Raw genomic sequence first — 113,884 nt, 5'->3', positions numbered from 1 at the left:
GCGCGCGCTCGCCGCGGCGGATCTCCTGATAGGCATCGAGCAGCACGGCGCGGTACAGCTCTTCCTTGTTGCCGAAGTAATGGTAGAGCAGGCGCTTATTGGCCCCGGCCCGATCGGCAATGGCATCGACCCGCGCGCCTTCAAATCCACGCGCCGCAAATTCCTCCCGCCCCGAGGCAAGGATGGCTGCCTTGGTTCTTGCAGAATTGCGCGTGCGCTTGGGCGCGCCCGGCTCCTTAGGCGGAGCTGGCGCCACCGGCGCGGGTGAAGAAGGCTCTGACACGCTTGGATACCGCCGGAATGGACATGAGGATGGTGAGCACGATGATCAAGCAGATAACAGCGCTGATCGGGCGGGTAAAGAACGGGCTGGGATCGCCATTGGTCAGCAGCAGCCCACGGCGCAGGTTCAGGTCGAGCAGGTCACCCAGGATGATACCCAGAACCAGCGGCGCCATGGGATAGCGCATTTCGCGCAGGATGAAGCCCACAACGCCAAAGCCGACCATGACATAGACATCGAACATGCGCTGGGTGATGGCAAATGAGCCGACCACGCACAGCACATAGACCACCGCCATCAACCGCTCGCGGGGCACGGCCAGCACCTTGAGCAGGGGACGCGTCAAGGTCAGGCCGAAAACCAGAATAGCCAGGGTGGAGAACAGCAGGATGGCAACGATCTGGTAGAGAACATCGGGGCTTTCGGTCATCAGCAACGGCCCCGGCCTTATGCCATGGATGAACATGGCTGCGATCAGCACGGCCGCAGCGGCCGAGCCCGGCAGCGCCAGGGTCAAAGTGGGGATCATGGCTCCGGGAACCACCGCAGAATTGCCCGTCTCGGCAGCGATCAGGCCTTCCTGGCTGCCCTTGCCAAACAGATGGGCTTCCTTGCTGGAGCGCTTGGCCGCGGCATAGGACGCCCAGGCGCCAACATCCTCGCCAACCCCCGGCACGATGCCGACAAAGGTGCCGATCAGGCCCGAGCGCAGGGTGGTTTTCCAGTATTTGAGAACTTCGCCGAGCCTGGGAACGACGCGATCGCTGGACGACACGATGCGCGCCTGCGCCGAGCGCTTCATCACGCCCAGAATTTCGGCCAGCCCAAATGCGCCGACCATGGCGGGGATGAGATCTACCCCGCCGCCCAGGGCCGTGATGCCAAAGGTGAAGCGCTGATGCGCGTGCAGCGTTTCCATGCCCACCATGGCGACCATCAAGCCCAGTATGCCCGCGATATAGCCCTTGAGCGGGTCATCGATGGCCGTGAGCTTGCCGGAGATGACCACCCCGAACAGCGCCAGCCAGAAGAACTCATAGGAGCCAAACTTGAGTGCGGCTTCGGCCAGCAGCGGCGCAATCAGGGCCAGGGCAACGATACCGACAATGGTGCCCAGCGCCGAAGACGTGGTGGCCAGCCCCATGGCCAGACCAGCCTTGCCCTGCAGGGCCAGCGGGTGACCATCCAGCGTCGTCGCCGCGCTGGCGGGCGTGCCGGGAATGGCCAGCAGGATCGCCGTGCGGCTTCCCCCATAGATCGCCCCCGAATAGATGCACATCAGGCACAGGATCGCCTGATCGGGCGCCATCTTGTAGGTCAGGGTCACCAGCAGGGCGACCCCCATGGTGGCGGTCAAGCCGGGAAGCGCGCCAATGACGATGCCGAGCAAGGTCGCCCAGACGATGTTGAACAGGGAGAGTGGCGTGAGAAAATGCGTGATGCCGCCCAGCAGCATGCCCAGTCCGTCCAGCATGGCTCAGGCCCCCATCATGGCAGTCGCACCAGGAAGGCGCGTTCGAATACGAAAGTGACGATGCCCGCAGTGGCGATTGCCAGGCCGATAGCCCAGGGCAATGACTGCCGCAGAGCGCGGCGGGGCGTGGCCAGCCACACCTCGAACAGCAGGATGAAGGCAAAAACGAACAGACCCGTGGCCAGCCAGAACGGCACCCGCCCAACCAGTACCAGCGTATAGACAAGGGCGAGGGCCAGCACGGCGGCGGCCCGCCCGGCAGCCCCCGAGGTGATGGCCGCGGCCAGATCGGCCCAGCCATTGGGGGCCGGCAGGCGCAATGAGCGGATTGCCAACACGATGCCGCAGACCAACAGGGCGGCCCCCAGCATGCCAGGCACCAAACCGGGCACGGTCATCGGATGGATGCGGCGCACCTCCAGACGATCCATGGTCCAGGAGCCATAAAGCACAGCGGCCGACAGGATGATGAAGACAATGGCCATCAGCAGGTCGGCGCGGGTCATCGCCGGGCTTGGCCCTTCATCGGGCTCTGCGCCGGCATTTTCGGAAGAGGTCATGATCGGTCCAAATTCGCAGAAGCCGGCCCGGCGCGCGTTCCGCCGGGCCGGGAAGATGTGCTACTTACCCATTTCGGTGCGGCTGGCGCAGTCGATGCCGATGGTTGAGGGGTCATTGACCGCCTCGCCGCGTTCGACCGAGGAGCAGGCCTCCAGGATCACCACGGGCATGGCCAGTTCGCGGGCCTTGGCGCCATGGGAGGGGGCGAACACCGCGCCGAAGGTCTCGGCATAGGTCTTGAGCGCCTCGGAATTGGCGACCTTGTCGGCCCAGATGGCGTCAAGCGTCGCGACGACTTCGTCGGGCACGCCGGTTGGGATGAAGATGCCGAAATAGTCCGGCGCCAGTTCCATATCGGGCAACCAGTCAGTGATCGGGGGGATCGGATCGACACCATCGAGCAGCAGCGGCTGGTCGGACAGCACGGCCAGCGCCTTGAGGCGGCCACCGCGGATCAGCTCGGTCTGCTCGACAGCGAGCTGGGTGGTGGCCATGGCTTCGCCCGAGGCGGTGGCAATCGCAGCGGGGCCGCCGCCGTCATAGGTGATCATGTTGTAGTCAAAATCGGCTTCGTCGGCGAGCGCCGCGATCGCCGTGCCGCCCGAAGAGGTGATCCCGGCCGTGGCGATGGTGATCTCGGGACCGCGGGTCTTGAGCGCCTCGAGCAACTGGCCGAAATCGGTGAACTCGCTGTCGGCGGGCACGCTGACCACCGGCACGTTGGCGACCGACAGGTAGATATGCCAGTCGTCGATATCGGTGTCTTCGAGGAGCCCGGTCACCGAATAGGTGGCGTTGTTGGCGATGGCATTGGCCGTCCAGGTATAGCCGTCGCGCTCCTTGTTGAGCACTTCCTGGGTGCCGATGGCGCCCGAGGCGCCGGGCTGGTTGACCACCACGACATCGACGCCCAGCGCTTCGGCCAGGATCGGCGCGGTGACGCGGGTCACCTGGTCGGTGGAGCCGCCGGCGCCCCATGGCACGATAAGGTTGATCGGCCGGTCCGGCTTCCATTCCTGCGCGATACTCAAAGACGTGCCAAGCATGAGCGCCGACGCGCCGCATGCCAGGACAAACCGCAATCCACGATTCATCTTGATCCTCCCTCGATGTGTTGTGGGACCGATTATTTGTTATTGGCCCTGCCATAGACTGCGGGCGTCATTTCCCGCTGTCAACCATTAAGTAACCGGACAGTTAGATATGTGACTGGTGTCGAACGCACCTTTTCCGCGCCTTTTCCGGGTCGTGGATGACAAACTGGCGCGCGCCCGCTATCGGTTGAACCGTCTGGTTAGCAATTGGGATGGGCGCGATGGACCTGAATGCAGCATTGATTATGGCAGCGGCCCTGGCGGCAGGCGCGGTCGTCAAGGGCGCGACCGGCATGGGCCTGCCATTGATCGCCTTGCCGGTGCTGACTGCGGCGTTCGGACTACAACATGCCGTGGGGATGATGACCATCCCGCTGATCCTGACCAATGCGTGGCAGGTCTGGCGCTTTCGCGCCGAAGCGCGATCACCGCACCTGGCGTTCATGCCGCTGTTCCTCGTGGGCGGCGCCATTGGCATTGCCACGGGAACATGGTTGCTGACCACAATGCCCGAGCAGGTGCTGGTGCTGGCCCTGGGGATCATTCTGCTCGCCTATGTGGTGCTGCGGCTGCTGGCGCCGCATTGGTCGCTCGGCCTCGATGCCGCCAAGCGATTCGGGCCGATTGCCGGCACCGGGGCTGGCATATTGCAGGGGGCTACCGGCATTTCCGCGCCGATCGGGGTCACCTTCATCCACGCCATGGCGCTGGATCGCGGCGCCCATGTGTTTGCGGTCTCGGCGATGTTCCTGCTGTTTGCCACGGTGCAGGTCCCCGCCCTGATTGCCGCCGGGGTGATGCAGCCGGAATGGATGCTGCAGGGCGTGATCGCGCTGGTGCCGATCCTGATCTTCATGCCGCTGGGCCAGAGGCTGGCCGGCAAGCTCAGCCGCAAGGCGTTTGACCGGATGATCCTGGTCTTTCTCGGGCTGATCGGGCTCAAGATGGTGCTCGGCCTCTAGCCACTAGAACCAAAGAACGAGCAGCCCGCGCTGCAGCCCGCTTGACGACCTCCCCAAGCTGCGTGTACCTAAGTAACTAATCAGTTACACCGCCAGGCGGGCATCGGGAGGATTTTACTTTGGCAGAACAACGACTTGGATTGATCATGCACGGGGTAACCGGGCGCATGGGTTACAACCAGCACCTGGTGCGCTCGATCCTGGCCATCCGCGATCAGGGTGGCATTGCGCTCAGCAATGGCGACCGGCTGATCGTCGACCCGATCATTGTTGGCCGCGACGCCGACAAGATCGAGCGGCTGGCCAAGCAGCACAATATCGCCCGCTGGAGCAGCGATCTCGACGCGGCCCTTGCCAATCCCGATGACAGCGTGTTCTTCGATGCCGGCACCACACTGATGCGCGCTGGCCTGATCGAAAAGGCGCTGGCCGCCGGCAAGCATGTCTATTGCGAAAAGCCGACCTCGGACTCGCTCGATATCGCCGTCAACCTGGCCAGGACCGCCCGCGCTTCGGGCCTCAAGCATGGCGTCGTGCAGGACAAGCTGTTCCTGCCGGGGCTGATGAAGTTGAAAATGCTGCGCGACAGCGGCTTTTTCGGCGACATCCTCTCGGTCCGCGGCGAGTTCGGCTATTGGGTATTCGAGGGCGACTGGCAGAAGGCGCAGCGCCCAAGCTGGAACTATCGCAAGGCCGATGGCGGCGGCATCATTCTCGATATGCTGTGCCATTGGCGCTATGTGCTGGACAATCTCTTCGGCGAGGTCAAGGCCGTCTCCTGCCTCGGCGCCACCCATATTCCCGAGCGCGTCGACGAAAAGGGCAATCGTTACAAGGCCGATACCGACGATGCGGCCTATGCAACCTTCGAGCTCGAAGGCGGCGTGATCGCCCAGATCAATTCGAGCTGGACCACCCGCGTCCGCCGCGATGACCTGGTGACCTTCCATGTCGATGGCACCCATGGCTCGGCGGTTGCGGGCCTGCATAAATGCTGGAGCCAGCATCGCGTCAATACGCCCAAGCCGGTATGGAATCCCGACCAGCCCCAGACCATGAACTTCTTTGCCGATTGGGAAGAAGTGCCGGATAACTGGCCGGCCCAGAATGGCTTCAAGGCGCAGTGGGAAATGTTCCTCCGCCACGTCGCCGAAGACGCGCCCTGGGATTATGGCCTCGAGGCCGGCGCCAAGGGCGTGCAGCTGGCCGAACTCGGCCTCAAGAGCTGGGCCGAGCGCCGCTGGCTCGACGTGCCGAAGCTGGAATTCTAGTCACCTGCCCTCCCATCCACGATGTCATTCCAGCGCAGGCCGGAATCCATGCTGAAGACCAGCAGCGACATCCGGCTTTGGGAGGGAACACAGCATGGACCCCGGCCTGCGCCGGGGTGACATCCAGTTCGTTGAGACTTCGGGGAAGTCACCATGACCATCATCAACCTACCCAATGCCGACCGATCCATCACGCCCTACACGCTGACCGGCACGCCGATTCCCTTCGTTCGCCACAAGGCAACCGACTTCAATCGCATCGCCTATGCGGCGGCGCATGTGGTTGCCGATCCGCTGGCCAATAATGATCCCTGGCTCACCCCGGCGATCGATTGGGATACGACCCTGCAATTCCGCCACCGCCTCTGGGACCTCGGTCTTGGCGTCGCCGAGGCCATGGACACCGCACAGCGCGGCATGGGCCTGAGCTGGAGCGATGCGCAGGAATTGATCCGCCGCTCGCAGCTCGAGGCCCGCACCCGCGATGACTCCCTGATCGCCTATGGTGCGGGCACCGATCATCTCACGCCCGGCCCGGATGTGAGCATCGACGACATTATTGCCGCCTATGAAGAGCAGGTCGGGTTTGTCGAAGCGCAGGGCGGCCGGGTCATCCTGATGGCCAGCCGCGCGCTGGCGGCGGCGGCCAAATCGCCCGACGATTATGCGCGGGTCTATGGCCGCATTCTCAGCCAGGTGAAGCAGCCGGTGATCATGCACTGGCTCGGCGAAATGTTCGATCCGGCGCTGCAGGGCTATTGGGGCAATATCGACCACGACGCGGCCATGGATGTCTGCCTCGACGTCATTGCCGCCAACGCCAAAAACGTCGATGGCATCAAGATTTCGCTGCTGTCGGCAGAAAAAGAGATCGCCATGCGCCGGCGCCTGCCCGCCTCGGTCAAGATGTATACCGGCGACGACTTCAACTATGCCGAACTGATCGCCGGCGACGAGCAGGGCTATTCGCATGCGCTGCTGGGTATTTTCGATGCCATCGCACCGGCAGCCTCGGCGGCTCTCGCGGCGCTGGGCAAGGGCAACAACAACGAATTCTTCGACCTGCTGGCGCCGACCGTGCCGCTCAGCCGGCATATCTTCGCCGCGCCGACGCGATTCTACAAAACCGGCGTGGTGTTCCTGGCCTATCTCAATGGGTTGCAGGACCATTTCACCATGATCGGCGGCCAGCAATCGACCCGCTCGCTGCAGCATCTGGCCGAATTGTTCCGGCTGGCCGACCAGGCCCGGGTCCTGGCTGATCCCGATCTGGCGGCAAAGCGCATGAGCGCGGTGCTCGCCGTGCATGGAGTGGGCGCATGAGCATCCATCCTAGCCCAACCACGACGTCATTCCCGCGTCGGCGGGAATCCATTCTTCATTCCGCCTGCGCCAACCCAGGAGTGGATTCCCACCTGCGCGGGAATGACGCTGAAGACTTGACGCAGCGCAGTGAAGGGCCAAGTCGATGAGCCAGGACACAGTGATTTCCCTCAACCTCGCAACGACCCGCCAGGTCTGGGGCTTTGCCGAGGCGGTCGATGGGTGCCTGCGCGCCGGCATTACCGCCATCTCGCCGTGGCGCGACCAGATTGCTGCCATCGGGCTCAATGAGGCCGCCCGTATCGTCAAGGCCAACAATATCCAGGTCACCGGGGTCTGCCGGGGCGGCATGTTCCCGGCTGAAACCGCCGCCGGCCGGCAGCTCCAGATCGACGACAATCTGCGCGCCATCGACGAGGCTGCGGCGCTCAATGCCGATTGCCTGGTGCTGGTGGTGGGCGGCCTGCCCGGCTCCAGCAAGGATATCGTTGGCACCCGGCAGATGGTGAGCGACGGCATCGCCGCCATGCTGCCGCATGCCCGGGCCTCTGGCGTCAAGATTGCCATTGAGCCGCTGCATCCGATGTATGCGGCCGACCGCGCCTGCGTGAACACCATCGATCAGGCGCTCGATATCTGCGAAAATCTGGGCGAAACCGTCGGCGTCGCCATCGACGTCTATCACGTCTGGTGGGACCCCTATCTGGCCCGCGCCATCGCCCGGGCCGGACGCATGAACCGGATTTTTGCCCACCACATCTGCGACTGGCTGGTGCCGACCAGGGATATGCTGCTCGATCGCGGCATGATGGGCGACGGGGTGATCGACCTCAAGGGCATCCGCCGGATGATCGAGGACGCTGGCTTCCATGGCCCCCAGGAGGTCGAGATCTTCAGCCAGGACAATTGGTGGAAACGTCCCGGCGACGAGGTGCTGCAGGTGATCAAGGATCGCGTTGCCACCGTCTGCTGACATGGGGACCCCGGGGCCAGCCCCCGGGATCCTCCATGTCGATTACGAGGCCCGATTATAGGCCAATGTCTGGCAGAGGATCGCCGCGCGGCATCCCTGGATTTCGATGGTATCGGGACCAACCTGGGTCACTGTCGCCTCGGCGCTGATACCACCGGCAGTCAGCGACCCCTTCCACTCATTGGCCGCAGTCTGGGTCGCCTGCATCACCTGTTTGCCGACAAAGGCCAGGTTTTCCTCGGTGGCGGAGTTACCTTCGAGATTGGTGAGCACGCCACACAGGTCCGTTCCATCGCCACAGAGCGAAAACTGGAAGGAAGTGCCGTACTCATCGACAAAGGTGCCGCTCGGATCGACCGCCACGGCCGCCTCGGGGGCGGCAGCAGCGTCCTGAGCGAAGGCGGGCGTGGCTGCCGCAGTGACGAGCAGGCCGGCAGCGAAGGCGAACTTCAGGAACAGCATGGAGTCTCCGATCACAACAACGCCCGCCCCACGCAGTCGTTTTGTTGATTGTTGAACCCGGCTAACGCGGCTTTGTGCGCATCGGTTGCGCGGCGACCGCAATCGTGATCGGCGCCAGAGCGCCAATGTGATCAGCGCCGGAAAGTGCCGGCGATCTCGATATGGGTGGATTGGGTGAACTGATCGACCGCGATCAGATCGCTGAGCTTGTAGCCGCCACCGACCAGAATTGCCGCATCGCGGGCGAAGGTGCGGGCATCGCAGGCGACCATGACGATGGTCTTGACCTTGGACATGGAGAGCTGTTCGCACTGGGCCTGCGCGCCGGCCCGCGGCGGATCGAGCACCACGGCTTCAAATGGATCCAGCTCGAAGCGGGTCAGCGGGTCGCGGAACAGATCGCGCGGCTTGGCGGTGATCTCCCTTATACCCTTGGTGAAGCGCCATGCCTTGTCGAGCGCCGCAATGCCCGGCTTGTCACTATCGGCGGCAAAGACCGGCCGGGTCTCGGCCAGCCGCAGGGCGAAGGGGCCGATGCCACAGAACAGGTCAGCCACCGTCTTGGCCTTGCCGACGGCGTTGACGACGTAATCGGCCAGAACCTGCTCGGCCGCTGCCGTCGCCTGCAGAAAGCTGGCAATGGGCAGTTCGACCCGGGCGCGGCCCATTTCGATGATCGGCGGCTGCGCCTGCAGCACCATTTCGCCATTGAGTGCCAGCCGCGCCAGCCGGAACCGCGCCACCAGCGGCATCAGCCGGTCGGCGCGGGCCTTTTTTTCGGTACGGACCACGACATCCAGACCCGAAAGGCTGGCGGTGAAACTGACATCGGCATCGCCGACCGCCTGCCGTACGGCGCGCGCGATTTCGGGCGCGCGGGCCAGACCCGGCACCAGAATGGGACACGCGTCCAGATCATGGACCTGATGGCTACGCAGCCGCATATAGCCGGCGCCTTCGGCGCGGGCATGCAGCGTCGCGCGCCGGCGGCCGTCACCGGCGCCATCGATAAAGCGGGAGACCTTGGTGTCGATCCCGGCAAAATGCAGCGGCGTTTCGACCAGGCCGGTCTTGAACGCCTCGTAGCTGGGTCGATCCAGGTGCTGGAGCTGACAACCACCGCAGGCGCCGAAATGCGCGCAAAACGGCTCAACCCGATTGGCGGCAGGAGCCAGGACCGACACCAGCGTGCCGCGATCGCCATTGGCATCGAGCGTGATGGTCTCGCCGGGCAGGGCCAGCGGCACGAAGACCTTGTGGCCGTCGATTTCGGCGACACCCTCGCCCTTGTGGCCGAGGCTGGTGATGGTGGCAGTGAGGGTCATGGATATCCGGGGCTTGCTGAGGCTGTTCACTACCCGGTTTGTGCGCCGAGGTCACCCCATGCGCGACAATCGCCCCCAGCATGACCGGCGGGCGATTATCCAAACGCATCACGACAGCGGGCGGCTCGCATATTCGAGGAGGCTCGCCAGTCCGACAAACGGCACGCCGGCATGTTCCGACAGGCCCGAAGCGCAGGTCGAGACCGTCGAGACCCCCAGCGTGCAGTCGGCGGGGATATCCTGTTTGGCAAAGCGGGTGGCGTGTTCATTGAGTTCGGGCACGAACAGGCCCTTGTCGCCGGCATAGCCACAACAGGTCACCGAAGACAGCACCGCAATCGTGTCGGCACAGGCCCGGGCGATGGCTTCGGTGGCCGGCTGTTCCTTGAGGCGCTGCGCCGAGCAATTGTGATGCACGGCCACCACCGGCAGCTTCTGGGTAATGGTCAGGCGCGGCAGGATTTCACGCAGCAGGAACTCGCTGGAATCCAGCACCGGGGCGGCGCCGGGGAAATCCTTGAGATGCTTGGCGCAGGTTGAAGCATCTGTCAGCACCAAAGCAGCACCATTGCCCGAAAGCGTCGCCAATTGGGCGTTGAGAGCCCCACCGACACGGGCGGCTTCCTCGGGAAAACCCTTGGACTGGAAGGGCTGTCCGCAGCATTGGCCACCGAGATTGTCGGGCATGACCACGTCAAAACCAGCACGAGCCAGCAAAGCCAGCATAGCCGCCGGTACAGCCAGCAAGTTATGCCCGGTTTCAGGCGCCCCGAACATGCGGGTGGCGCAACTGGGGAAGTAGACAACCCGCTGCCGCCCGGACAGAGCGATCGGCACCGGAAAGCCGCTCGCCTTGGGATCATCACGCGATTCCGGCAGTTTTGGCGCCCCCGGACCGGGCTTCAAGGCCTTGTAAATACGCGGAATTCGGTTGCCGCTGATGCGGCGAGCCGTCTCGGTGACGGTCTCGACAAGAGGCGCCGACACCACCGACTTGGCAACATCGGCAAGGCCGACGCCGGCCCGCATGGCCGCCTCGATACCGCCGGTATGGCGCGCGGCAAAGCCGGCCACCGAACGGGCAAAATCGCCACGCCGCTCAGTCCTTTGACCGATAATCATGGTGCCGGTTTCAATGCCGACCGGGCAACGCAGCGAGCAGAGATTGCAGGCGGCGCAGGTATCGAGCCCGGCATATTGGAAATCATCATCCAGCCGCTTGAGCCGCGCCGGATCCTCGCCGCTCCGCCGCAGCCGTTCCCGTTCGCGCGTCACGGCAATGCGCTGGCGCGGCGACAGCGTCATCTGGTGGCTGGGGCAGGCCGGTTCGCAGAAACCGCATTCGATGCACATGTCGACGAGGTCATCGGCCAGTGGCATGACCTTGAGGTTTTTGACATGCACCTTGTCGTCGCGATTGAGCAATACCCCCGGATTGAGCAGATATTCGGGATCGAACAGCTCCTTGATCCGGTACATCAGGGCATAGGCCTTGCTGCCCCATTCCGCCTCGACAAAGGGCGCAATGGCGCGGCCCGTGCCATGTTCGGCCTTGAGCGAGCCACCATAGCGCACCGAAACCAGTTGCGAGAGTTCTTGATTGAACAGATCGAACTTGTCGGCCGCCTTGGGATCGGAGAAGTCGTCGCTCATCTGGAAGTGCAGGTTACCGGCCAGGGCGTGGCCGAAAATGATTGCATCCTCATAGCCATAACGATCGAGCAGATCGCGCATGTCGATGACGAATTCTGCCAGCCGGTCAATCGGGGCCGCCACATCCTCGGTGAGCATTGAAGTGCCCTTGGGGCGCGCAGCACCGCCCGAGGTGAAGAAGCCCTTGCGCACGTCCCAAAGCGCGTGGCTGCGCGCTTCGTCGGTGGAAAAATCGATATGGGTAGCGCCATTGCGCCGGAGAATATCGACCGTCCGCGCGGTCTCCTCTTCCAGTTGCTCGGCCGTCGGCGCCGCCACGTCGATCAGCACGGCCGGCGAACTTTCGGTCAGCCAGGGCAGGAGCGGCGCCAGCGGCACGAGATGCTCCACCGTCGCCAGCGCCCGGCGCTCGATATATTCGGCGGCGGTTACGCCTGTAGTGGTCTGCACACCGCCATTGGACAATTCGATGATGGCACGGGCCGCGGCATAGGGGTCGGGAAACGGCACCAGGGCCGTTGCCTTGTGCGGATGCTCGGGGATGGTGTTGTAGGTCACCTCGGAAACAAAGCCGAGCGTGCCTTCGGAGCCGACTATCAGGTGGATCAGGATATCGAGCGGGTCGTGGTAGTCGACCAGCGCATTGATCGAATAGCCCACCGTGTTCTTGATGCGGTATTTGTGGCGGATCAGCGCGACGAGGTCGGCGTCTTCCATGACCTCATGGTGCAGTGCCGCCAGCGCTGCCAGCAGATCGGCATGGCTGGCACGGAAGGCAGCGCAGGACGCGGCATCGCCGCTATCGAGCATGGTTCCGTCGGCCAGCACGATCCGCAGCCGGGCCATTGTGTGATAGGTATTGTAGGCAACGCCGCAGCACATGCCGGACGAATTATTGTTGACCACGCCGCCGATCTTGCAGGTGGCCTGGCTCGCCGGATCTGGCCCAAGCTTCTTGTTGAACGGCTTGAGTGCCGTATTGGCATGGGCCACGATGATGGCCGGTCCCAGGGTGATTTGCTCGGCACCAGGATGGATCGAGAGCTTGCGCCAGCCATCGCCCAACACCGCCAGTACGCCATCGGTCACCGCTTGCCCCGAGAGCGATGTGCCGGCTGCCCGGAACGTGATCGGTAGCCGTTCGGCCCGTGCCGCCGTCATGACCGCGCGCACGTCGTCCTCGGAATTGATGAAGACGACCGCCGCTGGAATCAGTCGATAGGACGAGGCGTCGCCTGACCAGGCATAGGTCATCAGCGGGTCGGTCATCATTTTGTTGGAGGCGATGACACCCTTGAGTCGCGCAACGACGCGCTCGCCAGCCGCCTGGCGATCAAGCGGCTGGGATGGGGGTGGGGCGAGAGTCGTGACGGGAGCTTGCTGCATGGCCGACAACTAACATGTTAGTTCGTCGACGGGCAATCAGATTTACATCGAGTGGCGCCTGCGCCTCGATCGGAGCAAGCGGCCACAGACGAAAAGCGGGCGCCCGTTTCCGGGCACCCACTGCAACTAGACGTCGATGTCGTCGTCGTTACGGGCGGTATCGATGGCGTCGATATCGGCGGCGGCCGTGCGCAGAATTTCGGCAAGGCGGCGCTGGGTGGCTTCATCACCAGTGCTGGCCTTGCGAATAGCGGCCTTGAGCGCACGCCGCGCATCGTTGACCTCAGGCAGCACGTCGGCAATGTCGCGGTCACGACCGCCATGTCCGGGGCCGTGACCGCGTGGGCCTTCGCCGCCCTCGCGGTTGAACGGCCAGTCGGAACGGGCAAATTCGCGGAAGCGGTTCACCTGTTCGCCGGCCTTGGCGAGGAAGGCCAGGGTCGATTCGATGGCTTCCCGATTGTCGGCCAAGTGCGCGCGGCCTTCATCGGTGATGGTATAGAGCTTTTTGTTGCCATCGACCGCCGAGGTGACGTAGCCGGCCTCTTCGAGGAAAGTCAGCGCCGGATAGACGATGCCGGGACTGGGCGAATAGAACCCCTTGGATTGCTCCTCGACGGCCTTGATCAGGTCATAGCCATGACGCGGCTGCTGCTCGATCAGATAGAGCGCGACCAACCGCAGATCACCCGAGGCGAGCATGCGCCCGATACGGAAATTACCGCCCATATTGGAGAATCCCTCGCCGTCTTCGGCCATGTTGGCGAAGCGTCCCCAACCGCGCCGGGCCATCGCCTCAAGCCGCCGCCAATTGGGTTCGCCGTCTCTGAAATACTGTCCCATAATCGGTCTCCGATATATCTTGAACGCCCTTGAGACAGAGATCGGCGCGCATCGGCCCGGATTCAAGATATATCTTACGGAATAGTTTGGCAGGTGAATGCCGGGATCGCGCCGCTACTCAGCACGGGCGTGAAAATGACAAAGCCCGCGGATCATCTCCGCGGGCTCAGTCTCAATAACAGGTATAGGTAGGATCAGACCGCGCTGCCGTAGGGCGCCTGGCGGTCGAACTGACCATGCTTGCGGAAACGCCACATATAGCTCGGCAGGATCGAATCCATCGAGGTGGGGACGACATCGAAGGCCGCCAGGGTGCGCTTTTCGCGGATCGCCAGTTCGGAGACGACATTGTCGCAGCCCAGCAGATCGACCTGATCGGCGGTCAGCAAGGGATTGGGCAGGATGGAGATAGGCAAAATCAGCAGCTTGGCCAGGCCAGGCGACAGATCCAGCATCGGCCGCTTGCGATCAGCTTCACGCAATACGCGTTCGAGCAGGGCCCTGTGGGTTTCGACGTCCGGGCCACCGATCTCGTAAATGCGGCCGGTCTTGACCTTGCCGGCAGCGGCCCGCGCAAACGCCTCGGCAACGTCGCCGACATAGGCGGGCTGGAATTTGCTGTCGCCCGAAATCACCGGCATGAAGGGCAGCATGCGGGCAATCATGCCCATGCGGTTGAAGAAGGTATCATCCTGACCGAACAGGATGGACGGGCGGATCACCACCGCCTCGGGGAAAGCCGAAAACACCGCAGCTTCGCCGGCCAGCTTGGACTGGGCATAGGCGCTGACCGTCGTGGTATCGGCCCCGAGGGCGGACATATGCACCAGGGTCGTGACACCTGCGGCACGCGCAGCCCGGGCGACGGAACCGGCGCCACTCTCATTGATGGTTGAAAAACGCTGCGCGCCCCCTTCGATGCCAATGCCAACCAGATTGATGACGATATCGGCACCGGCAACAGCGCGCTCGATGGAAGGCATGTTGCGCAGATTGGCTTGAATGGGCAGGATCTGGCCAACGTCGCCCAGCGTTTTGGTGTGACCCGCCAGGTCCGGCCGGCGTACGGCGACACGCACCCGGTGGCCGGCACGAGCCAACGCCTGCACCACTTGCGTGCCGACAAAGCCGGACCCGCCGAATACGGTGACAAGTTTCTGATCCAGGCGTTCCATGGCGGGCTCCAGCAAGCAGGCGGCGTGGGCAAAGGTTATCCGCCTTCTAGCCCAAGCAGCGCTGACATGTCGAGGGTGACGCTAGCCAGCATTGCCTTGACTCTCCGCCGCGCATGTTCTTTGTTTGTTCTATTTCGATATTTAGGAGGACCGATAATGTCTGATGCCAGGACATATGAAGGACAATGCCATTGCGGCGCGGTGCGTTACACCGCCGTGACCGCGCTGGACAGCATGGGCGATTGCAATTGTTCGCGCTGCCGCCGCGTCGGCTGGATACTGCAATCGCTGCCGGCCAGCAATTTCACGCTCACAAGCGGTGAGGACAACCTGACGCTCTATCGATTCAACACCGAAAAGATCGACCACCTGTTCTGCAAAACCTGCGGTATCGAATCATTTGCGCGCGGCGAAGACGGCAAGGGCAACAAATTGGTGATGATCAACGTCAATTGCCTGGAGGGTGCGCCCCCGGTCGACCGCAGCACCATCAGGCATTGGGACGGTGCCAATTTCTGAGGCGAACCGCCAGTATCACTGGGGTTTGGCAGACTTTCCGTGCCATTGCCCTGGCGCGGGGAAACGCAAATCGATGTTCTTCCACAGGGCTTGGCGCGCAATCTCCACAAAGCGCATTGACATCGGGCGGCGGTCGACCTAGTTACACCGCGCCTGCCCAGATGGCGGAATTGGTAGACGCGCACGGTTCAGGTCCGTGTACCGCAAGGTGTGGAAGTTCGAGTCTTCTTCTGGGCACCACTTATTAGAACGCCGGTCCATTCACATGGGCCGGCGTTCTGCTTTTCCGGCCCCATCTGCCGAGATGCAGACCCACACTCTCCATAGCCCCCAGCACAGTGCCCCTTTTTCCTGGGCAAAGGTCATGGCGCGCACATAAGGATGCCTGCGCATGGGATCCGCTGCCTGGCGGCAGCGGGCACCTGCCGCCTTTCCAATGCCCCGATGCTGTGCCATCACGGTTCAAACACCAACACCGAGAAGAACATGGCCATCAGACTGCACCGTGGTGATCTGCCCAATCTTTCCAATTACGGCGGCCGCGAAGTGGCAATCGATACCGAAACGATGGGCCTCGACCCACATCGGGATCGCCTCTGCGTTATCCAGCTGTCACCCGGCGATGGCAGTGCCGACGTCGTCCAGATTGCCCAGGGCAGCAATGATGCGCCCAATCTGACCAAACTGCTGGCCGACCCGGCCGTCACCAAGATTTTCCATTATGCGCGTTTCGACGTTGCGGTGCTGAAGAACCGGTTCGACGTGGTCACCGGCCCGATCTATTGCACCAAGATCGCCTCCAAGCTGGTGCGCACCTATACTGATCGCCACGGCCTCAAGGATATCGTGCGCGAATTGCTCAATGTCGATCTCAGCAAGCAGCAGCAGAGTTCGGACTGGGGCAGCGAGAAGCTCAGCGATGCACAGCTCGACTATGCCGCCTCGGACGTGCTGTATCTGCACGATCTCAAGCGCCACCTTGACCGCATGCTGAAGCGGGAGGGCCGCACCGAGCTGGCCCAGCAGTGCTTCGACTTCCTCAAGACCCGCTGCGAGCTCGATTTGCTGGGCTGGGGCGAAACCGACATCTTCGCCCATAGCTGAACCGGACACAGGCAGTCATGAGCCAGCACGCCCACGCCAGCGACCGCCATGCCACCTACCGGCGCCTGTTGCAACGCAACCGGTTCGTGGGTCTGCTGCGCATTGGCGTGCCGGCGCTGGGGGTGCTGGTGCTGGCGGTGCTGGCCGGGCAAATCTATCTCTCCAGCCTGAGCGGACAGTTCGGTATCGGCCAGATCACCGTTTCCGATAACAGTATCAGCGTCGAGGCCCCGGAATATGCCGGGACGCTCGATGACGGCTCGGCCTATCGCGTCTGGGCCCAATCGGCCCGCGCTGGCCTTGCCACCAGCGACATCATCGAGCTGAACGCGGCAGCGCTCACGGTGACCCGCACCAATGGCGTTGTGATCAACGCCGAGGCACGGAGCGCCAAGCTCGACACCACCAATGAAAATGTCATTGTTGATGGAATTTCCCATATCGCGGACAGCACCGGTATCAGCGGCACGCTCTACCAGTCGGTGTTCGATTGGGTGGCGCAAAGGCTGACCAGCAAGGGCGCGGTCAAGATCGATTATCCGGATGGCACGGAACTGGAAGCGGTCGGCATGACATATGACGCCGCTGCTATGGTCTGGACATTTACCAACGCGACCGTCACCCTGCCATCCACGCCCGGAGCGGACAATCCATGACCCAACGCCTGCTGCCCATGCTTGCTTTTCTCGCCGCGCTGCTGCCGGCCGCACCCGCGCTGGCGCAGCAAAAGGTCGAGATCAAAGCCGACCTCTTCACCGTCGACGAGACCACCCAGGCGGCAGTGTTTACCGGCAATGTGGTCGTCACCCACCCCACTGTCACGGTTTGGGCGCCAAAGGTGGTGGCGGTCTATGGCAGTGGCGGCCCCTCCGATATCGAGAGTTTTGAAGCCAGCGGCGGCAATGTCCGGCTGAAGACTGCCGATCAGGATGCCACCGGCGAGAAGGCCGTCTTCAATCCCGGGGATCAATTGCTGCGGCTGACCGGCAATGTCATGGTCACCAATGCCAGCGGCACCATTGGCGCCTCCGAGCTGGTGGTGAACCTCAAAACCAATGTCTCGACCTTTTCGGGCGGCAGCGGCGGCCGGGTGACCGGGGTGTTTAATTCGCAATGACCGACGCGCAGCCCAAACCCAAGGTCGACCAAACCGGTTGGTTGGTCGCCCATAGCCTCGCCAAGAGCTTTGGTCGCCGCGTCGTGGTGCGTGACGTCTCGATTGCGGTGCGGCGTGGCGAGGCCGTTGGCCTGCTTGGTCCCAACGGCGCCGGCAAGACCACGGTTTTCACCATGATCATGGGGTTGGTCAAACCCGATGGCGGGGACATCCGGCTCGATGGCAATGCCATCACCCATCTGCCGCTGTTTCAGCGCGGGCGGCTGGGCATGGGCTATCTGCCGCAGGAACCCTCGATCTTTCGTGGCCTGACCGTCACCGGCAACATCATGGCGGTGCTGGAAAACCACGTGAAGGGCAAGGCCGAACGCAAGGCACGACTGGAATCGCTGCTCGAGGAATTCTCCATCGCCCATCTGGCCAAATCCAACGCGCTGGCGCTGTCGGGGGGCGAACGCCGGCGCGTCGAGATCGCCCGCGCCCTGGCGGCGGATCCGGTGTTCATGCTGCTGGATGAGCCGTTTGCCGGCGTCGACCCCATCGCCGTCAACGAGGTCAAGGGGTTGGTCAAGCAACTGACCAGGCGCGGCATCGGCGTGCTGATCACCGACCATGCGGTGCGCGAAACGCTGGGGCTGGTCGATCGCGCCTATGTCATCCATGGCGGCAAGGTGATGATCCAGGGTCGCCCCGAAACCATCAGCGCCGACCCGGATGCACGCCGGGTCTATCTCGGGGAAAGCTTCGCGCTTTAGCACGCCCATTTGACCAGCCAAACCGGCAGGTCCCGCTAACGCAATTGCTGTTCACGCCGACCTTGGCACGAAACTTGCCCAGCGCTCCGAAATGCGGCATGGTCCGCGCGGGAAACGGCCATTATCGGCCCGATTTGGCTGCAAGGGACTGTTTGGATGGCACTTTCGCCGCGTCTGGAATTTCGGCAGGCGCAAAGCCTGACGCTGACGCCGCAACTGATGCAGTCGATCCGGCTGCTGCAGTTGAGTCATCTCGAGCTCAATGAATTCGTCGATGCCGAATTGCTGCGCAATCCATTGCTGGAGCGCGAGGACGGCGGCACCGAAAATAGCGACGGCGAGCCGCCCGAGCAGATCGAACGCTCGACCGAAATCAGCGCCTATGAGGACACTGTGGATCGCGGCGAGCGCATCCAGGACGCCGATTCGATCGCCGATGGCTATGACACGGCGGTCGACAATGTGTTTCCCGACCAGGGTGCCCAGGACCAGTTGAACCCGACCAGCCGGCTGGATCGCAATGGCGCCAGCGAGAGCGGCGAAGCCCCCGATATCGACCAGTTCGTGGCTGCGCGGCCGCGGTTGAGCGACCATCTGGAAGCCCAGACCAATATGATCCTGCGCGTCCCGGCCGACCGCATGATTGCCCGGCACCTGATCGACAATCTCAATGAGGCCGGCTATCTCGCGGTCGAATTGCAGACCATTGCCGATCTGCTGGGCGCCGAAATCGGCGATGTCGAGGCGGTTCTGGAAGCAGTGCAGGGCTGTGATCCGGTGGGCGTTTTCGCCCGCTCGGTGGCGGAATGCCTGGCACTGCAACTGCGCGAGCGCGACCGGCTCGACCCGATGATGCTGGCGCTGCTCGACAACCTGGAACTGCTGGCCGAGCACAATATCGCGGCGCTGATGAAGATCGTTGGCTGCGATCGCGAAGATATCGCCGATATGCTGGCCGAGATTCGCCAACTCGACCCCAAGCCCGGCCGCGCCTTCGATGCGGGGCCGGTCGAGGCGGTGGTGCCCGATGTGTTCGTGCGACCGGGCCCCGATGGCGCCTGGCAAATCGAGCTCAACACCGAAGTATTGCCGCGCGTGCTCGTCAACCGGGTCTATTATGCCACCGTAACCAAGAAGGCACGCGGCAGTGTCGACAAATCCTTCCTCAGCGATTGCCTCGCCACTGCCAACTGGCTGACCAAGAGCCTCGATCAGCGGGCCCAGACCATCATCAAAGTAGCAGCGGAGATCGTGCGCCAGCAGGATGGCTTTCTGACCCACGGCATTGCCCACCTGCGCCCAATGACGCTCAAAATGGTGGCCGAAACCATTGAGATGCACGAGTCCACGGTGAGTCGGGTCACGACCAATAAGTACATTTCAACGCCGCGTGGCCTGTTTGAGATGAAGTATTTTTTCACCACGGCCATCGCGTCCAGCGATGGTGGGGTGGAACATTCTGCTGAAGCGGTTCGCCACCGCATCCGACAGCTTATCGACGCCGAGGCCGCCAGCGACGTGCTTTCCGATGACACCATTGCTGCGGTGCTGAAGCGGGAGCAGGGTATCGATGTGGCGCGGCGCACGGTGGCCAAGTATCGGGAGGGCATGAACATCCCCTCCTCGGTGATCCGCCGGCGACAGAAGAAAAACCTGGAGAATACCGTGTGAGTCGCGCCAGCGCGGGAGCTTGGCAGGATGTCGCAACCAGCGCGGATGGGAAGGCTAAGGCCGTTCTATGGCAAAGTCACCTTATGAATCGAACCCGGGCGGGGAGTTGCGCATTGCCCCTGAACCGGAAGCAGGTCTAGCATTGACGGCGTGCGGCCTCCATATCTCAATGGTAGCTGGCGCAACGTGATCCCGAAGGCGGGAACCGACTTTCGGGCAAGCAAAACGTCGGCAACGACGATAACGAAAGAGAGGGAGCCATGACCTTACGTATCTCCGGCAAGAATATGGATGTGGGTGATGCCCTGCGCAGCAAGGCACAGGATCACTTCAGCACCGTAGTCGGGAAGTATTTCGATGGCGGCTATGACGGACACCTCACCCTGACCCCGGACGGGATCGGCTTTCGGGCCGATTGCGTGGTCCACCTGGACAGCGGCGCCACCCTGCAGGCCAGCGCGGCGGGCGGCGATGCCACCTCGGCCTATGAAGTGATGGCCCTCAATATCGAAAAGCGCCTGCGGCGCTATAACCGCAAGCTGAAGTCGCATCGCAAGGGGCCCAACGGCAGCGGTGAGGACACGCTGGCCCAATACACCGTGCTCGGCTCAGCCGACGATTTTGACGAAGTCGATGAGGATTACGCACCTCCGGTGATTGCCGAGACCACGAAGAACCTGCGCTCAATGAGCGTTGGAGAAGCGGTAATGGAGCTTGATCTTGCCCAGTCCGGAGTGGTGGTATTCCGCCATGCTGGACATGGAGGCCTCAATGTGGTTTATCGCCGCTCCGACGGCAATATTGGCTGGATCGATCCAGCTCTCGGGGCAAATTGAACGACCCCGCTGCTACATTCTAAGCGAACAAGATCCTAGGGCTTATTAATGGAATTGGCCGATATCCTGGCTGAGCGCGCTGTGCTTACTTGCACGGGCGTGAAGACAAAACGCCAGTTGTTTGAAGAACTTGCCGAGAGGGCCGCAGAAGTGACGGGGCGCGAAAGCGCCGAAATCCTCGAAGCTATCTCCAACCGCGAAGAGCTTGGCTCGACGGGCCTGGGCAATGGCATTGCCATTCCGCATGGCAAGATTGCCGGGCTTGGGCATGTGTATGCAGTGTTTGCGCGGCTCGACCAGCCGATCGAATTTGATTCGGTCGACGACCTGCCGGTCGATATCGTGATGATGCTGCTGGCACCGGCTGGCGCCGGGGCGGACCATCTCAAGGCATTGTCGCGCGTGGCGCGGCTATTGCGGACCGAGGCGGTGGTGGACGACCTGCGGCGTCTGGATGATCCCTTGCGCCTGCGGGCTGTGCTGACCGCACCTATCGCGACCAATTACGCGGCCTGACCGCGCTCAAAACGAAAACCCTCGGGCACGCCCGAGGGTTTTTTATCGGGCCCGGTTCGACACGGCTCAGTGCAGCGTCGCTACGCCCAGATTCTTGTCGCTCAGCCAATCATTGACCGATTCGGCCGTATCGGTGACCAGGAGCGGGGTGCCGTCAGCGGACATGACCAACTGGTAAATCTCGTTGGGCTCGAAGTCCGCATCTTCGATAATGGCGGCGAGCAGAAAACCGATAACGGGCCGGACATAGGCCACAGCATCGCCACCAAGCGCGGCAAACTGTTCGCGCGTCAAGGATTTCAGGGGATGGATGGGAACTCCGGTATCGGCCTGTTCATTGCGTTTTTCGTACATTTGTCGGCCCTTTCCTCAAACTGAGCGAATTTCTATGGTGCGGGCGATCTTGGGCGCTTGGGGGCGCTCTAGAGCAACAACGAGCATTCCATGGCTTAAAGTTGCATCTTTGACGATCATTCCTTCCGCAAGCAGGAAAGCGCGCTGGAACTGTCGGGCGGCAATGCCGCGATGCAGGAATTCCCGACCCGGCTCTTCTTTCTGTTTGCCGCGCACGACGACCTGATTGTCCTCTGCAACAACTTCGAGTTCGTTAATGGAGAACCCGGCAACAGCGATGGAGACGAGGAAGCGCTCGGTGCCATCGGCACTTAGCGAGCGTTCGATATTATAGGGCGGATAGCCGTCGGCCGATTTGGTCAGCCGATCAACACGTTCTTCAAACGCATCGAAGCCCAATAGAAACGGGGCGGAGAACACAGAAATACGCGACATCAACAGCGTCCTTGGTAGCAAGCAACGGCTGGGCAGGACCCTATTGGAGTGGCATCCGGCGCCCGACAAAGATATGGGACAAGGGACCGGCCTGTTCAAGTCCGGCATGTTTCTGGCGCGCTCCTGCCGTCGATCCGAACGGGTAATGAACGATGATAGACAAGACTTTTGCGGTGATCATGCCCGCCTGGAAGGCCGAGGCGACCATCGGCACCACCGTCCGCAGCGTATTGGCGCAGACCTATCCGCATTGGCAGCTGGTGCTGATCTCCGACGATGGCGCCGATTATCTGGCCGTGCTAGCCGAGATGGGGATTACCGATCCACGCATCAAGCAATTGTCGAGCGGCAAGATCGGCGGCGGCGCCTCGAATGCCCGCAATGTGGCGCTGGAGCAGCTCGACACCGATTATGCGGCCATCCTGGATGCCGATGACCGGCTGAAGCCGCTAAAGCTGGAACTGGCGCTGGCGGCGCTGGACGAGCACGCTATTGTCAGCACGGCACTGGATGTGATGGACGAGCAATTTGCCCATTTGCGCTACGTGGCAGAAGGCCCGGACCGCGTGCTGACGCCCGGGACGCACAAATGGGTCAATCTCTCGATGGATTCGATGATCGTCTGGGACCGGCGCCGGGCCGATGGACGCTATGACGTCACCATGAGCAATATGACCGACTTGGAATTCCTGCTGCAGCTCTACCGGACGGCGCCGACGTCGATGCATCTTGGCGCGCCGCTGCACGATTACGTCAAACGGGCGTCCTCGATGAGCAATGGCCCCAAGGTGGCGGCCGGGATGATCGCCTCCAAGACCACGATCCTGGAAAGGCTGCGGTCCGGCTATTACCCGCTGGCCGACGCGGCGGGGAGCGAGGGGGTAGCGGCGTTTCTCGACATTTCGCTCAAGGCCGAGGCGCTCTATGAAGCGGCGCTGGCAGCACAGCCGGGCCTGCTGTTCGAGGACCATCTGGAGCCGATGCTGGCAGCGGCCGGCCGCTGATCAGCTGAGCAGGATGGCGATGATGTCTTCATGGATGGCGCGCCATTCCACATCGTTGAACTGATAGAATCCGAAGCCGCGCAGCACGAAGGCCCCCTCGGTCGCCAGTAGCGCCAGGCGCGCCTTGCGGCCAGGCTCTCCCGCCAGATCCAGTCGCTCGAACAGCGACTGGTAATAGGCGCGGGTTTCCTGCTGGAAGTTGGGTGAGCGCACAAAACTGGCCATCAAGGCGATGGCGCGGGCATGAGTGGCCTCATCCTCCTGGCTGCTGGCCACGACATGGGCCAGGAAGTGCACATTGGGGCCAGCCTCGGCCGTGGCCAGGAATTGCTCGATCACGGCATCATACGAAGATGTGACCCGGCGCATCATAGCGTCGATCAGCGCGTCCTTGGTGGCAAAGGCATAGAGCACCCCGCCCTTGCTGACCCCGGCTTCCTTGGCCACGGCGTCCATGGTCAGGCCATTGGCGCCTTCGCGCAGCACCACCCGTTCGGCAGCATCCAGCAGGTCTCCGCGATCAATTGTCTGACGCCGGCCCATATCTACCCCTTTTCAAACCGTCCGGACGGATATATATCCCACCCTCCTTTAACGCAAGAGCGTAGTAACAGACGCAAGAGGTCTTTGATGTCATCCCCCCGCAACCGCTGGCTGGTCCTGCTCGCTGTCATGATGGCCTTTATGCCCATCGTGGTCGACATGACGATCCTGCACATCGCTGTGCCCTCACTGACGCTGGCGCTTGGCGCCACGGGCACGGAGATCTTGTGGATCATCGATATCTACCCGCTGATGATGGCGGGCCTGCTGGTGCCCATGGGCACCCTAGCTGACAAGGTTGGCCACCGCCGCATGCTGCTGACCGGCCTCGTCATTTTCCTCCTCGCGTCGGTCGCCGCGGCTTTCTCCACCAGCGCAGCCATGCTGATCGGAGCCCGCGTCGTCCTGGCGCTGGGTGCCTCGATGGTGATGCCGTCGATTCTGGCGACCATTCGCCAGACTTTCGAGGATAGCCGCGAGCGCGCGATTGCACTGGGCCTATGGGGCACCATTGGTTCGGCCGGCGCGGCGCTAGGCCCCTTGGCCGGTGGCATCCTGCTGGAACATTTCTGGTGGGGCTCGGTCTTCCTCGTCAACGTACCGATCATGCTGGCGGTCTGGCCGCTGGTCTATTTCACCGTGCCGCGCCGTGCGCCGGCCGGCGGCGGCAACTGGACTATCGGGCAGGCGCTGATCCTCATCGCCGGACTGATCGCGACCGTCTATGCCGTCAAATCCGGCTTCAAGAGCGGCAGCTCGCTGGTGGTCACCGGCACCACTCTGGTGGCCGGCCTCGGCCTGCTCGCCTATTTCGCCCGCCTGCAATTGCGCTCGGCCTCGCCCATGCTCGATCTCAGCCTGTTTGCGCGGCCGGCGATCAGCATGGGCATGGTGATCGCGCTGGTCGTCTCGGGCTCGCTGGCCGGGGTCGAGCTCACCATCGCGCAGGAATTGCAGTTCGTCGTCGGCAAATCGCCGCTCGAGGCGGGCCTGTTCATGATGCCGCTGGTCATCGCCTCGGCGCTGGGCGGACCGCTGGCGGGGTATCTTACCAATGCCCTGGGCCTGCGCACCGTGGCAGTCATGTCGCTGGTCGTTGCGGCAGCAAGCCTCGGCGGACTGGGCCTGGCCGACTTCCACGATCCCGGCTTTGGTGTCGTCGCCCTGATGGTTGCCCTGGGCTTTTCGCTCAGCATCGGGCTGACCGCGTCCTCGATCGCCATTATGGGCGCCGCGCCCCTGGAAAAGGCGGGCGCCGCGGGATCACTCGAGGCCACCGGCTACGAGCTGGGTGCGGGCCTGGGGATCACCTTCTTTGGTGTGTTACTAACCGCCAGCTACAGCGCTGGGATGTTGCTGCCGCCTGGCCTCGCCGTGCCGGCGGGAGCGGGCGATTCCATCGGCGAGACCATGCTGGCCGCCAGCCAATTGGGCGGTGCCGAGGGCGCCGCGCTGGAAGCGGCCGCGCGCGTGGCGTTTTCGGGCGCCCATGGCACGGTGCTACTGACGGCGGCGAGCCTGATTGCGGTGCTGTCGGTGGTGGTTCTGGTGGCCCTGCGCCATTATCGTGAACCCGAAGGGGCAATTGCGCCCCAACACTGACCGGCGGGGCTTGCCATGGCCCCGCTTTCCCCCTATAGACGCCACTTCTCCGGACCGCCCGGCCAACAGGCATGCCGTGGCGGTCTTTGAAAGCGATAGGCCCTAACAAGCCCATCTAGAACACCAAGGACCCGCTAAATGCCCAAGATGAAGACGAAATCTGGCGCGAAAAAGCGTTTCAGTTTCACTGCGACCGGTCGAGTCAAAGCTGGTGTCGCCGGCAAGCGCCACCGTTTGATCAACCACAACGCCAAGTACATTCGCACCAATCGCGGGACCAAGATCCTGCAAAAGGGTGATGAAGGCCTGGTCAAGTGGTACATGCCGTACAACCGCTAAGTGCGCTGAAAGGAACCTGACATATGTCACGCGTTAAAAGAGGCGTAACCAACCACGCCCGTCACAAAAAAGTTTTGAAGGCTGCCGAGGGCTATTATGGCCGTCGCAAGTCTACGATCCGTATCGCCAAGCAGGCCGTCGAAAAGGCCGGCCAGTACGCGTATCGCGATCGTCGCGTCAAGAAGCGCAACTTCCGTGCCCTGTGGATCCAGCGTATCAACGCCGCCGTGCGTGATTACGGACTGACCTATGGCCGATTTATCGACGGCCTCAGCAAGGCTGAGATTGCCGTTGACCGCAAGGTGCTGTCCGATCTCGCGATCACCCAGCCCGAAGCGTTCGGCGTTCTGGTCGAAAAGGCCAAGGCCGCTCTCGCGTATCTGGAAGGTGTGGAAGCTACCACCCACAGCCGCGTGACCGCTGCCTAATCTTCAGCTCCGCTGAGGTCAAAATTGACGCCTTGCGCCGCCCCTTGGGGCTGGCGCAGGGCGTTTTGTTTTGGTCTATAGCACCAGCGTTTTCCTGAGACCTCATGGTGAGCCTGTCGAACCAGGAGGTCGGTCACACCGGCCCTGCCACGCCCTCGCCCCTGGGCAAGTGCAGGATGCCGTCACTAGAGAGTTTTTCGATGTCGCTCGAACAGCAGATCTCCACCCTTCGCGCCGAGCTCTCGGCCGCCATTGCCGCCGCTGCCGATGAAGCCGGGCTGGACGCCGTGCGCGTCGCCGCCCTGGGCAAGAAGGGCAGCGTTTCGGCACTGCTGGCCTCGCTGGGCAGCATGGCGCCGGAAGAGCGCAAGAGCGCCGGCCCCGCGATCAACGGGCTCAAGAGCGAAATTGCCGGGCTGATCGAAGCGGCCAGCACCGTGCTCAAGGCCAAGGCGCTCGACGCGCGGCTGGCCGCCGAGACCGTCGACATCACCCTGCCACTGCAACCGGCGCCAACGGCGCGCGGCCGTGTCCACCCGATCAGCCAGACCATTGACGAGATCACCGCGATCTTTTCGGATATGGGCTTCTCGATCGCCGAAGGGCCCGATATCGAGACCGACTATTTCAACTTCACTGCGCTGAATTTCCCCGAAGGCCATCCGGCCCGGGAAATGCACGACACCTTCTTCATGAAGCCGGGCCCGGACGGGGTCAAAAAACTGCTGCGCACCCACACCTCGCCGGTGCAGATGCGCGTCATGCAGCGCGGCAATGAAAAGCCGGCCGCCAGCTACATTACCCCGCGCATGGATCCGCCGATCCGCGTGGTCATGCCCGGCCGCACCTATCGCAATGACAGCGACCAGACCCACACCCCAATGTTCCATCAGGTCGAAGGGCTGGTGATCGACAAGTCCAGCCATATCGGCCAGCTTCGCTGGGTGCTGGAGGAATTCCTCAAGGCCTATTTCGAGGTGCCCAACGTCACCCTGCGCTTCCGCCCAAGCTTCTTCCCGTTCACCGAGCCGTCGATGGAAGTCGACGTGCAATGCGACCGTTCGGGTTCGGAAGTCAAAATCGGCGAAGGCAATGACTGGCTGGAAATCCTGGGCTGCGGCATGGTGCATCCCAATGTCATCCGCAATGCCGGGCTGGACCCCGACGTGTATCAGGGCTTTGCCTGGGGCATGGGGATCGACCGCATCGCCATGCTGAAATATGGCATGCCGGACCTGCGGGCATTCTTCGACGCCGACCAGCGCTGGCTCGACCATTACGGCTTCCGCCCGCTCGACCTGCCGACGCTGTTCGGGGGGCTTTCGAGCTAAGGCATGAGCAAGCTCCCGCCCCAATATGCCAATGCCAACCAGTTCAGTTTCGGCGACTCGCCGGAGCTGGCGGATGAATTGCTGGCGCTGGTGCTGGCAGGCAAGAAGACCGCGACCTGCGGGGCGCTGCGCGATTATCAGGCGGGCAAGGAAGCCATGCCGGTGGTCGGGCGGCGCGACGTGGTGCTCAATGGCGCCGGCGAGCCGGCGGCGGCGATCGAGACGCTGTCGCTGGAAACCAGGCGCTTCGAGGATGTCGATGTGGCGTTTGCCGAGGCGGAGGGCGAAGGGCCCTATGCCAAGTGGCGCGCTGAGCACGAGGCCTATTTCGAGCGCAATGGCGGCTATTCGCCCGACATGGAGCTGGTCTGCGAGCGGTTCCGCCTGGTCGAAGTGCTGCCGGCGGGACGGGCGGTTTATAACCGGGTGGCCAGCCCGATCTTTGTGGTCACCGATATCGAGGCCGATGGGCCGACGCCGCTGCATTCCTCGATGCTGAGCTTTGCCTCGGTCGCCATCGATGCCGATGGCAAGAGCTATGGCGAGTTCGAGGCTGTGCTGACGCCACGGGCCGACCGCAAGCCCGATGCGACGACCATGGCCTGGTGGGCGAGCCAGCCCGAGGCCTGGGACTATGCGACCAAGGGGGCCGAGGCGCCCGAAATCGTCATGCCGCGCTTTGCCGACTGGGTCGATGCCCTGCCGGGTCCAAAGGTCTTTGCAGCAGCGCCGATGATGTTCGACGGGCTGTGGATGGACCATTATCTCGACGAATATGCCGGCACGCGCGTGCTCGGCGGGCCGTTCAAGACGCGGCAGATTTTCCGCGGTGGCGGGGTCTGCCTCTATACGATGGCGGGGACGCTGCGCGGCGCACCCTATCTCGACTGGGGCATGAGCAAGCTGCCGGCCGAGTTCTACGGCCATATTCCCCATACCCACCGCGCTATCGACGATGCCCGTGGCTTTGCCCAGGTGCTGGTCGAATTGTTCAAACTTTCTCGTGCGTTGCCTGCCATCACCGGCTCCGCCAGCGACTTCCGTTAAAGGCCAGAAACATGAAATTCACCCTCGATTGGCTCCAGGACCATTTGGACACCGACGCTTCGGCTGACGAAATCGGCAAGACGCTGACCCTGGTCGGACTTGAGCTGGAAAGCATGGAAGACCAGGGCAAGGCGCTCTCTGCCTTTGTCACGGCCCATATCGTTTCGGCCGAGCAGCATCCCAATGCTGACAAGCTGCGGGTCTGCAAGGTGGATGCCGGGACGGGCGAACTGATCGACGTGGTCTGCGGCGCGCCCAATGCGCGGACCGGGCTCAAATCGGTGTTCGCCTTCCCCGGCACCTATATTCCGGGCAAGGACATGACCATCGGCAAGGGCAATATCCGCGGCCAGGTTTCCAATGGCATGCTGTGTTCCAATGCCGAGCTGGAGCTCAGCGAGGATCACGACGGGATCATCGAGCTGCCGGAAGATACCCCGGTGGGGATGAAATATGTCGACTATGCCGGGATCAATGGCGTGGTGTTCGATATCTCGATCACCCCCAATCGTGGCGATGCGACAGGCGTCTATGGCATCGCCCGCGACCTGGCGGCGTTTGGCCTCGGCACGCTCAAATCAACCGACATGTCGCCGGTGCCGTCCAAGGGGCCCAGCCCGATTGCCCCGCTGCCACAGCTGTTTTCGGGCGACGAGCCCAAGACCATCCGCAAGTTCGGCGGGCGCTATATCAAGGGCGTCAAGAACGGCCCATCCCCGGCCTGGCTGCAGCAGCGGCTGCGCGCCGTGGGGCTGCGGCCGATCAATGCGATTGTCGACATCACCAATCTGGTGTCGCTCGGCTGGGGCCGCCCGCTCCATGCCTATGACGCCGACAAGATCGTTGGCCAGCCGGTGCTGCGCAATGCACGGGCGGGCGAAACCCTCGATGCGCTTGATAACAAGGTCTATCCGCTCGACGAGACCATGACCGTCATCGCCGACGATCAGGGTCCGCTCTGCCTCGGTGGCATCATGGGCGGCCTCCGCTCGGGTTCGACCGATGAGACGGTCAATGTGTTCATGGAATGCGCCAGCTGGGATCCCGAGCTGGTGGCCCGCACCGGCCGCAAGACGGGCATTGTTTCGGATGCCCGCTATCGTCTCGAACGCAATGTCGATCCGGCGCTGACCGAGCCCGGACTGGAATTGGCAACGCGGCTGGTCATGGAACTCTGCGGCGGCGAGCCGATGGAGCCGGCGATTTCGGGCGAAGACGTTTTCGCCAATAGTGTCGTCGAATTCCCGCTGGCCGAAGTGCGGCGCCTGACCGGGCTCAGCGTCGAGCCGATGATCGTCACCGCAATTCTCAGCCGCCTCGGTTTCGAAATGAGTGGCAAGGGCGAGACCCTGACCGTCAAGGTGCCGAGCTGGCGCCCGGACGTGACGCAGAAGGCCGACCTCGTCGAAGAGGTCATGCGCATGGTGGGCGTGGACAATATCCCGGTCGAGCCACTGCCGCGCCTCAACCATGTGGCGCAGCGCATGCTGACCACGATCCAGAATCGCCGCCGCATTGCCCGCCGGGCGCTGGCCGCGCGCGGGCTGGACGAGGCCGTGACCTGGAGCTTCATTTCCCATGAGGAAGCCAGCCGCTTTGGTGGCGGGCAGGAAACACTGCAGCTGGCCAATGCCATTGCTTCGGACATGACCGATATGCGGCCATCGCTGTTGCCCGGCCTGCTCGCGGCCGTGCGCCGCAATGGCAATCGCGGCAGCAATGACCTGGCGCTATTCGAGGTGGGCCAGGTGTTCCTGTCCGATGCGCCCGAAGGTCAGCATACCTATGCCAGCGGCGTGCGCAGCGGCACCGCCAGGCTCGATGGCTCGGGCCGGCACTGGTCGGGCAAGGCCGAAGCGGTTGGCGTATTCGATGCCAAGGCGGATCTGGCCGCAGTGCTCGACGCGCTGGGCATCGATATCGAAAAGGTGCAGGTGCTGGCCGAGCCGCCGGCCTGGAGCCATCCCGGCCGGGGCGGCCGCATTGCGCTGGGCCCCAAGGTGACGCTGGGCTGGTTCGGCGAACTGCATCCGGCCTGGATCGATGCACTCGATCTGACCGGCCCGGTTGCTGCCTTCGAGATCGATCTCGATGCGTTGCCCGAGCCGCGCAAGAAGGCGACCAAGACCAAGCCGGCGCTAGACCTGTCGCCATTGATGCCGCTGAGCCGTGATTTTGCCTTTGTCGTCGACAAGGCCGTGACGGCCGGGGCCATCCTGCGGGCGGCGCGCGGGGCCGACAAGGCGCTGATCCGCGACGTCAATGTGTTCGACGTTTTCGAAGGCGCCCATGTGGGCGAGGGCAAGAAGTCCGTCGCCATCGAAGTGACGCTGCAGCCGATGGAAAAGACCCTCACCGACGAGGAGATCGACAAGGTCTCGGCGGCGATTGTCGGGGCCGTGACCAAGGCCAGCGGCGGCGTGCTGCGGACTTAGGCACTTAGGGCTCAATCGCTCCACGAGCATCGGACGGCACCTCCCCCTCGAGGGGGAGGTTGGGAGGGGGTGGTGAGAGCCATCCGTGCCAAACGCCTCCCACCCTTGATCCCTCCCCGCAAGGGGGAGGGTGTCGACTGGCGGGGCGGCGCTCGAACGCATCGCAGGCGCTGAGCAGGCAATTGAACTTGCCTTCGCGGCGCGGCGCCGGTCTTATCCGGCCATGAATGAAACCACCCGATTCCCTGATGTGATGTTGCTGGCGGCGGGCCTGGGCACGCGGTTGCGGCCGCTGACCGGGACGCTGCCCAAGCCGCTGGTGCCGGTAGCCGGTGTGCCGCTGATCGAGCGGATCATGGCCAATGCGCGGAATGAAGGCGCCAAGCGTTTCATTGCCAATGCCCATTACAGGGCCGAGCAGATCCTGGCGCATTTCGCCGGGGGACTGAAGCTATCGCGCGAGGAAACGCTGCTGGGGACTGGCGGCGGGGTCAAATACGCGCTGCCGATGCTGCATGCCGACCCGTTTTTCGTGATGAATACCGACGCCTTCTGGCCCTCGGGCAGCGACCGGCCGATGGGGCGGATGCTCGACAAGTTTGCCGAGGGTGATGCCGAAATCGTGCTGCTCTGCGTGCATCCCAGCCGGGCCACCGGGTTTGGACGCAGCCATGATTTCTGTCTCGATCCGTTTGGGCGAGTGACGCGCGATTACGGGGCGCCGGTAATTTACGGCGGCGTGGCGCTGCTGGGCAAAGCCCTGTTCGAAGGCACGCCGGAGGGGGCGTTTTCACTCAATGACCTGTTCGAAACGGCGCTGGAGCGCGAGACGCTGATGGGCGTGGCGCTCAATGCACCATGGTTCCATGTGGGCGACCCGACGGCGCTGGCCGAAACCGAACGGCTTCTGGCGCAATGAGCATTTTCAGCATTGCCCCGCATGCCCCGTTCATCGCGACGCTGGCCGACAAGGTGCTGGATGGTTCGCTCTTGGCCGGGTGGGATCGCAGCAGTCCGTTCTGGCTGAGCGATGTAACCATCGTGCTGCCGACGCGGCGCGCCAAGCTGGCCCTGGCCGAGGCGTTCCTCAAACGCCAGTCCGGGCTGTTGCCCGATATTCGCACCTTTGGCGGCGAGGTGGAGGACGAAGAGCCATTCCTGCCGCCATTTGATGCGCCGACGCCGCTGCCGACCACCAGTGCGCTGGAGCGGCGGCTGGTGCTGTCGCGGCTGGTGGCTGGCTGGGCCGATTCGCCGGATGGACGGCTGGCCTTTGCGAGCCCGCCGACCGCCGGCGAAATCCTTTCCATGGCCGAATCGCTGGGCCAGCTGATCGACGACCTGCTGACTGAAGAACGCGGCGCCGCCGATATCCGCGCCATCGTGCCGCTGCTGGAGGATAATCTGGGGGCCTATTGGCAGCAGACCCTGACCTTTCTCGATATCGCGCTGCAATTCTGGCCGGCCTATCTCGACAGCAAGAACCACGCCGATGCAGCGGGGCTGCGCGGGCAGCGGCTGGACCGCCAGGCGCTGGCGGCGCCGCTGATCTATGGCGACCGCCCGGTGATTGCCGCAGGCTCCACCGGCTCGATCCCGGCGACGGCGCGGCTGCTGAAAGCCATCAATGAATTGCCGCGCGGCGCCGTGGTGCTGCCGGGCTTTGACACTGGCATGAGCGAGGCCGACCACGCGGCGCTGCTGCATGACGCCAACAATCCCCATGGGCACCCGCAATATGGCATGGCCAAGCTGCTGCGCGTGCTGGGCGCTGGCGTGTCATCGGTGACCGAACTGGCGCCGGGTGACAATCTGCGTACCAATCTGGTCAATCGCGCGCTGGCGCTGACCAAGGATACGGCGCTGTGGGCCAGTCAGCGGCTGATGCCACTGGAAGTGGGCGAGGCGACCACCGACCTTTCGGTGATTGCGGCGCGCAATGAGGACGAAGAGGCGCGGGCCATTGCACTGGCAGCGCGCGATGCGCTGGAAAAGGGCAAGACCGTCGGCATTATCACCCCCGACCGCAACCTGGCCCGGCGGATTGCCGCCGAACTCAGGCGGTTCGAGGTGGCGGTCGATGACGCGGCGGGGACACCGCTGTTTCAATCGGCTGCGGGGCGGCTGTCCCGGCAGATCCTGACGCTGGCGGCGGATGGCTGTGCGGCAGTCGACCTGGTGGCGCTGCTGCGCAACCGTTCGGCGGTATTTGGGCTCAGCCGCGCCAGCATTGGCAGCGTAGCCGACGCGATCGAGCTGGGTCTGTTGCGCGGACAGCGTGCCAATCCCGGTATTGCCGGGCTGCGCACGCTGCTGGCGGCCAATATCGAGCGGGTAACCACGCATCCGGCACGGCGGCTATTTCCCAATGATGCCGAGCCGATCGAGGCGCTGCTGGGACGGATCGAAACGGCCATTGGGCCGCTGACGACACTGCTGGCCGAACCACGCATCACCGCCAGCGACTTCGTTGCGGCCCTCCGCGCCGCCTTCGAGGCAGTCGCCGATGGCGCCGAGATTCCCGGGCGGGCGGAACTCGGCGACTGGGCGGCGCAAATGGCTGTCCATGCCGGGGAGGGCCATGCCTTTGCGCCGCTGCAACTTGACAGTGTGCTGGCGGCGCTGATGCAGGGCTTTCAGGTGCGCACGCGCGAAGAGCGGCGCAGCGATGTGGCGATCTGGGGCCAGCTGGAGGCGCGGCTGCAAAGTCCCGACCTGCTGATCCTCGCCGCCGTCAATGAAGACAAATGGCCGGAGCCCGCCGATCCCGGCCCGTGGTTGAGTCGGGGCATGCGCTTGGCCGCCGGGATGCAGCCGCCCGAAAAGCGGCAGGGGCTGGCGGCGCATGACTTTGTGCAGGCGCTGGGCAATGAGGCCGTGATCATCGCCTATGCCGACCGGGTGGGCACCAGCCCGGCTTTACCATCGCGGCTGGTGCAGCGGCTGGAAGCCTTTGCCGGGGCCGATAGCGCCCGGGCCTGGCAGGCGCGCGGCGCGGTGTGGCTGGAGCAGGCCAGGCGGCTCGACGCGGTGACCGATACGGCCCCGGCCAGCCGCCCGGCGCCCAATCCACCGGCAGCGATGCGGCCGCGCACGCTCTCGGTTACCGAGATCGAGACGCTGATGCGCTCGCCCTATGACGTCTATGCCAAGCATGTGCTGGGGCTGCGGCCGCTCGATCCACTGGGCGAAACGCCCGATGCGCGCGAGCGCGGCACCATCGTGCACGATATCTTCGCGCAATTCGTCATCGACAAGCATGACGTGATGGCGCCGGACGCGCTCGAGGTGCTCAAGGCCATCGCGCAGGAGAAGTTTGCCGGGCTCGATTCGATTGGCGAGCGCCGCGATATCTGGCTGCGGCGGTTTGAAACCGCGGCACGGCAATTCCTCGATTTCGAGCGGGAGCGCGAGCATCTGGTGACGACGCGCCATGCCGAAATCGACGGGCGCTGGGAATTGTCGATGGGCTTTACCCTCAAGGGGCGCGCCGACCGGGTCGACCTGATGAATGACGGCACGCTGGAAATCATGGATTTCAAGACGGGCTCGCTCCCCTCGCCGGGCGCGATGAAGGCGTTCGAGGCGCCGCAAATGTTGCTGGAAGCAGAAATGGCCGAGGCCGGCGCCCTGCCCGGCATTGCCCCGGCCCAGACGTCGGCGCTGACCTATATCAAGATCGGGCTGGGGCCGGATGCGTTCAATCCCAAGGCGTTCAGCCCCGCCGATGGCCACGACATCATGAGCGCCGCCGACGAAATCGGGCGGCGCATGCAGGGGCATGTGGACCTGTTCCTCTTCAGGGACACGCCGATGCCGGCGCGGCTGCTGCCGGTCAAGGGACAACGGTTTCCCGGGGCCTATGACCACCTGGCGCGCACCGACGAATGGACTGCGGTCGACGAGGAAGAGGACGAGTTTTGAGCGAGCGCGGCAAACCCCATATCTCGCCCGAAACCAAGGCCAACCAGGCCAAGGCCGCCGATCCGCGCTGGTCGATCTGGGTGTCGGCCAATGCCGGCTCGGGCAAGACCTTCGTGCTGACCCGAAGGGTGCTGCGGCTGTTGCTGACCGGGGTGACGCCGCAATCGATCCTCTGCCTGACCTATACCAAGGCGGCAGCGGCCGAAATGCGCCGCCGCGTGGCCGATGAGCTGGCCAAATGGGCGGTGGCCGAGGACGCGGCGCTGGAAAAGGAACTGCGCGAAATCGAGGGCGCGGCGTTTCACCGTGACCTGATGGGCGTGGCCCGGACACTGTTCGCCAAGGCGCTGGAAACCCCGGGCGGGCTCAAGATCGTCACCATCCACGCCTTCTGCGAATCGGTGCTGCACCGGTTCCCGCTGGAGGCCGGGGTGCCGTTCGATTTCAAGGTGATCGAGGAAGACGAGCGGGCCGGCATGGTGCTGGCAGCGCGTGAGGCGGTGCTGGCACAGGGGCTGCGCGGCGAAGGCGTGGCACCAGCGGTCGAGACGCTGTTCGGCATGCTCAGCGATTTCCAGATCACCGAGGCGATCGACATCGCCTTGAGCGACGGACGCAAGCTCAAGACGGTGTTGGCCGATATTGACGGCGCCAAGGCCAATCTTCGCCGCATGGTGGGCGCGGGCACGGAGAGTTCGGCTGAGCTGGCGCGGATGCTGGTAGGCGCCAGTCTCCTCAAACCGCTGGATATCCACGAGGCGGTGCAGATTTTCGACGGCGACCCCAGCGGTAGCCGGCGGTTCATCGACCTGCTGGCGCGGCTTGATCCCGAGCATCTGGACGCCACCAAGCTGCGGGCGGCGTTTTTTACGGACAAGGGCAAGCGTTCGCTGCTCACCGCCAAGCAACAGGCGGCCTATCCCCATATCCTGGCGCGGCTGGAGGCGGAGCAGGACCGTATCGCGGGCCTTGTGGACGCCATGGGCAAGGCGCAACTGGTGGAACGCAGCGAGGCGCTGCTCGACGTGGTGGCGGCGATTGTCGCCCGCTATGAGCGGCAGAAGCGCGGGCGCTCGCTGCTGGACTTTGATGATCTGGTGGAGCGGCTGGGCGATCTGTTCGCCGATCGCTCGCTGGGGCCGTGGGTGCAATACAAGCTCGATGCGGCTATCGACCATATTCTGGTCGATGAGAGCCAGGACACCAATCCCGAGCAATGGCGGGTGGTGCGGGCCATTGCCGACGAGTTCTTCACCGGCGCCGGGGCAGTGACGCGGCCGCGCTCGCTGTTTGCGGTGGGGGACCAGAAGCAGTCGATCTATTCGTTCCAGGGGGCGGAGCCGTCGCTGTTCGGGGAAACCGGCAGCCTGTTCCAGCAGCGCGCAAGGGAAGCGGGGGTCAATTTCCAGCCGCTGCCGCTGCGCACCAGTTTCCGCACCCTGCCCGAAATCCTGCAGGCCGTGGACATGGTCAGCGACCAGCCGGGCATTCAGGATGCGCTGCTGGAAAGCGAGAAGGTGCATCACGACACTGCCCGTACCATGAGCGGGGGCAGCGTAACGCTATGGCCGCCGCTACAGCAGGCGTTTTCAGCCAATGCTGCCGATGCCTGGCCAACCGAGCCACAAAGCAATGGCGAGCGTGGGGCACCGCGGCAGGTGGCAGAGCGGATTGCCAAGGAAATTCGTGGCTGGATCGACAAGAAGCGGCCACTCACCGGACGCAATCGGCCGATCCGCGCCGATGACGTGCTGATCCTCGTGCAGTCGCGCGGGGCGGCATTCCAGGAAATCATCCGGGCGCTGCGCATTGAGGGCTTGCCGACGCCGGGCGCCGACCGGCTGGCGGTGACCGGCCATATTGCGGTGATGGACCTGCTGGCGCTGTGCGATGTGCTGCTCAATCCGGCGGACGATCTGCAGCTGGCGGCGCTGCTGCGTTCGCCACTATTTGATATCGACGAGGCCGAATTGCTGGCCTTGGCGCAGCCGCGCAGCAAGGGACAGACGCTGTGGCAGGCGCTGCAGATGGCGGCCAGCGTCAATGGCACCGAGGCCTATGGGCGGCTGGCGCGGTGGCGGAGCGAGCTGGATTTCGAGCGGCCGTTCGAGTTCCTGACCCAGGTGCTCTATGCCGAGGGCGGCTTGCGGCGGTTCCATGCACGGCTGGGCAGCGAAGTCGATGACGTGTTCGCCGAGCTGCTGGAGCTGGCGCTGGCGCATGAGCAGGGCGGACAGCCATCGCTGCAGGGCTTTGTCGCCGAAATGCGCAGGCGCGATGTCTCGATCAAGCGCGAGCTGGCGGAAGCCGGCAGCGGCGTCAGAGTGATGACCGTGCATGGCGCCAAGGGGCTCGAGGCGCCGATCGTCATTCTGGCCGATGCTGCCAGCAAGCCGCAGGGCAACCAGACCAACCGTCCTGTCTATGTGGTGGGCGGCGACGCGCCGATGCTGGTGCATGCTTCCGGTAGCCGCCAGCATGCTGGCGGCAGCTTGCAGATCAAGCAGGGGGTCGAAGCCAACCTGCTCAAGGAATATTGGCGCAAGCTCTATGTGGCGATGACGCGGGCCGAGGACGAACTCTATGTCACCGGGCCGCTGACACCCGGCACCAAGCGCGAAACGCAGCTGGCCGGCAGCTGGTACCAAACCATCGAACTGGCGCTGCGCGATGCCGCCGAGAGCGTCAGCGATGATGCGGGCACCGAAATCGCGCTGGTTTATCCACGCGAGCGAGTAGCGCCACCGGCGGTGACCAGGTTTTCCGGTTCCGCGCCGCCGCCTCCCCTGCCCCTGAGCCTTGCACCGCTGCCACAGCCGCAGGCGATCACCCTGGTGAGCCCGTCATCGGCGCGCAGCCATGTGGCGCCGATGGCAGCGCTCGACAGCCTGGCCGAACGGGTGGGTGACGCCGAGACGGCGCGGCGCGAGGGCATTGCGCTGCATGCGCTGCTGCAGCACCTGGGCAAAGTGGAGCCGGCGCTCTGGGCCGCTGTCGTGCCCAAGGCACTGCTGGCCCTGCTGCCCGACACACCGGAGCGCCATGACGCTTTGGGTGCCAAGGCCATCTCCATCCTGACGCGGCCGGAACTGGCGGCGATCTTCGGGGCCAATAGCCGGCCCGAAATACCGTTCCTCGTGGACGCGCTGCGGGACGGCCAACCGATCCGATTAGCAGGGCGCATCGACCGGCTGGTGATTGACGAGGCCGGGGTAATGGTGGTCGACTACAAGTCCGACGCAGTCGTGCCCGATAGGCCTGATTCCGTGCCGGGAAACTATCTCACCCAACTGGGGCTATATGCATTGGTTGCAGGTCAGCTTTTCCCTGGCAGGACGGTCAGCGCCGCCATTCTCTGGACATCATTGGAATCGTTGACTAATTTGCCGCCCGACGTGCTGGGCGCGGCGACTGCCGGTTTCACCATCCGGTGACTTGGCTTGTACTGGCTATGGACTCACACCAGCTTTCAGAGCAAACAGACCACCGCTTTCAACCCAAAAGGCAATTCTGATGACCACACATGTTTCCGACGCCACTTTCGGCGAGGAAGTCCTCAACTCCAAAGAGCCCGTTCTTGTGGATTTTTGGGCCGAGTGGTGCGGGCCCTGCCGCGCGATCGCTCCGGTGCTCGACGAGCTGTCGACTGAACTGGCCGGCAAGGTCAAGATCGTCAAGCTCAACATCGACGAGAATCCCTCGACCACCGTCAAGTACGGCGTCCGCTCGATCCCGACCATGATCCTGTTCAAGGGCGGCGAAGCTGCCGACATGAAGATCGGCGCCGGGACCCCCAAGGCCGGCCTCAGCAAGTGGCTCGAGAGCCACGCTGCCTGATTGCAGCGCCAGTCCCGGCTGGTCGCAGCCCCAGCACTGAATTTTGACACCGCCGGGCAATCCGGCGGTGTTTTTGTTTGTGGGGCGGGCCCTTGGAGGGAGGAGACGATGCTTTATCGCCCGCACTCACGCCCTGCCCCCAACACGGAGTCATTCCCGCGTAGGCGGGAATCCACTCTTGTTGTGGGAGGTGAGAGAAGAATGGATTCCCGCCTGCGCGGGAATGACCCGGTGAGGGGGGACGGGGGGCCAGTCGGCAGACTGGAAGAACATTCCAATCCCGGCGCAGCCACTACATCTGGTATGCCTTTCCAGGCGCACCGACTCTGTCTAGTCTTCATCGTTGCTTACCGATGGAGACGAGCATGGCCAAGCATGTGACTGATGCCGATTTTACCCCTGAAGTGTTGCAGGCCAACGTGCCGGTACTGGTGGACTTCTGGGCGGAGTGGTGCCCGCCTTGCAAGGCGATGTCGCCGATATTGGATGCGCTTTCGGTGGAGCTGGCCGGCAAGGTCAAGATCGTCAAGCTGGACGTCGACAGCAATCCGGGCATCACCGTGCAATACAATGTGCGGGCCATGCCGACGCTGATCATCTTCAAGGATGGCCAGCCTGTTGATCTCAAGGTGGGCGCCGGACAGTCGCGGGCGCAGCTGGTGAAATGGCTGGAGAGCCACGCGGCCTAGGCCTTGGCTACAATCGATTGCATTGCTGCGATTTCGCCCTGCAGATCGGGCTAACGCCGGGCCTGGACCTCTGGTAAGTCTTTAGAAAACAAGACGGCGGAGGCCAGCATGGCGCAGATCGATCTTTCGGCAGCACCGTTCAACCTGGATGACGAAGCGATGGCCTGGGTCCATGCGACCCGGGACAATCTGAGCCCGCGCGACAAGCTGGCGCAGCTGTTCGTGCTGCTGATGCGCGGTCCGCCCGAAGACGTTCTGGACCAGCTGCGCAGCTTCAAGCCGGGCGGCATTACCCGCATTTTCACGCCCGACCTCGGCGCCGAGATCACGCTGGCCCAAGGCTATGACGATGTCGGACCGGTGCCGATGCTGGTCAGCGCCGATCTCGAAGGCAGTCGCATGAGCCTGCCCTTTGGCACGACGGTGCCGAACCCGCTGGGGCTGGCGGCAGTCGATGACGTTGAAGCCACCACTGCGATTTCCACGATCATGGCCCGCGAGGCCCGCGCCGTAGGGCTGAACTGGAGCTTTACCCCGGTAATCGACATCAATGCTGCGTTCAAGAGCGCCATTGTCGGCACCCGTTCCTATGGCAGCGATGTCGACCGGATCGAGCGGCAGGCGCTCGCCCAGATTGCCGCCTTCCAGGCCAATGGCGTCGCCGCCACGGTCAAGCACTGGCCGGGCGAGGGTTATGACGACCGCGACCAGCATCTGGTGACCACGATCAATCCGCTGAGCCTGGACGAGTGGGAGAGCGGCTTTGGCCGGCTCTATCGCGCGGCCATCAATGCGGGGGTGATGAGCGTGATGTCCGCCCATATCGCCTTCCCGGCCTATATCCTGTCCCAAAACCCCGATGCCGGCGCCGAAGCCTATCGGCCGGCCTCGCTGAGCAAGCTGCTCAATATCGACCTGTTGCGCGAAAAGTTCGGCTTTAACGGGCTCATTGTTTCCGACGCGACGCCGATGGCGGGGCTCGGCGATTTCGGGCCGCGCGACGAGACATTGCCGGAAGTGATCATTTCGGGTTGTGACGTGATCCTGTTCTCGGACGATCCCAATGCCGACCTGATGCGGCTGGTCAAAGCCGTTGCCGATGGCCGCCTGAGCCAGGAGCGGGTGGACGAGGCAGTGACCCGCGTACTGGCGCTGAAGGCCGCCCTGGGGCTGCATAGAAGCCACGCGGCACCAACGCCGGAGGCGGCGCGGGTGCTGGTGGGGACCGAGGAGAGCAGGCGGATTGCCACCGAAGTGACGGCGCGGGTGCCGACACTGGTCAAGGACCTGCCGGGGTTGCTGCCGCTACAGCCGGGGCGCCACAAGCGGGTGCTGGTGTTTTCGGGCGGCATAGTCCTGCCGTTCAGCCCGGAGCCGCTGCCCTTCAGCGTGCCGTTGCGGTTGGAGGAAGAGGGCTTTGTGGTGACGCAGTTCACCCCTGGCATGAGCGTCAGCCCCAAGGATTTTGACCTGGTGCTGTATCTGTTCGGCGAGGAAACGCTGCTGACGCGCAGCCGGATTTTCATCGACTGGATGAAACTGACCGGCGGGCTGTTCGACGCGATGGCGCGTTATTGGCACGATATCCCGACGCTGATGATCTCGTTTGGCTATCCCTATTATCTCTACGATGCGCCGCGCGTACCCACCTATATCAACGCCTATGGCACCAGCGAACCGGTTCAGGCGGCAGTGGTCGACGCGTTGATGGGCAGGACGCCGTTTGTGGGCGTCAGCCCGGTCGACGCATTTTGCGGCAGCGAGCAGGCGAAGTATTGAGAGGCGGGACCACGCGCGGCGCTGGTTGAAGCAGCACTGGCCGTCATCCCGGCGAAAGCCGGGATCCAGTTTCTTTGCACATTCCAAAACTGGACCCCGGCTTTCGCCGGGGTGACGTTGTGGGTGGGAAGGGTCTGGCGCGCCTAAACCGGCGGGGTGCCGTTTTTGTGCAGAACGTCGCCAGCCAGGTAGAGCGAACCGCAGATGACGACACGCGCAGCGGGAATTTCGGCGGCGGCAGCGAGGGCAGAGAGGACGGAGCGCTTGGGACTGGCGGTGAAGCCGGCTTTTTTGGCCTCGGCGGCAATATCGGCGGCCTTATGGGCGTTGGGCTCGCCGGGAATGGTCAGGGTGAAGACCTCCGCCACCTGCCCCGCGAAGGGCATGAAGAAATCGGCGGGCGCGCGGGTGTTCATCATGCCGACGATCAGCACCAGCGGCGCCGGACGGGTCTGGTTCATGGCGACCAGCGCCCGCGACAGGGCGGCGGCGCCATGGGCATTGTGGCCGCCATCGAGCCAGAGTTCGCTGCCGGGCGACAGCATATCGGACAGCTTGCCCTTGAGCGGCGACAGGCGGGCGGGCCAGACCACGGTCTGCAGGCCCCGCTCTATCGCTGCTGTATCGACCGGCAGGCCGAAATGGCGGATTGCGGCAATGGCGACGCCGGCATTGCCGATCTGGTGGGCGCCGATCAGCCGGGGCAGCGGCAAATCGAGCAGGCCGGTTTCGTCCTGATAGACCAGCCGGCCATCCTGGGCATAGGTATCGAAGTCCTGACCGGCCCAGAACGGGGTGACGCCGAGGCGGTGGGCGGCGCGCTCGATGGTGTCGCGGCCATCATCGGCCTGGCGGGCGATCACGGCGGGGGCGCCGCTCTTGAGGATGCCGGCCTTTTCCACGGCGATCTTGCCGATGGTATTGCCGAGGAACTGCTGATGGTCGAGATCGACCGGGGTGATGATGGTGCCGAGGGGATGATCGACCACATTGGTGGTGTCGTAGCTGCCGCCCATGCCGACTTCGAGCAGCAGGTAATCGGCGGGGTTTTCGGCAAACAGCAGCATGGCCGTGGCGGTGGTGACCTCGAAAAAGGTGATCGACTGGCCGGCATTGACGGCTTCGACGCGTTCGAGCGCGGCATTGAGCTGACGGGTGCCGACAAGGGTACCGCCGAGCCGGATGCGCTCGTTGAAATGCACCAGATGGGGAGAAGTATAGACGTGCACGCTCTTGCCTGAAGCTTCGAGCATGGCGCGCAGATAGGCGATCGTCGAGCCCTTGCCATTGGTGCCGGCGACATGGATCACCGGGGGAAGCCGATCCTGCGGGCGGCCGAGCTCTTCAAGCAGGCGCGAGATGCGCTCCAGGCTCAGATCGATCAGCTTGGGATGCAGCCCCGAAAGGCGCTTGAGGATGGCGTCGGTGCGGGACATGGGACGATCCGGAGGAAGGAAGACACTGGGGTAGCGCCAAAACGAACGGCGCTCAACCCGGATGGGTCAAGCGCCGTCACATGGCTTGCGCCGAAGCCCTTGTGGTTATTCAGCGTGCACGGCTTCGGGCGGCTTGCCAGCGATATCGTCATCATCGCCTTCGGCGGCAACGGCCACGTCGCGCATGCTGACGCCGGTGGTGGCGGCGGCGCTGCGGGCCAGTTCGTCCACGGCTTCCGAGCGGGTCAGGATGCCGGCGAGCGAGCCGATGGTGGCGCGCAGGTTGTGGCGGTGCACGACCATGTCGATCATGCCGTGCTCATAGAGATATTCCGAGCGCTGGAAGCCCTTGGGGAGCTTTTCGCGGATGGTCTGCTCGATGATGCGGGCGCCGGCAAAGCCGATACGCGCGCCGGGCTCGGCAATATGGATATCACCCAGCATGGCGTAGGAGGCGGTAACGCCGCCGGTGGTCGGATCGGTGAACACCACGAAGAACGGCAGGCCGGCTTCACGCAGGCGCAGCACGGCAACGGTGGTGCGCGGCATCTGCATCAGTGAGAAGATGCCTTCCTGCATGCGGGCGCCGCCGGAAGCGACGAACAGCACGAAGGGGGTCTTGCGATTGGCTGCGGTTTCCAGCCCGGTGATGATGCCCTGCCCGGCGGCCATGCCGAGCGAGCCGCCGATGAAATCGAAGTCCTGCACCGCGACGGTGGTGTCGCGATTATACAGCTTGCCGGTGGCGACGATGACGGAGTCATCATTGCCGGTCTTGGCGCGGTTTTCCTTGAGGCGGTCGGTATAGCGCTTCTGGTCGCGGAATTTCAGCGGATCGACCGGCACGGCGGGAACCGGCACCAGGTCATACTTGCCCTCGTCGAAGAAATTGGCCAGCCGATCGGATGGCTTGATCTTCATGTGGTAGCCCGAATTGGGCACGACCCACTGATTGGCTTCGAGATCGCGGTAAAACACCATCTCGCCGGATTCCGGGTCCTTGACCCACAGGTTTTCCGGCGTGTCGCGCTTGTTGCCGAGGAACGAGCGGATTTTCGGGCGGACGAAGTTGTCGATCCAGTTCATGTGCGCGTGCCCTGTCTATGTTGGACCTGTTCACGGCTGGAGCGAGCCAGCGTTTCGTCAGGACCTAATCTTGGATTGTGGCAAATGTTATCAGGTGGCGGCAGGAATGGCAAAGTTGGGGGCGGCGCTTTGCCCGCTATCCCCCATTGTCAGTGCCCTTTGCGTTCAGCTGCGCGAGCCCTTGACCCCGCCGGCCAGCGAGGCGACCAGTTCGCGCACTGCAGCCACGGTCTTGTCGGTGGGCTTGCCATCGACCAGTGTGCGGGCAATGGCCTCAATGAGGACCGAGCCGACCACCACGCCATCGGCATCGCGGCCAATCGCTTCGGCGTCTTCGGCGTTCTTGATCCCGAAACCGACGGCAACGGGCAGATCGGTATGGCTCTTGATGCGGCGCACGGCATCACCGACAGCAGCGCGCGACTTGATGGCGGCGCCGGTAATGCCGGTCATCGAGACGTAATAGACAAAGCCCGACGTATTGGCGAGCACCGTCGGCAGGCGCTTGTCGTCGGTGGTGGGGGTGGTCAGACGGATGAAATTGATGCCGGCGCGGAGCGCGGGCAGGCAGAGTTCCTCGTCCTCTTCGGGTGGCAGATCGACAACGATCAGGCCATCGACCCCGGCCGCCTTTGCCGCAGCCAGGAATTCTTCGACGCCGAAGATGAAGATGGGGTTGTAGTAGCCCATCAGCACCACCGGAGTGGTTTCGTCCTTGCGGCGGAAATCCTCGACCATGCCGAGGGTGGCCCGAAGCGTGTGGCCATTCGCCAATGCGCGCTGCCCGGCCAATTGAATGGCGATGCCATCTGCCATCGGATCGGAAAAAGGCATGCCCAGTTCAATGATGTCGGCGCCGGCCTGCGGCAAGGCCTCAAAGATCGCCTGGCCGGTTGCCAGATCGGGGTCGCCAGCCATGACAAAGGTCACCAGAGCCGGACGACCCTCGGCCTTGAGGGCGGCGAAGCGGGTATCGATACGCGTGGTCATTACTTCAACAGCCCCAGATATTTGCCGACCGATTCGACGTCCTTGTCACCGCGCCCGGACAGGCACAGCACAATGGATTGATCCTTGCCCATGGTGGGCGCCAGCTTGAACACCTGCGCCAGGCCATGGGCCGATTCCAGCGCCGGGATAATGCCTTCCAGCCGCGTGCAGAGCTGGAACGCCTCCAGTGCCTCGTCATCGGTGATCGGCACATAGGTGACGCGCTTGGTGTCGTGCAAATAGGAATGCTCGGGACCGACGCCGGGATAGTCGAGGCCGGCCGAAATGGAATGGCCTTCCAGAATCTGCCCGTCCCGGTCCTGCAGCAGATAGGTGCGGTTGCCATGCAGCACGCCGGGGCGACCGCCGGCCATTGACGCGGCGTGGCCGTTTTCGACATCAAGGCCGTGCCCGCCCGCTTCGGCGCCATAAATGGCCACCGAAGGATCATCGAGGAAGGCGTGGAAGGTGCCGATGGCATTGGAGCCACCGCCAACGCAGGCCACGACTGCGTCGGGCAGCTTGCCTTCGGCTGCCTGGAACTGCGCCTTGATTTCGGTGCCGATGACCGACTGAAAGTCGCGGACCATTTCCGGATAGGGGTGCGGACCCGCGGCGGTGCCGATCAGGTAATAAGTGGTGTCGACATTGGTGACCCAGTCGCGCAGCGCCTCGTTCATCGCGTCCTTCAGCGTGCCGGCTCCGGCTGTTACCGGACGCACTTCGGCGCCGAGCATCTTCATGCGCAGCACGTTGGGCATCTGCCGTTCGACGTCGGTGGCGCCCATGAAGATGGTGCAGGGCAGATTGAACTTGGCGCAGACGGTGGCGGTTGCCACGCCATGCTGACCGGCGCCGGTCTCGGCAATGACGCGGGTCTTGCCCATGCGCTTGGCCAGGAGAATCTGGCCCAGGCAATTGTTGATCTTGTGGGAGCCGGTATGGTTGAGCTCTTCGCGCTTGAAATAGACCTTGGCGCCGCCGAGATGCTCGGTTGTGCGCTGGGCGAAATACAGCGGGCTGGGCCGGCCGGTATAGTGGACAGCGAGATCGCTCAGTTCGGCCTGATAGGCTGGATCGAGTTTGGCGGCGCGATAGGCAGCTTCCAGATCGAGGATCAACGGCATGAGGGTTTCGGCAACGAAACGCCCGCCATAGGGGCCGAAGCGCCCGTGATCGTCGGGGCCGTTGCGCAGGGAATTGATGCCGGTGCTCGTCACGATGCCTCGCAAATGCTTTGGCGCCTGCGCCTCCCCCCTTTGTGGGGCGGGACGGCGCGCAGCGCCAACAATGAAACGGACCCCCGCTGGAATAGCGCAGAGGGGGTCACCCTCCCCGGGAGAGGGAGGGACGATAGATCAGCTGGCGGCGCGGGCGTTCCGGATGAATGCCTCGATCAGCCGCTTGTCCTTGACGCCCGGCGCGCTTTCGACCCCGGAGGACACATCCACCCCGAAGGGGCGCACGGTGCGGACGGCGTCAGCCACGGTTTCGGGCGTCAGGCCACCGGAAAGCATGAACTGGAGCGCAGGGTCAAGCGCCTTGAGCAGCGCCCAGTCGAAGGTCTCACCCAACCCGCCAGGCCGGTCGGCCCCCTTGGGCGGTTTGGCATCGACCAGAATGCGATCGGCGATATCGACGAAATCGGCGATGTGGGCGACATCCTCGGCCGAGCCGATGGGCAGCGCCTTGATGATCTCGACGCCCGCCTCGGCGCGGATAGCCTCGACGCGATGGGGGGTTTCGGGGCCATGCAGCTGGATCCAGTCGGGCCCCAGGGCCGCGACTTCGGCAACGCAGCTATTGTCCGGATTGACCAGCAGCACGCAGGTCTCGACCCGGCCCCGGGCCAATGAGATCAGCGTGGCAATGTCTTCGATCGAGGCGTGGCGCGGTGAACGGACGAAATGGACGAAGCCGACCATATCGGCGCCTGCCGCGATAGCAGCTTCAAGGATGTCCGGCGTCTTGATGCCGCAGATTTTGACGATCAGGGGGTCAGCCATAGTGGCGTCAGACTCAATCGGTTGGTGTGTGGGATTGGGGGACGGCTGGTGCCATCAACGCAGCTCCAGCAGGTCATCGACCTCTGACAGCGGCTTGCCGCCGGCGGGCAGGCCCTGGGCCTTGCGCATGGCTTCCAGCTCGCTGTTGAGGGCATGGGCTTCGCGGCGCCAATGGCGGGCGCGCTGCCGCTGCGGGCCCTGGGCAAACCAGGTGGCGACGCCGCCCATCAACACCCCGATCAGCAGCACCACATAGAGAACGACGAACAGCGGCACGCCATAGCCAGGCGCAGCCAAGGTCTCGACCGGCGTGAACGGATTGAAATTGACCACCACCAAGTGGAGATTGGCGAGCGCGAAGGCGATCAATACCGCACAGAGCGGTACCAGGACCAACCAGCCAACGATGCGCTTAACCATGTATTCAGTGCCTTATGGAGCGCAAAGCTCCGTTACGAACGATTGAGGCGCTCGCGGATTTCCTTGCCGGCCTTGAACTGGGGAACGTATTTCTCGCCCACATCGACCTGCTCGCCCGTCCGCGGATTGCGGCCGACGCGGGCTGGACGGTTCTTGACCGAGAAAGCGCCAAAACCGCGCAGCTCGACCCGATCGCCCCGCGCCATCGCATCGCCGATCTCGTCGAGGATGGCGTTGACGATATTTTCGATATCGCGCTGGAACAGATGCGGATTTTCGGCCGCAAGTTTCTCGACGAGTTCAGATTTGATCATCGTTCGCTCCGCTGTGCCGCCGCATACCGCCTCAGGATCTACGAGGCGGTGCCAACCTGCCAAAGCGAAACCAGCCCGTCAAGCGTGATGGGGCCGGCAGCGGGCAGGCCAAGCACGGCACGGGCCTGTCCGCTCATATAATCGGCGATCCAGCCCAGTCCCTGCTGGGGCTGGGGATAGACCGTGACAATATCAAGATCGGCCGGCACATCGCGCTCGGCTTCCAGCCATTGCTGGGCTTCGTATTCCCCGCCAATGGCATCGATCAGCCCGGTTTCGACGCCGATGCGCCCGGTCACGATCCGGCCATCGGCCAGCTCCAGGGCTTGCGGGCGCGGCAAGGCGCGGCGTTCGGCAACGATATCGACAAACCACTGGAAACTATCATCGACCAGGGCGGCGATCGAGGCGCGAACCGCGCCGAGCATCGGCTCGTTGAAATCGGGCTCGGCCTTGAGCGGACCCGAGGCAACCTTGTCGAAGTCCACCCCGATGGTATCGAGCAGCTTGCCGGCATTGACGTGCTGATAGAGCACGCCAATGGAGCCGACGATCGACAGGCGCCGCGCAAAAATGTGATCGGTGCCGATGGCGGTCATATAGGCGGCTGAGGCGCCCAATTCGTGGATGACCGAAACGACGGGCTTTTCGGAACGCAGTTGCGACAGGGCTTCATAAAGCTCCTCGCCACCCGCCGTGGTGCCACCCGGGGAATTGATGGACACAATGACCGCCTTGACGCTGTCATCCCCGGCCAGCGCATTGATGGCCTCAAGGCGAGCCGGATCGGTGGCGATGGTGCCATCAACGACGAGGCGGGCTATGTGCGCGCCGCCCTTGGTTTCTGGCCACGCGAAACGCCCGGCCAGCGCCAGGATAGCCAGTGCCAGTGCGATGAAGGCCAGAACACGCCAGAGGCCGCGGGAGCGGCGATAGGTATCGGCGGCGATCACTGCATGGGCGTCAGCTGGACGATTGTCGTCAATCATGGCGGGGCGATCCGGCGGGACAAGCTCAGCTGCTGGAGTAGCGGCAGGGCTGGGCGAATGCAAGGCGGGGCTAGGTCAGGGTCTTGACCATGAAGCGGGCGGCATCCTCGTAGCTGGCGAGTTTTTCGGCCAGTTCAGGGGCGTCATGGACGGCAAAGCCGTGCTTTTGCCAGAAGCCTTGCGAGGCGTTGACGGCAACCAGACTCATGCTGGCAAAGCCGCTGGCGCGGGCATGGGCGATCATCTCCTCGACGATGATGCCGGCGGCGCCAGTGCCACGGGCGGCGGGCAGCAGCGCCAGATCATGCAAATAATAGGTCGAGGCATCGGCCGGGATGGCGCCAAGCAGGGAATTGAGCGCCGGGAGCGCCTGGAAATGCCAGGGATGGCTCAGGACGTAGCCGGAAGGAGTGCCGGCCAGTTCGAGCAGGCGCGTGCCATCGGGATAGAGGCGCTGCCGCTCGGCAAACACCGCCACATCCTCGGGAAAATCAGGATGCACCGCAGCGGCGATGGCTTCCACCGAAGGAAGATCAAGCGCCGTGAGGGGGCGCCAATGCACACCATGTCTGAGACTGCGCTGATTCATTGCCAATTCCATGCGCCGTTTATGGAACAGAAAGGCCCGCGCTGTGAAGCGCGGGCCCATGATTGCGGAACCGACTGCCGAAGCAGGCTTAGTTCTTTTCGCGATCCTTGAGCGCAGCGCCCAGGATGTCGCCCAGCGATGCGCCCGAATCGGACGAACCGTAGTTTGCCACTGCTTCCTTTTCCTCGGCGATTTCGAGCGCCTTGATGGAAAGGGAGATGCGCTGGGTCTTGCGATCATACTGGACGACGCGGGCGTCGACCTTTTCACCCTTGGAGAAGCGTTCCGGACGCTGATCATTGCGATCGCGCGACAGGTCGGCCCGACGGATGAAGGCAGTCATGTCCGAGTCGGCGATGCGCACTTCGATGCCGCCATCGTTGACTTCGGTCACGGTGCCGGTGACGACAGCGCCCTTGCGGATGCCACCCTGATCGGCACCAGCGGGTGCGTCCGACGTGGTTTCGCCGGTCGACAGCTGCTTGATACCCAGCGAGATGCGTTCCTTTTCGACGTCAACGTCGAGAACCTTGGCCTGCACGATGTCACCGCGATTGTAGTCCTCGAGCGCGATTTCGCCCGACTTCTGCCAATCGAGATCCGACAGGTGCACCATGCCGTCGACATCGCCGTCGAGGCCAATGAACAGGCCGAATTCGGTCTTGTTCTTGACTTCGCCTTCGATGACAGCACCAACCGGGAACTTCTCGGCGAAGCTTTCCCATGGATTTGCCAGGGTCTGCTTGAGACCGAGCGAGATACGGCGCTTGTCGGGATCGACCTCGAGCACGACGACTTCGACTTCCTGGGAGGTCGAGACGATCTTGCCGGGGTGGACGTTCTTCTTGGTCCAGCTCATTTCGGAGACGTGGATCAGGCCTTCAATGCCGGGCTCGAGTTCAACAAAAGCACCGTAGTCGGTGATGTTGGTGACGCGGCCGGTGAACTTGGCATTGATCGGGTACTTGGCCTCGATGCCATCCCACGGATCGGCCTGAAGCTGCTTCATGCCGAGCGAGATACGGTGGCTCTCGTGGTTGATACGCACGATCTGGACCTTGATGGTCTCGCCGATGGTGAGCACTTCGGTCGGGTGGTTGACCCGGCGCCAGGCGATATCGGTGACGTGCAGCAGGCCATCAATGCCGCCGAGATCAACGAACGCACCGTAATCGGTGATGTTCTTGACCACGCCGTCGACAACCTGGCCCTCTTCGAGCTGCTGGACGATCTCGGAACGCTGTTCGGCGCGCGACTCTTCCAGGATGGCACGACGCGAAACGACGATATTGCCGCGACGCTTGTCCATCTTGAGGATCTGGAAAGGCTGCGGCACGTTCATCAGCGGCGCGATATCGCGGATCGGACGGATGTCCACCTGCGAACGCGGCAGGAAAGCGATGGCGCCTTCGAGATCGACGGTGAAACCACCCTTGACCTGGTTGAAGATGACGCCTTCGACGCGCTCGTTCTTGTTGTAGAGCTCTTCGAGCTTGACCCAGCTCTCTTCGCGGCGAGCCTTCTCGCGCGACAGAACGGCTTCACCGGCGGCGTTCTCGACGCGGTCAACATAGACCTCGACGATCGAGCCAACCTTGATGGTGCCGTCACGGCCGGCCTGGCCGAATTCCTTGAGCGCGATGCGCCCTTCGGTCTTCAGACCGACGTCGATGATCGCCAGATCCTTTTCGATGGCAACCACGGTCCCCTTGACCACGGCACCTTCCAAAGGCTCATTGTCGATGAACGAATCCATCAACAGCGATTCAAAATCTTCTTTGCTCACAGTTTGCTGTGCCAAATTTCTCTCCAGATGCGCCGGTGGTTGGGGGTTGAGCCATTGCCATGAGCGAAGCCCGCTGTCTGGCAAATGCCAGAAGCCGGCGCACGAGCGTCCGCTGAAACAGCAATGGAATTTGGTAGAATTCGCGGGCCAGCGTTTGGATGATTGGCGGGGACCGGGAGGCGCAAGGATTGAATTAGGGTTTTGACCCTTCCTTGCGCGCCATGACCTCATCGACAATCGCGATGGCAGCGCGAAGTGCGGCCTCTATACCGAGAAGCGTCGTATCGAGCAAGTGCGCGTCGTCAGCTTTATAGAAACCGCCATTGGGATTGGCCATGTCACGGGCGTCCCGCTCTTCTATCTGGTGATAGAGAGCGTAGCGGTCAACCACCAGCCCGCGCGATTCCAGCTGGCGGGCCCGACGCTCCATGCGCGCCTTGCTGTCGGCCTGGATGAACAGCTTCACATCGGCATCCGGGCAGATGCGGGTGCCGATATCGCGGCCATCGAGCACGGCGCCGCCGGGCTGGGTGGCAAACTGGCGCTGATAATCAAACAGCGCCTGGCGCACTTCGGCAATGACCGCGACCTTGGAGGCGAGGACGCCGGAGCGAGCCGAACCCAGTTCGGCGACATCGGCCAGATGGCTGGCGTCGAGCGCCCGGGCCGCAGCGATCGCCGCAGCCTCAAAGCCGGGCTGATCCTCCAGCGCATCGACGGCGCGGCCGACAGCGCGATAGAGCAGGCCGGTATCAAGGCAGGGCAGGCCGTAATGGCCGGCAAGCCCGGCAGCCAGCGTGCCCTTGCCCGAGGCGGCGGGACCATCAACGGCGATCATCATTAACGGCTCTCCGGAGTGTCAAACTGTGCCCCGACACTGCTCATGCCGGTAACAAAATTGGGGAAGCTGGGCTCGATCATGGTGTGATCATCCACACTGACCGGCAATTGGCTGGCCATGCCCATGACCAGAAAGCTCATGGCGACACGATGATCAAGCCGGGTTTGGACCATGCCACCGCCGGCAACCTTGCCAGTGCCGCGCACGGTGAGGCTATCGGGGCCCTCGCTGCAATCGACGCCATTCAACGCCAGCCCCTTGGCAACGGCCGCCAGCAGGTCGCTTTCCCTGACCCGCAATTCGCCGAGGCCTTCCATCACCGTCTCGCCTTCGGCAAAGGCGGCGGCAATGGCGAGGGCCGGATAGTCGTCGATCATCGAGGGCGCATGATCGGCGGCGACACGCACGCCCTTGAGGCGCGACGAGCGCACACGCAGATCGGCAATATCCTCGCCGCCGGAATGGCGCTGATTGAGGAACTGAATATCGCCGCCCATTTCCAGCAGCGTATCGATGAGGCCGGTGCGGGTAGGATTCATCAACACGTTCTCGATGATCACATCCGAACCCGGCACGATCAGCGCCGCCACCAGGGGGAAGGCGGCCGAGGAGGGATCCCCGGGGACGATGACGTGCTGGGCCTTGAGGTTGGGCAGGCCCTGCACCGCAATGGTGCTGACGCCATCGGCAGCGGTGGTGATCTCGATTTCAGCGCCAAAGCTTGCAAGCATTTTTTCGGTGTGATCGCGGGTCAGCACCGGCTCGATAATGGTGGTCGTGCCCGGAATGAGCAGGCCAGCCAGCAACATGGCCGACTTGACCTGGGCCGAGGCCGTGGGCAGGCGATGATGAATGGGGAGTGGTGTGCGCGGGCCGCGCAGGGTGATCGGCAGCCTGCCGTCATCTTCCTCAAGCACCGCGACGCCAATGCTGCGCAGCGAATCGAGCACGAGGTTCATCGGCCGGGCCGAAAGCGCGGCACTGCCGACAAAGCGGGTGGCGAAGGGATAGATGCCGACCAGACCCATGGCGAGACGGACGCCGGTGCCGGCATTGCCGAAATCGAGCGGCGCGGCCGGCTCCAGAAAACCGCCGACACCCAGGCCATCGACCAGCCAGCTGTCGCCGCGCCGCTCGACGCGGGCGCCCAGCGCCTGCATGGCGTTGCCAGTAGCCAGGATACCGTCGCCTTCGAGCAGGCCTTCAATGCTGGTGCGACCGCTCGCCATGGCGCCAAACATCAGGGCGCGATGGGAGATCGACCTGTCGCCGGGGACGCGAAAACGACCGCTCAGCGGGTTGGCGCGGCGCGCGGACAGGGGGCTTGCGGCTGGAACGGCATGCGGCATCGTGACGGTTGGAACCCCGGTAGGTGGGAGAGTGGCGGGCCGGGCTTATCATGCCAAAGCGGGGTTAGGCCACACTCGGCACCGGGGCGCAGCGCCTCACTTCGCCCTCGCCCGCCGCGAGGGCGCCACGCTGCCGCGCATTTTCGGTTTGACAGGGACCGGGTTTGTCCATAACCGGACTGACCGATGCGGGCTTAGCCCAGCTAATTTTTTCGACGAGGAACCACGATGGCCAGTTCCGACCGCGGCACAAAACGGACCGACCCCGAAACCGGGAAAAAGTTCTACGACTTGAATATGGATCCGATCGTTTCTCCCTATACCGGCAAGTCCTATCCCCGCTCCTATTTCGAGCAGGTCCTGGCAGCCAAGGCAGCACCGGTAGCGGCGCGCAAGGTGGTTGACGAGGACGAGACGGAAGAAGAGGAGATCGAGGACGTCGCAGCGCCCGAGATCGTCTCGCTGGAAGACGCCGACGCCGAAGAATCGGGTGAGGAAGAGATTCCTGATACCGACGATGTCGACGTCGAGGTCGACGAAGAACTCGCCGATGATGAAGAAGACGTGTTCCTTGAAGAGGAAGACGACGACGACGATCTGGCTTTTGACGTTGGCGGCGACGACGACCGTTGATTTTAGTGACTTTTTCCGTCGGTTTGGGGTCCAGACCGACGGAATAAAAAAGTGTCAAATAGGCACTTGCAAGCGAGAGAAGCCTACACTAGGTTGCGCCTCGCTCCGGTAGGGGATCGCAAGATCCAAACGAACCGGGACCCAAAGGAATGGGGCCTTAGCTCAGCTGGGAGAGCGCTTGCATGGCATGCAAGAGGTCAGCGGTTCGATCCCGCTAGGCTCCACCAGCCTTCGCTGCGTTGCAGCTTCGGCTCGGCAAGCCCTCGTGGCTAGGCTGAGACTTAGTGGACTTCACAGAAGCGAAGGCTGTCGCGTCGAAGTTGCGTAGGCAACGCAGACGGACACAGATTTTTCAAGCACTCGATTGAATCTGAACGGCGCGCAGCTAAAACTGCGCCGATGCAGTACGTCTACATCCTTCGCAGTGTTGACGATCCGGAGCGCCACTATGTGGGGACTACCGGCGATTTGAAGGCACGGCTCGCGGCGCACAATGCTGGTAGCGTCAGCCACACCTCCAAGTACGGTCCCTGGCAGATCAAGACCTATCTAGCGTTTGCCGATGTGAGGCAGGCTCACGCGTTCGAGACCTATCTCAAGTCAGCTTCTGGCCGCGCCTTCGCCAAGAGGCGGCTATAGCGCCGCGAAGCACCCGAATCAGCGCATTTGCCGAGGCCGGCCGCCAGTTCGGCGATGTCGTAGCTGGCCAGCGCCGCGATGCCGCCATCGCGATAACCGATGATCTGCAAATTCTTGCCGTCCACGATCGTGGAGAGGAATGCCAGGTCGATCGCCAGATCGCCATGACGGGCGTCAAGCTCAGCAGGACATCGTCGAGGCCGGACGGCTGCGTCGGGGTGTTGACCTGCAGCTCCATATGCTCGCCGAAATCGTAAAAGGCCAACTCCGCCAGGATGTCTTGCTTTGCTCGGGCGGGACCAAAGCCTGGCATTCCCCATGGTGCGCGAGGCGAACCATTGACCGTTGCGCGGGCGTTGTTCATGCTTTGTACCGATAGATTCGGGGTCGAACCGTGCCCAAAGCCGCCACCATTTTACCGCTCGATCGCGCGCGCCAGATCTGGATCCACGCGCAGCGACTCGATTCGGCGTCGCCGTTTGGCGCGGGGCCGGAAGCGACGCGGCTGACGGTCGAGCATCTGGGCTATGTGCAGATCGACACCATCAATGTGATCGAGCGCTGCCATCATCATATCCTGGCTTCGCGCATCCCCGATTATCGGCGGGCGCATCTGGCGCAGGCGCAATCGACCGACAAATCGGTGTTCGAATACTGGACCCATGCGCTGAGCTATGTCCCGGTGCGGGACCTGCGCTATTTTCTCGGCGCGATGAAGCAACATGCCAGTTCGCCGGACGGTTGGTATGGTTCGGTAGCGCCCGAGGATATCAGGAAGCTGCTCAAGCGCATCCGCAGCGAGGGCGCGCTCAGCATTCGCGACATTGTCGACGATGAACTGGTGGACAAGCATCACCTCTGGGCCAGCCGCAAGCCATCCAAGCGCACGCTGGAGCGGGCCTTCTATAATGGGCAGGTGACGGTTTCGGCGCGGGCCGGCATGCTCAAGACCTATGAATTGATGGACCGCCATTTTGGTTGGGAGAGCCGCCCCAAGCCCGCCACCGCATTGCAGGTCACCGCCTATCTGCTGGACCGGGCGCTGCGGTCGCAGGGCGTGGTCAGCCTGGATTCCATCTGCCATCTCGATGCGCCCAGCAAGAAGGCGGTCAAGGCGCTGATCGACAGCCGGGTAAAGCGCAAGCTGCTGGTTCCAGTGCACCTGCCCGGGCAGGACAAGGTGCAGCATTGGGCCGAGCCGGAGGCGCTGGAACAGGGTTTTGCCGCGCCGCCGGGACTGGTGCATATCCTGTCGCCCTTTGATCCGCTGATCATCCAGCGCAAGCGGCTCAAGGCATTTTTCGATTACGACCATATCTTCGAGGCCTATGTACCGGCGGCCAAGCGGCAACTGGGCTATTTCGCGCTGCCGGTGCTGGTGGGTGACCGGATCGTCGCGGCGATCGATCTCAAGGCAGATCGCAGCAAACGCCAGCTGCTGGTGCAGAAATGGACCTGGCTGGATGCGGTCGGGGCCGAAGAACGCACAGCAATCGATGCGGCGCTGCACCGCTTCGAGGCGTTTCAATTTGCCGAGCTGGCGACAACCCCAGTGGACGGCTAAAGCCGAGTCCGGCTTTCATTGCCCGGCGCCCCGCGCTAGGAATGAAGCGTCTATGATTGCGTTGTGGATGAGAGACCATGCCGAAGACCGATATTGCCCGGCGGGTGTTCAACCACACCTGGAAGCTCGACCCGATCATCCGGAGCCTGCTGGACACCGATTTCTACAAGCTGTTGATGCTGCAGATGATCTGGGGGCTTTACCCCAAGGTCGACGCCACCTTCTCGCTGATCAACCGGACCAAGAGCGTGCATCTGGCCGAGGAAATCGACGAGGGCGAATTGCGCGCCCAGCTCGACCATGCGCGCTCGCTGCGGTTTTCCAAGAAGGAAATGATCTGGCTGGCGGGTAACAGCTTTTATGGCAGCAAGCAGATCTTCGAGCCGGATTTCCTCAAATGGCTCGAGGGTTTCAGCCTGCCCGACTATCACCTCGAAAAGCGCGACGGCCAGTTCGTGCTGGAATTTTCCGGCAAGTGGCTGGAGACCTCGATGTGGGAAATCCCGGCGCTGGCGATCATCAACGAGCTGCGCAGCCGCGCGGCAATGAAGCAATATGGCGAGTTCACGCTCGACGTGCTCTATGCCCGGGCCAAGGCCAAGATGTGGGAGAAGGTGGAGCGGCTGCAGAAGCTGCCGGACCTCAAGATCTCCGACTTCGGCACCCGCCGCCGCCACTCGTTCCTGTGGCAACGCTGGTGCGTCGAGGCGCTCAAGGAAGGCATTGGCGACAATTTTACCGGCACTTCCAATGTGAAGCTGGCCATGGATAATGATCTGGAGGCCTTGGGCACCAATGCCCATGAGCTGCCCATGGTGCTGGCGGCGCTGGCGCGCAGCGATGCGGCGCTCAGGGCCGCGCCTTACCAGGTGCTGCAGGACTGGGAGAGCTATTATGGCGGCAATCTCAAGATCGTGCTGCCCGATGCCTTTGGCACCGATTCGTTCCTCAAGCATGCACCCGACTGGGTCGCCGACTGGACCGGGTTCCGGCCCGACAGTGCCCCGGCGATCGAGGGTGGCGAAAAGATCATTGCCTGGTGGAAGCAACGCGGCCGCGATCCGCGCGACAAGCTGCTGATCTTTTCCGATGGGCTGGATGTCGACATGATCGAGGAGGCCTATCTGCATTTCGACGGCAAGGTGCGCATGGCCTTTGGCTGGGGCACAAATCTGACCAATGATTTCGAAGGCTGCGCGCCCGAGCCCAATCACGGGCTGGACCCGATCTCGATCGTCATCAAGGTCAGCGAAGCGGACGGACACCCGGCGGTCAAACTCTCGGACAACCCCGCCAAGGCCACTGGCACACCTGCCGAAATTGCGCGCTATCTCGCGGTTTTCGGCGATGCCGGTCGGGTCGAGCACGCGGTCAAGGTCTAGCCATCCCCCGACTATTTACCGCCGCGGAAGATTTAAGCCGAACTGTGGAGAACCTTTCGCGGGGCAACACGGTTAACCTCTGGTGAACCCCCCGGCGCTAGCCTGCGTCGTGGGGGCTCCTCCCGGGGCCAGACTTTCTATGCCGTATCAACTTGTCGACATCAGCGTTGCTGAAAAACACCCGCATCCGCGACTGGCTCATCGGATCAACGGACGGGTGCGCGCCGTGCTCAACGAGGAGCGCGACGGAACCATCTATCCACACGACCTCAGCATTCCCGTCTGGGCCGAAATCACCCCCACGATGAGCGAAGCCGATATCGACATGGCGCTGATGCTCAAGGCCGCCACCATTGTCACCAAACTCAAGGCGACACTGGAGCGCAGCGATGCCGGGACACCGGCCTAGCGGCGGTGCCGGTTAGCGGCGCGGCCGCTGGCTCAGCAATTTGTCAAAATAGGCCCGGTCGGTGCGCAGCAGCGATGATGGCTGCCGTTTGGCCGGCAATGGGACGGTCATCGGCGCAGGGCCGAAACGGCGCGGGTGCTTATAGGCAGGGCTGGCAAAATACCGGGCCTGACGCGCCAGAACCGCCGCCCGCCGGCGCCGCTCGTCGCGCACGAACCAGAGCATCGTGGCCAGCACGATCATCCACATTGCCAGCAATTGCCATTCCATCGCCGCCTCCTCTTGAGACGCCGAACCATAGCTAACAAATCCCTAACGGCCCAAACGGAGGCTGGTGTTAAGCCTAATTGGTGGGGTTTTATCGATGCGTCAGGCGGCGCCCGGCAGCTCCAGGCCGCGATTGAGCGCGACCAGAGTGGCGCGCACTTCATTCTCGGCCGCCTTGGTGACGCGCTTGCGATCATCGGTCTCGCTCAGGGGCTGCGGGGTGCCGAAAGCCACGGTGACTTCCTTGACCGGGCCGGCGAGGATTTCGATGATGTTCTGGCCGACCGACCGGGACTTGATCCACGCAACCAGCGAACGCTCATTGCGGCTGACCGGTAGGCCCTGCAGCCGCGTATAGGCAATGGTCAATGGCTGGAGCAGCACGTCCCTGGCCCCGGCATCGATCATGGCATGCTGGGCGGCACCGACCAGAGCCGAACGGAACGGCAGCACGTGGGTGCCGATATCGGACTGGCCTTCGGCAAACAGCAGGACCGCATTGCCGCTGGCCAGGTGTTGGGCCATTTCGCGACTGGTGCGGGCGGCATCGCTGCGACGGGTGCGATCAACGAAGATGGTCTTTTGCAGCCGGGCCACCATGCCGACAAAGAACCATTCGCCGACCTCGCGCTTGGCGACGAAGGTGACGTCGGCGACCGAGCCGATCGCGACGATATCAGTCCAGGAAATATGGTTGGAGACCAGCAGCGTCGCCCGGCCGGTTGCCGGCTCGCCAATGACCCGGACGCGCAGGCCCAGGAAGACGCAGCCCAGCTTGTGGAAGGCGCGCGGCAGCACAGTCCAGAACGGCAGTCGCAACGCATTGACGAGCCATTGCAGCGGAATGGCCACCAGCAGGAATGGAAAGAGGACAAAGACCAGATACACGATCCGAAAGATCATGGCTTGTCCTTGCCCTTCTCCCCCCCTTCGATCGGCACCGCATAAAGCTCAAGCCGATGATCGACGAGGCGGTAGCCGAGCTTGCGGGCGATGACGTCCTGGATGGCCTCGATTTCCTCATTGCGGAACTCGATGACCTTGCCGGAGCGGATATCGATGAGGTGATCGTGGTGTTCGTCCGGGATCAGCTCGAAACGGGCGCGGCCGTCCTTGAAATCATGCTTGGTGACTAGCCCGGCCTCTTCGAAGAGATTGACGGTGCGGTAGACGGTCGACAGCGAAATGCGCGCATCGATGGCCGAGGCACGGCGATAGAGCTCTTCCACATCGGGATGGTCGTTGCTGTCTTCGATAACCCCGGCGATGACGCGCCGCTGGTCGGTCATGCGCATGCCCTTGGCCACGCAGGCTTCCTCAAGGGTTGGTTCGCTCTGGCTTCTGTTCACCCCAATGCCCCTGTTGGTACCCGTCGAACCGGGTTACCCAAGATCACGCGCCATGACAAGCGCGGTGGCAGCCGAGCCATCGGGGCGCGGGTAATAGCCGCGGCGCGAACCGATCCGGACAAAACCCTGACGCTCATAGAGGCGGATAGCTGGCGCGTTCTGTTCATCGACTTCCAGGAATACCCGGCGGGTCGGGCTCATCCGCAGATCGTCGAAGGCGGCATTGAGCAGGGCGTTGCCGATGCGCTTGCTGCGCCATTTAGGATCGACGGCGATGGTCAGGAGTTCGGCCTCGTCAGCGGCGAGGCGCAGCAGGGCGAACCCGGCTATGCGCCGTTTGGCGTCGCAGGCGACATAGGCCGGCGTCGCATCCTCAGTCAGGAAGGCGGTAAATTCCTCGCGCGGCCAGCCGCGGTAAAAACCCTGCTTGTGGAGCCGTGCCATGTCATCGGCATCGCGCGGCTGGGCGGGTTCGATATGCAGACCGGCGGGGGCCATCCAGAGTTTCATCATGGCGTAAGCCTGGCGATACGGGCAGCGCTTTGCGGCTTGGCATCGGCTTCGCGCACATAGGCGGCTTCGGGCGTATGGGTCGCGGGATCGGCAGAGGCAGCGTAGCGCGCGACCAGCGCGATATCGACAAAGGGCGTTTCGATCAGGGTCGCGTCGGCAATGATGGCCGCACGGGCATCCGCCATGGGCAGGATCTGCGCCGGGGCGAGCGGCATGCCGGGGGCGGAGAAATTCTGCAGATAGGCCTCGTCGCGGCGGGCATCGAGCAAGACCGATACCGACTTGCCGGCAGCGGCTGCCAGCGAAATCGCCAGCAGGCTGGGGACACCGATGACCGGAATGGCGCGGGCCAGACCAATGCCGCGGGCAGCGGAAAGACCGATGCGCAGGCCGGTGAATGAGCCGGGGCCGGTCGTGACGGCGACGCGGGTCAAATCGGCATAGCCGAGGCCATTGCGGGCCAGGAGTGTGGCGATGCGCTCAAAGATCAGCTCGGCATGGCCGGTGGCGATATCATCGACGGCGATATCGGTGGCGCCGTTTGCCATCAGCAGCGCCAATTGCAGGCGGGGCGCGGCGGTATCAATGGCAAGAATTATGGTCATGGCATGGCTCTAGCGCCGGGCGCGGGTGGAGTCGAGATCAAGATGGTGGCGCAGTGACGCCGCCGGCAAGATGACGCCAGGGATAGCGCCAGGGATCACACCAGAGTCAGCGCCTTGACGCCCCCTGCCCCGAGCGCCAGCTTGCCTCAATGCAAACTGATTCGCCGAGGGGCATTTACCCATGACCTGGCTGGCCGAGACTGCCATGCTGAGCCATGGCATCAGGCGTTTCCTGCTTTTGGTGCTTGCCGGCGCCGTGGCGGCGCTGTCGATCGCGCCATGGTTCATCCTGCCGGCACTGTTCGTCACTTTCCCGATCTGGGTTTGGTGCCTCGACGGCGCGGAGCGGGGCCGGGGCTGGCGCCGCCTGTTCGGCCCAGCCTTCAGCATCGGCTTTGCCTTTGGCTGGGGCTATTTCACCGTGGCCTTCCACTGGCTGGGCGCGGCGTTTTTCGTCGATGGCGGCGCGATGCTCATCGTCATGCCCTTCGCCATCCTGGCGCTGGCAGCGCTGATCGCGTTTTTCTGGGGCGTCGCCAGCGCGCTGGCCCATCTGCTGTGGTCGAACGGCGCCTGGCGCATTGTGACGCTGGCGGTGTTCGTGACCATCGCCGAATGGGCGCGCGGGCATGTGCTGTCGGGATTTCCGTTCGACCTGCTGGGTTATGCGCTGACGCCGACCGATGAAATGATGCAGCTGGCCTCGGTGATCGGGGTCTATGGGCTGACGCTGGTGGCGGCGCTGCTGGCAATGACGCCAGCCCTGATCTGGCCTGCCGATGGCCGTAGCCTCAGTCGGCGGCTCCTGCCGTTCTTCATCGCCATTGGCGTGCTCGCGGCGCAATTGGGCTTTGGCCATAATCGGCTGGTCGGCACCACCGCCACCGAGCGCACCGATATGGCCATGCGGCTGGTGCAGCCGCTGGTCTATGAGCATGCCGATTGGGGCAATGCCGATCCGGTAGCGCTGATCGACCGGCTGCTGATGCTGTCGGAAATGCAGATGAGCCCGGACGATAAGGGACTGGCCGATATCACCCATCTGGTGTGGCCGGAATCAAGCCTGCCGTTTTTCCTGTCGAGCTATCCAGAGGCACTGGCGCGGATTGCGCGGATGCTGCCCGACGGCACGACGCTGCTGGCCGGGGCGCCGCGGCAGGATTATGCGCCCGGCAGCGGCGAGCCATCCGGCCCCCCATTCAACGCGGTCTTGGCGATAGACACCAATGGCGAAATCATCGCCAGCTATGACAAATCCCACCTGGTGCCGTTCGGGGAATTCCTGCCCTATCAGGAACTCTTCGCCAAACTGGGGATCAAGCAATTCGTACCCGGTGCCGAAGGCTGGAGCCATGGCGATGCGCGGCGGCGGTTGATGAGCCTGCCGGGGACACCGTCCTTCCTGACGCTGATCTGCTACGAAATCCTGTTCTCAGGCGATCTCGGCGATACCGCCAATGCGCAATTCCTGTTCAACGTCACCAATGACGCCTGGTTCGACGGCTCGATCGGGCCGGCGCAGCACGCCCACCATGCGCGGGTTCGCGCGGTCGAGGAAGGCATGAGCCTGATCCGCGCCGCCAATTCGGGGCTGACTTTCGCCACCGATCCGCTGGGGCGAATCACTGCCGAACTGCCGCCGCTGCAGATGGCGGCGCTGGATGTGCGGCCACATGAGCGGCTGGCCGGCACCGTGTTCAGCCAGGTGCGGCATTGGCCATTGCTGATCGCCTTGCTGCTCGGGCTTCTGGGTTCGCTGATTGCGGCCCGGGCTCGGCGGCGTTGACGGGCAATCTGTTCCGCCCGGCACCAATGCGGCATATCAAGCTTTCTTTATATCCGCCTTGACCCGGCGCAGCTTGGGTGTCACAACCCCCCGGAATAGCTCGTTTTCGAGCGTTTCTTGACATTCCAGGGGACTTCGCGTGGCGCGTTCTTCTTATCTGTTCACGTCGGAATCGGTTTCCGAGGGGCATCCCGACAAGGTTTGCGATCGGATTTCCGACGAGATCGTCGATCTGGTTTTCCGTGAGGCCAAGAAGGCCGGCATGGACGCGTCGCAGGTGCGCATCGCCTGCGAAACGCTGGCGACCACCAATCGGGTGATCATTGCCGGCGAAGTGCGCGTGCCCGATACCCTGCTGAAGAAGGACAAGGACGGCAACCTCCTCCATGACGCGGCCGGCCATCCGGTGGTCAATCCGTCCAAGTTCAAATCGGCCGCCCGTAAGGCGATCCGCGCCATTGGCTATGAGCAGCCGGGTTTTCACTGGAAGACGGTCAAGATCGACGTGCTGCTGCACGGTCAGTCGGCCGACATCGCCGTCGGTGTCGACGAGAATGGCAACAAGGATGTGGGCGCGGGCGATCAGGGCATCATGTTTGGCTATGCCAGCCGCGAGACCCCCGAGCTGCTGCCGGCGCCGATCTATTACGCGCACAAGATTCTCGAAGGGCTGACCGAGGCCCGCAAGTCGGGCATTGGCCCGGCAGCGGTGCTTGGCCCCGATGCCAAGAGCCAGGTGACGGTGCGCTACGAAGACGGCAAGCCGGTCGGGGTGACCCAGATCGTGCTGTCGACCCAGCATCTGGATGAAAGCCTGACCTCGGCCGATGTGCGCAATATCGTCGAGCCCTATATTCGCGAAGCCCTGCCGCAGGGCTGGATCACCAGCGACACCGTCTGGCATGTCAATCCAACTGGCAAGTTCGTTGTCGGTGGCCCCGATGGCGATGCCGGGCTGACCGGCCGCAAGATCATCGTTGACACCTATGGTGGCGCAGCCCCGCATGGTGGCGGCGCGTTTTCGGGCAAGGATCCGACCAAGGTGGACCGTTCGGCCGCCTATGCGGCACGCTACCTGGCCAAGAACGTGGTTGCCGCGGGTCTGGCCGATCGCGCCACGATCCAGCTGAGCTATGCCATTGGCGTGGCACAGCCGCTGTCGATCTATGTCGATCTGCACGGCACCGGCACGGTGGACGAGGCCAAGGTCGAAGCGGCCCTGGCCAAGGTGATGGACCTGACGCCGCGCGGTATCCGCACCCATCTCGACCTCAACAAACCCATCTATGCCAAGACCTCGGCCTATGGCCATTTTGGCCGCAAGGCGGGTCGTGACGGCTCGTTCAGCTGGGAAAAGACCGATCTGGTCAGCGCCCTCAAGGCTGCCGTGAAGTAGGCGACACGGCGCTATGACCTGAATCTGAGGTCATTCCCGCCTGCGGGAGTGACCTTTTTCATTGCGAGCAGCGGCGCGGCGGCGGATTCCGCTTTCGCCGAAGCCGCTCTCTGGCTATGGAACGCCCCATGTCGCACCAACCACCCAAAACCCTCGACGGACAGCCGCGCGCTTTTTTCGGCCGCCGTTCCGGCAAGAAACTGCATGAAGGCCAGCAGGCGATCTATGACGCCACGCTGCCCGAACTGGAGATCACGCTGGAGGGCCCCCTGGACCCCAAAAGCCTGTTTCCCGATGCCGAGAAACTGATCGTCGAGATCGGCTATGGCGGGGGCGAGCATCTGGCGCTGGAAGCGGGGCGCCACAAGACAGTCGGTTATATCGGCTGCGAGGTGTTCACCGGCGGCATCGGCAAGATGGTGCAGGCGATCAATGCCGGTGGCCTCGACAATATCCGGCTCTATACCGATGACGCGTTGAAGCTGCTGATGGCGCTGCCCGATGCCAGCCTGGATGAGGTTTATCTGCTCTATCCAGATCCCTGGCCCAAGACGCGGCACCACAAGCGCCGTTTCGTGTCGCCGACAACGCTCAAGGAGCTGGCGCGGGTGATCCGGCCGGGCGGGCAGTTTCACTTTGCCACCGATATCGAGGATTACGCCAATTGGACGCTGGCCCATATCCTGCGAGCCCCGGCATTCGCGTTTGCGCCGGAGCGGCCGGGCAGCTGGCATGAACCCTATCCCGGTTGGGAGGCCACGCGCTATGAGCGCAAGGCCCGCCGCGAGGGCCGGATGATCAGCTTCTATTTCAGCTTTACGCGCCAGCAGGACGACAGGGCGAACGCTGCGTAAACCTTGATGGCGCAAGTTTAATCTGGCGACGGATTGGCAGCGGCAGCAGCGCGCCCCATATGGGTGGCTCTACCGTTTGTTCCGAGGCCGCCATGTCCACAATTGCTTTGACCACCGACACGCATGACGACTTGCTGTTGGTGCGACCGGGCAAGTGGACGCTGGTGGTGGTGACGCGGCTGCGCAGCGAGAGGCGGCGCTTCAACGAATTGCGGCGCGAAATTGCCGGCATTTCTCAGAAAACGCTGACCTCGACGCTTCGGGACCTGGAGCGCGATGGCTTTATCCTGCGCACCATGTTTCCCACCATTCCGCCGCGGGTGGATTATGAATTGACCGAACTTGGCCATGAATTGCTGGCGCTGGCGGATAGCTGGCGCCGCTTTGCCGACACGCATCGCCAGGCGGTGCTGTCGGCACGGATCCAGTATGATCAGGGTGGCACGGACGTGGCGATCCATCGGGTCGCCAATTCCTGAGTCTGCAGAACCAGCAAGCCGGTTCCAGGGCGCCGTCGGCAAGGCCGCCGGCGCCTGGTGCAGCACGCCAACCGCTAGAGGCTAACGCGGTTGAGCGAGTCGGGCGCGAAGAACTGCATCACCTGGCTACCGTCTTCCAGGGTTACATAGGCGCGGACCAGACCGCCCCATTGTTCAACGCCGGTCGCGGCAACGCCCTGAGCCTGCAGGCGGGCCAACACCGAGTCTGCCGGCCAGTCGCTGCCAGCCAGATCACTGTTGTCGTATGGAAGGACTGGAGCGGCAAAGGCCGGTACGGTGATGCCGGCAACGCCAGCGACGGCGATAAGGGCGATAAGCGTGTTCTTGATCATTGCGGTGTTCCTTTCGTTTGAACACCCTGGAGATGATCCTGCCCTCCCCGAGTCGCAAGGCACGATATTGCACATATCTGCCCTTGAACTTCGCGCCAGTGTGCCGAGGGTTTTCTCTGGGAAATCAAGGCATTCCGAGGTTCCCGGGTATCCCGGGGGAAACCGGGTATCCAGACTGTGTCCTTTTGCGCGGCGGGCGTTTGCGCCGGTTTGGAACCAAAGGGACCGCCCGGCGTATAGCCATAAAGGAGCGCGCCATGCCCATCAGCGTCAGAATCCTGCAGACCGAATTGATCACGCACAATGTCAGGCACTATCGACTGGAGAAACCGAGAGATTTTCGGTTTGCGCCCGGACAGGCGACGGAAGTGTCGATCGACAAGGATGGCTGGCGGGACCAGAAGCGTCCATTTACCTTCACCTCGCTACAGAGTGATGACACGCTGGAATTCACCATCAAGAGCTATCGCGACCATCCCGGCGTCACCAATGCACTGTGGGGACTGGAAGCCGGCGACAGCCTCTTGCTGCGCGATGTGTGGGGCACCATCCAGTACAAGGGGCCGGGCACCTTCATTGCCGGCGGCGCCGGGGTGACCCCGTTCATCGCCATCCTGCGCGACCTCAATGCCAATGGCGGCCTCGGTGGCAATCGGCTGATTGTTTCCAACAAGACCGAAAAAGACATCATCCTGCGCGATGAGTTCGAGGCGATGGCGGGGCTGGAAACCCTGTGGACCGTCACCGACGATCCCGGCTCCAGCCTGCTGCAGGAGCGGATCAACAGGGAGTTCCTGCGCCAGCACATCAGCGATTTCGGCCAGAATTTCTATCTGTGCGGCCCCGATGCCATGGTCAAGGACCTGCGCGAGGCGCTAGAGACGCTGGGAGCCAGTGTCGACAGCGTGACCTGGGAACGCTGAGCGGGGTCCCTCGAGCACCGGACCGCGCCGCCCTTGCGGCTTGAGCGGTTCGGCGCTATATAGGGGTTCAACATCTCTGGCAATTTGCAGAGTGGGAGCCTCCCGGCCCCGCTCTTTTTTATTATCCAAGGACCGATGAGCTTCGATCTCAAAGAGAAACGCTACATCAAGGAAACCGGGCTCGAGGCGCGGATTTCCGCCATTGTCGAACCGGTAGCCAATGATCTGGGCTATGCGCTGGTACGGGTGAAGGTCACCCAGGAAAACGGCTGCACCTTGCAGATTATGGCCGAGGACGAGAACGGTCGCTTCGCCATTACCGATTGCGAGGCCCTGTCCAAGGACCTCTCGCCCGTGCTCGACGTGGAAGACCCGATCGAGCGCGAATATCATCTCGAAGTCAGCTCCCCCGGCATTGACCGGCCGCTGGTGCGGGCCCGCGATTTCGCCGCTTATCTCGGCCATGAGGCCAAGATCGAGCTGGCCGACATGATCAATGGCCGCAAGCGCTTCCGCGGCGTGATCAAGGCCGTGGACGACGAGGCCGTGACCATTACCCTGCCCGACGCCCCCGCCGAGACGGACCCGGATCACCGCCTGCTGCTGGCCAATCTTGCCGAAGCCAAGCTGGTGATGACCGACGCCCTGATGGACAAGGCCCGGCGCGACCAGGAACTGCATCCCATCGACGACGACGAGACCGAAACGGTCGAAATCGCCGGCACTGAAGACGATACTTTCTCCGAGGAGACACACTAATGGCCGTTAGCGCGAACAGACTCGAGCTGCTGCAGATCGCAGACGCCGTCGCCCGCGAAAAGTCGATCGACCGCATGGTTGTGATCGAAGCCATGCAGGATGCCATGGAAAAGGCCGCCAAGGGCCGGTACGGCGCGGAGACCGAGATCAAGGTCGAGATCAACCCGCGCTCGGGCGAAACCCGCATGTGGCGCCTGCTGGAGATCGTCGATCAGGTCGAAGAGACCAATCGCCAGGTTTCGCTCAAGGACGCGCTGCCAAAGAACCCGACCGCCAAGGTTGGCGACTTCCTGACCGAGCCGCTGCCGCCGATGGAATTCGGCCGCATCGCCGCCCAGTCGGCCAAGCAGGTCATCGTGCAGAAGGTGCGCGATGCCGAGCGTGACCGCATGTATGAGGAATACATCAATCGCATCGGCGAGATCGTCAACGGCACCGTCAAGCGCGTCGAATATGGCAATGTCATCGTCGATCTGGGCCGTGGCGAAGCCATTATCCGCCGCGACGAGCTGATCCCGCGCGAAATGTTCCGCTATGGCGATCGCGTCCGCGCTTATGTCTATGACGTGCGTCGCGAACAGCGCGGCCCGCAGATTTTCCTGTCGCGCACCCATCCGCAGTTCATGGCCAAACTGTTCATGCAGGAAGTGCCCGAAATCTACGATGGCATCATCACCATCCGCTCGATCGCCCGCGATCCGGGCAGCCGCGCCAAGATTGCCGTGACCTCCTCGGATAGCTCAATCGACCCGGTCGGCGCCTGCGTTGGTATGCGTGGTAGCCGTGTGCAGGCCGTGGTGGCCGAGCTGCAGGGCGAAAAGATCGACATCATCCCGTGGACCGACACCATTGCCGACCTCGTGGTTTCGGCACTGCAGCCGGCCGACGTTGCCAAGGTGGTGCTCGACGAGCAGGCCGAGCGCATCGAAGTCGTGGTGCCCGATGAGCAGCTGTCGCTGGCCATTGGCCGTCGTGGCCAGAACGTGCGCCTTGCTTCGCAGCTGATCGGCTGGGATATCGACATCCTCACCGAGCAGGAAGAAAGCGAACGCCGCCAGAAGGAATTCACCGAACGCTCGACGCTGTTCATGAATGCCCTTGACGTTGACGAGATGGTTGCCCAACTATTGGCTTCCGAAGGCTTCTCCTCGGTAGAGGAACTGGCCTATATCGAAGTCAACGAGATCGCGACGATCGAAGGCTTCGACGAGGAAACCGCCTCCGAGATCCAGAATCGCGCCATCGAATACCTGGCCGCCATCGACCGCGCCCATGACGAAGAGCGCAAGGCACTGGGTGTCGAGGACGAACTTTATGAGATCGCCGGCCTTAACGCTGCCATGTTGGTGGCGCTTGGCAAGGAAGGCATCAAGACGATCGAAGACTTTGCCGGCTGCGCCGCTGACGATCTCGTCGGCTGGAGCGAACGCAAGGACGGCGAGACCAAGCGTTTCGAAGGTACGTTCAAGGACTTCCCGGTTAGCCGTGAAGAAGCCGAGGACATGATCGTGCAGGCCCGCATCAAGGCCGGCTGGATCGATGCCGAAGAACTGCCGGCCGAGGACAGCGAAGGCACTGTCGAGGAAGAGGAAGCGGTCTGAGCCGTTGGGAGCGGGGGCTGAACCATGGCCCGGCGTGAAGAAACGGTTCGAATGTGCGCCCTCACCCGAGAGGAAAAGCCGGTCGCGGAGCTCATTCGCTTCGTGCTCGGCCCCGACGGGGTGCTGGTGCCCGACACCGAGGCGAAAGCCGAAGGTCGGGGCGTGTGGATCACCCTCGGCCGCCAGGCGGTGGCCGACGCAGTCAAGAAGAAAGTGTTCGGGCGGAGCCTCAAGACCGAGGTAACACTGCCCGAAGACCTTCCAGGCCTGACCGGCCAGCGGCTTGAGCAGCGATTCCTGGCGGCGCTAGGCATGGCCCGCAAGGCTGGACAGTTTACATATGGAGCGACCAAGGTTCGGGCGCTTCTCGAGAAGGGCGACCTGATTGCCCTGATCACTGCGACTGACGCCTCGCCCGATGGGCGCAGCAAGATGGTCGGCCCATTAAAGGCCCTGCATCACGCGGCGCGCGAAGACGGCGTTGAGGGCTTTGAGATCCCCCATTTCGAATTGCTCAGTTCTGAGCAATTGGGTTTGGCACTTGGGCTCGAAAATGTGATACATGCTGCGCTCACAAGAGGGGCTGCAGCCCAAGCGGCACTGGAAAAGGCTAAGAGACTAGCCCGATACAGCGCCAATCCAGGACAAGACGACACCGACCGCCCCGCGGCCGACGGTGATGTTTTGCCAGACGTTTGAGACGAGAGACGCGAGATACATGGCTGATAACGACGACAAGCGCACCGACGATACCTCAGGCGCTGGCGGCAAAAAGACGCTGACATTGAAGGCCGGGCCGGGCGTCGGCAATCGGCCCGGCGTGTCGCGCACGTCGCGCACCGTGGTCGTCGAGAAGCGTACACGGCGCGTCCCGACACCGGGCGCTCCCAGTGGCCAGCCCCAGCGTCCGCAATCGGCGCCGGGATCATCACAGGGCCAACGCCCGCCGCAGAGCCGTCCAGCTCAGCAGCAGCGCCCCGCACAGGGTCTTTCAGCCGCCGAGGCTGAAGCCCGCCGCGCCGTGCTGCGCGAGGCTGGTGCCCGCGCTGCCGAGGATCAGGCCCGCTTCGCGGCCGAAGAGGCACGCCGTATCGAAGACGATGCGCGCCGCCGCCAGATTCGCGAAGAAGCCGCCCGCGCCGAAGAAGAGCGCCGCCAGGCCGCCAATGAGCCAGCCCCGGTTGAAGCACCCGCGGCCCCGGCGCCCGCTGCTCCGGTTGCAGAGGCAGCACCTGCCGCGCCAACTGCACGGGAAGCCGCTGCACCAGCGGCTCGCGAAGCCGCCCCGACAATTCCGGCATCGCAGCGCAATCCTGGCCCGTCGAGCGTGCGTGTGGTTGCCGGCCGTCCCGGTCAGCCGCCGCGCCAGGTATCGACCCGCCCGGCCAGCGAACGCCCCAATCCCAATGCCCGTCCGGCCAGCGAACGCGGCGCCGGCGCCGCTCTGCGTCCGTCCGGCACTGCAACCCGTCCGGCCGGCGAACGCCGCCCGGCCGGCGCCGGCATGGCACCGATCGGCAATGTGCCGCCAGCACCGCCGAGCGAAGCCGATGGTCGCAAGATCCGCACCGGCGCACCGACCACACGTCCGACCACCGAGGCCGAACTCGAGAATGCGCGCCGCGCGTCCCGGGCAGCCCCCGAGCGTCCGGCACGTCGTGGCGATGAAGCCAATGCCCGCGCCCGCCTGACTGTCACCAATGCTGGTGTCGAAGGCGATCGCGACAAGGGTCCGTCGCTGGCAGCCATGCGCCGTCGTCGCGACAAGAAGATGGGCCGCAACCAGCAGGCGGCGCCCAAGCTCAGCCGCGAAGTCATCATTCCCGAGGCGATCACCGTCCAGGAACTGGCCAACCGTATGGCCGAACGCTCCGTCACCGTCATCAAGATGCTGATGCAGCAGGGCACGATGGCGACCATCAATGATGTGATCGACGCCGATACCGCCGAACTGATCGCCACCGAGCTGGGCCACACGGTCAAGCGCGTCAGCGACGCCGACGTGGAAGAAGGCCTCTATGACATCCCGGCGGACGACAAGGCCGAGGATCTGACCGATCGTGCACCGGTTGTGACCATTATGGGTCACGTCGACCACGGCAAGACCTCGCTGCTTGACGCCATCCGCAACGCCAATGTGGTGTCGGGCGAAGCCGGTGGCATCACCCAGCATATCGGCGCCTATCAGGTCGAAAAGAACGGTGCCAAGATCACCTTCCTCGATACTCCGGGCCACGAGGCGTTCACCGCCATGCGTGCCCGCGGTGCCCAGGCAACCGATATCGCCATCCTCGTGGTGGCGGCAGACGACAGCGTGATGCCGCAGACGATTGAATCGATCAAGCATGCCAAGGCTGCTGGCGTTCCGATCATCGTGGCCATCACCAAGATGGACAAGCCCTCTGCCGATCCGCAGAAGGTGCGTACCGAACTGCTGCAGCACGAAGTGTTCGTGGAAACCATGGGCGGCGACGTGCTCGATGTGGAAGTCTCCGCCAAGACTGGCGCTGGCCTCGACAAGCTGCTCGAAACCATCCTGCTGCAGGCCGAAGTGCTCGAGCTCAAGGTGGCCCGCGATGGTCGTGCCGAAGGCCTCGTCATCGAAGCCAAGCTGGATCGCGGTCGCGGCGCTGTCGCAACCGTCCTCGTGCAGCGCGGCACCCTGGCCATTGGCGACATCCTCGTCGCCGGAACCGAGTTTGCCCGCGTGCGTGCGCTGATCAACGATCAGGGCGAGCAGGTCAAATCGGCCGGTCCGTCCGTTCCGGTGGAAGTGCTCGGCTTTACCGGCGTGCCCAATGCCGGCGACCGCTTCTCGGTGGTCGAAAGCGAAGCGCGGGCGCGTGAAGTGACCGAATACCGTCAGCGCGCCATCCGCGAGAAGACAGCTGGCGGCGGCGCCACCAGCCTCGAGCAGATGATGAACCAGCTCAAGGCCTCGGGCATCGCCAAGTTCCCGCTGATCATCAAGGGCGACGTGCAGGGTTCGGTGGAAGCCATCACCGCTTCGCTGAACAAGCTCTCCACCGAGGAAGTCTCGGCGCAGATCCTGATGGCGGCCGTGGGCGGGATCACCGAATCGGACGTGACCCTGGCGGCGGCTTCCAATGCCATCGTCATCGGCTTCAACGTCCGTGCCAACAAGCAGGCCACCGATCTGGCGACCCGCGACGGCATCGAAATCCGCTACTACAACATCATCTACGACCTCGTGGATGACGTGAAGGCAGCGATGTCGGGCCTCTTGAAGCCAGAACGCCGCGAAACCTTCATCGGCAACGCGGAAATCCTGGAAGTCTTCCAGATCACCAAGGTCGGCAAGGTTGCCGGCTGCCGGGTCACCGAAGGCATGGTCGAGCGCGGCGCCGGCGTGCGTCTTATCCGCGACAACGTCGTGGTGCACGAAGGCAAGCTGTCGACGCTCAAGCGCTTCAAGGACGAAGTCAAGGAAGTCCAGACCGGCCAGGAATGCGGCATGGCCTTCGAGAAGTACGAAGACATGCGCGCTGGCGACGTCATCGAATGCTTCCGCGTCGAGACCGTGCAGCGCACGCTGTAAGCGACACGACACAGAAATTGGAAAGGGCGCGGTGCAAACCGCGCCCTTTTTGCTTGGGAAAGAACGCGCAGGCAGGCCGCCGGAGCGGCGAAACGGCGTGCAGGACCTCAAGCCCCGGGCCCGTCCCGGCACCGCCTCCATGGCGCCGGGACAGGCGCGCCGTTGCCGCTCGCACATGGGCAAAAGAAAAGGCGCAGCCACACGGGACTGCGCCTTTGATATTGCTGGACCGCTTGCGTGAAAACGGCAATTCCCGGTTCGGGGACTACGGTTAAATCCGAAACGAGGATTCCCGCTTTCGCGAAAACGGCCTGGGCAGAGCCTAGCTGATCACCACCACCTTGGTGCCGCTATTGACGCGGCTATACAGGTCGATGATGTCCTGGTTCATCAGGCGGATGCAGCCCGACGACACATTGGTGCCGATCGTATAGGGCTCGACGGTGCCATGCAGGCGGAAATAGGTATCGCGGCCGCCCTTGTAAAGGTAGAGCGCGCGCGGACCAAGCGGATTGGCCGGGCCACCGGGCAGACCCGAGGCATAGGGGCCATAACGCTCGGGCTCACGGCGTATCATATTGGCCGTGGGGGTCCAGGTCGGCCACGCCGCCTTGCGACCGATGGTGGCGGTCCCCTTGAATTGCAGCGCCTCATCCTTGCCGACGCCGACACCATAGCGCAACGCGATACCGTCCTGCTGCACCAGATAGAGGTGACGGGCCTGGGTATCGACAATGATCGTACCGGGACGCTCGGTGGTGGAATATTCCACTTCCTGGCGCCACCATCTCGGATCGACGCGGCGCAGGTCGACAGCAGCCACCGGATGGGGCTCGCCGAGCACCGGGCCATACATGGCAACATAACGCGGATCCAGCCGCGGCTCGGCCGGAACGCGGCCTCGGCCGGAAGTGGTACAGGCGGCAAGGGCCAGTGGCAGGCCGATCATGAAAAGGCGGCGGCTGATCAAAGGGTCGATCCTCAGGTGAGCAAAAGCGCGTCTTACCAATGCCCTATGCCCGGTCGGGGTTGGTTGTCGAGTGCAGGAAAGCCTCACTGGCGCAACGGTCGGCAGTGCGGCGGGTTCCTCGCGCGGAAGTGATGGGATTCTCAGTGTTGCCCAGCAGCAACAAAAGCGAGGGGCCCGGATCGATGGATCCGGGCCCCACAATTGTGCAGGCCTTGCGGCTTACTCGGCGGCGGCTTCGCCCTGGGCGATTTCCTTGCCGGTCGCCTGGTCGACGATCTTCATCGACAGGCGGACCTTGCCGCGCTCGTCAAAGCCCAGCAGCTTGACCCAGACCTTGTCGCCTTCCTTGACCACGTCGGTGGTCTTGGCAACGCGCTGATCGGCCAGCTGGGAGATGTGCACGAGGCCATCCTTGGCGCCGAAGAAATTCACGAACGCGCCGAAATCGGCGGTCTTGACCACGGTGCCCTGATAGATGGCGCCGACTTCAGCTTCGTCGGTGATCGAGCGGATCCACTTGATGGCCGCTTCGATCTGCGCGCCGTCCGAGGACGAGATCTTGATGGTACCATCATCTTCGATGTTGATCTTGGCGCCGGTCTTTTCGACGATCTCGCGGATCACCTTGCCGCCGGTGCCGATCACTTCACGGATCTTGTCGGTCGGGATCTTCATGGTCTCGATGCGCGGCGCGAATTCGCCCACTTCCGAACGCGATGCGGTCAGAGCCTTGGCCATTTCGCCCAGGATGTGGATACGGCCGCCCTTGGCCTGCTCGAGCGCGATCTGCATGATCTGCTCGGTGATGCCAGCGATCTTGATGTCCATCTGCAGCGAGGTCACGCCTTCTTCGGTGCCTGCCACCTTGAAGTCCATGTCGCCGAGGTGATCTTCATCACCCAGGATGTCGCTGAGGACAGCGAACTTTTCGCCTTCCAGGATCAGGCCCATGGCGATACCCGCCACCGGACGCTTCATCGGCACGCCGGCATCCATCAGAGCCAGCGAGGTGCCGCACACGGTTGCCATCGAGGACGAGCCATTGGACTCGGTGATCTCGGAGACGACGCGGATGGTGTAGGGGAATTCTTCCACCGACGGACGGATCGGGTTGATCGCGCGCCAGGCCAGCTTGCCATGGCCGATTTCGCGACGACCCGGGGAGCCCATGCGACCGGCTTCACCGACCGAGTATGGAGGGAAGTTGTAATGCAGCAGGAAGTTCTGCTTGTAGGTGCCTTCGAGCGAGTCGATATACTGCTCGTCATCGCCGGTACCAAGGGTGGCAACGACCAGCGCCTGGGTTTCGCCACGGGTGAAGATGGCCGAACCGTGGGTACGGGGCAGGACGCCGACTTCCGAGACGATCGGGCGGACGGTAACGAGGTCACGGCCGTCGATGCGCAGACCGGTATCGAGCACGTTCCAGCGCACGACCTTGGCCTGCAGCGACTTGAATACAGCGCCGATTTCTTCGGGCGAATAGGTGCCAGCTTCGATCTGGGGCGCGAAGTGTGCCTTGACCTTGGCCTTGGCAGCGTCGACAGCGTCGTAGCGCTCTTCCTTCTTGGTGAGCTTGTAAGCTGCGCGCAGCTCGGTCTCGATGAAGGCCAGCATTTCAGCTTCGAGGGCGGAATGGTCTTCCGGCTCGAAATCGCGGGCGTCCTTGGCAGCCAGTTCGGCCAGCTTGATGATTGCGTCGATTACCTTGCGGCTTTCGGCATGGCCAAACATCACGGCGCCGAGCATGACTTCCTCGGAAAGCTCCTGCGCTTCCGATTCAACCATCAGCACGGCATCGGCAGTGCCGGCCATGACCAGGTCGAGCTTGCTGTCGGCGCGACGGTCGACCGGTAGGTTCAGCACATATTCGCCATCGACGTAGCCGACGCGGGCAGCGCCGATCGGGCCCATGAAGGGCACGCCCGAAATGGTCAGGGCAGCCGAGGCTGCGACCATGGCGAGCACATCCGGATTGTTTTCCATATCGTGCTGCAGAACGGTGATGACCACCTGGGTCTCGTTCTTGTAGCCTTCGGGGAAAAGCGGGCGGATCGGACGGTCGATCAGGCGAGACGTCAGGGTCTCGTTCTCGGTCGGACGGCCTTCGCGCTTGAAATAGCCGCCCGGAATCTTGCCGGCGGCGAAGTATTTTTCCTGGTAGTTGACGGTCAGCGGGAAGAAGTCGATGCCCGGCTTGGGCGACTTGGCCGACACAACGGTGGCCAGCAGCACGGTTTCCCCGAGGGTGGCGAGCACGGCGCCATCGGCCTGACGGGCAATCTTGCCGGTCTCCAGCGTCAGCGGCTGGCCGCCCCAGTTGAGCTCTACCTTGTGGTGATCAAACATGTTTGGTCTTTCCATCTGGCTGAAAGGCCCGGAACACGGAGCGCAGAATCCGCGCGGCGCTTTCAGTGTGCCCGCACCCGTCGCGCACCCCATGTGCGGTTCAGGCTCAAAATCAGGCACTGTTTCGGTCTGGCGAAGACGAAACATGGGCAAGACAACAAGACGCTCCGAATCTCCCGGGCGCGCGATCCGTGGAAAAGCGAGGCTCTTCCGGACCACATTCGGGGTCGGGTGCCTCACGGGATCAAAACCAAAACCTGATTTTGCGAGCGTGAGGCGGGGGAGCGGCCAATAATCCTGCCATGCTCCGGCTTATCGCCGGTCTACGCTTTCCGCCCGTCCCAATTGTGGGGTGGGGCGAAGGTGGATGCGGGGCACGCCCCGCATCCACAATTCAAAGCCGCATCGCTTAGCGACGCAGGCCGAGCTTTTCGATCAAGGTCTTGTAACGGGACTCGTCGACCTTCTTGACGTAGTCAAGCAGGCTGCGACGGGTGGAAACAAGCTTGAGCAGGCCGCGGCGGGAATGGTTATCCTTGGCGTGACCCTTGAAGTGCTCGGTGAGGTTGGCAATGCGTTCCGACAGGATCGCAACCTGGACCTCGGGCGAACCCGTATCATTTGGCTTGATTGCGTATTCCTGGATCAGAGCGGTCTTGCGCTCAGCAGTGATCGACATCGGACATATCCCTTTCGAAGGAGGATTGTGGTCGCCCCAGCCGGGATGTCGTCCAGGAGGGGCCGTGAAAGCCCGGGCCCGAAGGTCCAAAGCTGGCCTGCATATAGTCCAAACGGGCCGCCAATGCCAGAATTTATTGATTCTGCCTCAGTCGTCTCCGGGATCGCCCTCAAGGCCATCGGGGGAGGCAGCAGCGAAGGCGGGATCAATGGCGGCCAGCGGAATGACGAAACGCCATTCGATGCCGTCATCATGCAGCAGGCGTTCGACCTTGGCGCCGAGGGCCGCTCCGACCATGGAATGGATGACGGTGGTGCCAAAGCCCTTGCTGTCGCTGGGGGCGGGGGCATTGGCGCAGACCTCGCGCCAGACCAGGTCAAGCTGGTCACCGGCAATCGACCAGCGCACCGACAGCGTGCCGCTATCCTCGGCGAAGGCGCCATATTTGACCGCATTGGTGGACAGCTCATGCAGGGCCATGCCCAGGGTCTGGGCGGCCTGAGCATTGAGCCGGATCGAGGGACCTTCGATGTGGACGCGGCGGGCTTCGTCGGCAGGGCTGAACGGGGCGAGCTGGTGGGCGACCAGTTCGTTGAGCCCGACGCCGGCCCGGCCATGGGCCAGCAGCAGATCGGTGGAGCGGGCCAGCCCATGAATGCGCCGCTCGAAGCTCTGCACATAGCTGGTGACGTCGGTGGCGCCACGCGCTGACTGTTTGGCCATGGCCGAAATCACGGTCATCTGGTTCTTGGAGCGATGCGCCAGTTCGCGCATCAGGAAACGGACGTCGCGCTCCGCCGCCTGGCGCTGCTCGGAGGCACGCGCCAGGGCCTGGCTGACTTCGGCCAGTTCGGCAACCGGATAGGATTTGGCTTCGACCGGCTCGCCGCGCCCCAGCCGATTGGCGTCGCGGCGCAGGCCACGCACCGAACTGGCAATACGCTGCGCAAAGAAGAAGGCAACAGTACCGGCGGCAATGGCGATGATGACACCCCAGGCGCCCAGCCACAAAATGCTCTCTTCGAGCGGGCGGTCCACTGCCGAGGCAGCTGCCCAGGCGACGACGCGCCAGCCCGCCGTGCTCGCGGCACGCTCGGCGGTGACCATAGCCTCGCCATTGAGGACCTGACGCTGCCAGGTCGGCGAAGTCAGGTCCTGCTGAAAGGGCAGCATGTCCAGCACCTGGCCGGGCTGTACCCCTGCATCGAGGGTGGCGGCGATAACGACATTGGCGCCATCAACCAGCGCCGCATGCCAGCCAGGCGGCAATTGCCGCGATTGCAGCGCGGCGGTCAGATTGGCAGCGTCCTGGGTGAGAACCAGCAGGACGGTGCCGCTATCGTTTTGCGGCGTCGGCAGCAGCACGTTGAACACCCAGCGCTGGGCGATCTTGCCAAAGAACAGCTCGGAGACCGTCGGGACGCCCAGTTCCAGTGCTTTGCGCGCGCTTTCTGGATTGGAGGTCGGCCCGAGCTCTTCCCCAAAGGGCAGGCGGGTATTGAATTGCTGGTTGAAATCGGCGTCGAGCCCGATGAGATAGGCGCCGGTGCCGGCCAATGCGATAAGCGCGCGATCATGAAATCCGGCAAGTCCGCCCGAATGGGTGGTTGAGAGCACACGCAGCGTGGTGATCATGCCCGAGACTTCGCGATCGACCGTCTGCACCATGGCCTGCACGGTGGCATTGGTGAGCGACCGCACCACCTCTTCCTGGGCCTGATTGGTGCGCTGCAGCAGGACCAGCGAAACGATCAACGCCGGCACCAGGATGACCAGCACCAGTGCGAAGAGGTAAAAGGCCACCGGTTGACCCGAGCGGGCCGTTTTCGCTGGGGTCGCGACGACCTCGGGTTGCGCCATGCGTGTCCGCTCCGCGGCCAGAATGGTTTTCGTCAAATCGCTGCCGCAACCTGACCATAGACGGATCAAGTGCTTGGGTGGAAGCACCCGCCGCAAACAATGACGTCGCCGCCAATGTTACGCGGCCGGACAATCAGTATTTGGCGCTGGAATCGCTGGCAGGAAAGCTCTCATCCACCGCTTCGTCCTGTGCGTCCCAGTCCTTGGGTTTGTCGGCAAGGGCGTCCTTGCCGGCATTGCGCACCTGAATGGGCGCATCCTTGGGACCGGGCTTCTTGCCGTCCTTCATGGCGGCGGCAGAGTCAGTTTTGGGCTTGGGCTTGGTCTTGTCGGTCGTGGTCATGACGATCTCCCCTTGGGTTCGAGGGTAAAACCCCGCCGGAGCGCAGAGGTTGCAGCGGCGCTTTGAGTCTTGTCGCGTCCTCTGGTAAAGAGCGCGCATGACCGAGATGCGCCAGAATACCAAGAAGCTCTTCATCAAGACCTATGGTTGCCAGATGAATGTCTATGACAGCGACCGCATGGCGGATGCGCTGGCGCCGCACGGCTATGAGCCGACGGCCGACATTGCCATGGCCGACCTGGTGCTGCTCAATACCTGCCACATCCGCGAAAAGGCCTCCGAGAAGGTGTTTTCCGAGTTGGGGCGGCTCAAGGAATTGCAGAGCGAACGCCGCGCCGGTGGGGCCGATCTGATGATCGGGGTGGCCGGCTGCGTGGCGCAGGCGGAGGGCGAGGAAATCGCCCGCCGTGCGCCGGTCGTCGACATGGTGTTCGGCCCGCAGGCCTATCACAAGCTGCCCGACATGCTGGCCAAGGCGGAAGCCCAGCGCCATATGCATCCTTCGCTCAAGCGCGCGGTGATCGATACCGACTTCCCCGAAGAGGACAAGTTCGACCACCTGCCGGCGGCCAAGAAGGAAGTCACCATAAGGCGTGGGCTGACCGCGTTCCTGACGGTGCAGGAAGGCTGCGATAAATTCTGCAGCTTCTGCGTGGTGCCCTATACGCGCGGCGCCGAGGTCAGCCGCCCGGTGCGGCAGGTGCTGGCGGAAGCACGCGGGCTGGTCGAAGGCGGGGTCAAGGAAATCACGCTGCTGGGCCAGAACGTCAACGCCTATCACGGTGTCGATGAGGCCGGGCGCACGGTGGGACTGGGCGAATTGGCCTATCTCCTCGCCGGGATCGAAGGGCTGGAGCGGCTGCGCTACACCACCAGCCATCCCCGCGACATGGACGATGCGCTGATCGAAGCCCACCGCGATCTCGATATCCTGATGCCCTATCTGCACCTGCCGGTGCAGTCGGGCTCGGACCGCATTCTCAAGGCGATGAACCGCCGCCATACCGGGGCCGAATATCTCAAGGTGATCGAGCGCATCAAGGCCGCGCGGCCGGACATGGCGCTATCGGGCGATTTCATCGTCGGCTTCCCCGGCGAGACCGACCAGGATTTCGAGGACACGCTCAAGATCATCGCCGATGTGGGCTATGCCTCGGCCTATTCGTTCAAATATTCGACCCGTCCGGGCACTCCAGGCGCCAATCTGGGCGATCAGGTCGCCGAAGAGGTCAAGTCGGAACGCCTGTGGCGGCTGCAGGACCTGGTCAATGCGCAGACCACCGCCTTCCACGCCAGCTGCGTCGGCAAGACGCTGCCGGTGCTGATCGAACGGCCGGGCCGCATGGCCGGGCAGGTGGGCGGCCGCTCGCCCTATCTGCAGGCTGTGCATCTGGATGGCTCGACCGATCTGATCGGGGCAATCCATCAGGTGGAGATCATCGGGACATCAACCAATTCGCTGGTTGGCCGGCTGAAGGTGGCGGTCGCCGCGTGAGGGTGGCAATGGTCAGGCACGGCTTTAGGTACACTCCTCCGCCGTCCGAGCCTGCCGCCGAGCCATTCGCGCATAGCTCTCATGGCCTCCACCCCTGAAAACGCTCCACCGGAGCGTTTGTGCCGCCTTGCGGCCGGGCTGGAGCGTCACAATATTGCTACAGACATTGGACCCAAATCGTCCTAGCCTCGTTATCACCTCGCGGCGCAAGCCCGCGCCGCCCCTCCGGGAGCCACACCAGTTTGAGCAGGCACTTGTCACCGACCGCAGACAACGCACTCGCATCCCAACTCGAACTCGCTTTTGAAGATAATCGCCTCGCGGCCCAGCTGTATGGCGATTTCGACCAGAACCTGGCGCTGATCGAACAGCGCCTGAAGGTATCGGCAACGCCGCGCGGCAATCATGTGTTGCTCAAGGGCGGCGCCACGTCGGTCGACCAGGCCCGCCGTGTCCTCGAATCACTCTATGGCCTGCTCGAGGAAGGGCGCAGCGTCGACATTTCCGATGTCGACGGCGTCATCCGCATGATCGAGACCGAAGACAGCCAGCTGACCCTGCCGACGCTGGAGCGCAAGGGCAAGGTGCGGATGGCCCAGATCGCCACCCGCAAATCCACTGTTGTCGCCCGCTCACCCGCCCAGGACGCCTATATGCGCGCCATGGAACGGAGCGAGCTGGTGTTCGGGGTCGGCCCGGCCGGTACCGGCAAGACCTATCTGGCGGTGGCGCATGCTGCGTCATTGCTGGAGCGTGGCGATATCAACCGTATCATCCTGTCGCGCCCGGCTGTCGAGGCGGGCGAGCGCCTGGGCTTCCTGCCCGGCGACATGAAGGAAAAGGTCGATCCCTATCTGCGCCCGCTCTATGACGCGCTTTACGACATGATGAAGCCGGAAAATGTCGAGCGCTGCCTGACCTCGGGCATTATCGAAGTGGCGCCGCTGGCCTTCATGCGTGGCCGCACGCTCGCCAATGCGGTGGTGATTCTCGACGAAGCGCAGAACACCACTTCGATGCAGATGAAAATGTTCCTGACCCGCCTGGGCGAGAACTCCAAGATGATCGTTACCGGCGATCCGACCCAGGTCGACTTGCCGCGCGGCGAGAAATCCGGGCTGGTGGAGGCCGTCGGTCTGCTCGATGGCGTGGAAGGCGTGCACATCTCGCGCTTTTCCGACAAGGACGTGGTACGTCACGCGCTGGTCGGGCGGATCGTGCGGGCTTACGAGGCCGACACGACCCGCAAGGCCCAGGAAAAGCTCGCCGAAGGAATTACACGCTGACGTCGCTACCACTGGAAATAGCCATTATCCGCAATGACGACGATTGGCCGGAGGATATCGATCCTCTGGCCGAGCGCGCGGTGCTGGAAGCGCTCAGGCAGAGCAAGGCCAAGGTCAAGGGCGCAGCCGAGCTGTCGATCCTTTTGACCAATGACGAAGAGCAGCACGAGCTTAACAAGCAATGGCGGGGCAAGGACAGCTCCACCAATGTATTGAGCTTCCCGCAGATCGAGCCGTTTGGCCCGGTGATGGGGATTTTGGGCGATATCACCATGGCGCGTGAAACGCTGGTGCGTGAAGCCGATGATCTGGGCAAGAGTTTTGCCGATCACTTTAGCCATTTGGTCGTGCATGGCTTTCTGCATATATTGGGTTATGATCATATCGATGAGGCCGAAGCCCTTCAAATGGAGAGCCTTGAAACCCGGATATTGGCGAGCTTGGGGATCGATGACCCCTACGCCGATTAGGTCAGGACGCTAATCCTGTGCCACACTATCCGCGGGACAGGTTCCTGCGGCGCACAACGCGACACTCAGACTGAGGACAGAAAAGCCGTATCTCGCGGCATCAGACAATGAACGACAGCGACAGTATGGGCCCAAGGGTGCCCGAAAACCCCGAGCCTCCTTCTAGTCCCGCCTCCGCCTCGACGCGGGGGCCAACGATCTGGAACCGCATCAAGTCCCTGATGGCTTTGCGCACGGTTTCCCTGCGCGACGATCTGCAGGTCGCGCTGGACGAGCAGGGAAGTGCCGAAACAGCGGATTTCTCCGAGAGCGAACGCACGATCCTGCAAAACGTGCTGAAGCTGGGCAATGTCACGGTCGCCGACGTCATGGTCGAACGCTCCGACATCCAGGCGATCGAAGGCGATATCAATCTTGGCACGCTTTTGGGCAAATTCCGCCAGGTTGGCCATTCGCGTCTGCCGATCTACGAGGACGGGCTGGACAAGATATTGGGCTTCATCCACGTCAAGGATGCCCTGCAAAAGATCACCGAACCCGTCAGCGATCCCGACAAGGACGTGCCGGTCAAGCTGGTCTCGTCGGCCCTGCGCCAGAAGATCCTCAAGCTTGACCTGATGCGCACGGCGATGTTCGTGCCCACTTCCATGCCGGTGGGTGACTTGCTGCAATCGATGCGCGCCAGCCGGGTGCATATGGCCATCGTCGTCGACGAATATGGCGGCACCGATGGTCTGGTGACCATCGAGGACCTCTTGGAAGCCGTGGTTGGCGAGATCGAGGACGAGCACGATGAGCTCGAGGCGGCGCTGATCCGCAAGGTGGGCATCGATACCTATATTGCCGATGCCCGGGCCGAGCTGGCCGATGTACGCACGCTGATCGGCCCGGACTTCGATCCGGGTGAGTTCGGCGACGAAGTGGAGACCATTGGCGGGCTGGTGTTCGACCTGGCGGGGCACGTGCCCAAGCGGGGCGAGCGGGTGACGCGGCTGGATGGCTTCGAGTTTGAAATTCTCGCCGCCGATAGCCGCCGTATCAAGCGGCTGCGCATCCGGCGCAAGCGCGATGATGCCGGCGAGCCGCTGGCGATTACCGACCAGAGATCCCCGGCCGAAAAGGCTGCCGCTGAATGAATTTGAGGCCCGGAGTGATCCGGGCCTTTTGTTTGGTTCTTTGCGACGGGCAGGGCGCGCAGCGCCATAGGCACGCTCCACCTTGCCGTCTCCCACTGGTCATTCCCGCCTAGGCGGGAATGACCTTCCTGCGTGGTCCAGGGAGCTTCCTGGCTATGCCGGAATGACACCGTGAGGAGGCAGGGGGCGTTCATGCCGTGTTGAGAGTGCCCCTCGGGTCAGGCCCGAGGGGCAGGCGGTGGTTGCAGCAGATTTAGAAGGCAAGGCTTAGGGCGAGCATCAGCGTCAGCAGCACAAACAGAAACAGCCCGGATCGCTCCGGGCTGCTGCCAAATCTATCGGCGGACCGCCGGTCAGACCTGCTGGACGGCCTCGACGCCGGGGACGAAGTGGCGGAGCAGGTTCTCGATGCCATTCTTGAGGGTGGCGGTCGAGGAGGGGCAGCCGGAACATGCACCCTGCATATGCAGGAAGACGGTGCCTTCCTTATAGCCTTTGAAAATAATGTCGCCGCCATCCATGGCCACGGCCGGGCGCACGCGGGTGGCCAGCAATTCCTTGATCACTTCGACGGTTTCGGCATCTTCGGTCTCGAAGAATTCCTCACCACCGGCATCGCTCGGCACGGCAGCGCCTGCTTCGGCGATGACCGGCTTGCCCGACAGGAAGTGGTCCATGATGACGCCAAGAATGGCCGGCTTGATATGGGCCCAATTGGTGTCATCCTTGGTTACCGAGATAAAATCGGAGCCCAGGAAGACGCCGGTAACCCCGGAAATGGCGAAAAGGCCGGTGGCCAGCGGCGAGGCAGCAGCGGTTTCCATGGAACGGAAGTCGCGCGGCTCGCCGGTCATCACATCGCGGCCAGGCAGGAATTTGAGAGTGGCCGGGTTGGGCGTGGCTTCGGTCTGAATGAACATGGCGATTTCCCTCGGCCGCAATCGGCAATTAGGATTTAGAACGCTTCTAAAATAGTGTTTTTGGCGCGGGAAGCAAGGGCTTTCGCAGAGCGCGACCTTAGGCCACCTTTTGCCCAGCGGGCCCGCAAGCTAACCTCCGCGCCATGATCAGATTGTTTCGCTTCGTGGGCATTGTCGAGGGTATCACCACTGTGGCGCTGTTCTTTGTCGCCATGCCGCTCAAATACTGGTTTGCCATGCCCGGGCTGGTGCCACCGGTCGGCATGATTCATGGCGCCGCCTTTGTGGTCTATCTGCTCGCCATGGTCGTTTGTCTGTGGGGCCGTGGCTTTACCGCCTGGGAATGGACCCGTACGACTTTTGCGGCCTTCTTCCCGCTCGGCACCTTCCTCAACGATCCGATGCTCAGGCGCAAGCAGCTGACCGAACCGGCGCTGCTGGCTTGATCGCCAGCGGCAGTCGCTGAGCGGCTGGGCCATTCCACCGCAGCTCTCATGGCCTGCTGCGCCAAAACCGCTCCACCGGAGGCGATTTCGCCTGCGGCCAGTTAGCAGATCGCGATAATTTCTTCGTCGCTCATTCTGCCGGGCACGATGGTCAGCGGAATGGGCAGCGCATTGGCACGGTTGGCGAAGTGCAGCACCAGCGGTCCCGGACCATCAGGGGAGGTTGAGGCCGCGAGCACGAGAATGGCGATATCGCGGTCCTGGGCGATGACCTTTTCAATCTGTTCGGGGCCATCGCCTTCGCGGATCACCGACTCGACCTTGACCTCGCCGATATCGCGCAGGCGAGCGAGACGGATATCAAGAGTTCGCTCCGCCGCTTCGACGGCCTCGGCCCGCAAGACGTCCTCGACGCCCATGCCGATGAATTCGGGCGGCTCCACCACGCTCATCAGCACCACGGTGCCGCCGGTCCGCTTGACGCGGAAGGCGGCAAAGGTCAGCGCCCGGTCGCATTCTTCGGTCTCGTCAATGACGACGAGAAATTTGCGCTTGTACTCGGTTTCGTACATGGCCGCTCCAGGTGCGGGTTAGCGGATGAAGCCGACGATACGCCGGACTTCGGCCATTGTCGCCTCGGCGAGTACGCTGGCGCGCTCGGCACCGTCGCGCAGGATGGCGTCGATGGTGGCGGGGTCATCGGTCAGGCGGCGCATTTCGCCGATCATTGGCGACAGTTGGGCCACGGCGAGCTCGGCCAGCGCCGGCTTGAAGGTGCCCCAGCCCTGGCCACCATACTGGGCCAGCACGTCCGCCTTGGTCAGATCGGCCAGGGCGGCGTAGATGCCGACGAGGTTATCGGCCTCGGGGCGGCCAGCCAGACCTTCGACCGTTTCAGGCAGGGGTTCGGAATCGCTGGTGGCGCGCTTGATCTTCTTGGCAATGGCATCGGCATCGTCGAGCAGGGAAATGCGCGACTGGTCCGAGGGATCGGACTTGCTCATCTTCCTGGTACCATCGCGCAGGCTCATGATGCGGGTGGCGGGACCAGCGATCAGCGGCTCGGTGATCGGGAAGAATTCGGGGTCCAGTCCCTGTTCGCCGATCGAGGCGGCATAGTCATTGTTGAACTTCTGGGCGATATCGCGGGTCAGCTCGAGATGCTGCTTCTGGTCGTCGCCGACCGGCACATGGGTTGCCTTGTAGAGCAGGATATCGGCGGCCATCAGCGATGGATAAGCCAAAAGGCCCAGCGAGACATTTTCCGAGTTCTTGCCCGCCTTGTCCTTGAACTGGGTCATCCGGTTCATCCAGCCGATGCGGGCGATGCAATTGAACACCCAGGCCAGTTCAGCATGCTGGCTGACCTGGGACTGGTTGAAAATGATCGAGCTCTTGGGATCGACCCCGGCGGCGATGAATGCGGCTGCGACCTCGCGGGTGGCGCGGCGCAGGTCATTGGGATCCTGCCACACGGTGATGGCGTGCATATCAACGACGCAATAGACGCATTCATAGCTCTGCTGCAGCGGCACAAAGCGGCGGATGGCGCCGAGATAATTGCCCAGATGCAGGTCGCCGGAAGGCTGGATGCCGGAAAAGACACGCGGAGTGAAGGCCATGGGTCGGTCTCGTTTGGCTAAGTAGAGCGGGGCTTATCGCCCATTGGAGGGGCGGTATGCAAGTCTAGGCCTTGGTCCGGCGCAGGCGGCGCAGTAATTGGCCGAGCGGCTGCACCCCGGAAAAATGGATTAGCGTGAAATACAGCACGACGCCGAAACTGCAGATGGCGAGCAGCGCCAGCGCCTGCAGCGGGAAGAAGGCGCCGGGGGCAAAGACAGCGTGGCCGCGGCTGGCCAGCAGGTACAGCACAACGCCCATCACGAGGCTAGCAAGCAGGATCAAGCAGTGCTTGGCGAGTTCGGCTCGCGTCAGCGAGAAATATCCGCGTCGGGACAGGAAAAAAGCCAGGCAGGCGACGTTGATCCAGGCCGAAATCGAGGTCGCCAGCGCGATGCCGACATGCTGCAGACTGGGGAATAGCAGCAATGAGGCGGCAATATTGACCACCACGGAAATCCCCGCGAAAATCGTTGGAGTCTTGGTGTCCTTGCGGGAAAAATAGCCCGGCTGCAGCACGCGGATCAGCACGAAGGCGGGCAGGCCGACAGCAAAGGCGATGAGGGTATCGGCGACCTGCACGGTGGCATTGGCATCGAAGGCGCCGCGCTCGAACAGCACGCGTACGATCGGCTCCGGAATAGCGATCAGGGCAGCAGCAGCTGGCAGCGAAAACAGCATGGAAAGCAGCAAGGACTGGCTCTGGGTGGCACGGGCTTCGGCCTCGCGACCGGCACCGAGATGGCGCGACAGCTCGGGCAGCAGCACGGTGCCGATAGCGATACCGATAATGCCCAGTGGCAATTGATACAGCCGATCGGCATTGGAAATGATGGCGATGGCGCTATCGGCGCCCGAAGCAATCACGGTGCCGACGAAGATATTGATCTGGGTAATGCCGCCGGCAATGATGGCGGGAATAGCCAGGATCCAGAAGCGGCGCACTTCGCTGTCGAAATGCGGCCAGGACAGGCGCGGCACGAAACCGGCCCGGCGGATGGCCAAATAGACCAGCGCCAATTGCGCGACGCCCCCCGCCAGCGCCGCAATCGCCATCCAGAACGCGACATCGGCCGGGTTTTCGAGCGTCAGAATCGCCAGCGGCACCAGCACGGCGATATTGACGATATTGAGCAGGACCGGCGCGAAGGCGGCAGCAAAGAACCGATCGAGGCTATTGAGAATGGCGCCGTAAGCGGCCATCAGCGACATGCAGGCCAGATAGGGGAACATGATCCGGGTCAGGAACACGGTCAGTTCGAACTTTTGCGGATCATTGGCAAAGCCGGGCACGAAAAGCCGCATCAGCTGCGGCATGAAGATTTCGGCGAGCACGGTGACAACGAGGATCGCCGCCACGAGCCAGCTCATGATGCGGCCGGCCAGGGCCTTGGCGCTTTCGGCCCCCTCGGTTTCGAGCGCGGTCGAGAACATCGGCACGAAGGCGGTATTGAAGGCGCCTTCGGCAAACAGGCGCCGGAACAGGTTGGGGAAGCGGAAGGCGGCGTTGAAGGCGTCAGCCGTCGGGCCAATGCCGAGCACGGCGGCCATCAGCGCATCGCGCAAGAAGCCGGCGACGCGCGACAGCAGCGTCAACCCGCCGACGGAGAGAAAATTGCGGTAGAGGCTCATCGTGCCCGATCAGCCATTGCTGACCTTGACCCGCTCGTCGGCGGCCTTGGGGCGAAAAACCGCCATCAGGGCATCGTGAATCTTGCGCTGGCGCGGCTTGCTGCCGATTTTCTGGCCGGTCAGATCGGTAACGTAGAAAACGTCGACGGCCTTTTCGCCATAGGTGCCGATATGGGCGGAGCCGATGGTGAGATTGAGATCGGCAATTTCGTGGGTCAGGGCATGGAGGAGCCCGGTGCGATCGAGGCCGGAAACCTCAATGACGGTGAACTTTTCCGACAGCGAGTTGGAGACCATGACTTCCGCCGGCAGCGCGAAGGGCTTGAGGCGACGATTGTGGCGGCTGTCCTTGCCCAGATCGATCAGGATCTGGCGCTTGCCCTGCAGCAATTGCTTGACCGTATCGATGATGCGGGTGGCGCGGACCTTTTCGTCCTCATCGGAGGTGAAGGCGCGGCGCAGTCGGAAGGTATCGATGGCGCGGCCGTCACGGGTGGAGAAAATCTGCGCGCCAATAATGGAGGCATCCTGCATGGTGCAGGCCCCGGCGATAAGCGACAGCAGGCGGGGATGATCGGGGGTATAGAAGGAAACCTCGGTGATGCCCTCGAAGGCCTTGACCCGGATAGAGCCGGCAAAGGGCTGGTCGGCGAGATCGGCCTGTCGGATCATGCGGGCATGTTCGACCTGCAGTTCCGGCTCGGCGCGCAGCCAGTAGTGGTCGTAATGGCGGGCGACATAGGCCTCAATTTCGTCGGCGGGCCAGGCCTGGAGCGCTTCGGCCAGAGTATGGCGAGCCTGGTTGATGCGATCGGACTGGGTGACCTGGGAATGCCCGCCCGAGAGCAGTGGTTCGGTCGCGTAGTAGAGGGCCCGCAGCAGTGAGCCCTTCCAGCCGGTCCAGACCCCAGGACCCACAGCGCGAATATCGCAGGCAGTGAGGATCATGAGCAGGGCCAGGCGTTGGGGAGATTGGACGATGTCGGCAAAAGCCTTGGCGGTTTCGGGGTCCTGGATATCGCGGGCCTGGGCCACTTCGCTCATCAACAGGTGATACTGAATCAGCCAGGCGACGGTGTCGGTTTCGGCGGGGGAGAGACCGAGGCGCGGACAGAATTTTCGCGCAATCCTGGCGCCGGCGATCGAGTGATCTTCCGGGCGGCCCTTGGCGATATCGTGCAGGAACAGCGCCACATAGAGCAGGCGCGTATCATTGAGCTGGGGCATCAGCTCATGGGTCAGCGGCAGCTCGTCGCGTAGCCCCCCATTGGCGATCTGGGCCATGACGCCCACCGCCCGGATCAGGTGCTCGTCCACCGTATAGTGGTGGTACATGTTGAACTGCATCAGGGCGACGATCTTGCCGAAATCGGGCACGAACTTGCCGAGAACGCCGCTTTCGTTCATCTGACGCAGGATACGCTCGACCGAAAGTGGCGAGGTCAGGATGGTCAGGAAATAGCCATTGGCCTTGGCATCATTGCGCAGGCTGTTGTCGATCAGGCGCAGCGAGCGGGTGATGACCTTGATCGCATCGGGATGGAACAGCAATTCCTCGCGTCCCGCGACCAGGAACATCTTGATGAGATTGACCGGGTCCTTCTCGAACACATCGGGGCTGGTGAGATTGAGCCGGCCGGTATCGAGCACGAAATCGGTTTCGCCCTTGATTTTGGAGCGGCCCGCACGGAAGGGGGCGAGAACGCGCCCGACCAAATCCATATCCTTGGCGTGATTGAACTCAAGGCTGGCGCAGAAGATACGGGTCAGATCGCCCACGTCCTTGGCGACGAGGAAATAGCGCTTCATGAAGCGCTCGACCCCCAACATGCCGACGCGCTTGGCATAGCCCATGCGCTCGGCCAATTCGGGCTGCACGTCGAAGGTCAGCTTGTCCTCGGCGCGATTGGTCAGAAAGTGGAGATGGCAGCGCACGGCCCACAAAAAGTCCTCGGCACGCGAGAACAGCCGGTATTCCTGGGGTGATAGCACGCCCTTGCCGACCAGCTCCTGGCTGGTCTTGACCTGGTAGAAGTATTTGCCGATCCAGAACAAGGTATTGAGATCGCGCAGCCCCCCCTTGCCGTCCTTGATATTGGGTTCGACCACATAGCGGGTATTGCCCATCATGCGGTGACGCTCGTCGCGCTCTGCCATCTTGGCGGCGATGAATTCGGGGCCGGTGCGCGGCATGATTTCGGTTTCGAAGCGCCGCACCAGCTGCTCGAACAGCGCCTTGTCGCCGGTAAGGAAACGCGCCTCCAACGTTGCGGTGCGCACGGTCATGTCGGCGCGGGCCATGCGGATGCATTCATCGACAGAGCGGACGGCGTGGCCGACCTTCTGGCCGAGGTCCCACAGCATATAGAGGATGTATTCCGTGACCTGCTCGCCCCAGGGCGTTTGCTTGTAGGGCAGGATGAACAGCAGATCGATATCGGAGCCGGGGGCAAGGGTGCCGCGGCCATAGCCGCCAACGGCTGAAAGAGCGATGGCTTCGGCGCCGGAGGGATTATCGACGGGGTAGACGCGGCGGGTGGCAAACAGATGCACCGCCGAAATGATTTCGTCCTGGGCGGCGGAGAGGTTCTGGGCGCAGCGGGTGCCCTTGCCAGAGGCCAGCAATTCGGCTTCCGCGCCCTGGCGCGCGGCGGCGAGGACAGCCCGTATATGGGCCAAAACGATAGCGCGCGCCGCAGCACTCTTGGGCGCTTCGCGCCCGATAAGGGCATCGAGCTCGTCCAGAATGGTCTCGGCGGTCTTCAGCGCGAAGTGCGGTTTTCGCGATCTGACGTCAGCGTCGGCGAGCGGCATCGCGGATTTTCTTCAACTCGTAGATCAACTCGATCGCTTGCTTGGGGGTCATCTCGTCGGGTCGGACGGCGTCTAGCGCTTCGTGAACGGCATCTGCAGTCTTTGTAACCGGCGGCGGCTGATGCGCAAAGAGCGGCAAATCGTCTAGCACGGCAGCGACACTACCGGAAGACCCGCTGCCTGCCGAGCGTTGTTCGAGAATAGAAAGCACCTGGCGGGCACGGGCCAGAACCGGCTCAGGCAGACCGGCCAGCCGGGCCACCTGAATGCCATAGGAGCGATCGGCAGCGCCCGATCCCACTTCATGCAGAAACACCACTTCACCCTCCCATTCGCGCACCTTCATGGTCACGTTGTAGACGCGGCTGAGGGTCTTTTGCAGGCTGGTCAGTTCGTGGAAATGGGTAGCGAACAGCGCCCGGCAACCGGTGGTTTCGTGCAGGGCTTCGACGGCGGCCCAGGCGATGGAGAGACCATCGAAAGTGGCGGTGCCGCGGCCGATCTCGTCGAGAATGACGAGGGAACGCCGGGTGGCGCGATTGAGGATTGCAGCGGTTTCGACCATTTCGACCATGAAGGTCGAACGGCCATGGGCGATATCGTCGGAAGCGCCGACGCGGGAAAACACCCGGTCGACGACGCCAATATGGGCCGATGATGCTGGCACGAAACTGCCCATCTGCGCCAGGATGGCGATCAGCGCGTTCTGGCGGAGGAAGGTCGACTTACCGCCCATGTTCGGGCCGGTGACCAGCCAGAGCCGGCCACCGCCAATAGCGTCGGAGCCGGAAAGATCGGCGTCATTGGCGACGAAGCTATGACCTTCGGCCTGCACCATGTCCTCGACCACCGGATGGCGGCCGCCGGCTATGGCGAAGGCCAGCGAATTGTCGATCTCGGGACGGGCATAATTGCGGGTGGCGGCCAGGTGAGCGAGGGCGGCGGTGACGTCGAGCTCGGCCAGGGCATCGGCCAGCTGCCGCAGGGAATCGGTCTGCTCCAGCACGTGGGCGCGAAGGCGGGCGAAGATCTTGAGTTCGAGTTCGAGCGCCGCTTCGTGGGCGCGGGCAATGCGGCCCTCCAGCTCGGCCAACTCGGCCGTGGTGAAGCGCATGGCATTGGCCAGGGTCTGGCGATGGATGAAGGTCTGGCGATGCGGCTCTTCGAGGAGCCGTCCGCCATGGGCGGCGGGGACTTCGACGAAATAGCCGAGAACCCCATTGTGCCGGATCTTGAGTGAGCGCACCTCGGTTTCGTCGATCAGGCGGGCCTGCAATGCCGCAACCACTTCGCGGGTTTCGCTGGCGAGCGCGCGTTCGCTATCGAGGGTGGCGTCATAGCCCTTGCGGACAAAGCCGCCATCGCGCGCAAGCAGCGGCACTTCGTCATCGAGCGCCAGCGTCAGCTCGGACGCCAGTGGCAGCGGTGCGGCGGCGAGTGTCTGGGCGATGGTACCAAGAGTTGGCGGAATATCGGCCAGGGGGCGAAAGTGACCGGAAAGGGCCGAGGCAGCGCTGACGGCCTTGCCGATGGCGGCGAGATCGCGCGGGCCGCCGCGGTCCAGCGCCAGACGGGTCAGGGCCCGGGCCAGATCGGGCACGGCCTTGAGGTCACTGCGCAGGCGCCCGGTCAGCATGGTGTCATCGACGAGGAGCGCCACCGCGTCGAGCCGGCCATTGATATCGGCGGCGTTGCAGAGCGGGGCGGCCAGCCGGGCCGAGAGCAGGCGCGAGCCGGGGGCGGTGACCGTCAGATCGATGGCATGACGCAGCGAACCGCGGGCCTGGCCGCGCTGGGTCTGGTGCAATTCGAGCGAGGCGCGGGTAGCCTGATCGATAGCGAGATGTTCGGGAGCGTTTTCGGAGGCCGGTGGGCGCAGCGCCACGGCGCCGCCCTTCTGGCTTTCATGAACATAGCCGACCAGCGCGCCGAGGGCGGCGCGGGACGAGCGGGTGAGGGCGCTGGGATCGAAACTGTCGCCGGGGAAGGCTTCGCGCAGGCGCGGCATGGCCGCTTCACTGTCGAAAAAGGCTGGCGCGATCGGCGAGAGCACCGGCACCAGCGATGGCGGCAACAGGTGCCGCTCAACCAGCGCCTGGCGCGTCGCCTCGGTCAGCAGCAGTTCCACTGGATCGATGCGCGCCAGCTCGTCCTGCAGCAGCTCCGCCGTCAAATCCAGGCAGAAGGTTTCGCCGGTCGAAACGTCAGCCCAGGCAAGGGCAAAATCGGTTTCGCCGTGGTGCACCATTGCCAGGGCAACGAGAAAATTGGAGCTGCGCGCATCCAGATGATCGTCTTCGGTCAGTGTGCCGGGGGTAATCAGGCGAACGACGTCGCGCTTGACCACCGATTTGCTACCGCGCTTCTTGGCTTCGGCGGGGTCTTCGACCTGCTCGCAGAGCGCGACGCGATGGCCAAGGTTTATCAGCTTGCGCAGATAATCCTGCGCGGCATGGATGGGCACGCCGCACATGCCGATATCTTCGCCCAGATGCTTGCCGCGCTTGGTCAGCACAATGCCGAGGGCGGCACTGGCAATCTCGGCGTCCTCGAAGAACAGCTCGTAAAAATCACCCATGCGGTAGAACAGCAGATAGCCCGGATTGATCGCCTTGATCTCGAAATACTGGGCCATCATTGGCGTCAGGGCCGGCTGGGGTGTCGAACTTTTCGGGGGGTCGTAAGGCGCCTGGTCCATCAACAACTCAGCTATCGCGGGAAAGCCGAGACCTTAGTGGGCAATGGCGAAAAATCCAACAGCGCCTCGGCCGCTTTGCCCCGATGATTGAGCCTGGGCAAAGCGGCAACCGGCCCCCCGCAATCAATGGCTGGTGCGACTGCGGCCAGAGGGTTCTGGCTCGATTACCTTGCGATAGAGATGCCAGGTGGCGTGACCGAAGATCGGGATGACCACCGCAAGGCCGACGAATAGCGGCACCATGCCAAGCGCCAGACCAAGAGCGACGATGATGCCCCAGGCAGCCATGGGCACCGGGTTTTTCATCACCGCGCGGAACGAGGTCTGTACCGCCACAAAGGCGCCGACATCGCGATCCAGCAGCAGTGGGAAGGCAATGACCGTGGTGCAGAGGGTGAAGATGGCAAAGGCCAGGCCCAGCAAATTGCCGACAACGATCAAGGTCCACCCCTGCGGGGAGGTGAGGATCTGGTTGATGAGGTCAGTCAGCGCCATGGGCGGGGCCGAGCCAAACAGGCTTTCATAGAGCGTCTGCGCGGCGGTCAGCCACAGGGTGAAGACCACGAAGAGCATGACCGCGACGCCGCCGATCGAGGCGAGGGCGGGGGAATGCAGCACATCGAAGGCGTGGCGCCAGGACGTATCCATGCCCATTTCGCGCCGGCGACTGATTTCATAAAGCCCGAGAGCCGCGAACGGACCGATCAGCGCGAAGCCACCCACCAGCGGGTACAGCATGGGCCATGTGTAATAGCCCGACATCCAGACCGCCAGACCAATGCCGACAATGGGATAGATCAGGGTGAGCAGCACGTAATGCGAGGGTTTTTCCCAGAAGTCGGCAGCGCCCTGCCGCAGGCTATCGAACAGATCAGACAGGCCAATCTTGCGCACGACGGGATGGGCCAGCTTTTCCCCGGCGCCGCCAATAACATGGAAATGTGCCATGACCAGAGACCTCCTTATCGGGCAGCCGCGGGCGCGCGAGGGTCACGCGCAACGCAACCTGCAATGACGCCAGTATAGCAGGGTGCGATGTTTTGTCGCGCCGTTCGAGCAGATGTGATGGCGTTGAGGCGGGCGGCGCCAGCGATAGGGCATCAAACCTCGTAGCGATCGCTCGGGTCTCGCACCGGACGGTAGGTGAAGCCGAAGAAATCGGCGGGACTGGCGGTGCCATTGAGATCTTGGGCGGCAACGCCCACGAAGGCGCCGGTGAAGCTGCCATGTTCGGCGTGGCCACCGCATTCATCCGAAAGGACCGAAGCGTCAAGCACCGGTCCGATTGGGGTCAGCTCAGCGCCAGCAAGCGCGTAGAAGAACTGTAGCGCCGGGCCGCGAATGGTCAAAGCCAGCCGGACCGTGCCAGTGTTGGGGATCGGCACGGGCAGGGCGGGGAAGCGCAGCTTGCCATCGGGGAAGCTGGCTTCCGAACTCATGATCAGCAATTCGCGCTGGCCATCGGCATGGGCGGTGACGGCCAGATAGAAGAAATTGTAGCGGCCGTAATAGGCCGCGAGGCCAGCCATGGTGCGCTCGTCGGTCGGGGCGAAATCCAAGACCGTCTCGGCGTCATAGGAGAAATGGGTCTGGCGGCGCGCCACCAATGCCTGCTCGAACCAGGACCCGATGGATTCGCGACCATAGAGGCGCAGGGCACCGGGCTTGGCGGTGAGCGAGAAGATTCGATCGGTCTCGGGCGTGCGCAGCCACTGAAAGTCCCGATGCAGCGCACCATCGAACTCGTAGCGCTGCTCGGCCCAATAGGCGGCTTCGTCACGAGTGCCCGGCAGCTCGACATGGAGCGAAGGCAGGGGCCCCTGTTTCACGTGAATCCAGTCGTCTTTACCCCAGAATGCCTCCTGAATCGCGGTCTCGCGGCCCAGCACACAGCGGCGCTTCTGGGTGGTCGGGCGGCCAGCCAGATGCACCAGATAGGTCTTGCCGTCGGGACTGTCGACCAGGTCGCCATGTCCGGCACGTTGCAGCGGATTGAGAGGATCGTCCTTGGCGGTGAGGATGTGCTGGTCGGGATGGGTTTCGTAGGGCCCGTCGATATTGCGGGAACGGGCGAAGGTCACGGCGTGATCGTAACCGGTACCGCCCTCGGCCGTCAGCAAATAGTACCAGCCGTTGCGCTTGTAGAGGTGGGGTCCCTCGACCAGCTTGAGGTCGGTGCCCTGATAGATATTGCTGATCGGGCCGACCAGCCTGCCCGCGACCGGATCGAACTCCTGCAGCGCAATGCCGGCGAACAGAAGCGGCCGCACACGGTGATCCCAGAGCATGTTGACGAAATATTTGCGGCCGTCGTCGTCATGGAACAGTGACGGGTCAAAGCCCGATGAATTGACATAGATCGGATCGGACCAGGGGCCTTCGATCGCTGGCGCGGTGACGATGTAATTATGCGCGTCCTTGAACGAGCCGTCCTTGCGCTTGACGTCGGTATAGACCAGCCAGAACAGGCCATCGGCATGGCTGAGACAGGGCGCCCAAACGCCACAACTGTCGGGATTGCCGCGCATGTCCAGTTGGCTCTTGCGGGTCAGCGGGCGGGTCACCAGCTGCCAATTGGCCAGATCGCGGGAGTGATGGATCTGCACGCCCGGATACCATTCGAAGGTCGAGGTGGCGATGTAATAGTCCTCCCCCACCCGCAGGATAGACGGATCCGGATTGAAGCCGGGCAGGATAGGATTGGTGATCTGGGGCATGGAAAAACCTCGGACGGCGCGTAAAGACGACGGCCACCACCGCGTGCCACTCTCGGCTTGACCCGAGTTCTATGCGCTTGCAGTGCGTTCGCCAGTGAAGGACCCTCGGGTCATGCCCGAGGGTCACGATCTGCGGGGGGATCTAGACGAAGCGGTTGATCAGGTTTTCGAGATATTCCTGCTGGCCCGAGCGGGGCTGCGGGTTGATGTTGTCTTTCTCGACGCGGGCTGCCAGATCGGCGAGCGACACCTTGCCGCCGAGAATGGCCTTGGCGTCGGCACCCTGCCAGCCTGCATAGCGGGCATCGACCGCCTTGTCATAGGTGCCGTCCGCGATCAGCGCCGCTGCGGCCTTGAGTGAACGCGCCAGCACGTCGAGGCCACCGATATGGCCATAAAGCAGATCGGCTGGGTCGATCGACTGGCGGCGCACCTTGGCGTCGAAGTTGAAGCCGCCCTTGCCAAGCCCGCCATTCTTGAGAATCTGGTAGAAGGCCAGCGTCGTCTCGGGCACGCTATTGGGGAACTGGTCGGTATCCCAGCCCGATTGCAGGTCATTGCGGTTGGCATCGACCGAGCCGAGCATGCCGAGCGAGGCGGCAACAGCCAGTTCGTGCTCGAAGGAGTGGCCGGCGAGGAAGGCATGGCCGACCTCGATATTGCATTTCACCTTGGTGTCCAGGTCATAGCGCTTGAGGAAGCCATAGACCGTGGCCACGTCGTAGTCATACTGGTGCTTGCTGGGTTCCTGCGGCTTGGGCTCGATCAGGACCTGACCCTTGAAGCCGATCTTTTCGGCATGCTCGATCACCAGATGGATGAACCGGGCCATCTGGTCCTGCTCCTGGCCGATCTTGGTGTTGAGCAGGGTCTCGTAGCCCTCGCGGCCACCCCACAGCACATAGTTGTCGCCGCCCAGTTCATGGGTCAGTTCCAGCACATTCTTCACCTGGCCGGCGGCATAGGCGAAGACGTCGGGATCGGGATTGGTGGCGGCGCCCGACATATAGCGGCGATTGGAGAAGAGGTTTGCCGTACCCCAGAGCAGCCTGGTGCGGCCCGACTGCATCTTCCTGGCAAAGATCTCGCCGATCTCGCGGACATTGCGATTGCTCTCGGCCAGCGTCGCGCCTTCGGGGGCAATGTCGGCGTCATGGAAGCAGAAGAAGGGCGCGTCGAGCAGGTCGAACATTTCGAAAGCCACGTCGGCCTTGATGCGGGCTCCCTCCATGCCCTTGTCATACCAGGGACGATCGAAAGTACGGCCGCCAAACGGATCGCCGCCCTCCCAGGCAAAGGTGTGCCAATAGGCGATGGCCGGACGGATATGGTCTTCCATCCGCTTGCCGGCGACAAGTTCGTCCTTGTTGTAGTGGCGATAGGCCAGCGGATTGGTGCTGTCGGCACCTTCGAACTTGATCGGCGAAATACCCTTGAAAAAATCAGTCACGAAATTGCCTCCTCAATGGCGGGATAAAGGGCGCGATAGCGCTGGTATTGGTCGGTATAGGCCGCCGACAGCGCCCGATCGGGGACGATGACGGCCTTGATGGCCGGCATGGTCATCACCGTCGCGAGGTCGGCGCCTTCGGCGGCACAGAGGCCGAGCCGCGCCGCGCCGAGCGCGCCACCGAAATCGCCGTCCTCGGGGAGGGCGATTTCCATAGCAAGATTGGTGGCGAGCAGCTTGAGCCAAAGTGCGGACTTGCTGCCGCCGCCCACGGCGAGCAGCCGGTCGATCCTCGTGCCGGCATCGTTGAGGACACGTTGGCAATCGCGGAAGGCGAAGGCCACGCCTTCCATCACCGCCTGGGCCAACCTGGCCGGGTCGGACAGGTGGGAGAGACCGGTCAGCGAACCGCGCGCGCCGGCATTGTTGTGTGGGGTGCGCTCACCGGAGAGATAGGGCAGGAATATCTCCCTGCCTGGCCCGCTGAACTGCGCCTCGGCGGCGCCGGCAAGATCGGCAGGTTTCTGCCCGGTGATCTTGCTCAGCCAGTTGAGGCTATCAGTGGCCGAGAGGATGACGCCCATCTGGTGCCAGGTATCGGGGATGGCATGGCAGAAGGCGTGCACAGCGCCCTCGGTATTGGGGCGGAAGCGGTCATTGGAAACGAACAATACGCCAGAGGTTCCCAGCGAGACGAATCCTTCACCGGGACGGATGGCGCCGATCCCGCAGGCTGCGGCGGCATTGTCGCCCGCGCCACCAGCGATCACCACATTGGCCTGCATGCCCCAACGTTGCGCCAATTCGCGCTTCAGCGCACCGGCCGGCGCCGAGCCCTCAACGAGGCGCGGCATGTGGCTGCGATCCAGGCCGGTGACGGCCAGCAGTTCGTCCGACCAGTCGCGCTTGCCCACGTCGAGCCAAAGCGTACCGGCGGCGTCGGACATGTCCTCGACATGCTCGCCCGAGAGCAGCAACCGCACATAGGCCTTGGGCAGCAGGACCTTGGCGATTTTGGCGAAGATGTCCGGCTCATGTTTGCGGACCCAGGCAAGCTTGGGGGCGGTGAAGCCCGGCATCGCGATATTGCCGGCAATGGCGCGCAGCGTCGGCAAAGTTGCTTCCATCTCCACGCACTCGGCGGCCGCACGGCCGTCATTCCAGAGTATGCAGGGGCGCAAGACGTTGTCCTGCCTGTCGAGCAGAGTGGCGCCATGCATGTGACCGGACAGGCCAATGCCGCGGACCAGAGCCAGTTCGGCCGGGTGAGACTTCGAGAGCGCGTCGATGGCGGCGAGGGTGGCGCTCCACCAATCGGCGGGATTTTGTTCGGACCAGCCGGGATGGGGCCTGACCGGTTCAGTCGCTGCCGCTGCAGCCTCGCCCAGCGAACGACCTTTTTCGTCGATCAGAAGAACTTTGACACCCGAAGTGCCGATATCGATACCAAGATAGGATGCGCTCATGAGGTACGTACCTCAAAACGAATTGCAGATGCTCTGTCGATGGTCACCTGGCAGGTCCTCCCAAGCCCTTTGGCGGGCGCGTCGTCTTTGTATGGCAGTTTCTTAGCGCAGATTGTCGCGCAGGAAAATCCCGATTTCGATGGGCTCAATCGGGGCGGCGGCGCTGCTGTCCAGAGCGAGCGCCCGCGCCGCGCCGATGGCGGCACGGATTTCGCCATCCGGATTCTGGTCAATGGCGACATCGATGACCCCGGACAGCAGTCCCCGTCGGGTCGGCTCCGAGAGTTCATGGGCGATGACGCGGATGGTACCAGCGCGTCCGGATGCCGTCAGGGCCGAGACCAGCCCGGCATTGCCGGCGCCCAGATTGTAGATGCCGGCAAGGTCGGGATGCTGGGCCAGCAGCGTCGTGACCTGCGCCGCAGTTTCGGCGTGTTCGTCATGCCCCTCAATGGGACCGATGATCTCGATGTCCGCAAACTCGGCCGCGATGACCTGCCGAAAACCCTCCAGCCGGTCGCGGTGATCGCGCAGGTGCAGGGAGCCGGCGATGACGCCGACCTTGCCGTGGCCGGTGCAAAAACGCCCCATCAACGAGGCAGACGTGCGGCCGGCAGCCGTGTTGTCGATGCCGATGAAGGCGCGGCGGCTCGAGCCCGGCAGATCGGACACCAGCGTCACCACCAGGATGCCGCGCCGGGTCGCCGCATCGACAGCAACCAGAACGGAGGGGTCTTCACCGGCGACGATCACCGCACAATCGCAGGCCGATGGCTGCAAACTGTCGAGGCAATGCGCCAACGCCATAGCGTCCAGCGCCTTGATCCTGATGATATCGAGATGCAGCCTGTCGGCCAGCGCCGGGCCGGCGCGGTTGGCTACGGCCTGCGCCAGGCTGGCCATGAATTCATTGGAGCCCTCGGGGATGATGAAGGTCACCCGCAGGTCACGCGCCCGCGCCAGAAGCGAGGCCGAGAGATCGCGCTGGAAACCAAGTTCGGCGATGGCCGCCTCAACCCTTTCGATGGTGGCGGCGCGCACGCCGGCCCGGGCATTGAGCACGCGATCGACCGTGGCCAGCGATACGCCGGCCGTGCGGGCGACATCGTGAACCGTGGCGCGGCGGCGTGTAGCGATTTCGTTCAATGCGATCCCCGGAGTAGTTTGGGCAACAGTCGACAGCGCGCCGGCAAAGGTCAAGTGTCGTTGCGGGCCACGCAAAAACTCCCTAGAGCTTTGGCGTAAAGAGGGGCAATCATGGCAATCGAAGTTTCCGCATTCGGCGATCACAATGGCAAACGCGTCGATCAGTTCCGGCTGACCAGCGACACGGGCGCGGTGGTCGATATCATCGGTTATGGCGTGGCGGTCCGCGACTGGAAGGTGCCTGTCGCCGGCGGCCATCGTTCGGTCGTCCTGGGGTTCGAGGATTTTGCCGCCTATCCCGCCCATAGCCCGCATTTCGGTTCGCTCGCCGGGCGCGTCGCCAACCGCATCAAGGATGCCTCGTTCGACCTCAATGGCAAACACTACACGCTGCCGGCCAATATCGGCACGTTGCACCTGCATGGGGGGCCCGAGGGACTGGGGCGTCAGGTCTGGGATGGGCAAACCGACACAGCCAATACCGCCGTGCGCTTCACCCATTTCAGCCCGGACGGAGCGATGGGCTATCCGGGCAATGTCAATTTTTCGGCCACCTACAGCCTGCGCGGCAACCGCCTGCGGCTGGAGCTGAACGCGACCACGGACCAGCCGACGCCGATCAGCCTGGTGCAGCACCAGTATTTCAACCTGGGCACTGGCAATGACGTGCTCGATCACCATGTGCAGGTCAATTCCAGCGCCTATACCGAGCCGGGCGCCGACCTCGCGCCGTCGGGGGCCATCCTGCCATCCAGAGGCACGCAGTACGATCTCCGGGCAGGCCGCACCCTGCGCGATGGCGCCGGCAAGCCGGTCGACTATGACATCAACCTGGTTCTCGATACCGGCCGCAGCCATGCAGACCCAATCGCTACGGTGCGAGGCCCCGATGGGGCGTTGACGCTCAGGCTGTGGAGCGACCGGCCGGGCGTTCAGGTCTATAACAGTGTTTCGACCAATATCGCTGTGCCCGGCCTGGGTGGTAAGCGGTATGGCCGCTATGCGGGGCTATGCCTTGAAGACCAGGCCTTTGCCGATGCTGTGCACAATCCGCACTTCCCGTCGGTGATCTATGCGCCGGACCGCGCCTATCATCACTGGTGCGAGTTCGAGATCGCCTGAACGGGGAGAGCCGCCTCTTGTCATGGCCAATAGCGAGGTCGCCGATCCTGGCGACCATTCGCCCAGGCAGGCCGCGATAATGGCGTTCATACCATGCGGGCATAGAGGCTTTCCGGGCGAACATTGTCGTCCAGCCGGAAGCGGTGATCGGCCGGCGGATGCGCCCGCTGGCCGCATTCCAGGCGCGGACAGATGCGACAGCCGACGCCAATCGGCGTGACCTGATTGTCGCTGCCGAGATCGATGCCGTCGGAATAGATCATCTCGCGGGCATGCAGGATCGAACAGCCCAGCCCGATGGAGACATGGCGTTGTGGCGCGTTGTAGCGGTGAGCGCCCTTGGCGATGGTGCGGGCGATGCAGAAATAGCGGCTGCCATCGGGCATTTCCGAGAGCTGGATATTGATGCGCTCGGGGCTCAGGAACGCCGAATAGACATTCCAGCGTGGGCAGGCACCGGAATGACGCGGGATATGAATACCCGAGAGTGAGAAGCGCTTGGAGATATTGCCGGCAATGTCGGTGCGGATCAGATGCAGAGGAATGCCTTGGGCACCCTTGCGCTGCAGCGTGGTCATGCGGTGGCAGACCTGCTCGAAACTACACCCGAAACGCCGCCCCAGCCGCTCGATATCGTAGCGATAGTCCCGGCACGCCCGCAGAAACGGCGCATAGGGCATGACCAGCGCGGCGGCGAAATAAGCCGAGAGCACGTTCTTGGCCAGCAACGGCGCGTCGCCCTCGGGCAGATCGGCATCGGCGATGACCGCGTCGATTTCTGCCCCGGCCGCCAATTGCCCGAGCTGGTGAGCGACGAGGAACAGGGCCGACTCGGCCGGCAGGATATCGGAGATCAACAGATGATTGCGGCTGCGGTCGAACTGGCGCGCAATGCCCTGGGGAAGCGAGGCCAGGCGCACCTCAATGCCGAAGACGTTGAACAGGTAGGTGCGCAGGCCATAGTCGAAATTATCGCCGGAATTATCGACATCGGTGCGGATGCGCTCGGCTGATGTTTCGATGCTGGGGAAGTGGTTGGCTTTGTCCTGCAAAAAATCGGAGATCGCATCGGTGGCGTAGTGGAAATGGCTGGGTATTTCGGGAGCATCGGCGACGGGGCCGGACGGGGCGACAAGGCGATAGCGATCATAAAGCTTGAGCATGGCGCGGGCCGCCGCCGGGTTGGTCTGGGCCAGGTCGCGAATTTCCAGATTGGTCAGGTCGCTATCGGCGAACAGATCATCGCCAAAGGCCTCCATCAGATCCCCCACCAAACGCCCCTCATCGCTATCGACCAGTTCGCCCGGCTCGACGCCGAAATAGCCGGCAATGGAGAACAGCAGCGGCACCGTGACCTTGCGCCGGTTGTGCTCAATCAGATTGAGGTAGCTGGCCGAAATGCCCAAAGCCTGGGCCAGATCGGCCTGCGGCAACTGCTTCTGGCGCCGCAGACGGCGAATGCGGCCACCGATCTGGGTGTCTTGAGTGTCGCTCATTGCTCCTCCTCAACGCCGTTCTTTTACAAGCTTTACAATTCCGGCGCGGTCGATTGACCGCCGATTTACAGCTTTACTGGCGGTTTCATGCTTATTTCTTGCCTTCTTCCCTCATTTGTCAAATCTTTACAGCACCAGGAGAAGGAGACTTTCGGATGAGCCCGCAGACCTCAGAACGGCAGGAATATCTGACCATCATCGCCGCCACGGCCAATGCCGCCATGGCCGAATTCAGCGCCCGCGGCCTTGGCGCACAGGGCTACAGCATTGCCGGCAAGATCGGCCGCCACCAGTTTTCGCTGGTCGGTGGCGATGGCACGACGGAGCTGTTCTCCGGCAATGGCATGATCGCGGCGACGTTTTCGCGGACGGTCATGGGATAGCCTAAGGCCCAGGGTCGGGGGTCCCGACACCCCTCCCGGCCTCCCCCTTTTTAGGGGGGAGGTGAGGCCAGTGAGGCGGCCGAACGGCGCCGAACACCAACTTGTTCCACGTGAATCACCAATTCAGCCGTTCCAACGGACCGGCGAAGCCATGTCCCGAGGAGGAGACAAAATGCTCGACAAACCACAACCATCACAGACGTTCGCAGCCCCAGCCTGGGCGCCGGATCGCTGGCGCAATATTGCCCGCACCTATAGCCCGGCCGAGGTCAGCCGATTGAGCGGGTCACTGCCGATCCGGCATTCTCTGGCCGAAAACGGCGCGCAAAAGCTCTGGGAATTGCTGCATAGCCAGGATTTTGTGCCGACGCTGGGCACCTTTACCGGCAACCAGGCCGTGCAGCAGGTCAAGGCGGGGCTCAAGGCGATCTATCTCAGCGGCTGGCAGGTGGCGGCTGACGCCAATAGTTCGGGCAATATGTATCCCGACCAGAGCCTTTATCCGGTCGATAGCGTGCCGGCGGTGGTCAAGCGCATCAACAAGGCGCTGCAGCGGGCCGACCAGATCCAGACCATGGAGCAGGAAGACGGCATTGCCACCACCGATTTCGACTTCTTTGTCCCGATCATTGCCGATGCCGAGGCCGGGTTTGGCGGGGCGCTGAACGTGTTCGAACTGATGAAGGCGATGATCGAGGCGGGCGCTGCGGCGGTGCATTTCGAGGACCAGCTGGCGAGCGAGAAGAAGTGCGGGCATCTGGGTGGCAAGGTGCTGGTGCCGACCAGCCAGTTCATTCGCACCCTCAATGCGGCACGGCTGGCCAGCGACGTCATGGGCGTGCCGACACTGATCATGGCACGAACCGATGCCGAGGCGGCGCGGCTGATCACCTCGGATATCGATGATTATGATGCGCCCTTCGTCACCGGCGAGCGGACGCAGGAGGGGTTTTATCAGCTGCAGGGCGGGATCGACGCGGCCATTGCCCGGGGCATTGCCTATGCGCCCTATGCCGACCTGATCTGGTGCGAGACCTCAAAGCCCGATCTGGGCGAGGCGCGCAAATTTGCCGAGGCGGTGCGCAAGGCGCATCCCGAACAGATGCTGGCCTATAATTGCTCGCCCTCGTTCAACTGGGCCAAGCATATGGACGAGGCGGCGATGGCGGTGTTCCAGCGCGAGCTGGGCGCCATGGGCTACAAATACCAGTTCATCACGCTGGCGGGCTTCCATAATCTCAGCCTCACCACGTTCGAGCTGGCGCGCGCCTATGCCCGGGATGGCATGGCGGCCTATTCCAAGCTGCAGCAAGCCGAATTTGCCGCCGAGGCGCATGGATTCTCGGCGACGCGGCATCAGCGGGAGGTGGGCACATCCTATTTCGATGCAGTGGCGCTGGCGGTCAGCGAAGGTCGCAGTGCCACGACGGCGATGGGCGCCTCGACGGAGACGGCGCAGTTTCATTGAGGTTTTGCCGCTCTTTCCACCCAAAGGCGATCCCCGGGCTTGGCCCGGGGATCGCTCGTCACCTGTGCCGGATTGAGATGGCCCACGGATCAAGTCCACGGGCAGCGGTGGGGGCGGGGCGGGCAGTATCCGCGCTAGCGCAGGAAGTCTGACGCCAAATCCGTCACTGCAGCGGGCTCGATCCAGCCGCCGGCAAGGCCGCCCAGCCACAGGATGTGGAGCAGACACAGCAGCATGGTGCTGCCGATATAGGATTGCTTGGCGGTTTTGTGGCGGAACACCTGCTGGGCCAGGAGACCGCCGACAATGCCGAAACAAAGGTCCGTGCCCAGCAGCATGGCTTCGCTGATGCGCCATTGGCCGGTTTCGGCGTAACGCTTGTCGGCGGCGTAGAGGCAGGCCGAGATAATGCCCATGATGAGATAGGCAAGGCCAAGCCAGAGCGGAGCATGGCCGAGTAGCAGTGCGACCAGCAGCAGCGCGACCAACGCACCGGCCGTGGCGAGGCGCCAGCCGAATGCGCGTTGGCGCGCTGGCGCTGGATTGCCGCGCTGGCGCGCGGCGCGGCTCGGCAATGGATTGGCACCCAGGATCTTGACGTTGACGGCTGCCGGGCGCCCATCGCGGCCGACGCCAAGTGTGAAACTCAGGCGGTCACCGACGCGGGGGCGTGTGGCCATGCGATCGATCGACTTGATATGGACGAAGTAGCGCTCGCCGCGATCCGAGAGCGCAAAGCCATAGCCGCGGTCATCATTCCAATCGACCAGTTCGCCGGTTTCGCGTGCCATTTTCATCTCGCCCTCATGCCGCGCCGACCCTAGCGGAAATGGCATTAACGCGGGCTTGCGCGGCAGCGCGGCGACCATGCAACGAAATCTGGCACTGATCATTAAATGGCGATGGGGCTAAATTTCATGAATGTGCGGCCAACCTCCGGGGCTTGTCATGTCCAGCACTGCCAGGAATTTCATTGAAACCCAGCTGCAGCGTGCCGATGTCGCAATCGGCGGATCGCGATCCTGGGACTTGCAGGTTCACAATGAGGCGCTTTATGGGCGCGTGCTCAGCCAGGGCACTTTGGGCCTGGGCGAAAGCTATATGGACGGCTGGTGGGACGCCGAGGCGCTCGACCTCTTCCTGTTCAAGCTGATCAATGCTTCGATCCAGGACCAATTTCCCCGGGATCTGGCGCTGATCGGCAGCGTTCTGCGCAGCAAGCTGCTCAATCTGCAGCGGCTGCATGTGCGCGAGGTCGGCGAGAGGCATTACGACATCGGCAACGACCTCTACGCGGCCATGCTCGACAAGCGGATGATCTATTCCTGCGGCTATTGGAAGGACGCGACGACGCTGGACGCGGCGCAGGAGGCCAAGCTCGATCTGATCTGCCGCAAGGTCGGGTTGCAGCCGGGCATGCGCATCCTCGATATCGGCTCCGGCTGGGGCGGCTTCTTGCAATTCGCGGCCGAACGCTATGGCGTATCCGGCGTGGGGATCACCATTTCCAAGGAACAGGCGGCGCTGGCCAATGCGCGCACCGCGGGACTGCCCGTCGAAACGCGGCTGATGGACTATCTGGAGCTCGATGGCCAGTTCGACCGCATCATCTCGATCGGGATGTTCGAGCATGTTGGTTACAAGAATTACCACGCCTACTTCGCCAAGGCGCGCGCGCTGCTGGTCGAAGACGGGCTGATGCTGCTGCACACGATTGGCGGCAATCAGACCACCACGCATGGCGACCCGTGGAGCGAAAAGTACATCTTTCCCAATGGCATGCTGCCCTCGATCGCCCAGATCGGCACGGCGACGGAAAAGCTGTTCGTGATGGAGGACTGGCACAATTTCGGTGCCGATTACGACAGGACGTTGATGGCCTGGCACGCCAATTTCGTCGCCGCCTGGCCACAGCTTGAAGCCAGTTACGGGCCACGCTTCTACCGGATGTGGCGCTATTATCTCAACGTCTTCGCGGCTTTGTTCCGGGCCCGCCATATCGGGCTGTGGCAGGTGGTGCTGTCGCCAAAGGGCGTGCCGGGGGGCTATGCCAGCATCCGCTAGGTGGATTCACGTGAAACACTTGTCCACAGGCTTATGCACAGGGCCTAGTCGGCGATCCGGTGCAGCGGCAGCTTGATCGGGTTTGGAAAGCCCAGGCGCAGGTCGCTCCAGAAGCGGTGGCGCAGGGGATCGGGGAACACCTTGCCCTGCGGAAGTTGATCACGACCAAACCAGCCGGCGCCGACAATGGATTCATTGCCGGCAGGATTGGCCGAAACGCTGAGACTGCCGCCGCCAAGGCTGGCGAGGAACCAGAACTTTACGCCGCGATCGGTCGTGTTCCAGAGCTCGTCAATATAGGCGGGCCTGATGATGTTCACCGTGAGCCCGGTTTCCTCCAGCACCTCGCGGGCTGCCGCCTGTTCGAGCGTCTCGCTGCCTTCGACCCCACCGCCGGGCGCCACCCAGAAATCGTGAATGCCGGGACGCTGGTGATGCACCAGCAGAATCTTGTCCTCATGTATGACCAAGGCGCCGGCGGAGATTCGATGCGCCATCAGCCGAGCGCCAGATTGAGGCGGTAACTGAGGGCTTCGGCAATGTGGGGGCGGGCAACCTTGTCGCTTCCGGCCAGATCGGCAAGTGTGCGCGCGACCTTGAGCACGCGATGATAGGCGCGGGCGGACAGATTGAAGCGCTCGGCCGCCTGCAACAACAAAGCCTGGCTTTCACGGTCGGGATTGACCACGCTTTCGATCAGGCTGGCGCCTGCGGCCGCATTGGTGAAAACGCCCGCGGCGCCATGGGCGGCATAGCGTTCGCGCTGCCGTTCGCGGGCCGCATGAACGCGCGCCGCCACGGCCGCAGATGGCTCGGCCTCGCCGGAGGGGGCGATCATGTCGGCGGCGCTGACCGCAGGGACGTCGATGCGGATATCAATGCGATCGAGGAATGGGCCGGAAACCCGACCCTGATAGTCGCTGGCGCAGGCCGCGCCGCGCTTGCAGGTATGGCCGGGAGATCCCGCCATACCGCATTTGCAGGGATTCATCGCCGCAATCAGCTGCACGCGCGAGGGGTAACTCACCCGCGCATTGGCGCGGGCAATGACCGTCTCGCCGCTTTCGAGCGGTTGCCGCAAGCTATCGAGCACCTGAGGCGCAAATTCGGGCAGTTCATCGAGAAACAGCACGCCATTATGGGCGAGGCTGACCTCCCCGGGCCGCACCCGCAGGCCTCCGCCGACCAGAGCCGCCATCGATGCAGAATGGTGCGGCGCGCGGAAGGGCCGTCGGTCGGAGATCGCGCCCCCCGCCAGTTCGCCGGCAATCGACTGGATCATCGAAACGTCGAGCAATTCACGCGCGTTGAGCGGCGGCAGGATGGAGGGCAGTCGGGCCGCCAGCATGGATTTTCCGGCGCCGGGCGGGCCGATCATCAGCATATTATGGCCGCCGGCCGCCGCCACTTCCAAAGCACGCCGCGCCACCTGCTGGCCCCGCACCTCGCTGAGATCAGGCAGATTGGTGCTGGGCATCCAGCGCTTGGGCAGGGGCCGCGCGCCAAGCTGGTGGCCAGTCAGGTGATTGACCAGGGCCAGAAGACTATCGACAGCGACGATATCGAGCTCATCGCCGGCCCAGGCTGCTTCGGGGCCGCAGGGGGCGGGGCAGATGATGCCGAGACCGCGTCCCAGAGCGGCGATGGCGGCGGGCAGGGTGCCGGCCACCGCGGCCATGCGTCCATCGAGCCCCAATTCGCCCAGCACCAGATAGCCATCGAGCGCATCCTGAGGGATGGCGCCAATAGCTGCCATCAGGCCCAGCGCGATGGGCAGATCATAGTGACTACCCTCCTTGGGCAGATCGGCGGGCGCGAGATTGACGGTAATCCGCTTGGGCGGCAGGCCGAGGCCGGAGGCCACCAGCGCGGCGCGGACTCGTTCGCCGCTTTCCTTGACGGCCTTGTCGGGCAGGCCAACCATGATGAAGGCCGGCAGGCCGGGCGCAATCTGCACCTGCACATCGACAGGCACCGCCTCAATGCCCTGAAACGCGACGGTCTGGACCCGGGTTACCATGCGTCTTGCCCCCACAAGTGCGGTGAGGCTAGCAGAGCCCAAAGCCGCGAACAAGAACGTTTGGCGAACAAATTCGGGCGCATTAACCATGCCGCTGACCATACTGGTTAACGCAAGCTTTGATTAACCGCGCCGTGTTGATTCAAAGGCTCAGTATTGTTCGTATTCGAGTGTTCCCGCCCATGCTTGCTGCCTGGTCTGCGCCCCGCCTGTCGTCGATGTTCAAGGGTGCCGCGACTGCTGCGCTGGTGGTGGTGCTTGCGGCCTGCGCCAGCGGGGGCGGGCTTTATGGCCCGATCCATGGTGATAACCGCCCGCATTCCGGCGTCGACCGGGCTCGCGGCATGCCGATCCAGGGGATCGACGTGGCGCGCTATCAGGAGAATGTCGATTTCCGGGCCGCCTTTGCCGCTGGCACCCACTTCGTGTTCATGAAGGCCACCGAGGGCAAGGACTATCTCGACCCCAATTTCCGGGTGAACTGGGTACGGGCGCGCGACGCCGGCATGCCGCGCGGCGCCTATCACTTCATGACCTGGTGCTCGCTGGCGTCCGAACAGGCCGCCTGGTTCGTGCAGAATGTGCCGAACGACCCCGATGCGCTGCCGCCGGTGCTTGATCTGGAGTGGAACAACCATTCGAGCTGCAAGACCAAGCCGAACCGCGCCGACGCGCTCGAAAAGATCCGCGTCATGCTCGAGGCCATGGAGCGCCATACCGGCAAGCTGCCGATCATCTATACCGACATGAACTTCCATCGCGACGTGCTGGACGGCGAATATTTCCCCAATGCATTCTGGCTGCGCTCGACCGCCGCAGAGCCGCATCAGCGCTATGGTAACCGCGTCTGGACCTTCTGGCAGTGGACGCAGACCGGCGTGGTGCGCGGCGTACGCGGCGAGGTGGATCGCAATGCCTTTTATGGCGGCCAGAACGAGTGGATCCAGTTCCTGCTGACCGGTTGCGATCCGCGCGCCATTGCCAGCCTGGGGCCGACCGGGCGCTGCCAATCGGCGAAATAACGCGCCGGCGCCGGATGCAACGAAACCAGCGGTAATCCCGTTGTTTGCGCACTGCAAACGATGGCTGGTGAAATGGCCGGTGCGCCGATGACGGGAGCCCTTGCCAGCGATTCGCGCCCGGCATAGCGTCACCCCTGTCATATTCGGGCGGCCGCGCCCCTTTGAGGAGATTGAGATGGCCAAGGGTCAGATGAAGAGCAACAAGGAAGCCAAGAAGCCGAAGAAAGACAAGGTCGTGGCCGCCAAGCCCGTCACTGGTCTGGGCAGCGGCAGCGCCGGCAATACCGGCAAGAAGTGACTTCGGTCACCGGAACAGAGTGACGGTCGGCCTTGGCGCCGACCGTTTTTTTTTGGACTCGTCAGAACAGCGCCGCGCCGGAGCGCGCCCGGCCCTGGGCGACGATCTCTGCGTCGGCCTCAGGCTGAAACATCACCGTTTCGACCCGCACGCTGGCCAGCGGCATGTCGTCCAGCACGAATTCGAATGCCTGGTCATCGCGCATGCCGAGCAGCGCCAGGCCATGGATCGAGCGCAGCGATACGGTCTGGCCAATGACCTCGCGCGCCGGGCCGATGACCAGGCGATGCTCGAGCGGGCGCCCCTCACTGAGCCGGTAGCGCACCATGGAGTTCATGGTGACCACATCGGGATCGAGGTCATCGGGCGGCACAATGACGGCTGCGGTGAGCTTGTGGCGCAATAGCGCGTAATAGCCGCGCTGGCCGGTCGGACGATGCAGGGAAATACCCCGCAAAATGGCATAGTCCCGGTCGGTCATCAGGAATTTGGATTGTTCAGACATCTCGACAGCCTCCATTGCAAACCAGAACGACGAGCGTCGCGGCACCAGCCGCGACGCCATGGCGACAGATCAGGGCAGGGTGGCGGGGAACGCCGATAGAACCGCTGCCTTGTCGGCTTCGCTGCGCAGGCGGATGGTCATGTTTTCGGTCTTGATCGGCGTCTGGACCGGCAGGCTATAGGCGAGCCCAGGCAGATTGGCGGCGGCCCAGAGGTTGAAACGCTTGAGCTTGTGGCTGCCAAGAGCGGGAATGGTGAGCGAATATTTGAACGTCATTGAATGGCTCCGAGCCTTCGACCCGCTGGGCAGCCGCAACCGTCCCGCACGGGGTCCGGTTGCGCGCGACAGCGCAACGGGCTCAACCCGCCAGGCGGGCTGAAAACTAGATCTGGGGTTAAGGGTGCTTATCCTGGTCCGGCTCTTGCTCACGCAGGTAGCCGAACCAGGTCACGCGCCTCGGAGCAGGCGCAACCGGTGATGGGGGCAGCAGGCAGAATAAGTTCTACGCATGGTCCTATTGAAGGCCAAAGCGGAGCGACTTGTCAAATGGCTGGCGGCGCGACAACCGGCCGCGCTTGTCTCAGCCCAGAAGGCCGCTGGCCTTGACGCCATCAAAGACGAACTGCACGGCCAGCGCCGAGAGCAGGATGCCGACGACGCGCGAGACCACCGCCAATCCGGTCACGCCCAGCAGGCGCTGGATCGGGATGGCGACCAGCAGCGTCAGCCAGGCCAGAAACAGGATGACGACAATGGCGGCAAGGACCGCCCAGAATTCCAGGTCCGTCTTGGCGCCAGTGGTCAAAAGGATCACTGCGCTGATGGCACCCGGACCAGCCAGCAGCGGCATGGCCAGCGGGAACACCGCAATATCCTCGCGCTGGCGGGCTTCGACCTCCTCCTCCGAGGTGGTGCCGGTGCCCCCCGAATGGCGGGCAAACACCATGTCTATGGCGATGAGGAAGAGCAGCAGGCCGCCGGCTGTACGCAGGGCCGGAATGGTGATGCCGAAGACTTCGAGGATGGCGCTGCCCAGCACGGCGAACAGCAGCAGGATGGCTGCGGCGATGAAGACGCCGCGCGTGGCGAAGGCAAAGCGCTCCTTGGCCGTGTTGCGCTTGGTCAGGGCCGCAAAGATGAAAGCGATATCGGCCACGCCCACGGTGGCGAACAGGGTCGCGAAAGCGACGAGAAAGGTCGTGGTGGGCATGGGGTGGCTCCGCTGATAAGGCAGCTAGACCTAAAGGTTTCTGCGCAGCTTGCCCAGTCCTGCCGGCGCTAGAATACCAGAGCGCCCAGCCCAAAGGCGCAGGTCAGACCGACCAGGGTGGTATCGAGCCTGGTGTCGCGGCGGGCGAGCCAGGCCGGTGGAGCGTTCAGATGCGGGCCGGCACGGGTCAACCAGACAAAGCCATAGAACAGCCAGCAGCTGACGAAACCGAGCAGCAGAAGGCCATGCCAGGCCGGGACATCAGGTTGCCAGAGCAACACGACCAACAACGCACCGAGCAAGGCATAGAGCCCGTAATTGAGCGTGGCGAAGGCTGCATCGATCCAGAATTTCCGCGTCAGGCGCGGATCGGCGCGGACGCGCCAGATCGCCACACCGACCAATGCGAGAATAGCGATACTCAGCAAGATCATGCGTGCCCCCCTGCAACCGAGGCCGAGTTAAACCGGGCAGGCGTCAAACACCAAGGCAACACTGGCCGGATGGTTACAGTCTGGTGTCTAAACGAGGCGCGCGACCACCGCGAAGCCGAGCAGGACAGCGATCCCCAAGACATCGAGCCAGAAACGCGACCCATCGATCCAGGCAGGTTTGCGGCCGGTATGGGGGAGGAAACGCAGCAGCCAGAGCGCCCCATAGGCAATCCAGACCAGGTAGAAGCCAACAAGCAGCAGATTGGCCAGACCGGACGTGTTGAAACCGGCCATGAGCCGGGTGAGAAAGCCACCCGCCAGCAGATAGAGGAGATAGGCGAGCAGCACGACCAGCGAATTGCGCCAGAAGGCGGCGCTGAGGCGCTGGTCCGCCGCCTGGCGGTTGCGCCAGCGGCGGAACAGGAACCAGCCCGTCCCCGACACGACCGCCGCCAGCAGAAGGTACATCAGGCGCGGCGCTTTTCGATGGCGTTCCAGATGAGCACGGCGATATCGGGACCACCGAAACGCTTGATCTCGCGAATGCCGGTGGGGGAGGTGACGTTGATCTCGGTCAGATAATCGCCGATGACGTCGATACCGACGAATATCATGCCGCGTTCCTTCAGCGCCGGGGCGATGGTGGCGCAGATTTCCTTCTCGCGCTCGGTCAGCGGGGAGAGTTCGGGGCGGCCGCCGACATGCATATTGGAGCGCGCTTCGCCATCGGCGGGGATACGGTTGAGGCCGGCCACCGGCTCGCCATCGATGATGATGATGCGCTTGTCGCCCTTGCGCACATCCGGCAGGTATTTCTGGATCATGAAGGGTTCGCGATAGTTCTGCTCGAAGAGCTCCAGCAGCGAGACAAGGTTATGATCGCCTTCCTGGATGAAGAACACGCCGGCCCCGCCATTGCCGTAGAGCGGCTTGACGATGATATTGCCGTGCTCCTTGCGGAAGGCATGAATCAGGTCGCGATCACGGGTGATCAGCGTTGGCGGCATCAGCTCGGGAAACTCGGTGACCAGGATTTTTTCGGGCGCATTGCGCACCTCGGCAGGCGGATTGACCACCAGCGTCCCGGGATGAATGCGCTCCAGCAGGTGGCTGATGGTGATGTAATTCATGTCGAAGGGCGGGTCCTGGCGCATCAGCACCACGTCCTGGGTAGACAGATCCACTCGCCGCGCTGCGCCCAGGGTGAAGTGCTCGCCCCTGGGCTTGTCATCGATCACGGTGATCGGCGCCGCCAATGCGGTCACCACATTGTCGCGCAGGGCCAGCGTGTCGGGCGTGTAATGCAGCAAAGCATGGCCGCGCGCCTGAGCCTCCAGCATCATGGCGAAGGTCGAGTCGCCCTGCGGATTAATGGTGTCAACATGGTCCATCTGGACGGCGACTTTGAGCGACATGTTCAGGTCCTTAGGAGGCGTCAAAAGCGTTGATGACATGGCGCGGCCAGGTCCAGGGTGCAAGGAAAATCACGTCGAAGCGGAATGACGTTTCCGTCTGACCGGGATGCCTGGCCAACCAATACTGCGCCGCCCCTGCAATGCGCGATGTGTTGATGCCCTCCAGCGTGGCCAGTTCGCTATCGGCCCGGCGGCGTGCCTTGACCTCGACAAAGATGGTGGTGCCAAAGCGCTCGGCGATGAGATCGATCTCGCCGACCGGGGTTTTGAAGCGCCGATCAACGATACGATAGAGCTTGAGGCGGAGGAACCAGGCGGCGAGTGTTTCGCCGCGATGGCCGCCCCGATGAGCGGCGATGCGCGCCTTACTTTTCGGCTTTGAGGGCGAGGGCGGCATCATAGACCTCCTTGCGCTTGAGGCCGAACCGCTCGGTGACTGCATCGACGGCGGCCCGTAATGGCTGATCGGCCATGGCGGACAGCAGTGCCGCCTGCCAGTCGGCGGCATCGGGCGCAGTTGGTTCGGCGGCGCCTGCCACCACGATCACAGCCTCGCCCTTGGTTTCGGTATCGGCAAATTCGGCAGCCAGTTCGGGCAGGGTGCCGCGATGCACACGCTCATAGCGCTTGGTCAGCTCCAGCGCCACGGCAGCCTGCCGCTCGCCCCAGGCTTCGGCCATGGCGGCAAGCGTATCGTCGAGCCGGCGCGGACTTTCGTAGAACACCAGGGTTTCACGTGAATCCTTGAGCGCCTTGAGCGCATTGGCGCGGGCGCCAGCCTTAGGTGGCAGGAAGCCATGGAAGGCAAAGGCATCGGTGGGGAGACCCGCCACCACCAGTGCCGAAAGCAGTGCCGAGGCACCGGGGATGGCAAAGACCGGCTGGTTGGCTTCGGCCAAGGCGCGAATCAGCGGAAAGCCGGGATCCGAGAGCAGCGGGGTGCCGGCATCGGAAATCAGTGCGATAGCCTGTCCGGCGGCGACGCGATTGACGATATCGTCGGCCTTGGCGCGTTCATTGTGT

The 113,884-nt window shown here is 63.3% G+C and carries 108 protein-coding genes, 2 tRNA genes and 1 pseudogene (2 of these 111 cut by a window edge); 52 read left to right on the top strand and 59 right to left on the bottom strand.

The window, feature by feature from the left end:
• The 4 genes in view from BUA69_RS10515 to BUA69_RS10500 are tightly spaced (at most 60 nt apart) and all read right to left on the bottom strand, a layout consistent with a single transcriptional unit that may run on beyond the window.
• Positions 1–283 carry the 5' portion of a TetR/AcrR family transcriptional regulator gene (locus BUA69_RS10515; RefSeq protein WP_052950784.1) on the bottom strand. The gene continues 407 nt to the left of window position 1, outside the view, so the window shows 283 of its 690 coding nt (coding positions 1–283); the start codon lies at positions 281–283; the stop codon falls past the left edge of the window.
• On the bottom strand, positions 237–1,757 hold the full coding sequence (locus BUA69_RS10510) for a tripartite tricarboxylate transporter permease (protein ID WP_046137121.1): 1,521 nt from the start codon (positions 1,755–1,757) through the stop codon (positions 237–239). Before BUA69_RS10510 ends, BUA69_RS10515 begins: the two co-directional genes overlap by 47 nt.
• Positions 1,758–1,771: 14 nt before the next feature.
• Positions 1,772–2,317 carry a tripartite tricarboxylate transporter TctB family protein gene (locus BUA69_RS10505; RefSeq protein ID WP_052950785.1) on the bottom strand — a complete coding sequence of 182 codons (546 nt, stop codon included), beginning with the start codon at positions 2,315–2,317 and terminating at the stop codon, positions 1,772–1,774.
• A 60-nt stretch (positions 2,318–2,377) separates the two neighbouring features.
• Complete coding sequence (locus tag BUA69_RS10500; protein ID WP_082093994.1) at positions 2,378–3,412, bottom strand: Bug family tripartite tricarboxylate transporter substrate binding protein; 1,035 nt, start codon at positions 3,410–3,412, stop codon at positions 2,378–2,380.
• A 221-nt stretch (positions 3,413–3,633) separates the two neighbouring features.
• Between BUA69_RS10500 and BUA69_RS10495 the strand changes: the two genes are divergently transcribed.
• The 4 genes from BUA69_RS10495 (at position 3,634) to BUA69_RS10480 (ending at position 7,941) form a co-directional block, all read left to right on the top strand.
• On the top strand, positions 3,634–4,374 hold the full coding sequence (locus BUA69_RS10495) for a sulfite exporter TauE/SafE family protein (protein WP_052950786.1): 741 nt from the start codon (positions 3,634–3,636) through the stop codon (positions 4,372–4,374).
• A gap of 146 nt (positions 4,375–4,520) precedes the next feature.
• Complete coding sequence (locus BUA69_RS10490; protein ID WP_046137293.1) at positions 4,521–5,645, top strand: Gfo/Idh/MocA family protein; 1,125 nt, start codon at positions 4,521–4,523, stop codon at positions 5,643–5,645.
• Between the two features lie 153 nt (positions 5,646–5,798).
• Positions 5,799–6,968 carry a dihydrodipicolinate synthase family protein gene (locus tag BUA69_RS10485; RefSeq protein WP_046137122.1) on the top strand — a complete coding sequence of 390 codons (1,170 nt, stop codon included), beginning with the start codon at positions 5,799–5,801 and terminating at the stop codon, positions 6,966–6,968.
• A gap of 145 nt (positions 6,969–7,113) precedes the next feature.
• Positions 7,114–7,941, top strand: coding sequence for a sugar phosphate isomerase/epimerase family protein (locus BUA69_RS10480; protein WP_046137123.1), 828 nt, complete (start codon positions 7,114–7,116; stop codon positions 7,939–7,941).
• A 42-nt stretch (positions 7,942–7,983) separates the two neighbouring features.
• Here BUA69_RS10480 and BUA69_RS10475 read toward each other — a convergent pair whose 3' ends face one another.
• The 5 genes from BUA69_RS10475 to BUA69_RS10455 all read right to left on the bottom strand — a co-directional run bounded on the left by BUA69_RS10475 (position 7,984) and on the right by BUA69_RS10455 (position 14,785).
• Positions 7,984–8,403, bottom strand: a complete 420-nt coding sequence (locus BUA69_RS10475; RefSeq protein ID WP_046137124.1) for a hypothetical protein — start codon at positions 8,401–8,403, stop codon at positions 7,984–7,986.
• A gap of 131 nt (positions 8,404–8,534) precedes the next feature.
• Positions 8,535–9,728 (bottom strand): class I SAM-dependent RNA methyltransferase, encoded by a 1,194-nt coding sequence (locus BUA69_RS10470; RefSeq protein WP_052950787.1) that lies wholly within the window; start codon positions 9,726–9,728, stop codon positions 8,535–8,537.
• Positions 9,729–9,836: 108 nt separating this feature from the next.
• Positions 9,837–12,767, bottom strand: a complete 2,931-nt coding sequence (locus BUA69_RS10465) for an FAD-binding and (Fe-S)-binding domain-containing protein (protein WP_052950788.1) — start codon at positions 12,765–12,767, stop codon at positions 9,837–9,839.
• Positions 12,768–12,893: 126 nt separating this feature from the next.
• Positions 12,894–13,610, bottom strand: coding sequence for a PadR family transcriptional regulator (locus BUA69_RS10460; RefSeq protein ID WP_052950789.1), 717 nt, complete (start codon positions 13,608–13,610; stop codon positions 12,894–12,896).
• A gap of 194 nt (positions 13,611–13,804) precedes the next feature.
• The gene (locus BUA69_RS10455; protein ID WP_046137125.1) at positions 13,805–14,785 is read right to left on the bottom strand and encodes a complex I NDUFA9 subunit family protein; all 981 of its coding nucleotides are present in this window, start codon (positions 14,783–14,785) and stop codon (positions 13,805–13,807) included.
• A 156-nt stretch (positions 14,786–14,941) separates the two neighbouring features.
• Here BUA69_RS10455 and BUA69_RS10450 point away from each other — a divergent pair, with 156 nt between their 5' ends.
• From BUA69_RS10450 to BUA69_RS10410, 9 genes and pseudogenes are all read left to right on the top strand, one after another.
• On the top strand, positions 14,942–15,304 hold the full coding sequence (locus tag BUA69_RS10450) for a GFA family protein (protein WP_046137126.1): 363 nt from the start codon (positions 14,942–14,944) through the stop codon (positions 15,302–15,304).
• Between the two features lie 155 nt (positions 15,305–15,459).
• A tRNA-Leu gene (locus BUA69_RS10445) sits at positions 15,460–15,544 on the top strand.
• Between the two features lie 246 nt (positions 15,545–15,790).
• On the top strand, positions 15,791–16,408 hold the full coding sequence (locus tag BUA69_RS10440; RefSeq protein WP_046137297.1) for a ribonuclease D: 618 nt from the start codon (positions 15,791–15,793) through the stop codon (positions 16,406–16,408).
• Positions 16,409–16,425: 17 nt separating this feature from the next.
• Positions 16,426–17,064, top strand: a complete 639-nt coding sequence (locus BUA69_RS10435) for a hypothetical protein (protein WP_046137127.1) — start codon at positions 16,426–16,428, stop codon at positions 17,062–17,064.
• Positions 17,061–17,525, top strand: coding sequence for an LptA/OstA family protein (locus BUA69_RS10430; RefSeq protein ID WP_052950790.1), 465 nt, complete (start codon positions 17,061–17,063; stop codon positions 17,523–17,525). Before BUA69_RS10435 ends, BUA69_RS10430 begins: the two co-directional genes overlap by 4 nt.
• Positions 17,526–17,560: 35 nt before the next feature.
• Positions 17,561–18,280 (top strand): annotated as a pseudogene (gene lptB / locus BUA69_RS10425) (LPS export ABC transporter ATP-binding protein); the annotation flags it as partial.
• Between the two features lie 156 nt (positions 18,281–18,436).
• Positions 18,437–19,951, top strand: a complete 1,515-nt coding sequence (gene rpoN / locus BUA69_RS10420) for an RNA polymerase factor sigma-54 (protein ID WP_046137129.1) — start codon at positions 18,437–18,439, stop codon at positions 19,949–19,951.
• A 260-nt stretch (positions 19,952–20,211) separates the two neighbouring features.
• Positions 20,212–20,787, top strand: coding sequence for a ribosome hibernation promotion factor (locus BUA69_RS10415; RefSeq protein WP_046137130.1), 576 nt, complete (start codon positions 20,212–20,214; stop codon positions 20,785–20,787).
• A 48-nt stretch (positions 20,788–20,835) separates the two neighbouring features.
• Complete coding sequence (locus tag BUA69_RS10410; RefSeq protein ID WP_046137131.1) at positions 20,836–21,303, top strand: PTS sugar transporter subunit IIA; 468 nt, start codon at positions 20,836–20,838, stop codon at positions 21,301–21,303.
• A 66-nt stretch (positions 21,304–21,369) separates the two neighbouring features.
• Here BUA69_RS10410 and BUA69_RS10405 read toward each other — a convergent pair whose 3' ends face one another.
• Both BUA69_RS10405 and BUA69_RS10400 read right to left on the bottom strand, forming a co-directional pair.
• Positions 21,370–21,657, bottom strand: a complete 288-nt coding sequence (locus tag BUA69_RS10405; RefSeq protein WP_046137132.1) for a DUF1150 family protein — start codon at positions 21,655–21,657, stop codon at positions 21,370–21,372.
• A 15-nt stretch (positions 21,658–21,672) separates the two neighbouring features.
• Complete coding sequence (locus tag BUA69_RS10400; protein WP_046137133.1) at positions 21,673–22,092, bottom strand: Hsp20 family protein; 420 nt, start codon at positions 22,090–22,092, stop codon at positions 21,673–21,675.
• A 152-nt stretch (positions 22,093–22,244) separates the two neighbouring features.
• Between BUA69_RS10400 and BUA69_RS10395 the strand changes: the two genes are divergently transcribed.
• Positions 22,245–23,096, top strand: coding sequence for a glycosyltransferase family 2 protein (locus tag BUA69_RS10395; protein WP_052950791.1), 852 nt, complete (start codon positions 22,245–22,247; stop codon positions 23,094–23,096).
• Here BUA69_RS10395 and BUA69_RS10390 read toward each other — a convergent pair whose 3' ends face one another.
• Positions 23,097–23,639, bottom strand: a complete 543-nt coding sequence (locus BUA69_RS10390; protein ID WP_046137134.1) for a TetR/AcrR family transcriptional regulator — start codon at positions 23,637–23,639, stop codon at positions 23,097–23,099.
• Here BUA69_RS10390 and BUA69_RS10385 point away from each other — a divergent pair.
• From BUA69_RS10385 to BUA69_RS10325, 12 genes are all read left to right on the top strand, one after another.
• Complete coding sequence (locus BUA69_RS10385; protein WP_280174294.1) at positions 23,562–25,241, top strand: MFS transporter; 1,680 nt, start codon at positions 23,562–23,564, stop codon at positions 25,239–25,241. The genes BUA69_RS10390 and BUA69_RS10385 overlap by 78 nt on opposite strands.
• Positions 25,242–25,379: 138 nt before the next feature.
• Positions 25,380–25,580: a 50S ribosomal protein L35 gene (gene rpmI / locus BUA69_RS10380; RefSeq protein ID WP_046137136.1), complete on the top strand. Its 201-nt coding sequence runs from the start codon at positions 25,380–25,382 to the stop codon at positions 25,578–25,580.
• A 23-nt stretch (positions 25,581–25,603) separates the two neighbouring features.
• Entirely contained in the window at positions 25,604–26,008 is a 405-nt protein-coding gene (rplT, locus tag BUA69_RS10375) for a 50S ribosomal protein L20 (protein WP_046137137.1), read from the top strand.
• 200 nt (positions 26,009–26,208) lie between these two features.
• On the top strand, positions 26,209–27,339 hold the full coding sequence (gene pheS, locus BUA69_RS10370; protein ID WP_046137138.1) for a phenylalanine--tRNA ligase subunit alpha: 1,131 nt from the start codon (positions 26,209–26,211) through the stop codon (positions 27,337–27,339).
• A gap of 3 nt (positions 27,340–27,342) precedes the next feature.
• Positions 27,343–28,386 carry an ASCH domain-containing protein gene (locus tag BUA69_RS21545; protein ID WP_082093996.1) on the top strand — a complete coding sequence of 348 codons (1,044 nt, stop codon included), beginning with the start codon at positions 27,343–27,345 and terminating at the stop codon, positions 28,384–28,386.
• A gap of 11 nt (positions 28,387–28,397) precedes the next feature.
• Positions 28,398–30,821: a phenylalanine--tRNA ligase subunit beta gene (pheT, locus tag BUA69_RS10355; protein WP_046137139.1), complete on the top strand. Its 2,424-nt coding sequence runs from the start codon at positions 28,398–28,400 to the stop codon at positions 30,819–30,821.
• A gap of 223 nt (positions 30,822–31,044) precedes the next feature.
• On the top strand, positions 31,045–31,740 hold the full coding sequence (locus BUA69_RS10350; protein WP_046137302.1) for a nucleotidyltransferase family protein: 696 nt from the start codon (positions 31,045–31,047) through the stop codon (positions 31,738–31,740).
• On the top strand, positions 31,737–34,745 hold the full coding sequence (gene addB / locus BUA69_RS10345; protein ID WP_046137140.1) for a double-strand break repair protein AddB: 3,009 nt from the start codon (positions 31,737–31,739) through the stop codon (positions 34,743–34,745). Before BUA69_RS10350 ends, addB begins: the two co-directional genes overlap by 4 nt.
• Positions 34,742–38,179, top strand: a complete 3,438-nt coding sequence (addA, locus tag BUA69_RS10340; RefSeq protein ID WP_046137141.1) for a double-strand break repair helicase AddA — start codon at positions 34,742–34,744, stop codon at positions 38,177–38,179. The genes addB and addA overlap by 4 nt, the downstream gene beginning before the upstream one ends.
• A gap of 76 nt (positions 38,180–38,255) precedes the next feature.
• On the top strand, positions 38,256–38,582 hold the full coding sequence (gene trxA, locus BUA69_RS10335) for a thioredoxin (RefSeq protein WP_425283972.1): 327 nt from the start codon (positions 38,256–38,258) through the stop codon (positions 38,580–38,582).
• A gap of 365 nt (positions 38,583–38,947) precedes the next feature.
• A complete protein-coding gene (trxA, locus tag BUA69_RS10330; RefSeq protein ID WP_046137142.1) occupies positions 38,948–39,271 on the top strand; it encodes a thioredoxin in 324 nt (107 codons plus the stop codon).
• 108 nt (positions 39,272–39,379) lie between these two features.
• Positions 39,380–41,050: a glycoside hydrolase family 3 protein gene (locus tag BUA69_RS10325; protein WP_046137143.1), complete on the top strand. Its 1,671-nt coding sequence runs from the start codon at positions 39,380–39,382 to the stop codon at positions 41,048–41,050.
• Between the two features lie 143 nt (positions 41,051–41,193).
• On the opposite strand, the gene BUA69_RS10320 is transcribed toward BUA69_RS10325, so the two are convergent.
• The 12 genes from BUA69_RS10320 to aroA form a co-directional block, all read right to left on the bottom strand.
• Positions 41,194–42,486: a bifunctional folylpolyglutamate synthase/dihydrofolate synthase gene (locus BUA69_RS10320; RefSeq protein ID WP_046137144.1), complete on the bottom strand. Its 1,293-nt coding sequence runs from the start codon at positions 42,484–42,486 to the stop codon at positions 41,194–41,196.
• A 105-nt stretch (positions 42,487–42,591) separates the two neighbouring features.
• Positions 42,592–43,572, bottom strand: coding sequence for an acetyl-CoA carboxylase, carboxyltransferase subunit beta (gene accD, locus BUA69_RS10315; protein WP_046137145.1), 981 nt, complete (start codon positions 43,570–43,572; stop codon positions 42,592–42,594).
• Between the two features lie 165 nt (positions 43,573–43,737).
• The gene (trpA, locus tag BUA69_RS10310) at positions 43,738–44,562 is read right to left on the bottom strand and encodes a tryptophan synthase subunit alpha (RefSeq protein ID WP_046137146.1); all 825 of its coding nucleotides are present in this window, start codon (positions 44,560–44,562) and stop codon (positions 43,738–43,740) included.
• Complete coding sequence (gene trpB / locus BUA69_RS10305) at positions 44,562–45,782, bottom strand: tryptophan synthase subunit beta (protein ID WP_046137147.1); 1,221 nt, start codon at positions 45,780–45,782, stop codon at positions 44,562–44,564. Before trpB ends, trpA begins: the two co-directional genes overlap by 1 nt.
• Before the next feature lie 138 nt (positions 45,783–45,920).
• Positions 45,921–46,568: a phosphoribosylanthranilate isomerase gene (locus BUA69_RS10300; protein ID WP_046137148.1), complete on the bottom strand. Its 648-nt coding sequence runs from the start codon at positions 46,566–46,568 to the stop codon at positions 45,921–45,923.
• A 54-nt stretch (positions 46,569–46,622) separates the two neighbouring features.
• Positions 46,623–46,988 carry a lipopolysaccharide assembly protein LapA domain-containing protein gene (locus tag BUA69_RS10295; RefSeq protein ID WP_046137149.1) on the bottom strand — a complete coding sequence of 122 codons (366 nt, stop codon included), beginning with the start codon at positions 46,986–46,988 and terminating at the stop codon, positions 46,623–46,625.
• 32 nt (positions 46,989–47,020) lie between these two features.
• Positions 47,021–47,302, bottom strand: a complete 282-nt coding sequence (locus tag BUA69_RS10290; protein WP_035099264.1) for an integration host factor subunit beta — start codon at positions 47,300–47,302, stop codon at positions 47,021–47,023.
• A 38-nt stretch (positions 47,303–47,340) separates the two neighbouring features.
• Positions 47,341–48,291, bottom strand: coding sequence for a signal peptide peptidase SppA (gene sppA, locus BUA69_RS10285; RefSeq protein WP_052950792.1), 951 nt, complete (start codon positions 48,289–48,291; stop codon positions 47,341–47,343).
• Between the two features lie 70 nt (positions 48,292–48,361).
• Positions 48,362–48,880, bottom strand: coding sequence for a GNAT family N-acetyltransferase (locus BUA69_RS10280; RefSeq protein ID WP_046137150.1), 519 nt, complete (start codon positions 48,878–48,880; stop codon positions 48,362–48,364).
• An 88-nt stretch (positions 48,881–48,968) separates the two neighbouring features.
• On the bottom strand, positions 48,969–50,636 hold the full coding sequence (rpsA, locus tag BUA69_RS10275) for a 30S ribosomal protein S1 (RefSeq protein WP_425283973.1): 1,668 nt from the start codon (positions 50,634–50,636) through the stop codon (positions 48,969–48,971).
• Positions 50,637–50,859: 223 nt separating this feature from the next.
• Positions 50,860–51,507: a (d)CMP kinase gene (locus BUA69_RS10270; protein ID WP_046137152.1), complete on the bottom strand. Its 648-nt coding sequence runs from the start codon at positions 51,505–51,507 to the stop codon at positions 50,860–50,862.
• Positions 51,507–52,856 (bottom strand): 3-phosphoshikimate 1-carboxyvinyltransferase, encoded by a 1,350-nt coding sequence (gene aroA, locus BUA69_RS10265; RefSeq protein ID WP_046137153.1) that lies wholly within the window; start codon positions 52,854–52,856, stop codon positions 51,507–51,509. The genes BUA69_RS10270 and aroA overlap by 1 nt, the downstream gene beginning before the upstream one ends.
• 228 nt (positions 52,857–53,084) lie before the next feature.
• On the opposite strand from aroA, the gene BUA69_RS10260 reads away from it, so the two are divergent.
• The 3 genes from BUA69_RS10260 (at position 53,085) to BUA69_RS10250 (ending at position 54,128) form a co-directional block, all read left to right on the top strand.
• Positions 53,085–53,489 (top strand): TIGR02300 family protein, encoded by a 405-nt coding sequence (locus BUA69_RS10260; protein ID WP_046137154.1) that lies wholly within the window; start codon positions 53,085–53,087, stop codon positions 53,487–53,489.
• A 151-nt stretch (positions 53,490–53,640) separates the two neighbouring features.
• Positions 53,641–53,716: transfer RNA gene (locus tag BUA69_RS10255), tRNA-Ala, on the top strand.
• A 172-nt stretch (positions 53,717–53,888) separates the two neighbouring features.
• Positions 53,889–54,128, top strand: a complete 240-nt coding sequence (locus BUA69_RS10250; protein ID WP_072866530.1) for a GIY-YIG nuclease family protein — start codon at positions 53,889–53,891, stop codon at positions 54,126–54,128.
• Here the strand turns inward: BUA69_RS10250 and BUA69_RS20960 are convergent.
• Positions 54,080–54,253, bottom strand: coding sequence for a hypothetical protein (locus BUA69_RS20960; RefSeq protein ID WP_178371398.1), 174 nt, complete (start codon positions 54,251–54,253; stop codon positions 54,080–54,082). The genes BUA69_RS10250 and BUA69_RS20960 overlap by 49 nt on opposite strands.
• A 269-nt stretch (positions 54,254–54,522) precedes the next feature.
• Between BUA69_RS20960 and BUA69_RS10245 the strand changes: the two genes are divergently transcribed.
• The 3 genes from BUA69_RS10245 to BUA69_RS10235 all read left to right on the top strand — a co-directional run bounded on the left by BUA69_RS10245 (position 54,523) and on the right by BUA69_RS10235 (position 57,483).
• Positions 54,523–55,692 (top strand): winged helix-turn-helix domain-containing protein, encoded by a 1,170-nt coding sequence (locus BUA69_RS10245; protein ID WP_046137155.1) that lies wholly within the window; start codon positions 54,523–54,525, stop codon positions 55,690–55,692.
• A gap of 77 nt (positions 55,693–55,769) precedes the next feature.
• The gene (gene pncB / locus BUA69_RS10240; RefSeq protein WP_046137156.1) at positions 55,770–57,074 is read left to right on the top strand and encodes a nicotinate phosphoribosyltransferase; all 1,305 of its coding nucleotides are present in this window, start codon (positions 55,770–55,772) and stop codon (positions 57,072–57,074) included.
• 139 nt (positions 57,075–57,213) lie between these two features.
• Positions 57,214–57,483, top strand: a complete 270-nt coding sequence (locus BUA69_RS10235; protein WP_046137157.1) for a hypothetical protein — start codon at positions 57,214–57,216, stop codon at positions 57,481–57,483.
• A gap of 12 nt (positions 57,484–57,495) precedes the next feature.
• On the opposite strand, the gene BUA69_RS10230 is transcribed toward BUA69_RS10235, so the two are convergent.
• From BUA69_RS10230 to tsaB, 5 genes are all read right to left on the bottom strand, one after another.
• Entirely contained in the window at positions 57,496–57,753 is a 258-nt protein-coding gene (locus BUA69_RS10230; RefSeq protein WP_046137158.1) for a hypothetical protein, read from the bottom strand.
• Between the two features lie 99 nt (positions 57,754–57,852).
• Positions 57,853–58,653, bottom strand: coding sequence for a lysophospholipid acyltransferase family protein (locus BUA69_RS10225; protein ID WP_046137159.1), 801 nt, complete (start codon positions 58,651–58,653; stop codon positions 57,853–57,855).
• The gene (locus BUA69_RS10220; protein WP_046137304.1) at positions 58,650–59,045 is read right to left on the bottom strand and encodes a Fur family transcriptional regulator; all 396 of its coding nucleotides are present in this window, start codon (positions 59,043–59,045) and stop codon (positions 58,650–58,652) included. Before BUA69_RS10220 ends, BUA69_RS10225 begins: the two co-directional genes overlap by 4 nt.
• Positions 59,046–59,132: 87 nt before the next feature.
• On the bottom strand, positions 59,133–59,612 hold the full coding sequence (gene rimI / locus BUA69_RS10215; RefSeq protein WP_082094000.1) for a ribosomal protein S18-alanine N-acetyltransferase: 480 nt from the start codon (positions 59,610–59,612) through the stop codon (positions 59,133–59,135).
• A complete protein-coding gene (gene tsaB / locus BUA69_RS10210) occupies positions 59,609–60,217 on the bottom strand; it encodes a tRNA (adenosine(37)-N6)-threonylcarbamoyltransferase complex dimerization subunit type 1 TsaB (protein ID WP_046137160.1) in 609 nt (202 codons plus the stop codon). Before tsaB ends, rimI begins: the two co-directional genes overlap by 4 nt.
• A gap of 181 nt (positions 60,218–60,398) precedes the next feature.
• Here tsaB and lnt point away from each other — a divergent pair, with 181 nt between their 5' ends.
• The 4 genes from lnt to BUA69_RS10190 all read left to right on the top strand — a co-directional run bounded on the left by lnt (position 60,399) and on the right by BUA69_RS10190 (position 64,732).
• A complete protein-coding gene (gene lnt, locus BUA69_RS10205; RefSeq protein ID WP_046137161.1) occupies positions 60,399–62,003 on the top strand; it encodes an apolipoprotein N-acyltransferase in 1,605 nt (534 codons plus the stop codon).
• A gap of 139 nt (positions 62,004–62,142) precedes the next feature.
• Positions 62,143–63,399, top strand: coding sequence for a methionine adenosyltransferase (metK, locus tag BUA69_RS10200; protein WP_046137162.1), 1,257 nt, complete (start codon positions 62,143–62,145; stop codon positions 63,397–63,399).
• Between the two features lie 128 nt (positions 63,400–63,527).
• On the top strand, positions 63,528–64,253 hold the full coding sequence (gene trmB / locus BUA69_RS10195; RefSeq protein WP_046137163.1) for a tRNA (guanosine(46)-N7)-methyltransferase TrmB: 726 nt from the start codon (positions 63,528–63,530) through the stop codon (positions 64,251–64,253).
• A gap of 92 nt (positions 64,254–64,345) precedes the next feature.
• Positions 64,346–64,732 (top strand): winged helix-turn-helix transcriptional regulator, encoded by a 387-nt coding sequence (locus BUA69_RS10190; RefSeq protein ID WP_046137306.1) that lies wholly within the window; start codon positions 64,346–64,348, stop codon positions 64,730–64,732.
• Positions 64,733–64,806: 74 nt separating this feature from the next.
• On the opposite strand, the gene BUA69_RS10185 is transcribed toward BUA69_RS10190, so the two are convergent.
• Positions 64,807–65,085, bottom strand: a complete 279-nt coding sequence (locus tag BUA69_RS10185; protein ID WP_046137164.1) for a hypothetical protein — start codon at positions 65,083–65,085, stop codon at positions 64,807–64,809.
• Positions 65,086–65,342: 257 nt separating this feature from the next.
• Between BUA69_RS10185 and BUA69_RS10180 the strand changes: the two genes are divergently transcribed.
• The 5 genes from BUA69_RS10180 to infB all read left to right on the top strand — a co-directional run bounded on the left by BUA69_RS10180 (position 65,343) and on the right by infB (position 71,927).
• Positions 65,343–66,008, top strand: coding sequence for an FAD-binding oxidoreductase (locus BUA69_RS10180; protein ID WP_046137165.1), 666 nt, complete (start codon positions 65,343–65,345; stop codon positions 66,006–66,008).
• Positions 66,009–66,143: 135 nt separating this feature from the next.
• Positions 66,144–66,767, top strand: a complete 624-nt coding sequence (rimP, locus tag BUA69_RS10175; RefSeq protein WP_046137166.1) for a ribosome maturation factor RimP — start codon at positions 66,144–66,146, stop codon at positions 66,765–66,767.
• Positions 66,767–68,368, top strand: a complete 1,602-nt coding sequence (gene nusA / locus BUA69_RS10170) for a transcription termination factor NusA (RefSeq protein WP_046137167.1) — start codon at positions 66,767–66,769, stop codon at positions 68,366–68,368. The genes rimP and nusA overlap by 1 nt, the downstream gene beginning before the upstream one ends.
• A 24-nt stretch (positions 68,369–68,392) precedes the next feature.
• Positions 68,393–69,067: an RNA-binding protein gene (locus tag BUA69_RS10165; RefSeq protein WP_046137168.1), complete on the top strand. Its 675-nt coding sequence runs from the start codon at positions 68,393–68,395 to the stop codon at positions 69,065–69,067.
• Positions 69,068–69,086: 19 nt separating this feature from the next.
• On the top strand, positions 69,087–71,927 hold the full coding sequence (infB, locus tag BUA69_RS10160) for a translation initiation factor IF-2 (protein ID WP_046137169.1): 2,841 nt from the start codon (positions 69,087–69,089) through the stop codon (positions 71,925–71,927).
• A gap of 322 nt (positions 71,928–72,249) precedes the next feature.
• On the opposite strand, the gene BUA69_RS10155 is transcribed toward infB, so the two are convergent.
• The 5 genes from BUA69_RS10155 to BUA69_RS10135 all read right to left on the bottom strand — a co-directional run bounded on the left by BUA69_RS10155 (position 72,250) and on the right by BUA69_RS10135 (position 78,128).
• Complete coding sequence (locus BUA69_RS10155) at positions 72,250–72,876, bottom strand: L,D-transpeptidase (protein ID WP_046137307.1); 627 nt, start codon at positions 72,874–72,876, stop codon at positions 72,250–72,252.
• 240 nt (positions 72,877–73,116) lie between these two features.
• On the bottom strand, positions 73,117–75,246 hold the full coding sequence (pnp, locus tag BUA69_RS10150) for a polyribonucleotide nucleotidyltransferase (RefSeq protein WP_046137170.1): 2,130 nt from the start codon (positions 75,244–75,246) through the stop codon (positions 73,117–73,119).
• A 409-nt stretch (positions 75,247–75,655) separates the two neighbouring features.
• Positions 75,656–75,925 (bottom strand): 30S ribosomal protein S15, encoded by a 270-nt coding sequence (rpsO, locus tag BUA69_RS10145; RefSeq protein ID WP_046137171.1) that lies wholly within the window; start codon positions 75,923–75,925, stop codon positions 75,656–75,658.
• A 147-nt stretch (positions 75,926–76,072) separates the two neighbouring features.
• Positions 76,073–77,785, bottom strand: coding sequence for a sensor histidine kinase (locus BUA69_RS10140; RefSeq protein ID WP_046137172.1), 1,713 nt, complete (start codon positions 77,783–77,785; stop codon positions 76,073–76,075).
• A 133-nt stretch (positions 77,786–77,918) separates the two neighbouring features.
• Positions 77,919–78,128 (bottom strand): hypothetical protein, encoded by a 210-nt coding sequence (locus tag BUA69_RS10135; protein ID WP_046137173.1) that lies wholly within the window; start codon positions 78,126–78,128, stop codon positions 77,919–77,921.
• 97 nt (positions 78,129–78,225) lie between these two features.
• Here BUA69_RS10135 and miaB point away from each other — a divergent pair, with 97 nt between their 5' ends.
• The 4 genes from miaB (at position 78,226) to BUA69_RS10115 (ending at position 82,515) form a co-directional block, all read left to right on the top strand.
• The gene (miaB, locus tag BUA69_RS10130; RefSeq protein ID WP_046137174.1) at positions 78,226–79,623 is read left to right on the top strand and encodes a tRNA (N6-isopentenyl adenosine(37)-C2)-methylthiotransferase MiaB; all 1,398 of its coding nucleotides are present in this window, start codon (positions 78,226–78,228) and stop codon (positions 79,621–79,623) included.
• Positions 79,624–79,877: 254 nt separating this feature from the next.
• Positions 79,878–80,909, top strand: coding sequence for a PhoH family protein (locus tag BUA69_RS10125; RefSeq protein WP_425283971.1), 1,032 nt, complete (start codon positions 79,878–79,880; stop codon positions 80,907–80,909).
• Positions 80,906–81,379, top strand: coding sequence for an rRNA maturation RNase YbeY (ybeY, locus tag BUA69_RS10120; RefSeq protein ID WP_046137176.1), 474 nt, complete (start codon positions 80,906–80,908; stop codon positions 81,377–81,379). Before BUA69_RS10125 ends, ybeY begins: the two co-directional genes overlap by 4 nt.
• 221 nt (positions 81,380–81,600) lie before the next feature.
• Positions 81,601–82,515, top strand: a complete 915-nt coding sequence (locus BUA69_RS10115) for a hemolysin family protein (protein WP_052950795.1) — start codon at positions 81,601–81,603, stop codon at positions 82,513–82,515.
• A gap of 353 nt (positions 82,516–82,868) precedes the next feature.
• On the opposite strand, the gene BUA69_RS10110 is transcribed toward BUA69_RS10115, so the two are convergent.
• Positions 82,869–83,435, bottom strand: a complete 567-nt coding sequence (locus BUA69_RS10110; RefSeq protein ID WP_046137177.1) for a NifU family protein — start codon at positions 83,433–83,435, stop codon at positions 82,869–82,871.
• Positions 83,436–83,578: 143 nt separating this feature from the next.
• On the opposite strand from BUA69_RS10110, the gene BUA69_RS10105 reads away from it, so the two are divergent.
• Positions 83,579–83,881: a DUF3817 domain-containing protein gene (locus BUA69_RS10105; RefSeq protein WP_046137178.1), complete on the top strand. Its 303-nt coding sequence runs from the start codon at positions 83,579–83,581 to the stop codon at positions 83,879–83,881.
• A 101-nt stretch (positions 83,882–83,982) separates the two neighbouring features.
• Here the strand turns inward: BUA69_RS10105 and BUA69_RS10100 are convergent, their stop codons facing one another.
• The 10 genes from BUA69_RS10100 to BUA69_RS10055 all read right to left on the bottom strand — a co-directional run bounded on the left by BUA69_RS10100 (position 83,983) and on the right by BUA69_RS10055 (position 99,424).
• Positions 83,983–84,453 carry a universal stress protein gene (locus BUA69_RS10100; RefSeq protein WP_046137179.1) on the bottom strand — a complete coding sequence of 157 codons (471 nt, stop codon included), beginning with the start codon at positions 84,451–84,453 and terminating at the stop codon, positions 83,983–83,985.
• Between the two features lie 18 nt (positions 84,454–84,471).
• Entirely contained in the window at positions 84,472–85,503 is a 1,032-nt protein-coding gene (trpS, locus tag BUA69_RS10095) for a tryptophan--tRNA ligase (RefSeq protein ID WP_046137180.1), read from the bottom strand.
• A 64-nt stretch (positions 85,504–85,567) separates the two neighbouring features.
• Positions 85,568–87,133, bottom strand: a complete 1,566-nt coding sequence (murJ, locus tag BUA69_RS10090; RefSeq protein ID WP_046137181.1) for a murein biosynthesis integral membrane protein MurJ — start codon at positions 87,131–87,133, stop codon at positions 85,568–85,570.
• Between the two features lie 9 nt (positions 87,134–87,142).
• On the bottom strand, positions 87,143–89,947 hold the full coding sequence (locus tag BUA69_RS10085; RefSeq protein WP_052950796.1) for a [protein-PII] uridylyltransferase: 2,805 nt from the start codon (positions 89,945–89,947) through the stop codon (positions 87,143–87,145).
• Entirely contained in the window at positions 89,928–92,645 is a 2,718-nt protein-coding gene (gene mutS / locus BUA69_RS10080; protein ID WP_046137182.1) for a DNA mismatch repair protein MutS, read from the bottom strand. Before mutS ends, BUA69_RS10085 begins: the two co-directional genes overlap by 20 nt.
• A gap of 123 nt (positions 92,646–92,768) precedes the next feature.
• Positions 92,769–93,593, bottom strand: coding sequence for a DUF2189 domain-containing protein (locus BUA69_RS10075; protein ID WP_046137183.1), 825 nt, complete (start codon positions 93,591–93,593; stop codon positions 92,769–92,771).
• Between the two features lie 152 nt (positions 93,594–93,745).
• Positions 93,746–95,362: a glycoside hydrolase family 43 protein gene (locus BUA69_RS10070; protein ID WP_046137184.1), complete on the bottom strand. Its 1,617-nt coding sequence runs from the start codon at positions 95,360–95,362 to the stop codon at positions 93,746–93,748.
• Positions 95,363–95,504: 142 nt separating this feature from the next.
• Positions 95,505–96,812: a xylose isomerase gene (gene xylA, locus BUA69_RS10065; RefSeq protein WP_046137185.1), complete on the bottom strand. Its 1,308-nt coding sequence runs from the start codon at positions 96,810–96,812 to the stop codon at positions 95,505–95,507.
• Positions 96,809–98,278, bottom strand: coding sequence for a xylulokinase (xylB, locus tag BUA69_RS10060; RefSeq protein ID WP_046137186.1), 1,470 nt, complete (start codon positions 98,276–98,278; stop codon positions 96,809–96,811). Before xylB ends, xylA begins: the two co-directional genes overlap by 4 nt.
• A 102-nt stretch (positions 98,279–98,380) precedes the next feature.
• On the bottom strand, positions 98,381–99,424 hold the full coding sequence (locus BUA69_RS10055; RefSeq protein ID WP_046137310.1) for a LacI family DNA-binding transcriptional regulator: 1,044 nt from the start codon (positions 99,422–99,424) through the stop codon (positions 98,381–98,383).
• A gap of 111 nt (positions 99,425–99,535) precedes the next feature.
• Between BUA69_RS10055 and BUA69_RS10050 the strand changes: the two genes are divergently transcribed.
• Positions 99,536–100,546 (top strand): aldose epimerase family protein, encoded by a 1,011-nt coding sequence (locus BUA69_RS10050; protein ID WP_046137187.1) that lies wholly within the window; start codon positions 99,536–99,538, stop codon positions 100,544–100,546.
• A gap of 86 nt (positions 100,547–100,632) precedes the next feature.
• On the opposite strand, the gene BUA69_RS10045 is transcribed toward BUA69_RS10050, so the two are convergent.
• Positions 100,633–102,042, bottom strand: a complete 1,410-nt coding sequence (locus tag BUA69_RS10045; protein ID WP_046137188.1) for a helix-turn-helix domain-containing protein — start codon at positions 102,040–102,042, stop codon at positions 100,633–100,635.
• Positions 102,043–102,197: 155 nt separating this feature from the next.
• Here BUA69_RS10045 and BUA69_RS10040 point away from each other — a divergent pair, with 155 nt between their 5' ends.
• Together BUA69_RS10040 and aceA are read left to right on the top strand one after the other, a co-directional pair.
• Complete coding sequence (locus BUA69_RS10040) at positions 102,198–102,425, top strand: hypothetical protein (protein ID WP_046137189.1); 228 nt, start codon at positions 102,198–102,200, stop codon at positions 102,423–102,425.
• A 172-nt stretch (positions 102,426–102,597) separates the two neighbouring features.
• Positions 102,598–103,893, top strand: coding sequence for an isocitrate lyase (gene aceA, locus BUA69_RS10035; RefSeq protein WP_046137190.1), 1,296 nt, complete (start codon positions 102,598–102,600; stop codon positions 103,891–103,893).
• A 134-nt stretch (positions 103,894–104,027) separates the two neighbouring features.
• Here aceA and BUA69_RS10030 read toward each other — a convergent pair whose 3' ends face one another.
• The gene (locus BUA69_RS10030; protein ID WP_178371399.1) at positions 104,028–104,684 is read right to left on the bottom strand and encodes a DUF1294 domain-containing protein; all 657 of its coding nucleotides are present in this window, start codon (positions 104,682–104,684) and stop codon (positions 104,028–104,030) included.
• 157 nt (positions 104,685–104,841) lie between these two features.
• Between BUA69_RS10030 and cfa the strand changes: the two genes are divergently transcribed.
• Positions 104,842–105,957, top strand: a complete 1,116-nt coding sequence (gene cfa / locus BUA69_RS10025; protein ID WP_046137192.1) for a cyclopropane fatty acyl phospholipid synthase — start codon at positions 104,842–104,844, stop codon at positions 105,955–105,957.
• Between the two features lie 44 nt (positions 105,958–106,001).
• Here cfa and BUA69_RS21235 read toward each other — a convergent pair whose 3' ends face one another.
• Together BUA69_RS21235 and BUA69_RS10015 are read right to left on the bottom strand one after the other, a co-directional pair.
• Complete coding sequence (locus BUA69_RS21235; protein WP_046137193.1) at positions 106,002–106,454, bottom strand: NUDIX domain-containing protein; 453 nt, start codon at positions 106,452–106,454, stop codon at positions 106,002–106,004.
• Positions 106,454–107,977, bottom strand: a complete 1,524-nt coding sequence (locus tag BUA69_RS10015; protein WP_046137194.1) for a YifB family Mg chelatase-like AAA ATPase — start codon at positions 107,975–107,977, stop codon at positions 106,454–106,456. The genes BUA69_RS21235 and BUA69_RS10015 overlap by 1 nt, the downstream gene beginning before the upstream one ends.
• A 182-nt stretch (positions 107,978–108,159) precedes the next feature.
• Here BUA69_RS10015 and BUA69_RS10010 point away from each other — a divergent pair, with 182 nt between their 5' ends.
• Both BUA69_RS10010 and BUA69_RS21430 read left to right on the top strand, forming a co-directional pair.
• Complete coding sequence (locus BUA69_RS10010; RefSeq protein ID WP_052950798.1) at positions 108,160–108,999, top strand: glycoside hydrolase family 25 protein; 840 nt, start codon at positions 108,160–108,162, stop codon at positions 108,997–108,999.
• 175 nt (positions 109,000–109,174) lie between these two features.
• Complete coding sequence (locus BUA69_RS21430; protein WP_280136822.1) at positions 109,175–109,297, top strand: hypothetical protein; 123 nt, start codon at positions 109,175–109,177, stop codon at positions 109,295–109,297.
• Between the two features lie 61 nt (positions 109,298–109,358).
• Here the strand turns inward: BUA69_RS21430 and BUA69_RS10005 are convergent, their stop codons facing one another.
• The 8 genes from BUA69_RS10005 to rsmI form a co-directional block, all read right to left on the bottom strand.
• Entirely contained in the window at positions 109,359–109,802 is a 444-nt protein-coding gene (locus BUA69_RS10005; protein WP_143154481.1) for a GreA/GreB family elongation factor, read from the bottom strand.
• A 69-nt stretch (positions 109,803–109,871) separates the two neighbouring features.
• Positions 109,872–110,078: a hypothetical protein gene (locus BUA69_RS10000; RefSeq protein WP_046137196.1), complete on the bottom strand. Its 207-nt coding sequence runs from the start codon at positions 110,076–110,078 to the stop codon at positions 109,872–109,874.
• A 304-nt stretch (positions 110,079–110,382) separates the two neighbouring features.
• Positions 110,383–111,012, bottom strand: a complete 630-nt coding sequence (locus tag BUA69_RS09995) for a MarC family protein (protein ID WP_046137197.1) — start codon at positions 111,010–111,012, stop codon at positions 110,383–110,385.
• A 68-nt stretch (positions 111,013–111,080) separates the two neighbouring features.
• Positions 111,081–111,446, bottom strand: coding sequence for a hypothetical protein (locus BUA69_RS09990; RefSeq protein WP_046137198.1), 366 nt, complete (start codon positions 111,444–111,446; stop codon positions 111,081–111,083).
• 87 nt (positions 111,447–111,533) lie between these two features.
• A complete protein-coding gene (locus BUA69_RS09985; RefSeq protein ID WP_046137199.1) occupies positions 111,534–111,914 on the bottom strand; it encodes a hypothetical protein in 381 nt (126 codons plus the stop codon).
• Complete coding sequence (gene gshB, locus BUA69_RS09980; RefSeq protein ID WP_046137200.1) at positions 111,914–112,861, bottom strand: glutathione synthase; 948 nt, start codon at positions 112,859–112,861, stop codon at positions 111,914–111,916. The genes BUA69_RS09985 and gshB overlap by 1 nt, the downstream gene beginning before the upstream one ends.
• Positions 112,862–112,871: 10 nt before the next feature.
• The gene (locus tag BUA69_RS09975; protein WP_052950799.1) at positions 112,872–113,258 is read right to left on the bottom strand and encodes a YraN family protein; all 387 of its coding nucleotides are present in this window, start codon (positions 113,256–113,258) and stop codon (positions 112,872–112,874) included.
• Positions 113,227–113,884: the 3' portion of a 16S rRNA (cytidine(1402)-2'-O)-methyltransferase gene (gene rsmI / locus BUA69_RS09970; protein ID WP_046137202.1), read on the bottom strand. It continues 239 nt past the right edge of the window; 658 of the gene's 897 nt are visible here — the last part of the coding sequence; the start codon falls outside the window, past its right edge — the gene reads right to left on this strand; the stop codon is at positions 113,227–113,229. Before rsmI ends, BUA69_RS09975 begins: the two co-directional genes overlap by 32 nt.

Origin of the sequence: Devosia limi DSM 17137 (assembly GCF_900128975.1) — a bacterium.
GTDB lineage: Bacteria > Pseudomonadota > Alphaproteobacteria > Rhizobiales > Devosiaceae > Devosia > Devosia limi.
The sequence above is the reverse complement of the archived record's forward strand: the minus strand, read 5'-3'. Positions and strand labels throughout refer to the sequence as shown.

Coding starts and splice junctions, on each gene's coding strand:
- BUA69_RS10490 (WP_046137293.1), top strand. CDS start 4,521: ATGCACGGGGTAACCGGGCGCATGGGTTACAACCAGCACCTGGTGCGC.
- BUA69_RS10350 (WP_046137302.1), top strand. CDS start 31,045: ATGAATGAAACCACCCGATTCCCTGATGTGATGTTGCTGGCGGCGGGC.
- BUA69_RS10465 (WP_052950788.1), bottom strand. CDS start 12,767: ATGCAGCAAGCTCCCGTCACGACTCTCGCCCCACCCCCATCCCAGCCG.
- pnp (WP_046137170.1), bottom strand. CDS start 75,246: ATGTTTGATCACCACAAGGTAGAGCTCAACTGGGGCGGCCAGCCGCTG.
- BUA69_RS10165 (WP_046137168.1), top strand. CDS start 68,393: ATGGCCCGGCGTGAAGAAACGGTTCGAATGTGCGCCCTCACCCGAGAG.
- BUA69_RS10070 (WP_046137184.1), bottom strand. CDS start 95,362: ATGCCCCAGATCACCAATCCTATCCTGCCCGGCTTCAATCCGGATCCG.
- BUA69_RS09990 (WP_046137198.1), bottom strand. CDS start 111,446: ATGATCTTGCTGAGTATCGCTATTCTCGCATTGGTCGGTGTGGCGATC.
- BUA69_RS10295 (WP_046137149.1), bottom strand. CDS start 46,988: ATGGTTAAGCGCATCGTTGGCTGGTTGGTCCTGGTACCGCTCTGTGCG.
- BUA69_RS21235 (WP_046137193.1), bottom strand. CDS start 106,454: ATGGCGCATCGAATCTCCGCCGGCGCCTTGGTCATACATGAGGACAAG.
- BUA69_RS10495 (WP_052950786.1), top strand. CDS start 3,634: ATGGACCTGAATGCAGCATTGATTATGGCAGCGGCCCTGGCGGCAGGC.
- BUA69_RS10290 (WP_035099264.1), bottom strand. CDS start 47,302: ATGATCAAATCTGAACTCGTCGAGAAACTTGCGGCCGAAAATCCGCAT.
- murJ (WP_046137181.1), bottom strand. CDS start 87,133: ATGAGCCTCTACCGCAATTTTCTCTCCGTCGGCGGGTTGACGCTGCTG.
- infB (WP_046137169.1), top strand. CDS start 69,087: ATGGCTGATAACGACGACAAGCGCACCGACGATACCTCAGGCGCTGGC.
- rpmI (WP_046137136.1), top strand. CDS start 25,380: ATGCCCAAGATGAAGACGAAATCTGGCGCGAAAAAGCGTTTCAGTTTC.
- BUA69_RS10300 (WP_046137148.1), bottom strand. CDS start 46,568: ATGGCTGACCCCCTGATCGTCAAAATCTGCGGCATCAAGACGCCGGAC.
- trxA (WP_046137142.1), top strand. CDS start 38,948: ATGGCCAAGCATGTGACTGATGCCGATTTTACCCCTGAAGTGTTGCAG.
- BUA69_RS10450 (WP_046137126.1), top strand. CDS start 14,942: ATGTCTGATGCCAGGACATATGAAGGACAATGCCATTGCGGCGCGGTG.
- addB (WP_046137140.1), top strand. CDS start 31,737: ATGAGCATTTTCAGCATTGCCCCGCATGCCCCGTTCATCGCGACGCTG.
- BUA69_RS10505 (WP_052950785.1), bottom strand. CDS start 2,317: ATGACCTCTTCCGAAAATGCCGGCGCAGAGCCCGATGAAGGGCCAAGC.
- BUA69_RS10480 (WP_046137123.1), top strand. CDS start 7,114: ATGAGCCAGGACACAGTGATTTCCCTCAACCTCGCAACGACCCGCCAG.
- BUA69_RS10460 (WP_052950789.1), bottom strand. CDS start 13,610: ATGGGACAGTATTTCAGAGACGGCGAACCCAATTGGCGGCGGCTTGAG.
- cfa (WP_046137192.1), top strand. CDS start 104,842: ATGTCCAGCACTGCCAGGAATTTCATTGAAACCCAGCTGCAGCGTGCC.
- BUA69_RS10440 (WP_046137297.1), top strand. CDS start 15,791: ATGGCCATCAGACTGCACCGTGGTGATCTGCCCAATCTTTCCAATTAC.
- BUA69_RS10185 (WP_046137164.1), bottom strand. CDS start 65,085: ATGATCAAGAACACGCTTATCGCCCTTATCGCCGTCGCTGGCGTTGCC.
- BUA69_RS10260 (WP_046137154.1), top strand. CDS start 53,085: ATGGCCAGTTCCGACCGCGGCACAAAACGGACCGACCCCGAAACCGGG.
- BUA69_RS21545 (WP_082093996.1), top strand. CDS start 27,343: ATGAGCAAGCTCCCGCCCCAATATGCCAATGCCAACCAGTTCAGTTTC.
- BUA69_RS10500 (WP_082093994.1), bottom strand. CDS start 3,412: ATGAATCGTGGATTGCGGTTTGTCCTGGCATGCGGCGCGTCGGCGCTC.
- sppA (WP_052950792.1), bottom strand. CDS start 48,291: ATGATTGACGACAATCGTCCAGCTGACGCCCATGCAGTGATCGCCGCC.
- BUA69_RS10135 (WP_046137173.1), bottom strand. CDS start 78,128: ATGACCACGACCGACAAGACCAAGCCCAAGCCCAAAACTGACTCTGCC.
- aceA (WP_046137190.1), top strand. CDS start 102,598: ATGCTCGACAAACCACAACCATCACAGACGTTCGCAGCCCCAGCCTGG.
- BUA69_RS10475 (WP_046137124.1), bottom strand. CDS start 8,403: ATGCTGTTCCTGAAGTTCGCCTTCGCTGCCGGCCTGCTCGTCACTGCG.
- BUA69_RS10180 (WP_046137165.1), top strand. CDS start 65,343: ATGCCCATCAGCGTCAGAATCCTGCAGACCGAATTGATCACGCACAAT.
- miaB (WP_046137174.1), top strand. CDS start 78,226: ATGACCGAGATGCGCCAGAATACCAAGAAGCTCTTCATCAAGACCTAT.
- BUA69_RS10485 (WP_046137122.1), top strand. CDS start 5,799: ATGACCATCATCAACCTACCCAATGCCGACCGATCCATCACGCCCTAC.
- aroA (WP_046137153.1), bottom strand. CDS start 52,856: ATGCCGCATGCCGTTCCAGCCGCAAGCCCCCTGTCCGCGCGCCGCGCC.
- BUA69_RS10040 (WP_046137189.1), top strand. CDS start 102,198: ATGAGCCCGCAGACCTCAGAACGGCAGGAATATCTGACCATCATCGCC.
- BUA69_RS10050 (WP_046137187.1), top strand. CDS start 99,536: ATGGCAATCGAAGTTTCCGCATTCGGCGATCACAATGGCAAACGCGTC.
- rimP (WP_046137166.1), top strand. CDS start 66,144: ATGAGCTTCGATCTCAAAGAGAAACGCTACATCAAGGAAACCGGGCTC.
- BUA69_RS10225 (WP_046137159.1), bottom strand. CDS start 58,653: ATGATCTTTCGGATCGTGTATCTGGTCTTTGTCCTCTTTCCATTCCTG.
- BUA69_RS10075 (WP_046137183.1), bottom strand. CDS start 93,593: ATGGCACATTTCCATGTTATTGGCGGCGCCGGGGAAAAGCTGGCCCAT.
- BUA69_RS10140 (WP_046137172.1), bottom strand. CDS start 77,785: ATGGCGCAACCCGAGGTCGTCGCGACCCCAGCGAAAACGGCCCGCTCG.
- pncB (WP_046137156.1), top strand. CDS start 55,770: ATGCCGAAGACCGATATTGCCCGGCGGGTGTTCAACCACACCTGGAAG.
- BUA69_RS10015 (WP_046137194.1), bottom strand. CDS start 107,977: ATGGTAACCCGGGTCCAGACCGTCGCGTTTCAGGGCATTGAGGCGGTG.
- BUA69_RS09975 (WP_052950799.1), bottom strand. CDS start 113,258: ATGCCGCCCTCGCCCTCAAAGCCGAAAAGTAAGGCGCGCATCGCCGCT.
- accD (WP_046137145.1), bottom strand. CDS start 43,572: ATGAACTGGATCGACAACTTCGTCCGCCCGAAAATCCGCTCGTTCCTC.
- BUA69_RS10325 (WP_046137143.1), top strand. CDS start 39,380: ATGGCGCAGATCGATCTTTCGGCAGCACCGTTCAACCTGGATGACGAA.
- BUA69_RS10190 (WP_046137306.1), top strand. CDS start 64,346: ATGTCCACAATTGCTTTGACCACCGACACGCATGACGACTTGCTGTTG.
- BUA69_RS10000 (WP_046137196.1), bottom strand. CDS start 110,078: ATGACGTTCAAATATTCGCTCACCATTCCCGCTCTTGGCAGCCACAAG.
- BUA69_RS10435 (WP_046137127.1), top strand. CDS start 16,426: ATGAGCCAGCACGCCCACGCCAGCGACCGCCATGCCACCTACCGGCGC.
- BUA69_RS10230 (WP_046137158.1), bottom strand. CDS start 57,753: ATGGAATGGCAATTGCTGGCAATGTGGATGATCGTGCTGGCCACGATG.
- BUA69_RS10280 (WP_046137150.1), bottom strand. CDS start 48,880: ATGAATCAGCGCAGTCTCAGACATGGTGTGCATTGGCGCCCCCTCACG.
- BUA69_RS10155 (WP_046137307.1), bottom strand. CDS start 72,876: ATGATCGGCCTGCCACTGGCCCTTGCCGCCTGTACCACTTCCGGCCGA.
- BUA69_RS10320 (WP_046137144.1), bottom strand. CDS start 42,486: ATGTCCCGCACCGACGCCATCCTCAAGCGCCTTTCGGGGCTGCATCCC.
- BUA69_RS10510 (WP_046137121.1), bottom strand. CDS start 1,757: ATGCTGGACGGACTGGGCATGCTGCTGGGCGGCATCACGCATTTTCTC.
- BUA69_RS10220 (WP_046137304.1), bottom strand. CDS start 59,045: ATGCGCATGACCGACCAGCGGCGCGTCATCGCCGGGGTTATCGAAGAC.
- BUA69_RS10235 (WP_046137157.1), top strand. CDS start 57,214: ATGCCGTATCAACTTGTCGACATCAGCGTTGCTGAAAAACACCCGCAT.
- BUA69_RS10395 (WP_052950791.1), top strand. CDS start 22,245: ATGATAGACAAGACTTTTGCGGTGATCATGCCCGCCTGGAAGGCCGAG.
- BUA69_RS10115 (WP_052950795.1), top strand. CDS start 81,601: ATGGCTTTGCGCACGGTTTCCCTGCGCGACGATCTGCAGGTCGCGCTG.
- rpoN (WP_046137129.1), top strand. CDS start 18,437: ATGGCACTTTCGCCGCGTCTGGAATTTCGGCAGGCGCAAAGCCTGACG.
- BUA69_RS10455 (WP_046137125.1), bottom strand. CDS start 14,785: ATGGAACGCCTGGATCAGAAACTTGTCACCGTATTCGGCGGGTCCGGC.
- nusA (WP_046137167.1), top strand. CDS start 66,767: ATGGCCGTTAGCGCGAACAGACTCGAGCTGCTGCAGATCGCAGACGCC.
- trpA (WP_046137146.1), bottom strand. CDS start 44,562: ATGACCACGCGTATCGATACCCGCTTCGCCGCCCTCAAGGCCGAGGGT.
- BUA69_RS10030 (WP_178371399.1), bottom strand. CDS start 104,684: ATGGCACGCGAAACCGGCGAACTGGTCGATTGGAATGATGACCGCGGC.
- BUA69_RS09985 (WP_046137199.1), bottom strand. CDS start 111,914: ATGTACCTTCTGCTGGCGGCGGTCGTGTCGGGGACGGGCTGGTTCCTG.
- BUA69_RS10410 (WP_046137131.1), top strand. CDS start 20,836: ATGGAATTGGCCGATATCCTGGCTGAGCGCGCTGTGCTTACTTGCACG.
- BUA69_RS10400 (WP_046137133.1), bottom strand. CDS start 22,092: ATGTCGCGTATTTCTGTGTTCTCCGCCCCGTTTCTATTGGGCTTCGAT.
- BUA69_RS09995 (WP_046137197.1), bottom strand. CDS start 111,012: ATGCCCACCACGACCTTTCTCGTCGCTTTCGCGACCCTGTTCGCCACC.
- trmB (WP_046137163.1), top strand. CDS start 63,528: ATGTCGCACCAACCACCCAAAACCCTCGACGGACAGCCGCGCGCTTTT.
- BUA69_RS10270 (WP_046137152.1), bottom strand. CDS start 51,507: ATGATGATCGCCGTTGATGGTCCCGCCGCCTCGGGCAAGGGCACGCTG.
- tsaB (WP_046137160.1), bottom strand. CDS start 60,217: ATGACCATAATTCTTGCCATTGATACCGCCGCGCCCCGCCTGCAATTG.
- rimI (WP_082094000.1), bottom strand. CDS start 59,612: ATGATGAAACTCTGGATGGCCCCCGCCGGTCTGCATATCGAACCCGCC.
- BUA69_RS10105 (WP_046137178.1), top strand. CDS start 83,579: ATGATCAGATTGTTTCGCTTCGTGGGCATTGTCGAGGGTATCACCACT.
- trpS (WP_046137180.1), bottom strand. CDS start 85,503: ATGGCCTTCACTCCGCGTGTCTTTTCCGGCATCCAGCCTTCCGGCGAC.
- rpsA (WP_425283973.1), bottom strand. CDS start 50,636: ATGGATTCGTTCATCGACAATGAGCCTTTGGAAGGTGCCGTGGTCAAG.
- BUA69_RS10100 (WP_046137179.1), bottom strand. CDS start 84,453: ATGTACGAAACCGAGTACAAGCGCAAATTTCTCGTCGTCATTGACGAG.
- mutS (WP_046137182.1), bottom strand. CDS start 92,645: ATGGACCAGGCGCCTTACGACCCCCCGAAAAGTTCGACACCCCAGCCG.
- BUA69_RS10045 (WP_046137188.1), bottom strand. CDS start 102,042: ATGAGCGACACTCAAGACACCCAGATCGGTGGCCGCATTCGCCGTCTG.
- rpsO (WP_046137171.1), bottom strand. CDS start 75,925: ATGTCGATCACTGCTGAGCGCAAGACCGCTCTGATCCAGGAATACGCA.
- rplT (WP_046137137.1), top strand. CDS start 25,604: ATGTCACGCGTTAAAAGAGGCGTAACCAACCACGCCCGTCACAAAAAA.
- BUA69_RS10430 (WP_052950790.1), top strand. CDS start 17,061: ATGACCCAACGCCTGCTGCCCATGCTTGCTTTTCTCGCCGCGCTGCTG.
- BUA69_RS10110 (WP_046137177.1), bottom strand. CDS start 83,435: ATGTTCATTCAGACCGAAGCCACGCCCAACCCGGCCACTCTCAAATTC.
- pheS (WP_046137138.1), top strand. CDS start 26,209: ATGTCGCTCGAACAGCAGATCTCCACCCTTCGCGCCGAGCTCTCGGCC.
- BUA69_RS10390 (WP_046137134.1), bottom strand. CDS start 23,639: ATGGGCCGGCGTCAGACAATTGATCGCGGAGACCTGCTGGATGCTGCC.
- BUA69_RS10250 (WP_072866530.1), top strand. CDS start 53,889: ATGCAGTACGTCTACATCCTTCGCAGTGTTGACGATCCGGAGCGCCAC.
- gshB (WP_046137200.1), bottom strand. CDS start 112,861: ATGTCGCTCAAAGTCGCCGTCCAGATGGACCATGTTGACACCATTAAT.
- BUA69_RS21430 (WP_280136822.1), top strand. CDS start 109,175: ATGGCCAAGGGTCAGATGAAGAGCAACAAGGAAGCCAAGAAGCCGAAG.
- BUA69_RS10470 (WP_052950787.1), bottom strand. CDS start 9,728: ATGACCCTCACTGCCACCATCACCAGCCTCGGCCACAAGGGCGAGGGT.
- BUA69_RS10085 (WP_052950796.1), bottom strand. CDS start 89,947: ATGCCGCTCGCCGACGCTGACGTCAGATCGCGAAAACCGCACTTCGCG.
- BUA69_RS10010 (WP_052950798.1), top strand. CDS start 108,160: ATGCTTGCTGCCTGGTCTGCGCCCCGCCTGTCGTCGATGTTCAAGGGT.
- BUA69_RS10415 (WP_046137130.1), top strand. CDS start 20,212: ATGACCTTACGTATCTCCGGCAAGAATATGGATGTGGGTGATGCCCTG.
- lnt (WP_046137161.1), top strand. CDS start 60,399: ATGACCTGGCTGGCCGAGACTGCCATGCTGAGCCATGGCATCAGGCGT.
- BUA69_RS10405 (WP_046137132.1), bottom strand. CDS start 21,657: ATGTACGAAAAACGCAATGAACAGGCCGATACCGGAGTTCCCATCCAT.
- BUA69_RS10005 (WP_143154481.1), bottom strand. CDS start 109,802: ATGTCTGAACAATCCAAATTCCTGATGACCGACCGGGACTATGCCATT.
- xylB (WP_046137186.1), bottom strand. CDS start 98,278: ATGAGCGCATCCTATCTTGGTATCGATATCGGCACTTCGGGTGTCAAA.
- pheT (WP_046137139.1), top strand. CDS start 28,398: ATGAAATTCACCCTCGATTGGCTCCAGGACCATTTGGACACCGACGCT.